Source organism: Ruegeria sp. C6 (assembly GCF_056537625.1).
In genome coordinates this window covers 225769-336478 of sequence record NZ_JBQFRW010000003.1, presented here as the reverse complement: position 1 = coordinate 336478, position 110710 = coordinate 225769, and the positions used below count along the sequence as shown (strand labels likewise).

Annotated in this window: 113 protein-coding genes, 1 tRNA gene and 1 other RNA gene (2 of these 115 running past the window's edge); 50 read left to right on the top strand and 65 right to left on the bottom strand. The window is 57.1% G+C overall.

Going from position 1 to position 110710, the window contains the following annotated elements; genetic code table 11:
• The 3 genes from ACR0MJ_RS13200 to ACR0MJ_RS13190 form a co-directional block, all read right to left on the bottom strand.
• Positions 1-346: the 5' end (the start) of an NAD(P)-binding domain-containing protein gene (locus ACR0MJ_RS13200; RefSeq protein WP_480761275.1), read on the bottom strand. Its footprint begins 410 nt before the window's first position; the window shows 346 of its 756 coding nt (coding positions 1-346); its start codon is at positions 344-346; its stop codon lies beyond the left edge, outside the window.
• Positions 343-828, bottom strand: a complete 486-nt coding sequence (gene purE, locus ACR0MJ_RS13195; RefSeq protein ID WP_480567353.1) for a 5-(carboxyamino)imidazole ribonucleotide mutase — start codon at positions 826-828, stop codon at positions 343-345. Before purE ends, ACR0MJ_RS13200 begins: the two co-directional genes overlap by 4 nt.
• A gap of 76 nt (positions 829-904) precedes the next feature.
• Positions 905-1129, bottom strand: coding sequence for a YdcH family protein (locus ACR0MJ_RS13190; RefSeq protein ID WP_010441787.1), 225 nt, complete (start codon positions 1127-1129; stop codon positions 905-907).
• A 165-nt stretch (positions 1130-1294) separates the two neighbouring features.
• Between ACR0MJ_RS13190 and ACR0MJ_RS13185 the strand changes: the two genes are divergently transcribed.
• The 3 genes from ACR0MJ_RS13185 to ACR0MJ_RS13175 all read left to right on the top strand — a co-directional run bounded on the left by ACR0MJ_RS13185 (position 1295) and on the right by ACR0MJ_RS13175 (position 2900).
• Complete coding sequence (locus ACR0MJ_RS13185; RefSeq protein WP_010441788.1) at positions 1295-1708, top strand: Hsp20 family protein; 414 nt, start codon at positions 1295-1297, stop codon at positions 1706-1708.
• 5 nt (positions 1709-1713) lie between these two features.
• On the top strand, positions 1714-1938 hold the full coding sequence (locus ACR0MJ_RS13180) for a DUF1150 family protein (RefSeq protein ID WP_170392397.1): 225 nt from the start codon (positions 1714-1716) through the stop codon (positions 1936-1938).
• A gap of 83 nt (positions 1939-2021) precedes the next feature.
• The gene (locus tag ACR0MJ_RS13175) at positions 2022-2900 is read left to right on the top strand and encodes a PhzF family phenazine biosynthesis protein (protein WP_480761273.1); all 879 of its coding nucleotides are present in this window, start codon (positions 2022-2024) and stop codon (positions 2898-2900) included.
• A gap of 72 nt (positions 2901-2972) precedes the next feature.
• Here ACR0MJ_RS13175 and ACR0MJ_RS13170 read toward each other — a convergent pair whose 3' ends face one another.
• The 4 genes from ACR0MJ_RS13170 to trxB form a co-directional block, all read right to left on the bottom strand.
• Positions 2973-4691: a bifunctional sulfate adenylyltransferase/adenylylsulfate kinase gene (locus ACR0MJ_RS13170; RefSeq protein WP_480761272.1), complete on the bottom strand. Its 1719-nt coding sequence runs from the start codon at positions 4689-4691 to the stop codon at positions 2973-2975.
• Between the two features lie 189 nt (positions 4692-4880).
• On the bottom strand, positions 4881-6536 hold the full coding sequence (locus ACR0MJ_RS13165; RefSeq protein WP_480761270.1) for an adenylate/guanylate cyclase domain-containing protein: 1656 nt from the start codon (positions 6534-6536) through the stop codon (positions 4881-4883).
• A gap of 102 nt (positions 6537-6638) precedes the next feature.
• Positions 6639-7097 (bottom strand): RES family NAD+ phosphorylase, encoded by a 459-nt coding sequence (locus ACR0MJ_RS13160; protein WP_480761269.1) that lies wholly within the window; start codon positions 7095-7097, stop codon positions 6639-6641.
• A gap of 1 nt (position 7098) precedes the next feature.
• On the bottom strand, positions 7099-8040 hold the full coding sequence (gene trxB / locus ACR0MJ_RS13155; RefSeq protein WP_480761267.1) for a thioredoxin-disulfide reductase: 942 nt from the start codon (positions 8038-8040) through the stop codon (positions 7099-7101).
• Between the two features lie 227 nt (positions 8041-8267).
• Between trxB and ACR0MJ_RS13150 the strand changes: the two genes are divergently transcribed.
• Positions 8268-8768, top strand: coding sequence for an Lrp/AsnC family transcriptional regulator (locus ACR0MJ_RS13150; protein WP_170392385.1), 501 nt, complete (start codon positions 8268-8270; stop codon positions 8766-8768).
• Between the two features lie 118 nt (positions 8769-8886).
• Here ACR0MJ_RS13150 and ACR0MJ_RS13145 read toward each other — a convergent pair whose 3' ends face one another.
• The 4 genes from ACR0MJ_RS13145 to lgt all read right to left on the bottom strand — a co-directional run bounded on the left by ACR0MJ_RS13145 (position 8887) and on the right by lgt (position 13099).
• Positions 8887-9669, bottom strand: a complete 783-nt coding sequence (locus ACR0MJ_RS13145) for a Hint domain-containing protein (protein WP_170392383.1) — start codon at positions 9667-9669, stop codon at positions 8887-8889.
• Between the two features lie 723 nt (positions 9670-10392).
• The gene (pgeF, locus tag ACR0MJ_RS13140; RefSeq protein WP_170401812.1) at positions 10393-11151 is read right to left on the bottom strand and encodes a peptidoglycan editing factor PgeF; all 759 of its coding nucleotides are present in this window, start codon (positions 11149-11151) and stop codon (positions 10393-10395) included.
• The gene (locus ACR0MJ_RS13135) at positions 11148-12215 is read right to left on the bottom strand and encodes a class I SAM-dependent methyltransferase (RefSeq protein ID WP_480761266.1); all 1068 of its coding nucleotides are present in this window, start codon (positions 12213-12215) and stop codon (positions 11148-11150) included. The genes pgeF and ACR0MJ_RS13135 overlap by 4 nt, the downstream gene beginning before the upstream one ends.
• Positions 12212-13099, bottom strand: a complete 888-nt coding sequence (gene lgt / locus ACR0MJ_RS13130) for a prolipoprotein diacylglyceryl transferase (protein ID WP_480761265.1) — start codon at positions 13097-13099, stop codon at positions 12212-12214. The genes ACR0MJ_RS13135 and lgt overlap by 4 nt, the downstream gene beginning before the upstream one ends.
• A gap of 97 nt (positions 13100-13196) precedes the next feature.
• Between lgt and ACR0MJ_RS13125 the strand changes: the two genes are divergently transcribed.
• The 5 genes from ACR0MJ_RS13125 (at position 13197) to ACR0MJ_RS13105 (ending at position 16390) form a co-directional block, all read left to right on the top strand.
• Positions 13197-13445 carry an accessory factor UbiK family protein gene (locus ACR0MJ_RS13125; RefSeq protein WP_170512483.1) on the top strand — a complete coding sequence of 83 codons (249 nt, stop codon included), beginning with the start codon at positions 13197-13199 and terminating at the stop codon, positions 13443-13445.
• Positions 13446-13759: 314 nt separating this feature from the next.
• Positions 13760-14260: a type III secretion system chaperone family protein gene (locus tag ACR0MJ_RS13120; protein ID WP_010441802.1), complete on the top strand. Its 501-nt coding sequence runs from the start codon at positions 13760-13762 to the stop codon at positions 14258-14260.
• A gap of 33 nt (positions 14261-14293) precedes the next feature.
• The gene (gene proC, locus ACR0MJ_RS13115) at positions 14294-15109 is read left to right on the top strand and encodes a pyrroline-5-carboxylate reductase (RefSeq protein WP_480761264.1); all 816 of its coding nucleotides are present in this window, start codon (positions 14294-14296) and stop codon (positions 15107-15109) included.
• A complete protein-coding gene (locus ACR0MJ_RS13110) occupies positions 15102-15440 on the top strand; it encodes a tRNA-binding protein (RefSeq protein ID WP_170392371.1) in 339 nt (112 codons plus the stop codon). Before proC ends, ACR0MJ_RS13110 begins: the two co-directional genes overlap by 8 nt.
• Entirely contained in the window at positions 15440-16390 is a 951-nt protein-coding gene (locus ACR0MJ_RS13105) for a 2-hydroxyacid dehydrogenase (protein WP_480761262.1), read from the top strand. Before ACR0MJ_RS13110 ends, ACR0MJ_RS13105 begins: the two co-directional genes overlap by 1 nt.
• On the opposite strand, the gene ACR0MJ_RS13100 is transcribed toward ACR0MJ_RS13105, so the two are convergent.
• Positions 16387-16965 (bottom strand): thymidine kinase, encoded by a 579-nt coding sequence (locus tag ACR0MJ_RS13100; protein WP_170401790.1) that lies wholly within the window; start codon positions 16963-16965, stop codon positions 16387-16389. The two genes, ACR0MJ_RS13105 and ACR0MJ_RS13100, sit on opposite strands and share 4 nt — an antisense overlap.
• A 355-nt stretch (positions 16966-17320) precedes the next feature.
• Between ACR0MJ_RS13100 and ACR0MJ_RS13095 the strand changes: the two genes are divergently transcribed.
• The gene (locus tag ACR0MJ_RS13095) at positions 17321-17782 is read left to right on the top strand and encodes a hypothetical protein (protein ID WP_170392365.1); all 462 of its coding nucleotides are present in this window, start codon (positions 17321-17323) and stop codon (positions 17780-17782) included.
• A 93-nt stretch (positions 17783-17875) separates the two neighbouring features.
• On the opposite strand, the gene ACR0MJ_RS13090 is transcribed toward ACR0MJ_RS13095, so the two are convergent.
• Positions 17876-18655 carry a hypothetical protein gene (locus ACR0MJ_RS13090; RefSeq protein WP_480761260.1) on the bottom strand — a complete coding sequence of 260 codons (780 nt, stop codon included), beginning with the start codon at positions 18653-18655 and terminating at the stop codon, positions 17876-17878.
• 157 nt (positions 18656-18812) lie between these two features.
• A complete protein-coding gene (locus tag ACR0MJ_RS13085; protein ID WP_480761257.1) occupies positions 18813-19937 on the bottom strand; it encodes a beta-ketoacyl-ACP synthase III in 1125 nt (374 codons plus the stop codon).
• A gap of 154 nt (positions 19938-20091) precedes the next feature.
• On the opposite strand from ACR0MJ_RS13085, the gene ACR0MJ_RS13080 reads away from it, so the two are divergent.
• The 3 genes from ACR0MJ_RS13080 to ACR0MJ_RS13070 are packed head-to-tail and all read left to right on the top strand — an operon-like array spanning position 20092 to position 24645.
• Positions 20092-20559, top strand: a complete 468-nt coding sequence (locus ACR0MJ_RS13080; RefSeq protein WP_170420601.1) for a MarR family winged helix-turn-helix transcriptional regulator — start codon at positions 20092-20094, stop codon at positions 20557-20559.
• Positions 20556-21593: an efflux RND transporter periplasmic adaptor subunit gene (locus ACR0MJ_RS13075; protein ID WP_170392359.1), complete on the top strand. Its 1038-nt coding sequence runs from the start codon at positions 20556-20558 to the stop codon at positions 21591-21593. Before ACR0MJ_RS13080 ends, ACR0MJ_RS13075 begins: the two co-directional genes overlap by 4 nt.
• Positions 21594-21603: 10 nt before the next feature.
• Positions 21604-24645 (top strand): efflux RND transporter permease subunit, encoded by a 3042-nt coding sequence (locus ACR0MJ_RS13070; protein ID WP_480761255.1) that lies wholly within the window; start codon positions 21604-21606, stop codon positions 24643-24645.
• Here the strand turns inward: ACR0MJ_RS13070 and ACR0MJ_RS13065 are convergent, their stop codons facing one another.
• Both ACR0MJ_RS13065 and carB read right to left on the bottom strand, forming a co-directional pair.
• Positions 24646-25056 (bottom strand): VOC family protein, encoded by a 411-nt coding sequence (locus ACR0MJ_RS13065; protein WP_480761254.1) that lies wholly within the window; start codon positions 25054-25056, stop codon positions 24646-24648.
• 102 nt (positions 25057-25158) lie between these two features.
• Positions 25159-28503 (bottom strand): carbamoyl-phosphate synthase large subunit, encoded by a 3345-nt coding sequence (carB, locus tag ACR0MJ_RS13060; RefSeq protein WP_480761253.1) that lies wholly within the window; start codon positions 28501-28503, stop codon positions 25159-25161.
• Positions 28504-28680: 177 nt separating this feature from the next.
• On the opposite strand from carB, the gene ACR0MJ_RS13055 reads away from it, so the two are divergent.
• The 4 genes from ACR0MJ_RS13055 (at position 28681) to aspS (ending at position 32933) form a co-directional block, all read left to right on the top strand.
• Complete coding sequence (locus ACR0MJ_RS13055; protein WP_480761350.1) at positions 28681-29808, top strand: aminodeoxychorismate synthase component I; 1128 nt, start codon at positions 28681-28683, stop codon at positions 29806-29808.
• Positions 29763-30410, top strand: coding sequence for an aminotransferase class IV family protein (locus tag ACR0MJ_RS13050; protein ID WP_480761251.1), 648 nt, complete (start codon positions 29763-29765; stop codon positions 30408-30410). Before ACR0MJ_RS13055 ends, ACR0MJ_RS13050 begins: the two co-directional genes overlap by 46 nt.
• A complete protein-coding gene (locus ACR0MJ_RS13045) occupies positions 30407-31078 on the top strand; it encodes a CPBP family intramembrane glutamic endopeptidase (RefSeq protein WP_480752377.1) in 672 nt (223 codons plus the stop codon). Before ACR0MJ_RS13050 ends, ACR0MJ_RS13045 begins: the two co-directional genes overlap by 4 nt.
• Positions 31079-31157: 79 nt before the next feature.
• Positions 31158-32933, top strand: a complete 1776-nt coding sequence (aspS, locus tag ACR0MJ_RS13040; RefSeq protein WP_480761249.1) for an aspartate--tRNA ligase — start codon at positions 31158-31160, stop codon at positions 32931-32933.
• Positions 32934-33165: 232 nt separating this feature from the next.
• Here the strand turns inward: aspS and ACR0MJ_RS13035 are convergent, their stop codons facing one another.
• Complete coding sequence (locus ACR0MJ_RS13035) at positions 33166-33882, bottom strand: response regulator (protein ID WP_170401760.1); 717 nt, start codon at positions 33880-33882, stop codon at positions 33166-33168.
• A 134-nt stretch (positions 33883-34016) separates the two neighbouring features.
• On the opposite strand from ACR0MJ_RS13035, the gene mce reads away from it, so the two are divergent.
• Together mce and ACR0MJ_RS13025 are read left to right on the top strand one after the other, a co-directional pair.
• On the top strand, positions 34017-34421 hold the full coding sequence (mce, locus tag ACR0MJ_RS13030) for a methylmalonyl-CoA epimerase (protein ID WP_170420613.1): 405 nt from the start codon (positions 34017-34019) through the stop codon (positions 34419-34421).
• 5 nt (positions 34422-34426) lie between these two features.
• Positions 34427-34702 carry a DUF1467 family protein gene (locus ACR0MJ_RS13025; protein WP_170392343.1) on the top strand — a complete coding sequence of 92 codons (276 nt, stop codon included), beginning with the start codon at positions 34427-34429 and terminating at the stop codon, positions 34700-34702.
• Between the two features lies 1 nt (position 34703).
• Here the strand turns inward: ACR0MJ_RS13025 and ACR0MJ_RS13020 are convergent, their stop codons facing one another.
• From ACR0MJ_RS13020 to ACR0MJ_RS13010, 3 genes are all read right to left on the bottom strand, one after another.
• Positions 34704-35402 carry an EI24 domain-containing protein gene (locus ACR0MJ_RS13020; protein ID WP_170401754.1) on the bottom strand — a complete coding sequence of 233 codons (699 nt, stop codon included), beginning with the start codon at positions 35400-35402 and terminating at the stop codon, positions 34704-34706.
• Positions 35399-35977: a nitroreductase family protein gene (locus tag ACR0MJ_RS13015; protein WP_170512462.1), complete on the bottom strand. Its 579-nt coding sequence runs from the start codon at positions 35975-35977 to the stop codon at positions 35399-35401. Before ACR0MJ_RS13015 ends, ACR0MJ_RS13020 begins: the two co-directional genes overlap by 4 nt.
• A gap of 136 nt (positions 35978-36113) precedes the next feature.
• Positions 36114-36362 (bottom strand): hypothetical protein, encoded by a 249-nt coding sequence (locus ACR0MJ_RS13010; RefSeq protein WP_170392337.1) that lies wholly within the window; start codon positions 36360-36362, stop codon positions 36114-36116.
• Between the two features lie 121 nt (positions 36363-36483).
• Between ACR0MJ_RS13010 and ACR0MJ_RS13005 the strand changes: the two genes are divergently transcribed.
• The 5 genes from ACR0MJ_RS13005 to ACR0MJ_RS12985 all read left to right on the top strand — a co-directional run bounded on the left by ACR0MJ_RS13005 (position 36484) and on the right by ACR0MJ_RS12985 (position 38419).
• A complete protein-coding gene (locus tag ACR0MJ_RS13005; protein WP_170401748.1) occupies positions 36484-37185 on the top strand; it encodes a M48 family metallopeptidase in 702 nt (233 codons plus the stop codon).
• On the top strand, positions 37185-37553 hold the full coding sequence (locus ACR0MJ_RS13000; protein ID WP_170392333.1) for a YigZ family protein: 369 nt from the start codon (positions 37185-37187) through the stop codon (positions 37551-37553). Before ACR0MJ_RS13005 ends, ACR0MJ_RS13000 begins: the two co-directional genes overlap by 1 nt.
• 68 nt (positions 37554-37621) lie before the next feature.
• Positions 37622-37873: a DUF6455 family protein gene (locus ACR0MJ_RS12995; RefSeq protein ID WP_170401746.1), complete on the top strand. Its 252-nt coding sequence runs from the start codon at positions 37622-37624 to the stop codon at positions 37871-37873.
• Positions 37874-37893: 20 nt separating this feature from the next.
• Positions 37894-38157: a DUF6455 family protein gene (locus ACR0MJ_RS12990; RefSeq protein WP_480439149.1), complete on the top strand. Its 264-nt coding sequence runs from the start codon at positions 37894-37896 to the stop codon at positions 38155-38157.
• A 4-nt stretch (positions 38158-38161) separates the two neighbouring features.
• The gene (locus tag ACR0MJ_RS12985) at positions 38162-38419 is read left to right on the top strand and encodes a DUF6455 family protein (RefSeq protein WP_170420627.1); all 258 of its coding nucleotides are present in this window, start codon (positions 38162-38164) and stop codon (positions 38417-38419) included.
• A gap of 3 nt (positions 38420-38422) precedes the next feature.
• Here the strand turns inward: ACR0MJ_RS12985 and ACR0MJ_RS12980 are convergent, their stop codons facing one another.
• Positions 38423-38665, bottom strand: a complete 243-nt coding sequence (locus ACR0MJ_RS12980; protein WP_170401738.1) for a CDGSH iron-sulfur domain-containing protein — start codon at positions 38663-38665, stop codon at positions 38423-38425.
• 215 nt (positions 38666-38880) lie between these two features.
• Between ACR0MJ_RS12980 and ACR0MJ_RS12975 the strand changes: the two genes are divergently transcribed.
• Both ACR0MJ_RS12975 and ACR0MJ_RS12970 read left to right on the top strand, forming a co-directional pair.
• Positions 38881-39069 carry a hypothetical protein gene (locus ACR0MJ_RS12975; protein ID WP_255611743.1) on the top strand — a complete coding sequence of 63 codons (189 nt, stop codon included), beginning with the start codon at positions 38881-38883 and terminating at the stop codon, positions 39067-39069.
• 135 nt (positions 39070-39204) lie between these two features.
• The gene (locus ACR0MJ_RS12970) at positions 39205-39561 is read left to right on the top strand and encodes a diacylglycerol kinase (protein WP_170401735.1); all 357 of its coding nucleotides are present in this window, start codon (positions 39205-39207) and stop codon (positions 39559-39561) included.
• 16 nt (positions 39562-39577) lie between these two features.
• On the opposite strand, the gene rimO is transcribed toward ACR0MJ_RS12970, so the two are convergent.
• A complete protein-coding gene (rimO, locus tag ACR0MJ_RS12965) occupies positions 39578-40975 on the bottom strand; it encodes a 30S ribosomal protein S12 methylthiotransferase RimO (protein ID WP_480761246.1) in 1398 nt (465 codons plus the stop codon).
• 93 nt (positions 40976-41068) lie between these two features.
• Here rimO and ACR0MJ_RS12960 point away from each other — a divergent pair, with 93 nt between their 5' ends.
• A complete protein-coding gene (locus ACR0MJ_RS12960) occupies positions 41069-42997 on the top strand; it encodes an AsmA family protein (RefSeq protein ID WP_480761245.1) in 1929 nt (642 codons plus the stop codon).
• A gap of 51 nt (positions 42998-43048) precedes the next feature.
• Here the strand turns inward: ACR0MJ_RS12960 and ACR0MJ_RS12955 are convergent, their stop codons facing one another.
• Genes ACR0MJ_RS12955 through ACR0MJ_RS12940 form a run of 4 tightly spaced genes read right to left on the bottom strand, consistent with a single transcriptional unit; the run spans position 43049 to position 47623 of the window.
• Positions 43049-44545: a phosphomannomutase/phosphoglucomutase gene (locus ACR0MJ_RS12955; protein ID WP_480761243.1), complete on the bottom strand. Its 1497-nt coding sequence runs from the start codon at positions 44543-44545 to the stop codon at positions 43049-43051.
• Positions 44546-44560: 15 nt separating this feature from the next.
• Entirely contained in the window at positions 44561-45394 is an 834-nt protein-coding gene (gene kdsA, locus ACR0MJ_RS12950; RefSeq protein ID WP_170564054.1) for a 3-deoxy-8-phosphooctulonate synthase, read from the bottom strand.
• Between the two features lie 5 nt (positions 45395-45399).
• Positions 45400-46986 carry a capsule biosynthesis protein gene (locus ACR0MJ_RS12945; protein ID WP_170392313.1) on the bottom strand — a complete coding sequence of 529 codons (1587 nt, stop codon included), beginning with the start codon at positions 46984-46986 and terminating at the stop codon, positions 45400-45402.
• Positions 46964-47623: an ABC transporter ATP-binding protein gene (locus ACR0MJ_RS12940; protein ID WP_170392311.1), complete on the bottom strand. Its 660-nt coding sequence runs from the start codon at positions 47621-47623 to the stop codon at positions 46964-46966. The genes ACR0MJ_RS12945 and ACR0MJ_RS12940 overlap by 23 nt, the downstream gene beginning before the upstream one ends.
• A 208-nt stretch (positions 47624-47831) precedes the next feature.
• Here ACR0MJ_RS12940 and ACR0MJ_RS12935 point away from each other — a divergent pair, with 208 nt between their 5' ends.
• Positions 47832-48419 (top strand): uracil-DNA glycosylase family protein, encoded by a 588-nt coding sequence (locus ACR0MJ_RS12935; RefSeq protein ID WP_480761242.1) that lies wholly within the window; start codon positions 47832-47834, stop codon positions 48417-48419.
• Positions 48412-49200 (top strand): SseB family protein, encoded by a 789-nt coding sequence (locus ACR0MJ_RS12930; protein ID WP_480761241.1) that lies wholly within the window; start codon positions 48412-48414, stop codon positions 49198-49200. The genes ACR0MJ_RS12935 and ACR0MJ_RS12930 overlap by 8 nt, the downstream gene beginning before the upstream one ends.
• 9 nt (positions 49201-49209) lie before the next feature.
• Here ACR0MJ_RS12930 and yghU read toward each other — a convergent pair whose 3' ends face one another.
• Complete coding sequence (yghU, locus tag ACR0MJ_RS12925; RefSeq protein WP_170625217.1) at positions 49210-50085, bottom strand: glutathione-dependent disulfide-bond oxidoreductase; 876 nt, start codon at positions 50083-50085, stop codon at positions 49210-49212.
• 243 nt (positions 50086-50328) lie between these two features.
• Between yghU and ACR0MJ_RS12920 the strand changes: the two genes are divergently transcribed.
• Complete coding sequence (locus tag ACR0MJ_RS12920; protein WP_170420652.1) at positions 50329-50847, top strand: YHS domain-containing (seleno)protein; 519 nt, start codon at positions 50329-50331, stop codon at positions 50845-50847.
• 61 nt (positions 50848-50908) lie between these two features.
• Here the strand turns inward: ACR0MJ_RS12920 and ACR0MJ_RS12915 are convergent, their stop codons facing one another.
• Both ACR0MJ_RS12915 and metF read right to left on the bottom strand, forming a co-directional pair.
• Complete coding sequence (locus tag ACR0MJ_RS12915; protein WP_170401705.1) at positions 50909-51571, bottom strand: J domain-containing protein; 663 nt, start codon at positions 51569-51571, stop codon at positions 50909-50911.
• A gap of 203 nt (positions 51572-51774) precedes the next feature.
• Positions 51775-52641, bottom strand: a complete 867-nt coding sequence (gene metF, locus ACR0MJ_RS12910) for a methylenetetrahydrofolate reductase [NAD(P)H] (RefSeq protein ID WP_170512439.1) — start codon at positions 52639-52641, stop codon at positions 51775-51777.
• A 94-nt stretch (positions 52642-52735) separates the two neighbouring features.
• Here metF and ACR0MJ_RS12905 point away from each other — a divergent pair, with 94 nt between their 5' ends.
• Both ACR0MJ_RS12905 and ACR0MJ_RS12900 read left to right on the top strand, forming a co-directional pair.
• On the top strand, positions 52736-53641 hold the full coding sequence (locus ACR0MJ_RS12905; RefSeq protein WP_170564044.1) for a LysR family transcriptional regulator: 906 nt from the start codon (positions 52736-52738) through the stop codon (positions 53639-53641).
• 95 nt (positions 53642-53736) lie between these two features.
• Positions 53737-54522 (top strand): inositol monophosphatase family protein, encoded by a 786-nt coding sequence (locus ACR0MJ_RS12900; protein ID WP_170392295.1) that lies wholly within the window; start codon positions 53737-53739, stop codon positions 54520-54522.
• A 59-nt stretch (positions 54523-54581) separates the two neighbouring features.
• On the opposite strand, the gene bhcD is transcribed toward ACR0MJ_RS12900, so the two are convergent.
• The 4 genes from bhcD to bhcA all read right to left on the bottom strand — a co-directional run bounded on the left by bhcD (position 54582) and on the right by bhcA (position 58968).
• A complete protein-coding gene (gene bhcD / locus ACR0MJ_RS12895; protein WP_170636040.1) occupies positions 54582-55547 on the bottom strand; it encodes an iminosuccinate reductase BhcD in 966 nt (321 codons plus the stop codon).
• 72 nt (positions 55548-55619) lie between these two features.
• Positions 55620-56783, bottom strand: a complete 1164-nt coding sequence (gene bhcC / locus ACR0MJ_RS12890; RefSeq protein ID WP_480761238.1) for a 3-hydroxy-D-aspartate aldolase BhcC — start codon at positions 56781-56783, stop codon at positions 55620-55622.
• Positions 56784-56794: 11 nt separating this feature from the next.
• Positions 56795-57766: a beta-hydroxyaspartate dehydratase BhcB gene (gene bhcB / locus ACR0MJ_RS12885; RefSeq protein ID WP_480761237.1), complete on the bottom strand. Its 972-nt coding sequence runs from the start codon at positions 57764-57766 to the stop codon at positions 56795-56797.
• 11 nt (positions 57767-57777) lie between these two features.
• Positions 57778-58968 (bottom strand): L-aspartate--glyoxylate aminotransferase BhcA, encoded by a 1191-nt coding sequence (bhcA, locus tag ACR0MJ_RS12880; RefSeq protein WP_480761236.1) that lies wholly within the window; start codon positions 58966-58968, stop codon positions 57778-57780.
• A gap of 202 nt (positions 58969-59170) precedes the next feature.
• Between bhcA and ACR0MJ_RS12875 the strand changes: the two genes are divergently transcribed.
• Positions 59171-59992, top strand: coding sequence for an IclR family transcriptional regulator (locus ACR0MJ_RS12875; protein WP_170512457.1), 822 nt, complete (start codon positions 59171-59173; stop codon positions 59990-59992).
• 7 nt (positions 59993-59999) lie between these two features.
• Here the strand turns inward: ACR0MJ_RS12875 and ACR0MJ_RS12870 are convergent, their stop codons facing one another.
• Both ACR0MJ_RS12870 and putA read right to left on the bottom strand, forming a co-directional pair.
• Positions 60000-60743 (bottom strand): rhomboid family intramembrane serine protease, encoded by a 744-nt coding sequence (locus ACR0MJ_RS12870; protein WP_480761235.1) that lies wholly within the window; start codon positions 60741-60743, stop codon positions 60000-60002.
• A gap of 42 nt (positions 60744-60785) precedes the next feature.
• Positions 60786-64184, bottom strand: a complete 3399-nt coding sequence (gene putA / locus ACR0MJ_RS12865; protein ID WP_480761233.1) for a bifunctional proline dehydrogenase/L-glutamate gamma-semialdehyde dehydrogenase PutA — start codon at positions 64182-64184, stop codon at positions 60786-60788.
• A gap of 103 nt (positions 64185-64287) precedes the next feature.
• On the opposite strand from putA, the gene ACR0MJ_RS12860 reads away from it, so the two are divergent.
• Together ACR0MJ_RS12860 and ACR0MJ_RS12855 are read left to right on the top strand one after the other, a co-directional pair.
• A complete protein-coding gene (locus tag ACR0MJ_RS12860; RefSeq protein ID WP_170401672.1) occupies positions 64288-64764 on the top strand; it encodes a winged helix-turn-helix transcriptional regulator in 477 nt (158 codons plus the stop codon).
• A gap of 40 nt (positions 64765-64804) precedes the next feature.
• Positions 64805-65365 (top strand): tetratricopeptide repeat protein, encoded by a 561-nt coding sequence (locus ACR0MJ_RS12855; RefSeq protein WP_170401669.1) that lies wholly within the window; start codon positions 64805-64807, stop codon positions 65363-65365.
• A 61-nt stretch (positions 65366-65426) separates the two neighbouring features.
• Here the strand turns inward: ACR0MJ_RS12855 and ACR0MJ_RS12850 are convergent, their stop codons facing one another.
• Both ACR0MJ_RS12850 and ACR0MJ_RS12845 read right to left on the bottom strand, forming a co-directional pair.
• Positions 65427-67316 (bottom strand): PhoX family protein, encoded by a 1890-nt coding sequence (locus tag ACR0MJ_RS12850; RefSeq protein WP_480761232.1) that lies wholly within the window; start codon positions 67314-67316, stop codon positions 65427-65429.
• A gap of 177 nt (positions 67317-67493) precedes the next feature.
• On the bottom strand, positions 67494-69140 hold the full coding sequence (locus tag ACR0MJ_RS12845; RefSeq protein ID WP_480761231.1) for a hypothetical protein: 1647 nt from the start codon (positions 69138-69140) through the stop codon (positions 67494-67496).
• A gap of 292 nt (positions 69141-69432) precedes the next feature.
• On the opposite strand from ACR0MJ_RS12845, the gene ACR0MJ_RS12840 reads away from it, so the two are divergent.
• From ACR0MJ_RS12840 to ACR0MJ_RS12825, 4 genes are all read left to right on the top strand, one after another.
• Positions 69433-69506 (top strand) — tRNA-Gly (locus ACR0MJ_RS12840).
• Positions 69507-69649: 143 nt separating this feature from the next.
• On the top strand, positions 69650-71470 hold the full coding sequence (locus ACR0MJ_RS12835; RefSeq protein WP_170661870.1) for an ABC transporter transmembrane domain-containing protein: 1821 nt from the start codon (positions 69650-69652) through the stop codon (positions 71468-71470).
• 160 nt (positions 71471-71630) lie between these two features.
• The gene (locus tag ACR0MJ_RS12830; RefSeq protein WP_480761230.1) at positions 71631-73520 is read left to right on the top strand and encodes an acyl-CoA synthetase; all 1890 of its coding nucleotides are present in this window, start codon (positions 71631-71633) and stop codon (positions 73518-73520) included.
• A 12-nt stretch (positions 73521-73532) separates the two neighbouring features.
• Positions 73533-74456, top strand: coding sequence for an alpha/beta hydrolase (locus ACR0MJ_RS12825; RefSeq protein WP_170420683.1), 924 nt, complete (start codon positions 73533-73535; stop codon positions 74454-74456).
• Positions 74457-74462: 6 nt separating this feature from the next.
• Here ACR0MJ_RS12825 and ACR0MJ_RS12820 read toward each other — a convergent pair whose 3' ends face one another.
• The 14 genes from ACR0MJ_RS12820 to ACR0MJ_RS12755 form a co-directional block, all read right to left on the bottom strand.
• Positions 74463-75299 carry an alkaline phosphatase family protein gene (locus ACR0MJ_RS12820; protein ID WP_170401655.1) on the bottom strand — a complete coding sequence of 279 codons (837 nt, stop codon included), beginning with the start codon at positions 75297-75299 and terminating at the stop codon, positions 74463-74465.
• A 162-nt stretch (positions 75300-75461) separates the two neighbouring features.
• Entirely contained in the window at positions 75462-77099 is a 1638-nt protein-coding gene (locus tag ACR0MJ_RS12815; RefSeq protein ID WP_170392262.1) for an ABC transporter ATP-binding protein, read from the bottom strand.
• The gene (locus ACR0MJ_RS12810) at positions 77096-77911 is read right to left on the bottom strand and encodes an ABC transporter permease (RefSeq protein WP_170392918.1); all 816 of its coding nucleotides are present in this window, start codon (positions 77909-77911) and stop codon (positions 77096-77098) included. The genes ACR0MJ_RS12815 and ACR0MJ_RS12810 overlap by 4 nt, the downstream gene beginning before the upstream one ends.
• A complete protein-coding gene (locus ACR0MJ_RS12805; RefSeq protein WP_480761229.1) occupies positions 77911-78867 on the bottom strand; it encodes an ABC transporter permease in 957 nt (318 codons plus the stop codon). The genes ACR0MJ_RS12810 and ACR0MJ_RS12805 overlap by 1 nt, the downstream gene beginning before the upstream one ends.
• Positions 78868-78882: 15 nt before the next feature.
• The gene (locus tag ACR0MJ_RS12800) at positions 78883-80469 is read right to left on the bottom strand and encodes an ABC transporter substrate-binding protein (RefSeq protein WP_480761228.1); all 1587 of its coding nucleotides are present in this window, start codon (positions 80467-80469) and stop codon (positions 78883-78885) included.
• A 334-nt stretch (positions 80470-80803) separates the two neighbouring features.
• A complete protein-coding gene (locus tag ACR0MJ_RS12795) occupies positions 80804-81907 on the bottom strand; it encodes a glycerate kinase type-2 family protein (protein WP_480761227.1) in 1104 nt (367 codons plus the stop codon).
• Positions 81907-82344, bottom strand: a complete 438-nt coding sequence (dtd, locus tag ACR0MJ_RS12790) for a D-aminoacyl-tRNA deacylase (RefSeq protein WP_480761225.1) — start codon at positions 82342-82344, stop codon at positions 81907-81909. The genes ACR0MJ_RS12795 and dtd overlap by 1 nt, the downstream gene beginning before the upstream one ends.
• Positions 82345-82366: 22 nt before the next feature.
• Positions 82367-83035, bottom strand: a complete 669-nt coding sequence (locus tag ACR0MJ_RS12785) for a nitroreductase (protein ID WP_480591941.1) — start codon at positions 83033-83035, stop codon at positions 82367-82369.
• Positions 83036-83098: 63 nt separating this feature from the next.
• A complete protein-coding gene (locus ACR0MJ_RS12780) occupies positions 83099-84190 on the bottom strand; it encodes a TFIIB-type zinc finger domain-containing protein (RefSeq protein ID WP_170392249.1) in 1092 nt (363 codons plus the stop codon).
• A 35-nt stretch (positions 84191-84225) separates the two neighbouring features.
• Entirely contained in the window at positions 84226-85374 is a 1149-nt protein-coding gene (locus ACR0MJ_RS12775) for an SPFH domain-containing protein (RefSeq protein ID WP_170609449.1), read from the bottom strand.
• 22 nt (positions 85375-85396) lie between these two features.
• Positions 85397-86368 carry a DUF2927 domain-containing protein gene (locus ACR0MJ_RS12770; protein WP_170609448.1) on the bottom strand — a complete coding sequence of 324 codons (972 nt, stop codon included), beginning with the start codon at positions 86366-86368 and terminating at the stop codon, positions 85397-85399.
• Positions 86368-87558 carry a toxic anion resistance protein gene (locus ACR0MJ_RS12765; RefSeq protein WP_480761223.1) on the bottom strand — a complete coding sequence of 397 codons (1191 nt, stop codon included), beginning with the start codon at positions 87556-87558 and terminating at the stop codon, positions 86368-86370. The genes ACR0MJ_RS12770 and ACR0MJ_RS12765 overlap by 1 nt, the downstream gene beginning before the upstream one ends.
• A 29-nt stretch (positions 87559-87587) precedes the next feature.
• Positions 87588-88502, bottom strand: coding sequence for a 5-bromo-4-chloroindolyl phosphate hydrolysis family protein (locus ACR0MJ_RS12760; RefSeq protein WP_170401630.1), 915 nt, complete (start codon positions 88500-88502; stop codon positions 87588-87590).
• Positions 88503-88677: 175 nt separating this feature from the next.
• Positions 88678-89556 (bottom strand): pseudouridine synthase, encoded by an 879-nt coding sequence (locus ACR0MJ_RS12755; RefSeq protein WP_170401625.1) that lies wholly within the window; start codon positions 89554-89556, stop codon positions 88678-88680.
• Between ACR0MJ_RS12755 and ACR0MJ_RS12750 the strand changes: the two genes are divergently transcribed.
• Complete coding sequence (locus tag ACR0MJ_RS12750; RefSeq protein ID WP_170594657.1) at positions 89555-90007, top strand: nucleoside deaminase; 453 nt, start codon at positions 89555-89557, stop codon at positions 90005-90007. The genes ACR0MJ_RS12755 and ACR0MJ_RS12750 overlap by 2 nt on opposite strands.
• On the opposite strand, the gene ACR0MJ_RS12745 is transcribed toward ACR0MJ_RS12750, so the two are convergent.
• Together ACR0MJ_RS12745 and ACR0MJ_RS12740 are read right to left on the bottom strand one after the other, a co-directional pair.
• On the bottom strand, positions 90004-91170 hold the full coding sequence (locus ACR0MJ_RS12745) for a M24 family metallopeptidase (protein ID WP_170563974.1): 1167 nt from the start codon (positions 91168-91170) through the stop codon (positions 90004-90006). The two genes, ACR0MJ_RS12750 and ACR0MJ_RS12745, sit on opposite strands and share 4 nt — an antisense overlap.
• Positions 91170-91862 (bottom strand): metal-dependent hydrolase, encoded by a 693-nt coding sequence (locus ACR0MJ_RS12740; RefSeq protein ID WP_170392232.1) that lies wholly within the window; start codon positions 91860-91862, stop codon positions 91170-91172. The genes ACR0MJ_RS12745 and ACR0MJ_RS12740 overlap by 1 nt, the downstream gene beginning before the upstream one ends.
• A 57-nt stretch (positions 91863-91919) precedes the next feature.
• Here ACR0MJ_RS12740 and ACR0MJ_RS12735 point away from each other — a divergent pair, with 57 nt between their 5' ends.
• Positions 91920-92603 (top strand): ceramidase domain-containing protein, encoded by a 684-nt coding sequence (locus ACR0MJ_RS12735; RefSeq protein WP_480761221.1) that lies wholly within the window; start codon positions 91920-91922, stop codon positions 92601-92603.
• A gap of 30 nt (positions 92604-92633) precedes the next feature.
• Here ACR0MJ_RS12735 and ACR0MJ_RS12730 read toward each other — a convergent pair whose 3' ends face one another.
• Together ACR0MJ_RS12730 and ACR0MJ_RS12725 are read right to left on the bottom strand one after the other, a co-directional pair.
• Positions 92634-93197, bottom strand: coding sequence for a DUF4202 domain-containing protein (locus ACR0MJ_RS12730; protein ID WP_170392228.1), 564 nt, complete (start codon positions 93195-93197; stop codon positions 92634-92636).
• A 154-nt stretch (positions 93198-93351) separates the two neighbouring features.
• Positions 93352-93510: a hypothetical protein gene (locus ACR0MJ_RS12725; RefSeq protein WP_170401611.1), complete on the bottom strand. Its 159-nt coding sequence runs from the start codon at positions 93508-93510 to the stop codon at positions 93352-93354.
• A gap of 224 nt (positions 93511-93734) precedes the next feature.
• Between ACR0MJ_RS12725 and gatC the strand changes: the two genes are divergently transcribed.
• From gatC to rnpB, 5 genes are all read left to right on the top strand, one after another.
• Complete coding sequence (gene gatC / locus ACR0MJ_RS12720; protein WP_170392224.1) at positions 93735-94022, top strand: Asp-tRNA(Asn)/Glu-tRNA(Gln) amidotransferase subunit GatC; 288 nt, start codon at positions 93735-93737, stop codon at positions 94020-94022.
• A 3-nt stretch (positions 94023-94025) separates the two neighbouring features.
• A complete protein-coding gene (gene gatA / locus ACR0MJ_RS12715; RefSeq protein WP_170420710.1) occupies positions 94026-95513 on the top strand; it encodes an Asp-tRNA(Asn)/Glu-tRNA(Gln) amidotransferase subunit GatA in 1488 nt (495 codons plus the stop codon).
• A gap of 41 nt (positions 95514-95554) precedes the next feature.
• Positions 95555-96259, top strand: a complete 705-nt coding sequence (locus ACR0MJ_RS12710; protein ID WP_170625239.1) for an excalibur calcium-binding domain-containing protein — start codon at positions 95555-95557, stop codon at positions 96257-96259.
• Positions 96243-96914, top strand: coding sequence for an N-acetylmuramoyl-L-alanine amidase (locus ACR0MJ_RS12705; protein WP_255611736.1), 672 nt, complete (start codon positions 96243-96245; stop codon positions 96912-96914). The genes ACR0MJ_RS12710 and ACR0MJ_RS12705 overlap by 17 nt, the downstream gene beginning before the upstream one ends.
• A gap of 124 nt (positions 96915-97038) precedes the next feature.
• An RNA gene (rnpB, locus tag ACR0MJ_RS12700) (RNase P RNA component class A) lies at positions 97039-97432 on the top strand.
• Positions 97433-97438: 6 nt separating this feature from the next.
• On the opposite strand, the gene ACR0MJ_RS12695 is transcribed toward rnpB, so the two are convergent.
• Positions 97439-97771, bottom strand: a complete 333-nt coding sequence (locus ACR0MJ_RS12695) for a GYD domain-containing protein (RefSeq protein ID WP_170392216.1) — start codon at positions 97769-97771, stop codon at positions 97439-97441.
• A gap of 380 nt (positions 97772-98151) precedes the next feature.
• Between ACR0MJ_RS12695 and rpmG the strand changes: the two genes are divergently transcribed.
• Positions 98152-98319 (top strand): 50S ribosomal protein L33, encoded by a 168-nt coding sequence (rpmG, locus tag ACR0MJ_RS12690; RefSeq protein ID WP_010441901.1) that lies wholly within the window; start codon positions 98152-98154, stop codon positions 98317-98319.
• Between the two features lie 207 nt (positions 98320-98526).
• On the top strand, positions 98527-99033 hold the full coding sequence (locus ACR0MJ_RS12685) for a membrane lipoprotein lipid attachment site-containing protein (RefSeq protein ID WP_170392214.1): 507 nt from the start codon (positions 98527-98529) through the stop codon (positions 99031-99033).
• Between the two features lie 294 nt (positions 99034-99327).
• Here the strand turns inward: ACR0MJ_RS12685 and ACR0MJ_RS12680 are convergent, their stop codons facing one another.
• From ACR0MJ_RS12680 to ACR0MJ_RS12645, 8 genes are all read right to left on the bottom strand, one after another.
• Complete coding sequence (locus tag ACR0MJ_RS12680) at positions 99328-100383, bottom strand: ABC transporter ATP-binding protein (protein WP_480761219.1); 1056 nt, start codon at positions 100381-100383, stop codon at positions 99328-99330.
• On the bottom strand, positions 100383-101630 hold the full coding sequence (locus ACR0MJ_RS12675) for an MGH1-like glycoside hydrolase domain-containing protein (RefSeq protein ID WP_480761218.1): 1248 nt from the start codon (positions 101628-101630) through the stop codon (positions 100383-100385). Before ACR0MJ_RS12675 ends, ACR0MJ_RS12680 begins: the two co-directional genes overlap by 1 nt.
• A gap of 5 nt (positions 101631-101635) precedes the next feature.
• Positions 101636-102844, bottom strand: a complete 1209-nt coding sequence (locus ACR0MJ_RS12670; protein ID WP_170512414.1) for a carbohydrate ABC transporter permease — start codon at positions 102842-102844, stop codon at positions 101636-101638.
• A complete protein-coding gene (locus ACR0MJ_RS12665; RefSeq protein WP_480436218.1) occupies positions 102844-104076 on the bottom strand; it encodes a carbohydrate ABC transporter permease in 1233 nt (410 codons plus the stop codon). The genes ACR0MJ_RS12670 and ACR0MJ_RS12665 overlap by 1 nt, the downstream gene beginning before the upstream one ends.
• Positions 104077-104133: 57 nt before the next feature.
• Entirely contained in the window at positions 104134-105489 is a 1356-nt protein-coding gene (locus ACR0MJ_RS12660) for an extracellular solute-binding protein (RefSeq protein WP_170392204.1), read from the bottom strand.
• Positions 105486-106643 carry a LacI family DNA-binding transcriptional regulator gene (locus ACR0MJ_RS12655; protein ID WP_170401588.1) on the bottom strand — a complete coding sequence of 386 codons (1158 nt, stop codon included), beginning with the start codon at positions 106641-106643 and terminating at the stop codon, positions 105486-105488. Before ACR0MJ_RS12655 ends, ACR0MJ_RS12660 begins: the two co-directional genes overlap by 4 nt.
• 441 nt (positions 106644-107084) lie before the next feature.
• Positions 107085-107822, bottom strand: a complete 738-nt coding sequence (locus ACR0MJ_RS12650) for a Bax inhibitor-1/YccA family protein (RefSeq protein WP_010441904.1) — start codon at positions 107820-107822, stop codon at positions 107085-107087.
• Positions 107823-108017: 195 nt separating this feature from the next.
• Positions 108018-108236 carry a YjiS-like domain-containing protein gene (locus tag ACR0MJ_RS12645; RefSeq protein WP_170512406.1) on the bottom strand — a complete coding sequence of 73 codons (219 nt, stop codon included), beginning with the start codon at positions 108234-108236 and terminating at the stop codon, positions 108018-108020.
• Between the two features lie 127 nt (positions 108237-108363).
• Between ACR0MJ_RS12645 and ACR0MJ_RS12640 the strand changes: the two genes are divergently transcribed.
• Positions 108364-109242, top strand: a complete 879-nt coding sequence (locus ACR0MJ_RS12640) for a LysR family transcriptional regulator (protein ID WP_170401582.1) — start codon at positions 108364-108366, stop codon at positions 109240-109242.
• On the opposite strand, the gene ACR0MJ_RS12635 is transcribed toward ACR0MJ_RS12640, so the two are convergent.
• Complete coding sequence (locus tag ACR0MJ_RS12635) at positions 109226-110194, bottom strand: NADPH:quinone oxidoreductase family protein (RefSeq protein ID WP_170392198.1); 969 nt, start codon at positions 110192-110194, stop codon at positions 109226-109228. The genes ACR0MJ_RS12640 and ACR0MJ_RS12635 overlap by 17 nt on opposite strands.
• Before the next feature lie 337 nt (positions 110195-110531).
• On the opposite strand from ACR0MJ_RS12635, the gene ACR0MJ_RS12630 reads away from it, so the two are divergent.
• Positions 110532-110710: the start of a helix-turn-helix domain-containing protein gene (locus ACR0MJ_RS12630; protein WP_170343628.1), read on the top strand. 193 nt of this gene lie beyond the right edge of the window; 179 of the gene's 372 nt are visible here — the first part of the coding sequence; it begins with the start codon at positions 110532-110534; its stop codon lies off the right edge, out of view.

Below are 110710 nucleotides of genomic sequence, written 5' to 3'. Positions count from 1 at the left end.
GGAACCCCAGCGGGATGGTTTGCACAAAATCTGTTGCTGGTGCGCACAGGTTGGTAAGCTGCAGCTCAGAAACGGCGGCCATCACCGAAACAACTTTCTGATCTGCGCGAAAGCTTAGCGGGGCCAGAACGTCCTTGGCGATTTGGGGGCGCAGGCAGAGAAACACGATCTCGGACGCATCAATCACGTCTTGCGGAGTGCCAACTTGGACCCCAAGCTCGGCCTGCAGAGCCGAGGAGACTTGGGCATTGCGCTCGGTGACATAAAGGTCATGACCTTTCGCAGCCATCAGCCGCGCGATTGGCGCAGCGATGTGGCCTGTGCCGATCAAACCGATACGGCTCATTGCTGAGGTTCTTCCGGGATCGAAGCGGAGAGAGCCTCGCGCCAGGCATCCAGCCGTTCCGCAAGTGCGGCATCCTGCAGCGCCAGAATGCCTGCGGCCATCAGGCCGGCATTGGCCCCGCCGGCGGAACCGATAGCCATGGTTGCAACCGGAAAACCTTTGGGCATCTGTACGATGGAATAGAGCGAATCCACACCCGACAACGCGCGGGTCTGCACCGGAACGCCAACTACCGGCACGCGGGTTTTCGAAGCCATCATGCCCGGCAAATGCGCTGCACCTCCCGCACCCGCGATAATGACCTGCAAGCCGCGCGACATGGCCGTTTTGCCATAGTCCCAAAGACGGTCCGGCGTGCGGTGGGCTGAGACGATACGCGCCTCATATGCGATGCCCAGCTCATCCAGAATATCGGCGGCCTCTTTCATCGTGGGCCAGTCCGACTGACTGCCCATGATGATCCCTACTTTCACATCGCTCATCCGCTTACGCCCCTGCCATCGGAAAGAGCGCGCACTATAGCCAAATCCGCATATGTGGCAATGCGGTACGCGCGTCTCAGGCGATGATATCGGGGGTCAATCTGTCTTCGATCAGACGGATGATGTCTTTCAGGCGCAGTTTCTGCTTTTTTAGCCGCTTGATCGTCAATTGGTCCGAGGTCCCCTTGGCCTGCAAGGCCTCGATCGCTTCGTCCAAATCACGGTGCTGGCGTCGAAAGACCTCTAATTCCACCCGTAGGACTTCATCGGTTTTCATCGAAAGATCGGTGGGTGCGTTCATGGACGACTCAGTGTTTCAAGTGGTGCTTCTAACACAAGATAGTGTGTCAGGGTTTATCCGGCCAGACCTTGTGGACATCCCTGTATCTTCCCATATTCTATATCACGCGGTTGCCGACATCGGGACCGCAGAATACGTCGCTTTGACAATGAAGGACGAAAATACGTGTCGAAACTTACCTTAGGCTCATACCCGCATCTTTTGGGGTTCGAGCAGTTGGAACGCCTTCTGGAACGGTCTGCAAAGGCCGGAAATGAAGGATACCCGCCCTATAATATCGAGCAGACCTCGGATTTTTCCTATCGCATCACCTTGGCGGTGGCCGGTTTCGCGGAAGAGGACCTGTCGATTACAATCGAGGATCGCCAGTTGGTGATCCGGGGCCGTCAGCGCGACGACAGCGAGGGGCGCATATTCCTGCACCGTGGCATCGCGGCGCGTCAATTCCAGCGCATGTTTGTGCTGGCTGACGGGGTCGAGGTGGGCGAGGCGATCATGGAAAACGGTCTGCTGCATGTGGACCTGACCCGCGCCGTGCCTGAAACCGTGGTTCAGACAATCAACATCAAGAAGGGGTAAGAGCAATGAATACACCGATTGAGATCAACGCCGAAGGCAATCGGATTGTCTATGTAAAGGCCGTTGATGTGGCAGACCTTCCGCAGGATCTGCGAGAGCAGGCAGGCGATCTGGATCAGTTGTATGCTGTCCACGATTCCGATGGGCAGCAATTGGCACTGGTTGCCGACCGCAAGCTGGCCTTTGTACTGGCACGCGAACATGACCTGTCCCCGGTGGCCGTTCACTAGGCCACCAAACATTCCGCCGAATTGACGTGACATTTTCTGCCTCAGCGGTGATCGTGCCGCTGATTGAAACGCAGGAGTGCGCGATGAGCTGGTATGATTTCGATTGGGTGGATGCGTTCAGCGATCAGGCCTTTGGTGGCAACGGCTGCGCAGTTGTGCATGAGGGTGCAGGGCTGTCGGACGCGGTTTGCATGGCATATGTGCGCGAGACTTCTCTGGTTGAATGCACTTTTACCGGGCCATCCGATATCGCTGATATCCGGGTCCGGTACTTCCTGGCCAGCCGGGAAATCCCATTTGCCGGGCACCCGACCATAGCAACCGTTGCAGCGATGCGATCACGGGGGTTGTTTCAGCGTGATGCTCTGACGCTTGAGACCGGAGCAGGGATTGTATCGATCAAACTGAATGGTGATGACATCGAAATGACGCAGGTCGCCCCGCAATTCGGCGATCATGTGCCCGCAGATCTGGTTGCCGCCGCCATCAGCCTGCCGGAAGAGGTGGTAATTTCTCCACCGCAGTTCGTTTCAACCGGTCTGCCCTTTTGCATTACGGTCCTGCGCGATCACGAGGCGCTGCGCGCTGCCAAGCTGGATGTTGCTTTGCTCAGTCATATTACCGAAAAGGCCGGTTTCTCGGGGTCGGACATGGCTGAACCGTTTCTTGTAACACTGAAAGGCGCAACGACTACGGGCGACACATTCTCGCGCCTGATGATGGCGCCCCCCAGCCCGCCCGAGGACCCGTTCACCGGATCGGCCACCGGTGCGATGGCGGCCTATCTCTGGAAACACGGACTGATGGACAAAGAGACATTCATCGCCGAACAGGGCCATGACATGGGCCGCCCCGGTCAGGCGACCGTGACACGCGTTGGACCTTCGGATGCGATGACGGGGATCAAAGTTGCCGGGCGCGGCCATGTCCTGATGCGCGGGCAGGTGAATTTGCCCGACTGAACCAGACCCGCACCTGCGAAAAAGGCCCTCAGAAATCTGAGGGCCTTTGATGTATTTTTTCGTCTTAAGTGATCAGGATGCTGCAATCAGCCCCATGCTTTCCAGCTTAAGCAGAACCTGATGTGCGCAGTTGTCAACCTCGACATTCTCGGTCTCGACGCGCAGCTCTGGGTCTTCAGGGGCGTCGTAAGGGTCGGAAATCCCCGTGAACTCTTTGATCTTGCCCTCACGTGCCAGTTTGTACAGACCCTTGCGGTCTCGGCGCTCGCATTCTTCAATGCTGGTCGCGACATGCACCTCGCAAAATGCACCGAATTGTTCGATCTCTTCACGCACAGCACGACGGGTAGTTGCGTAAGGCGCGATAGGAGCACAGATGGCAATACCGCCGTTCTTGGTTATCTCAGACGCGACATAACCGATGCGGCGGATGTTCAGATCGCGATGTTCCTTCGAAAAGCCCAGTTCCGAAGACAGGTTCTTACGCACGATATCCCCGTCCAGCAGGGTAACCGGACGATCCCCGGTCTCCATCAGCTTGACCATCAAGGCGTTGGCAATGGTGGATTTGCCCGAGCCTGAAAAACCGGTGAAAAACACGGTGAATCCCTGTTGCGAGCGCGGCGGGAAGCGGTTGCGCAGTTCCTGAACAACTTCGGGGAACGAAAACCATTCCGGAATCTCCAGCCCTTCGCGCAGACGGCGGCGCAGTTCAGTGCCCGAGATGTTGAGGATCGTGACGTTGTCCTTGTCCAGAATCTCGTCATTCGGCTCGTATTGCGCGCGTTCCTGCACGTAGACCATATGTTTGAAATCGACCATCTCGACGCCGATCTCGTCCTGATATTGTCGGAACAAGTCTTGCGCATCATAGGGGCCGTAGAAATCCTCACCGGCAGAGTTTTTGCCCGGACCTGCGTGGTCACGACCGACGATGAAATGGGTGCAGCCGTGGTTTGCGCGGATCAACCCGTGCCAGACTGCCTCGCGCGGGCCAGCCATGCGCATCGCAAGGTTCAGCAGCGACATCGACGTAGTCGAGGCCGGATATTTATCCAACACGGCTTCGTAGCAACGCACGCGGGTGAAATGATCCACATCGCCCGGTTTGGTCATGCCAACCACGGGATGGATCAGCAAGTTGGCCTGTGCTTCTTTTGCGGCACGGAAGGTCAATTCCTGATGCGCACGGTGCAAAGGGTTACGGGTCTGGAACGCAACGATCCGGCGCCAGCCCACTTTGCGGAAATAGGCGCGCAGCTCGTTCGGCGTGTCGCGGCGGGCTTTGAAATCGTAATGCACGGGCTGCTGGATGCCAGTGACCGGGCCGCCCAAATAAACTTTGCCCGCTACATTGTGCAGGTAATTCACAGCCGGGTGCGCATCATCATCAGCGCCAAAGACCTTTTCCGCCTCACGCGCCTTGTCTGGTGTCCAGCGGTCGGTCACGGTCATGGTGCCGAGGATCACGCCTTCCTGATCGCGCAGGGCAATATCCTGGCCCAGCTCGATCGATGCGGCAAAATCTTCGTCAACATCCAGGGTGATCGGCATTGGCCACAGCGTCCCGTCGGCGAGGCGCATGTTTTCGACCACGTTGTCATAGTCTGCCTCGCTCAGGAAACCTTTGAGCGGGTTGAACCCACCGTTCATAAGCAGTTCCAAATCGCAAATCTGCCGGGGCTTAAGATCCCAGCTGGTCAGATCAGATGCTTCGATCTTCAGTTTTTGTGCAGATTCATAGGAAACATACAATTCAGGGATTGGGGCCAGATTGCTTAACATCGTCATCGGAAAACTCTTATTGCGTTACTGTTGGCATTTGTTTCAAGGGCGTGTGCCTCGGCCTGAGGGTGAAGTCCATAGACTCGCAAAAACTAAGGATGAAATGTGTGGTTTTTTCACGAAATGGAACGGTTTTCTGTTTTTTGTTTCAGGTTATTGAAAAAATCCCGCCGCTCAAGCTCATTAGGCACATTCTCAGGCAATCTGTTCCAAAGGCGAAGTCTGCGACTTAAGGTCGGCTGCGTGCCTGACGGGCAGGGCGGGGACAGGTTCAGAGACACCGCGCAGGCTGAATTCCCGTAGATCGCGGGGATCACATTGTAACCCAGCCGCGTCCAAAACCTTGTCCGACACAAGGAGTTCGACCCCCAACGCTTTGGTTTCAGCCTCCAAACGGCTGGCAACGTTTACAGCGTCTCCAATGATGGTGCGTGGCGCGTGTTTAGCCGCTCCGATTTCGCCCAGCACAAGATCACCAAGATGTAGACCCATACCAATGCGCACAGGTTGGCTGCCTTCTGCCTGGAGCTGCTGGTTGAAACGCTCCAATGCGTGTCCGATCCCAGCCGCCGCCCTCAGACCGGCACTTGCCGAACTTGCGGCGTTGGCTGTTTCGAACATCGCCAGCAACCCATCGCCCATGTATTTGTCGACAACCCCGCCTTGTGCCGTGATTGCTGGGACAATTGCGTCAAAGAAACGATTCAACAGAAAAACGATATCATACGGCAATTGCCCCGTTGTGCGGGCGGTGAACCCGCGCATGTCCAGAAACAGAACCGCCAGCTGCCGTTCTTGCCCCTGGCTCGCATGCGCACGATCACGCGCGCCGTCGGGGCGGAAAACACGAAATACAGTGAGCGGGTCGGACGGCCGCATCTGGCAGGCCAGGCGGGTCCCCTCTGGCGCGCTGATCGCTTTCAGGCTGCGGGCTTCAACTTCGGTTGGTGGGTTCAACTGATCGGCGCCATCTTCAACCACAACGCGACAGGTCGTGCAGCGCCCCTTGCCGCCACACAGCGCGGTATGTGGGATGCCGTTTGCGCGCGACATCTCCAAAAGGGTCATGCCTTTCTCCGAAACAACTTCTGGACCGTTGACATAGCGCACCCGCACCGAATGCCGCCGCCGCCAAAGCTTGCGCCCGAGATAGACCAAGCCTGTTAGTGCAAGCGCGGCCCAGAATACCCACTGCGTATAGTCTGTGACGGAAAACAAAGACTGAAACTCTTCTTGCGAAGGCCAGTTATAGTATTCGACATACTGTTCTCGTAGATCGGGGTCGGCAAAATCGGCCCAGATACGCCGCCCCTCGGTCAGAAGGCCTGCGAAGGCGAAGCCCGGTACAAAGACGGCGAGACCGATCAGATATGGAACCATCGCGCGCCACCATGTGGTCAACCGTAACCACATGTGTAGCCCAATACATCCGTGGACCCACACCAGCAGAAGTAATAGGCTTTGGAACCAGATCGCGGTGCTGGGCCACATCAGAATGATGATGTAACCCATTTCATCATTCACCCCAAAAATCTCATGCGCGTATCGGGTCTGAACCAAATGTGAGATAAGCTGCAGCGGGATCAACAGGCCAAGAATAACCTGAAGCGCGACGCTGAAAGGCATTCTGAGCGTCCGGCGCTGCGCGAGTGAGATAAGCGCCAGTCCCATGTGCATCAGCAATGCGCCATATATCACGACGCTGCCGATCTCATTACGGCTGACAGCTTTACGTCCGCCCTGCATCCCGTGCAGCAAATCAGTGTGAAACAGACCAAGGCCGATATTGATGAAATGAAAGAACGCAAAGACAAACAGCACGAGGCCGCTTGCGATTCTGAGCCGGCTCATCCATCCGCCGCGCCAAAGAACGTTTTCCAAAAGCTCACCTGTTCTTCGCGTTACTATGGTTGATCCTGATACGGTGCCGGGTGCCGGTCAAGATAGGCGCGGTCACCTTTCGGGGAACCAGTCGCAGGGGGCACCTGCGGTTTGTATCATCTGGTGTTCTGCGTTGAACAACACCAAATGGCTCAGTTTAGGACGCGAGCGCGAACTGTATAGCAGTCCATCCGCGCCGTATGTGCGGGCCTTGTCCGAAAATCGCCATGTTGGAGAGGGTATGCCGGTTGCCCGCATGTCTTGCCAGACGATCGAGGCAGAAGGTTGCCCCCGCAAATCCAATACTTGCGCCTTGGATATCTTCAAGCGATGGATCGTCCGTGGAGGGTCGCACTGCGAGACATAGCGCCGAATGGCGATCCCGGCCCCTTCAGCGCTAAGCGACGCATAAAGCGCGAATTGGCCAGAATGATGAAACCGTCCTTCGGGGGCACGGGCCGATGAGAGCGGGTCACCCGATTGGGTGAAGAACAGAATTCTCCAGACGAGGCCGGAGAATTCTGTGATCATCTTAGTCGTTCTCCGCCAAGAATCGTTCTGCATCCAGCGCGGCCATGCAGCCCATACCGGCGCTTGTCACAGCCTGACGGTACACGTGGTCGGTCAGGTCTCCGGCAGCGAAAACTCCCGGAACCGAAGTTTGCGTCGTGCCCGGCTTGGTCACGACGTAGCCACCCATGTGGGTTTCCAGCGTATCTTTGACCAGCTCATTTGCCGGAGCGTGGCCGATAGCGACAAATACGCCTTTGCACGGAATCTCCGTGATTTCGCCGGTCTTTACATTCTTGACCTTGACGCCTTCCACACCCAGTGGGGCATCGGTTCCGATCACCTCATCCAGTTCGTGAAACCAAAGCGGCTCGATCTTTTCGTTCCTGAACAGCCGATCCTGAAGGATCTTTTCAGCTCGCAACTCATCGCGGCGGTGGATCAGAGTGACTTTGCTTGCGAAGTTGGTCAGGAACAGCGCTTCTTCTACGGCAGTATTTCCGCCGCCGATCACAACGATTTCCTGACCGCGATAGAAGAAGCCGTCACAGGTGGCACAGGCTGATACGCCAAACCCTTTAAATTTCTCTTCCGAGGGAATGCCTAACCACTTGGCTCGTGCGCCCGTAGCCAGAATCACCGCGTCAGCGGTGTAGACGGTGCCACTGTCGCCTTTGGCTGTGAAGGGACGCTCGCTTAGATCGAGATCGCTGATGATATCGCTGATCACTTCGCATCCCATTGCCTTGGCGTGGTCCTGCATCCGAACCATCAGGTCTGGACCTTGAACCTCGGTGTCACCCGGCCAGTTTTCCACCTCGGTTGTGGTGGTCAGCTGCCCACCGGGTTCGATACCCTGCACCAGGATCGGTTCCAACATGGCCCGGCTTGCATAAACGCCCGCGGTGTATCCTGCAGGTCCCGACCCGATGATCAGAACCTTGGTGTGTCGTGTTTCGGCCATGGTATCCTCACTCAAACTGCCTCGGCGGACGTGTTGTCCGGTGCGGATCGATATAGCGACCGCAGGGCAGGGCTTAAAGCCCCTTCATATTGCAGGTCCGTGATGTGCCTAGTGTTTGGCTTTGCGGCCAATTATGTATCTGAAATAACGAAAATTGCGTGGCTGTGAAATATTATTGCGCCTCCCGGGGCTGCTGATATAACAACTGAAAAACTCAGGAGCATTCGATGGTCACGACCCGGTTGGATGAAATCGACCGCAAAATTCTTGCGGAACTGCAGGCCGATGGCCGTATGACCAATGTTGAGCTTGCCAAGCGCGTAGGAATATCCGCTCCTCCTTGCCTGCGACGGGTGCGGACGCTGGAAGATTCGGGGTACATTCGCGGCTATCATGCCGAGGTGAACGCCCGCGAGCTTGGGTTCGAAGTGCAGGTCTTTGCCATGGTCGGACTTGAAAGTCAGGCTGAATCCGAACTCAGCGCTTTTGAAGACCGGTGTCGGGAATGGCCATTGGTTCGCGAATGCCACATGCTGAATGGCGAGGTTGATTTCATCCTGAAATGCGTCGCGCCGGATCTCAGCAGTTTTCAGCAATTTCTGACAGGCGAGTTGCTGACCACGCCAAACGTGGCCAGCGTCAAGACTTCGCTTGTTATCCGAGGCGCAAAAGACGAGCCAGGCGTACCATTTGACGTACTGGAAGACCGGATGAACCGGACGGCCTGAACCTACCTCTTGTTTGATCCACAGGACAGGGTGGCAGCATCGCTGCCAGTGCAAGGGTTAAAACCCAACTCAGTAAAATCTGCATAATGCCCCACGCTTGCAGTAATAGTTAACCAGTTCACGCTGTCATAGCGTCAATTTCACCATCTCCGGCTCTTGGCAAGAGCAACGGCCCAAAATCATTCAACGATTCGATATGTGAGAATAGATTCAAATAGATCGAACGCAAAGAGTGACTGATCATTCGGACTGCGTTGATGCCCGGATGATAGGTCTCGAATTGCAGGCCATCGACTCGAATCACGGAATGTCGGGCGACACAGATATGAAACAGCTCGACCGGTGTCGGCGGCAGCGTTTCAATGATACCCATTCCATCCTGAAACTCACTGACGGGTGTCAGCATGGGCTGCCCGCCGTTCAAATGACGCATATGCGTGGGCGTACCCAGCAGACGTGCGGCGGGGCCCGTGATGACGCCCGACATCGGTTTTTGCATCCCGAACGTGTCGGCCATGATCCGTGTCAGCGGCCGGGTTCGCCCGCGCGTATCCTCGCGTCCGGGTATCAGCGTGACAGACCCTTTCCAAAGCACGGTTTCCGATGATCCGTCCTGAGTGAGGACATCATCACCCGGCAGCAGATCTTCGATTGCCATCTGGCCTTGCGGCGTCTCGACCAACGATCCGCGCGTGAACGCACAAAATGCATCTTCAAACATCGGCAAAGCTGGCGCGATATGGCGTGTCTGTGAAATATCCCCGTTTTTCAGCAGACTGCACACTTCATAGCGTCGAAGCTGTGCTTTTTGTTTTGTCGCGGGACGAGGCGCATCGCGCAATAGCGCTGACGTCTCGACCGCGTTTCTGGCAGCGCGGGCCAGAGAATTTGGAATAGTCATGGTATTCCGTCCCCTCTAAATTCCGTCCGACGGCTTGAACCCCCGTGCAATATCGCCGGACGACCTTGTTCTTTGTCTGTAATCAGATGGGTAAACACAGGCCGGTCGCCGCGAATGCACAGCGCCGCATCAGAAAACACCAGTGTTTTGGTCAAGTTCTTGACCCCCCAGACAAACTCGTAAACCGCAGGCTGCAATTGCCTGCACACACACGCTCCGAACCCTGGTCGCAGTCCTGATTGCGACCCCACACACCGAACCGGAGCTTCATCCGGTATGCGTTTGCCCTCTGAGACCGGCAGCTGGTCTCTTGGGGTTGCTGTGTCAGCGTCGCGCCGCCAGACGGCGTGCAACCCTGACTGAGTGACTTGAAACCCGCTTCCAGGGCATTTCTGGTTCTTGATCCCTGACAGCCGCAAAAACGGCGCTGAGAAAGCGTGATTTCGATTTCATATCCATTGTCCTGCTTCGATAGGGCGGTCGCCCTGTTCCCGTTTATGAAGCCAATGTGACGCTGATTTGCGGCGCCTATAAGGCTGATCCGGGTTGAATTGAGGACAAATTGAAGGTTTCAGGTACCTCTTAGTTGCTTCCGCCCATGCCATGACGAACCCACTTGGGGTAACCGTCTGTGCATTGGCGAAAATTTGAGACGATTCTGACTCTGATAAACACAAGAAATGTGGCAGAAACTGGGCAAAGCTGCCTTAATATGGGCCAGATTTACAACCTGATAGCAGAAATCAATCTGCCGTAGTCGGCCTCGTTGGCATGGGTCGATCGCCGGTAGGAATAAAACCTGTCGGGGTCGGAATAAGTGCAGTGACGGACCCACTCGGCCTGGCCGATACCAGCTTCGCGCAGACGATGCAGGCCAAAGGCGGGCAGGTCGAAATGCATCCGGTCACCTTTGCCATTTGCAAAAAAACGCGCGTTCTCTGGCGTGTCAGCAAGGAAGTCGTCCAGAAACTCTGAGCCGACCTCGTAAGCGCGTTGTGAAATCGTGGGGCCGATTACGGCAACTGTGTTATCCCGGTTGGCTCCCAGCGCTTCCATCGCGTCCAGTGTTGATTCCAGCACACCATCCAACGCGCCGCGCCAACCGGCATGTGCGGCCCCGATCACATTTGCGTCAGGGTCCGCGAACAGCACTGGCTGACAATCAGCGGTTAAGATTGTAAGCGCCAAACCCGGCGTTGATGTGACAACCGCGTCAGCTTTGGGTTTGTCACCCGTCATCGGCCCATCGACTGCAATCACGGTCGGCGAATGCACTTGATGCACACCGATCATCGCCTCAGGTGCCACTTCCATCGCGTCGGCGACGCGCCGACGGTTCAAAGCTACGGCCTCAGTCAAATCTGTCGACCCGGTTCCGCAGTTGAGTCCTTCGAAGATACCAGAAGATGCGCCACCGCGGCGGCTGAAGAACCCGTGTCGTACGGGGGACAGCATGTCTGAGGTAATGATTTCCAGTGTCATGGTTCCAGTCCCGGTGGCGGCGTGGCGTTTGGCGGATAAAGGCCCAGTACCTTGAACAGGTTTCCCATTTCGTCGGGGTGCGTCAACCGTCGATGTGCAGAGACGAGCGCCTCAAGCTGTGACCCGCTGAGAGGGGCGGCAAGCGATTGCGCGCGCGCAGTGATCCCGAGCCGTTCAAGAAACACCCCCTGCGGGGTCAGTTTTGTATATGCGCAGCCCGAAGCATGAGACGCCTTCGCCAAGACCTCAAAGTCGACATGTGTGGTCAGATCCGCCTGACCGGGCTGATCCAGGGGATCGACACGTTCATGCGCTTGCAACGCCTGCAAAGTGTCGCCAAGCGAGCGCCAGTCACCATAATCGATGATCAGCGCGGCTCCGCCGTTACGAGCGATCTGCCCGGCAACAGAGTACATAATGGAACTGGCAGCAGCGCACAGTTCTACCAGATCTCCGTCCTGCGTATCCTCGACACGTCCGCTGAGCGCAGCTTGTGCCGATTGCGCACCAAGACCGAACGCAAGCGATGCACCATTTTTGCCAACTAACCTCTCGCGCCAACCTTCGCCTTCGCGCAGGAACTGGCGGATGGGCAGGGCATCAAAGAACTCGTTTGCCACCAGAAACAGAGGAAGGTCTTCAAGATCAAAAATTGCCTCGATCCACTGAAGTTCATACCCTTGCAGTGCCTTGGCTTGTACGTCGCGCAAAACAGGTGAAGCTTCGAGTAACGCGATCTCGGCCGCTTTGTGAAAGCCAGGAACACTTTGAGTGGCGCGCAGGATGTCTGCCATCAGGGTGCCACGACCAGGGCCAAGCTCGGCCAGAACAAACTTTTCGGGTTTGCCTTGTACCAGCCAGCATTGCGCCAGACACAGTCCTATTAGCTCTCCGAACATCTGACTGATTTCAGGCGCTGTAATGAAATCGCCCTGAGCGCCCAGCGGATCGCGGGTTATGTAGTATCCATGTTCCGGATGCATCAGACACTCGGTCATGTAGTCAGCGATGGTCATAGGGCCATCATTCTGGATGCGCAGGAGCAGACGATCCTTCAGGTTCATGATCTGCGTTGTGCCCGAAATGCGAACCAAAGGCCAAGTGCAATCATTGGTAGCGACAAGAGTTGCCCCATCGTCAATCCATATCCGCCAACATGCCACGCCAGCCCTAGCGGATTACCGGGCGATACAAATTGCGCATCGGGTTGACGGAAGAATTCGACAAAAAACCGCGATGCACCGTAGCCAGCCAGAAATACGCCCATAACCAGACCTGGTTTTTGAAACGCGCCGCGCCGGTAGGCCAGCCATATCAGAATCGCCCCGAGGATCAGACCCTCAAGTGCTGCCTCATACAGTTGCGACGGGTGGCGGGCGCACATCCCCGCAACAACGCCGGGACAATCCTGGGCCGCAGTTCCGGGAAAGATCACCGCCCATGGCAATTCACTGGGTCGACCCCAAAGCTCGGCATTAGTGAAATTCGCCAATCGTCCCAGCAACAACCCGGGCGGCACTGTGTAGGCAACCAGATCTCCCAGCGAAAGAATCGGTATAGCGTGGCGCTTGCCGAACAGATACGTGGCGATCACCACGCCCAACAGGCCGCCATGGAAGGCCATGCCACCCTGCCAAACCATCAGAATTTCCAGTGGATACGCAAAATAATATGCGGGTTGATAGAAAAGGACGAACCCCAATCGACCACCAAGAATTACACCCAGTATGATCCAGGTGACCAAATCCTCAAGCTGATCGGGTTGCATCGGTGGTGTGTCATCAGCCCAAAGCATAGGCCGCCTGAGCGCCATCAGCGCCATGCGCCAAGCAATCAGGATGCCGACGATATAGGCCAGCGCGTACCACCTGAGAGCAAACTCCATCCCGAACAGAGAGATCGAGAAAATTTCGGGTGACAGATCGGGGAAATTCAAAACAGCCTGCATGTGCGTCTCATTGCCCGGGGTTTGCGTGGCAAGTCAACCTTGAGCCCGGGCCAATCTTTACCCATATAGAGAGCAATCGCGAAATCGGAGAAAGCCCATGCAAACCCGTAACAAGATTCTGGACGATATGTCTCAACTGATGACCAATGCCATGGGTGTGGCGCAGGGGGCACGAGAAGAGGCCGAAAATGCGATGAAATCAATGATGGATCGCTGGCTGGCCGACCGGGATTTCGTAACCCGTGAAGAATTTGATGCTGTGCGTGCCATGGCGCAGAAAGCGCGCGAAGAGAACGGTGCACTTGAACAGCGAATTGCCGCGCTCGAGGCGAAGCTGGACAAATAACGTCCGCAGGAATTTAAGATTTTGGGTAAAAGCATCCGCCGCGCAATCCGAACTTGGATTGTGCGGTGTTGTGCATTTTGCCGCTCTGCAGAAATTTATCAAGACAAAGCTGCATCCAATGCCAATATTTTGATCGGCGTTGCCAACTGTCCACAACTTATTGCTGTTATCCCCAATAAATAGGGTTGCCAGAGCTGTGCTCACATCGCACCATATTTAGTACAGGCAGACTGGGGAAGCCCGGCTTGTAGAGCAGGCAACTAGCGCTGGGGCGCTGCCAGCCCCAAAATGCTAGAGATTAGTGAGGTGGCATTATGGCCCTTTCCGAGCAGTATCTCGAAGAAGACCTTCATCCGATCGACATTGTTGAACATCTTGCAGAACATCACGACTGGGATTTTGACCGGATCGGGGATGATCAGATTGCCATGGCTGTCGAAGGACAGTGGCGCACATATTCGATAACTTTGGCCTGGTCGAATTACGATGAAACGCTCCGCATGGTGTGTTCCTTTGAGATGGAGCCTCCGGCCGAGCGCGAAACCGAGCTTTATGAGCTACTGAACAAGATGAATGATCAGTGTTGGGCCGGGGCGTTTACCTACTGGGCCAACCAGAAATTGATGGTCTATCGCTATGGCTTGGTGCTGGCCGGTGGTCAGACGGCCAGCCCAGAACAGATCGATACCATGATCACCGCAGCGGTACTGAGCGCCGAGCGCTATTACCCCGCGATCCAACTGGTGACCTGGGGAAACCGAGACCCCGAAGAGGCGATGCAAGTCGCCATTGCAGAGGCCTACGGCCGCGCGTAAAGCTTTGCCCCGAACCATAGGGGAGGGGCAATCATGGATATCTCGCGCGTCGCCGAACAGGGGTTGGTGCTTCTGGGATGCGGCAAGATGGGTTCAGCAATGCTTGCGGGTTGGTTGGAACATGGCCTGCCCGCAGCATCTGTTTGGGTGATTGATCCTTACCCCTCGGATTGGCTGAAGGCGCAGGGCGTCAACATCAACACTCCTCTCCCCGAGGCACCCGCAGTTGTACTCGTAGCGGTCAAACCACAGATGATGGGCGAAGCCCTGCCAGCCATTCAAGCGCTGGGCAATGGTGACAGTCTTTTCATATCGGTCGCAGCGGGTACATCGCTGGCCACTTTCGAGAACGTCATTGGGGCAGATACGCCGATCATCCGTGCGATGCCAAATACGCCTGCGGCGGTTCGGCAGGGGATCACGGCGCTGATTGGGAATGCCAACACCTCGGACGCGGATATCCTACTGGCTGAAGACCTGCTTTCGGCCATTGGTGAGACGGTTCGATTGGATGATGAGACACAGATGGATGCCGTCACCGGGGTCAGCGGTTCGGGCCCGGCCTATGTATTCCACCTGATCGAAACACTGGCGCAAGCTGGCGAAGCGCACGGCTTACCGCCGGAACTGGCGATGAAGCTAGCCAAATCAACCGTCGCTGGGGCAGGGGCGTTGGTGATGGCCGCTGACGAGCATCCGTCTCAATTGCGGGTCAACGTCACCTCTCCCAACGGCACCACTCAGGCCGCACTGGAGGTGTTGATGCATGAAGAAGAGGGTTTCCCAGACCTGCTACATCGTGCCGTCAAAGCTGCAACCGACCGATCTAAGGAGTTGTCTCGTGAGTGAGATTTCATTCGACGAATTTCTCAAAGTCGACATTCGTGTAGGTGAGGTGATACGCGCCGAGCCGTACCCGGAAGCCCGCAAGCCCGCGATCAAGCTGTGGGTCGATTTTGGCGATGAGATCGGTGAGCGCAAAACTTCGGCCCAGATCACCGCGCACTACGATCCGGCGACGCTGGTGGGCAAGCAGGTGATGGCCGTGGTCAACTTTCCCCCGCGCCAAATCGGTAAATTCATGTCCGAGGTTTTGGTGTTGGGTCTTCCCGACGAAAACGGTGAGATCGTGTTGATAGGCCCCGATGGCGCTGTGCCCATCGGTGGAAGGATGCATTGATGAAACTGCTGATTGCCCGACCGATGACTTCGGCTGTGCAAGTGCGCGCCCGTGCCGAATTCGATGTGGAATTCCGCAGTGAAACCACGCCTATGACGCATGAAGAAATGTTGCGGGCGCTGACTGAGTTTGACGTTGTGGTCCCAACGTTGGGCGATCAGTTTTCGGCAGAGATCTTTGCTAAGGTGCCAGAGCCTCGCTGTAAACTGCTGGCAAATTTCGGAGTTGGTTACAATCATATCGACGTGGACGCCGCGCACGCTGCCGGGGTAGCGGTAACCAACACGCCGGGTGCCGTCACCGATGCCACCGCCGATGTTGCCATGACACTTTTGCTCACGACGGCCCGCCGTTCAGGTGAGGGGGAAAGGTTGGTCAGGTCAGGCCAGTGGCAGGGGTGGCATCCTACACAGATGCTAGGCCAACATGTGACCGGCAAAAAGGTGGGCATCATCGGAATGGGCCGCATAGGTCAGGCCATTGCCCGGAGGTGTCATTTCGGATTCGACATGACCGTTGCCTATCAATCACGCAATCCAAAGCAGCTGGACCTCCAAGCAGAGTATATTCCGGATCTCAGTGCATTAGCTGCGGCAGTGGATTTTCTTGTCATAGCCGTCCCCGGAGGAGCTGAAACACGACACTTGGTCAACGCGCAGATTTTGGCTTCGATGAAGCCCTCGGGCATTGTGATAAACATTGCGCGCGGTGAAGTTGTGGACGAAGCCGCCTTAATCCAAGCGCTTCATGCGGGTCGGATTGCTGGCGCTGGGCTGGATGTCTACGAGTTCGAGCCCAAGGTGCCGCAGGCCTTGTGTGACATGGGAAATGTGACTCTGCTGCCCCACCTCGGCACCGCGACCGAAGAGGTGCGCACCGATATGGGTCACATGGCGTTGGACAATGTCGCGGCGTTCGTGGCCGGGCGAACGTTACCCAACCCGGTTTAGGAACCCACCGCCTCGCGCCAGTGTTTGCGGCAGAGCGAGACATAAGTCTCGTTCCCTCCAATCTGTACCTGCGCCCCTTCAGTGATGGCGTTTCCGTTTTCATCCTGACGAATCACCATCGTCGCCTTTCGCCCGCATTCGCAGATGGTGCGTACTTCGCGCATCTCATCGGCCAGAGCCAACAATGCTGCCGACCCGGGGAACAGTTTACCCTGAAAATCCACCCGCAACCCGTAGGTCAACACTGGGACCTTCAGATCATCTACGGCGCGCGCAAGTTGCCAGACCTGCTCTTCCGAAAGAAACTGGGCTTCATCAATGAATACGCAGGCGATGCCCCCTTGTGTCAGGCGGTTTTCGATCATGGCAAACACATTGTCGTCGGGACGAAACATGTCCGCTCGTTCCGAGATTCCGATTCTTGATGCGATCCGCCCCTCACCGGCGCGTCCGTCAATGGCGGCTGTCATCAGGTAGGTATCCATGCCGCGTTCGCGATAGTTATGCGAGGCCTGCAGCAACACGGTCGATTTGCCAGCGTTCATAGTCGAATAGTTGAAATAGAGCTTTGCCATGCCGTGGGTCTAATTCGCATGTGCTGCCTGGGCAAGCCGTCTCATGGGGGTAAATCGACGCCACCATCGCTACAGCTGAGGTTGAGCAAATGCTCTTGGGGATGGATTACCTCGCCTTCGCGACAGTGGCGTCGTCGGCCTACAAGTGGCCTATACAATGCAAGGCTAAAATCCTGCCCCGCATACACTCTTTACCGGCTCGAACAGCCGCCACTCACTCACAAAATCCCTGCATATCTGAGGGATAGTCAATTATTGCCATTTCAATTATGAATCGAATATGGGAAATTTCCCTACCCTTTCCCCCAGCATGGACAGGCAGAGGGGGCAGGGCGCAGGTAACAAGGGTAGCAAAATGGCAGATATCGGGGCCTATCTGAAAAAGCATACCGAAGCATTGGTTAAGGATGTCGGAATCGAAGCAGCGTGCGAGATCACCGGGAAATCCAAAGCCACGCTTGGCAGGTACTATTCAGACAACGCAGAACATTCTGACCGGTTCATGCCGGTGGATGCTGTTGCCCGGTTGGAAAACGCGGCTGCCTATCCACACGTGACTGCGGCATTGGCGGATTTGAAGAATATCACGCTTTCTTACGATGGACGAAACTCGGACAGCCCACGTACGGGCGGGGTAAATTCCGATGTCATTGCGCTGAGCCAACGTTTTGCCATGCTGATGACGGAATACCAGTCGGCGATAGAAGATGGCATCATCACGGTGAACGAGGCGAAGCGGCTGCTGAAAGAAACCAGTATGCTGCAACAGGTTCTGATCGAAATGAAGCTGCATCTGGAAGAGGAAAGCGTCAGTTAAGGTGTCATGTCCCTGTACTGAATTGTTGTGAATGCGCAAAATAAAGGCGGCCCATGTGCCGCCTTTTTGTTTGTCTGCTGGGCAGATTAATATTCAGCGTTCATCATTGTTGGCGTTCTTGCCGCGCCCGGGGCTTGCCCCCTCTGGTCCGTTGCCGCCACCGTTATTGCCTTTGGCACCGCCTTTGCCTGGCTTGTCACCACCGTCGTGGCCACCTTTACCACCGCCTTTGCCGGGCTTATCACCACCGCCGTGACCGCCTTTACCACCGCCTTTGCCGGGCTTGTCACCACCGCCGTGACCGCCTTTGCCGCCGCCTTTGCCGGGTTTGTCACCACCGCCGTGACCGCCTTTGCCGCCGCCTTTGCCGGGTTTGTCACCTCCGCCGTGGCCACCTTTGCCACCGCCCTTACCGCCGCCATCGCCAGGACTGCTTCCACCATCACCCGGATCACCGTTGCCGCCGGAACTCCCGTCGCTGTTGCCTGAGCTACCGCCGCCGTTGCCCGAGCTTCCGTTTTCACTCGAGCCAACGGAATTGGAGGATGGATCTCTGCTGCGCTCTTCACCGGCATTGGTGTTGGAAATCGACGCAGTGGGCAGATCGCTCAACAACTGAGTCAGACCGGGGCATTGCGCCGAAGTGTTCTGCAGGATCGAAGCAAAATCAGATCGTTTTTGCAGATGTGATACAAACCCTCGCGTGACCTGCGAACAGCCGCAGAGCGTGTCAAAATCGCCTTCATTGGCGGCAACACGCGCGGTGTTGACCGTGCAGGTTTGCGGTTCTGCGATTGCCGCGCCGGTCGCCATGACCCCAATGAAAGGTGCGGCGACCAAGGCGGCCAGTCCAACGCGAGTATTATTTCCCATAACAGCGGGCTCCCATAACTACATCACTCGGATGCACAGGGCATCCGGATCTTGATGTGTCGGTCAGAGATGAAGGAGCGGTTGAGCCCGTCTGAATAATTCTTGAGAAAGCGGTTTGGTCTTGCAGCGATTCCAGCAGCGCAGTTAAGGCGCGCGCTTATTGATGCCGTTTGACGATCACAGAACCCACCGAATACCCGGCTCCGAACGAGCAAATCAGGCCCACATCGCCCGCATCCAGATCATCGGAATGCTTTGAGAAGGCGATAATCGACCCGGCGGATGAGGTATTGGCGTAGTCTTGCAGAATGTTGGGTTGCTCACCCGGTTCTGGCTCACGCCCCAGAACCTTCTTACCGATGAAGTCGTTCATCGTCTTGTTGGCCTGATGCAGCCAGAGGCGTTTTAGATCATCACTACTGATGCCCTCTGCCTCCATATGGTCACTGATATGTTTACTGACCATGGGCAGGACCTCTTTGAACACCTTGCGACCATTCTGCATGAACTGCATGTCGCGGCGATCCACCAGACCATCGGGGCGCGATCGGCGGAGGAAGCCGTTATTGTTGCGGATATTGTTGGAAAACGCAGTTGCGCACCGGGTCGAGACAATCTCGAAATGTGGGCCTTGGGCGTCTTCGATCCGCTCGATCAGCGTCGCGGTCGCGACATCGCCAAATATGAAATGGCAATCCCGGTCGCGCCACTCGAGATGACCCGAGCAGATCTCGGGGTTGACGACCAGCGCCGCCCGGACCGAGCCCGAGCGCACCATATCCGCCGCCGCCTGAATGCCGAATGTGGCCGAGGAACAGGCCACGTTCATGTCAAACCCGAATCCGCTGATCCCCAATGCCTGCTGAATCTCGATCGCAATTGCAGGATAAGCACGTTCATGGTTCGAAGCGGCGCAGATCACCAAATCGACATCCTCGGCGCTGCGCCCCGCTTGTGCTAGCGCCTTAAGGCACGCATCCACCGCCATCTCGGTCATGATCCCAGGCTCGTCGTCGCAACGCTGGCGCAGCGCGGGATGCATGATCTCGGGGTTCAAAACACCGGTCTTGTCCATCACGTACCGGTTCTCGATCCCTGAGGCCTTCAGGATGAACTCTTCCGAGGAATGCTGCATCGGTTCCATGTCGCCCGCTGCAATCGCATCCGCGTTTTCGACGTTCATCCGGTCGGCATAGGCATTGAACGCTTCCACCAGTTCAGCGTTGGTGATTATGTTTTCTGGTGTAAAGACACCGGTCCCGGTGATGGCAGGAGTGTACATGGCTGGCCCTGAGTTCATGATCTGCACAAAATGCAGTCCCTATTAGTATTGATCAAGATGTGTTGACCCAAGGGAATGTATCGCCTCTCGCTTCATAACTTGAATAGTTCAAAATTCGAAGTATATTTCGCCGCGACTCGCACGGAAAAGATTCATGTCAGACGATATCAGTATGCGGTTAGGACGCCTCAGCCCTGAGATTCAGGCGATGATGGGGGTCTACGCGCTTTATTGGAAACTGGAAGAGAGCTTTGACAGCATCGAAACAGACCTGAGCCATCAGGAATGCCACATGCTAATCAAGCTCGATGTGCCCAAACGTATGGGAGTGCTGGCCGCAGATATGTTGACAGTGCCGTCAACGATTACGGCGACCGCCGATGCACTTGAACTGGCGGGGCACCTGACCCGACAGCGTGATCCCGAAGACCGTCGCGCCTGGCTTTTGGTGCTGACCGAACAGGGCGAAGAGGCCCGCAATATGCTGGTGGCCGTGGCGGGTGAGCTTTTCCACAGCGCATCGGGTCTGAACACCGAAGAAACCGCCGAGTTCGCACGGCTGGCTCACAAAATCCGTGACAACATTCTGAAAACCGGAATTCCCGAGGGATTGACGAAATGAAACTCCTGACCTCTGTATGCCTCGCACTGTCCTTGTTGACTGCGCCTGCCATGGCGCAAGAGCCTGCCAAGCCTGTGAAACTGATGCAGGTAAGCGAAACCTCTCCCGGCTTTTCGCGCCAATTCTTTGGTCGGATCGCCGCTCGTCAGACCGTTGATCTGGCGTTTCAGGTCGCAGGGCAGATCGTTGAGATGCCTGTGACCGAAGGCTTTGTAATCCCAAAGGGTGAGTTGATTGCCCGCCTCGATCAGGAACCGTTCGAACTGCAGCGCGACCGGACGCGCTTGCAAAAAGATCAGGCGGATCGAACACTTGCCCGCCTGTCGCGTCTGCGTGGAACCGCAGCCAGCCAGGTTGCCGTCGATGATGCCGAAACAGCTGCGCAACTGGCTGCGATTGCGGTTCGAGATGCAGAATATGAGTTGGAACATGCGACGCTGACCGCTCCGTTCGACGCGCTGGTTTCAAGCCGTGCAGTTGAGGCGTTTACAACTGTTTCTGCGGGTACTCCGATCGTGCGGATTCACGATATGTCTGAACTGCGTATCGAGGTGGATGTGCCCGAAATCCTATTTCAGCGGTCCGGACAGCAGGACGACATCACGATTACTGCCAAGTTCCCTGTCAGCGACGAGATCTTTCCGCTGGAAATAAGGGAATTCGATGCTGAATCTTCAAGCGTGGGCCAGACCTTTCGCATCCAGTTCGGTTTGACACCGCCCGAGGGATTGCAGATTCTTCCCGGTTCATCCGTGACCGTCACCGTGCAGGTGCAGGATGAACGCACCGGTATCATCATCCCGCCAACGGCTGTAGTTGCTGATGCCAGCGGCGCGCTGGGCGTTCTGGTCTTCTCGCCGGCTGGCGCCGACGAAGGCACCGTCCGCCGGGTTCCCGTGACTGTTGAACCTACGCAGAGCGGCGATGTCCGCGTGCTCACCGGCCTGATGGATGGAGACGAAATCGTCGTCGCCGGTGGGGGTGCATTGTCCGATGGTCAAACTGTCCGCCGCTTTGTCGGCTTCTCGAACTGAGGGCGGTTTCATGAGCATCGCACGCGCTTCGATCGACCGGCCTCTCTATACGTGGCTGTTCATCCTGATCGCCCTGTTCGGCGGCATTTGGGGTTTCACGTCGCTAGGTCGCCTTGAAGACCCGGCCTTCACCATCAAACAGGCGGTGATCGCCACGCAATATCCCGGTGCGACTGCCGAACAGGTGGCGCTGGAGGTGTCAGAACCGTTGGAATCTGCCATTCAGCAGATGGGCGAGGTGGATGTCATCACCTCGGTCAACCAGCCGGGACAGTCGCTGATCGAGGTTGAGATTAAATCCACCTATGACGGCAGTGAGTTGCCCGACATCTGGACCCGTCTGCGCGCCAAGGTGCGCGATGCAGCACGCGGTCTGCCTTCGGGCGTGGGTGCGCCTTATGTGAATGACGGGTTCGGGGATGTGTTTGGCCTGTTCTATGCCGTTACGGCAGACGGGTTTTCTGACGCCGAGAAGCACGAACTGGCGACCTTCCTTCGCCGCGAATTGCTGACGGTAAGCGGTGTTGCAGATGTCGAGGTTCAGGGCTTGCCGGATGAGGCGATCTTTATTGAGCCGGACCTGTCGATCTCGGTCAATCAGAACGTCCCGCTGCAGGCGATCAACGAAGCTATCGCAAACGCGGACTCGGTCAACGCCTCGGGTTCGCTGCGATCCAATAGTGACCGCACCACGATCTTGACGGCCGAGGGCTCGGACAGCGTGTCGGCGATCGCCGGCCTGTCGGTTGGATCGCAGGGGCAGGTGATCAATCTGTTTGATATGTCAGATGTCTATCGCGGGCGGCAGAATGATCCCGATATCATGATCCGATTCAACGGCGCTGAAGCTTTCACGCTGGGTATCGCTGGGCTGGCCACTGAAAACATCGTCGAAGTCGGGCAGCGTGCAGATGCCAAACTGGCCGAACTGGATTCCGAAATCCCCTTTGGTGTCGAAATCCTGCCCATCTATCAGCAGCATGTTGTTGTCGATGAGGCCTCGAACGCCTTCCTGCTGAACCTCGCCATGTCAGTCAGCATCGTGGTCGCGGTTCTGGGCATTTTCATGGGCTGGCGCGCGGCCATCGTCGTGGGTTCCACACTGTTGCTGACCGTTGTGGGTACTTTGCTCTTCATGTCGATGTTCTCGATCGAGATGGAACGGATCTCGCTGGGCGCTCTGATCATCGCCATGGGGATGCTGGTCGACAACGCCATCGTGGTGGCCGAAGGAATGCAGATTTCGATGTTGCGGGGAAAATCCTCGCGCGATGCTGCGGAAGAGGTTGCGTCAAAAACGCAGATCCCACTTCTGGGCGCGACGGTGATCGGGATCATGGCTTTCGCCGGGATCGGGCTCAGTCCTGACGCGACCGGGGAGTTCCTGTTCTCGTTATTTGCCGTGATCGGCATTTCACTACTGCTGAGCTGGGTTCTGGCGATCACGGTGACACCTTTGCTCGGACACTATTTCTTCAAGCAGGGCAAAGAGGGTGAGGTGGATGCCTATGGCGGCATCCTGTTCCGCGTCTACGGTGCAATCCTGAACTGGGCGCTTCGGTTCCGATGGCTGGTAATGGCCGGGTTGATCGGGGTCACAGTCGTCTGTTTTGCGGGCTTTGGACTGATGAAACAGCAATTCTTCCCAAACTCGAACACGCCGTTGTTCTTCGTGCACTACAAGCTGCCACAAGGCACGCCGATCGCCCGCACGGCGGAAGATATGGCCGTATTCGAGGGCTGGCTGGCCGAACGTGATGACGTCGTCTCGGTTGCCACATTCGTCGGGCAGGGGGCCACGCGGTTCATGTTGACCTACGCTGCCGAGAAGCCAAACCCAAGCTATGGACATATGATCATCCGCACCGAGGCTTTGGACGATATTCCTGCCTTGCAAGCCGATCTTGAGGAGTTCGGTTCGGCCCAGTTCCCCGAAGGCGAGTTCCGCACCAAACGCCTGATTTTTGGTCCCGGTGGCGGCGATCCAATCCAGGCTCGGTTCTCGGGTAGTGATCCGGTTGTCCTGCGTCAACTGGCCGAAGAAGCGGTACAGCGCATGTCAGCCGCATCTCCGAATGCGCTACATGTGCATCACGACTGGCGTGAGCAGGAATTGGCCGTGCAGCCGATCTATGCCACGGAGCGCGCCCAAACAGCAGGCGTATCGCGCGAAGACATTGCAGCTACGTTGCAGTTTTCGACCGATGGCATCACGGGCGGCGTTTTGCGCGAGCGCGACCGCCAGATCCCGATCATCTTGCGCCGTCCGGCGGATGGGGACTATTCGATCGTCGATCAGGTGGTTTACTCCGATCAGTCGGAACGTTTCGTTCCAATCGAGCAGATGGTGGATGGCTTCGACTACAAGGCGCTCAATACGTTGGTTCACCGCCGTGACCGGGTGTTGACCATCACGGTTGGAGCGGACATCCCCCCTGACATGACCGCCGCGCAGGTCCACTCCGAAGTACGCAGTGCCATTGAAGCGATGGAACTGCCGATCGGCTATCGTATGGAATGGGGGGGCGAGTTCGAGGATTCAGGCGACGCGCAGGCCAGCCTTGGGCGGCAGTTGCCGCTGAGCTTGCTGATTATGGTGTTGATTTCCGTATTGCTGTTCAATGCTATCCGGCAACCGGTCATTATCTGGCTATTGGTCCCGATGTCTGTAAATGGCGTGGTTATCGGTCTGCTTGGAACAGGTCTGCCCTTCACCTTCACAGCGCTATTGGGGCTGTTAAGTCTGTCAGGGATGCTGATCAAGAACGGCATCGTACTGGTCGAAGAAATCGACCTGGTCCGCGCTACTGGTAAAGCCCTGCGTCCTGCGATTGTTGAAGCCTCTGTCTCGCGTCTGCGCCCGGTAATGTTGGCGGCGATCACGACGATTCTGGGTATGGCACCGCTTCTGACGGATGCGTTCTTTGTATCCATGGCAGTCACAATCATGGGCGGTCTGGCCTTTGCCACGATCCTGACCATGGTTGCCGCACCTGTCTTCTACATGTTGTTTTTCAACCGTGAAGAAAAGCGACGTCTGACTGCTGGTTGATCAACCGCCCGCATCCTCCTTTGGATCATAATGGTAGTAAAAACAGGATAGCTTGTTGCCATCGGGGTCGCGCAGATAGGCCACATAGAATCCGGGCTCGTAATGGGGGCGGACACCCGGTTTGCCTTCATCTGCGCCGCCGTTTTTCAAACCCGTGGCATGGAAACGCCGGACCTGATCGGCACTTCTGGCGGGAAAGGCGATCATCGTGCCATTGCCGGTACTGGCGGGGGCTCCATCAAAAGGTCTACAGATCCAAAAGCCGGTCCCGCTGTCGGGATCGGCGCCCCATCCGGCCCAACCGTCGATCCATCCGGGCAGGCGTGGCTGACCAAGAACTGCGAAGATCGCATCATAAAAGCGGATGGCCCGAGGCAGGTCGTTGCTTCCGTATGTGGTGTAGAGGTCCATGAGCACTCCTTCCCCGCCCATCATGTGGGCGATGGGCAAGGAGGGGAAGAAAAAAGACCCCGGCCGAGGCCGGGGTCCATTCATTCATACCGTTGCCGGGGCTTAGCCCTGCAGCGATTTCACCTCAACATCGCCTTCGGCCTGCGCCTTGATCGCCAGCGCGGCGGCATAGCTTGCTGCGGCTGTGGTGTAATAGGGGATCTTGTCATACAGCGCGATCGACCGGATTGATCGGCTGTCTTCCACCGCCTGTGCGCCTTCGGTCGAGTTCATGACCAGCTGCACGCCGCCGTCCTTCATCAGGTCGGTCACATCCGGGCGGCCTTCGTACACTTTGTTGACCACGCCGCACGGCACACTTTCTTCAGTCAGCCAGGTTTGTGTGCCGCGGGTCGCAACAAGCTCAAAGCCTTGCTCAACCAGAACACGCGCTGCTTCGAGCATATCCGGCCCTTTGTCAGCATCCTTGATCGAGATAAACGCACGACCTGCGCTGGGCAGCACCATACCGGCCCCCATTTGTGCTTTCAGGAAAGCGCGCGGGAAGTCGCGATCCCAGCCCATGACCTCTCCGGTCGAACGCATTTCAGGGCCCAGGATGGTGTCAACGCCGGGGAAGCGGGCGAAAGGCAAAACGGCTTCTTTCACCGAGAACCACGGCATGTCGGGATCGGCCAGCGTCATCTGGTCGGCGATTTTGGTGTCATCGACCGTTTTGTAAGGGGGGCGTTTCGGGAAATTCGCCAGTTTCTCGCCCGCCATCACCCGCGCCGCAATCGACGCAATCGCGCTGTCAGTGGCTTTGGCCACAAAAGGCACGGTGCGGCTGGCACGAGGGTTGACCTCAATCAGGTAAATCTCGTCATCCTTGATGGCGAACTGCACGTTCATCAGGCCGACGACATTCAGCGTCTTGGCCAGCTTGAACGCCTGATCCTTAATCTGTTCGATGATCTCTTTCGACAGCGAATAAGGCGGCAGCGAACAGGCCGAGTCGCCCGAGTGCACGCCGGCCTCTTCGATGTGCTGCATGATGCCTGCAACATGCACGTCGTTACCGTCGCACAGCGCGTCCACGTCCAGTTCGACCGCACCGGCCAGATAGCTGTCCAGAAGAACCGGGCTATCGCCCGAAACCACCACGGCCTCGTTGATGTAGCGCCGCAATTGATCCATGTCGCGCACGATTTCCATCGCGCGGCCGCCCAGAACATAGGAGGGGCGGATGACCAGCGGGAAGCCGATATCTTCGGCAATCTCCAGCGCCTTTTCGTCGGTCGAGGCGATGCCGTTCTTGGGCTGCTTCAGGCCCAGTTCATTGACCAGCGCCTGGAAACGCTCACGATCTTCGGCGAGGTCGATCGCGTCGGGCGTGGTACCGAGGATCGGGATACCTTCAGCCTCCAACGCATTGGCCAGTTTCAGCGGGGTCTGCCCGCCAAACTGAACGATCACTCCATGCAGCGTACCGGCTTCCTGTTCCTTCGTAAGGATTTCCATGACGTGTTCGAAGGTCAGCGGCTCGAAATACAAACGGTCCGAGGTGTCATAGTCCGTTGAGACCGTTTCGGGGTTGCAGTTGACCATGATCGTTTCATAGCCCGCCTCGGTCAGCGCGAAACAGGCGTGACAGCAGCAGTAGTCGAATTCGATGCCTTGACCGATCCTATTCGGGCCACCGCCTAGGATGACGACCTTTTTGCGGTCGCTTGGACGCGCCTCGCATTCGACCTCACCCATCATCGGGGCTTCGTAGGTCGAGTACATATAGGGGGTCTGCGCCTCAAATTCCGCAGCGCAGGTATCGATGCGTTTGAAGACGGCATTCACACCCAGATTGCGGCGGGCGCGGCGAACATTGTCTTCGTCGCGGCCGGTCAGGTTGCCCAGACGCGCGTCGGTGAAGCCCAGCATTTTCAGCTTGCGGATACCGTCCTCGGTCACCGGCAGGCCGTCTTTACGAACCTGACGCTCGGCCTCAATGATCTCGCGGATACGGGCAAGGAACCACGGGTCGAACTTGGTGACGCCGAAAATTTCATCGTCCGTCAATCCGTGACGCATGGCTTGGGCGATGGTGCGCAGACGATCAGGTGTCTGCTGGCTAATCGCCTTGATCACGGCGGCCTTGTCGTCGGCTTCGTCCCAGACACCCACGTTCAGGCCGGGAATTTCAACTTCGTCAAAGCCGGTCAGGCCCGATTCCATCGACGCCAGTGCCTTTTGCATCGATTCGTGAATGGTGCGGCCGATGGACATTGCCTCACCCACCGACTTCATCGCGGTGGTCAGGTAGGGTTCGGAACCGGGGAATTTCTCAAAGGCGAATTTCGGGATTTTGGTGACAACATAGTCGATGGTCGGCTCGAACGAGGCCGGGGTGACCTTTGTGATGTCGTTGTCCAATTCGTCCAGCGTGTAGCCCACGGCAAGTTTTGCCGCGATCTTGGCAATCGGGAAACCGGTCGCTTTTGAGGCCAGCGCAGATGAGCGGGACACACGCGGGTTCATCTCGATCACGACCATGCGCCCATCAACCGGGTTGATCGCCCATTGCACGTTCGATCCACCGGTTTCGACGCCGATCTCGCGCAGCACGGCAATCGAGTGATTGCGCATGATCTGGTATTCTTTGTCGGTCAGCGTCAGGGCAGGGGCCACGGTGATCGAGTCACCGGTATGCACGCCCATTGGATCGACGTTCTCGATCGAACACACGATGATAGCGTTGTCAGCGGTGTCGCGCACCACTTCCATCTCGTATTCTTTCCAGCCCAACAGGCTCTCGTCGATCAGGATCTGACCCACGGGCGAGGCATCCATGCCCGAGCGGCAAATATGGATATAATCCTCGCGGTTATAGGCGACACCACCGCCAGTGCCACCTAGGGTAAAGGCAGGGCGGATGATGGCGGGCAGGCCCACTGTCTCCAGCGTCTCCAGCGCCAGAGCGACACCGGCGTCCAGATCTTTCTTACCGCTTTCGTCCTTGGGGGCGGTCACGATTTCGGCCTTGGGATTTTCGATGCCCAGCCGATCCATCGCCTCGCGGAACAGGGCGCGGTCTTCGGCCATTTCGATGGCGTCGCGCTTGGCGCCGATCATCTCGACACCGAACTTGTCCAGCACGCCCATCTCTTCCAGCGCCAGCGAGGTGTTCAGGCCGGTCTGTCCGCCCATGGTGGGCAGCAGGGCATCGGGGCGTTCTTTTTCGATGATCTTGGCGACAACTTCAGGTGTGATCGGCTCGATATACGTGGCATCTGCCAGACCGGGGTCGGTCATGATCGTCGCAGGGTTCGAGTTCACCAGAATGACCCGGTAGCCTTCCTCGCGCAGCGCCTTGCAGGCCTGAGCGCCCGAATAGTCGAACTCGCACGCTTGGCCGATAACAATGGGGCCCGCCCCGATAATCATGATCGACTGGATGTCGGTTCTTCTCGGCATGGCCTTGTTCCTTCGATTGTCCGCGAGTCAGGGCACCGCCCCAGCGCCCAAATTGTCCTGCGTTATAGGGACCGCGCGAAAAGGTGCAAGAGGTATCGGAAACGGGTTTGAAATTGCCGCTTTCCCCTCTTTCCCTTGGCGCGCTATTCTCTATACCGCGCAGCACGGCAAATGAGGATGCAATTGCGTATTCGTTTCGATCAAGGACCTGCCGGGCGCGGTACCCGGTTCAACAGTCCATCCCGGATCATCCGCGCGGACAACGCGGAAGAGGTGCCCCAGGCTCTGGCGGCGCTGGATCAGGCGCGCGCCGATGGGGCCTGGTTGGCGGGGTACGCAAGTTATGAACTGGGCTTTGTGCTGGAACCGCGTTTGGCAGACCGTCTGCCAGATGGACGGCGGCTACCGCTTTTGTGTTTCGGAGTGTTCGATGCGCCGGATCGCGTTGGTCTGCCAAAGGAAATGGGCGGTGTCACTGCGTTCCAGCCCCGCTGGGACGAGGCGCGATATACGCAGGCCTTCCGTACCGTGCATGACGCTATTGGTGCCGGTGACATCTATCAGGCAAATCTGACCTTCCCCATCGACCTTGAAGTCACCGGCGACAGCGCCGCACTCTATGCGACACTCGCCGCTGGTCAGCCCGTCGGTCATGGAGTCTTGGTCGAACAGGAGGGGCTGCCTGATCTGCTGAGCCGCTCGCCCGAACTGTTTTTTCGAACCGACGCCGAGGGCCGGATCGAAACGCGCCCGATGAAGGGAACCCAACCGCGCAGCGAGGACCCGGTCGAAGACGAGCGCCGCCGCGCTTTCCTGACTACGGATGAAAAGAATCGGGCCGAGAACCTGATGATCGTCGATCTGCTGCGCAACGATATCAGCCGGGTTGCGTTGGCCGGATCGGTGAAAGTGCCCGAGCTGTTCAAGATCGAGACCTATGCGACTGTCCATCAGATGGTCTCGCTTGTTCAGGCGCAATTGCATGTGGGCGTCGGGTTGTCGGATATTTTGACGGCGCTCTTCCCGTGCGGCTCGATCACCGGAGCGCCTAAGATCAGGGCGATGGAGATCCTGTCCGAATTGGAACCTTGGCCTCGCGATGTTTACTGCGGAACCATCGGCTGGGCGGCGCCGGATGGGCGGTCGGAATTCAACGTGGCCATCCGGACCCTTATGGTCGAAGACGACAAGGCGACCCTGAACGTCGGCGGCGGGCTGGTCTGGGACAGCACCGCCCCATCGGAATATGAGGAGGCGCTATGGAAAGCCCGCTTCGCCCACCAGCTGAGCCTGATTTCCGTCTGATCGAAACTTTGGCCTATAGGCCGGGGCAGGGGTTCGTTCGCCTCGACCGCCATCTGTCCCGCATGGCCCGCACAGCACAGAAGTTCGGCATTGCTTTTGACCGAACCGCCGCGCGGACGATATTGGACGCGAGTTCGGGTGAGATTGCATTGCGCTTCCGTTTGACCTTGGACGCGGATGGCAAATTTGAACTGACGTCCGGAGAATTGGCTGCCAATCCGTCGGTCTGGCGTGTGGATTTGGCCAAACAGAGACTATCATCATCGGATATCTGGCTGGGTTACAAAACGACCCGACGGGCCGTCTATGACATGGCGCGGGCGGGCTTGCCGCTAAGAGTTGATGAGCTTTTGTTTTTGAACGAACGGGATGAGCTTTGCGAGGGCACTATCACGAACCTGTTCCTGACCATGCCCGACGGCAGACGACTTACGCCCTCACTGCGATGCGGATTGCTTCCCGGGGTTTTGCGCGAGGAATTGTTGGATAATAAAGAAGTTACCGAATCCGTTCTGACCTTGACCGATCTAAAAAACGCGCAATCTATCCACTGTGGAAATTCCCTTCGCGGGCTGATCCGTGCGGAGCTTGTGGCACCTTGAGCAAAAATACCGAATGGGTGGAGACCCCTGTTACCAACTCACGCCTCAGGATTGAGTTTGTGCTCTTCTTTGTGGCGGTTCCCATAGCCATCGCGACAATGTTCCCGCCAAACTGGATGTTCCCCTCGCTTTTTGCGTTTACCGGACTGGGCATACTGCTGCTGCAAGATACGCCCGGTTTTTCCTGGGCGGAGCTTCGGTATGGCTGGCGAAACTGGTCGTGGACCGAAGTCTTTGTATTTACCCTGTTCATGGCTGCCTTCTGTTCCGCCCTGGTGCTGTGGGCGCGACCGGATGCAGCCTTTGTTTTGCTGCTGCATCGGCCAGAGATGTTGATATTCATCTGTATCGGCTACCCGTTGTTGTCCGCTCTGCCACAAGAGCTGCTTTTTCGCTCTCTCTTTTTCCGACGCTATCACGCGATCCTACCTGAAGGGCGGGCCGCATACCTTTTGAACGCTGGCCTGTTTTCGCTTGCGCACCTCATGTACTGGAGCTGGGTCGTAGCCATCATGACTTTCGTCGGAGGCCTCCTGTTCACCTGGGCTTACCGCAAGCGCGGATCATTCTTTTATGCAGTTCTTCTGCACGCAATTGCCGGTAATATTATCTTTGCAGCAGGGCTGGGCGTCTATTTCTACTCGGGCAACGTGCAAAGGCCGTTTTGACGGCGCGACCCGCCTTGACTTTCCAAGCCTGACGGGGTGTATCGGCGCGACGAATTCTGCGCCCGAAGGGATATGATCCATGCACGCCTATCGCAGCCACACCTGCGCCGCTCTGACCGCCGCCAATGTCGGTGAAACCGTCCGCCTGTCCGGTTGGGTGCATCGTGTCCGAGATCACGGCGGCGTACTGTTCATCGACCTGCGCGACCATTTCGGTGTGACCCAGGTTTTGTGCGACGGCGATAGTGCGGCATTTGCTGAACTGGAAAAGGTACGGTCCGAGTGGTGCATCCGCATCGACGGCACTGTCAAAGCCCGCGACGCTGATCTCATTAACCCGAAATTGCCGACAGGCGAGATCGAGGTATATGTGCGTGAGCTGGAGGTTCTTGGTGCTGCCGACGAATTGCCGTTGATGGTGTTCGGCGATCAGGAATACCCCGAGGAAACACGTCTGCGCTATCGCTACCTCGACCTAAGACGCGAGGCGATGCAGCAAAACATGACCCTTCGCTCGGACGTTGTCGCATCTATGCGCCGCCGGATGTGGGATCAGGGATTCCGTGAATATCAAACACCGATCATTACCGCATCGTCGCCCGAAGGCGCACGCGACTTTCTGGTCCCCTCGCGACTACATCCGGGCAAGTTCTACGCCCTACCGCAGGCCCCGCAGCAATTCAAACAGCTGATCATGGTGTCGGGCTTCGACAAGTATTTCCAGATTGCACCCTGCTTCCGCGATGAAGACCCGCGTGCAGACCGATCGCCCACCGATTTCTATCAACTCGATCTAGAGATGTCGTTTGTCGAGCAGCAGGATGTGTTCGACACCATCCAGCCCGTGCTGACCGGTGTGTTTGAAGAGTTCGGGGGCGGGCGCAAGGTCGATCAGGAGTGGCCGCAGATTTCCTACAAGGACTCAGCCCTATGGTACGGCACCGACAAGCCTGACCTGCGGAACCCCATTAAGATGCAAGTGGTCTCTGACCACTTCCGCGGTTCTGGCTTCGCGATTTTCGCGAAGCTGTTGGAGCAGGAAGGCACCGAAATCCGCGCTATCCCAGCGCCGAGCGGTGGCAGCCGCAAATTCTGTGACCGTATGAACGCATTTGCCCAGAAAGAAGGTCTACCCGGCATGGGCTACATCTTCTGGCGTGATCAGGGCGAGGGTATGGAGGCCGCAGGTCCACTGGCCAAGAACATCGGCCCCGAACGCACCGAGGCGATCCGTCAGCAATTGGGTCTGGGCGTCGGTGATGCCGCGTTCTTCCTGGGTGGTAAGCCAAAAGCCTTTGAAAAGGTGGCCGGAAAGGCCCGTGACGTGATCGGAGATGAACTGAATCTCACCGAGAAAGACCGCTTTGCCTTTGCCTGGATCGTCGATTTCCCGATCTACGAGCAGGACGAAGAAACCGGTGCGATTGATTTCGAACACAACCCCTTCTCGATGCCGCAGGGCGGGATGGACGCTTTGCAGGGCAACCCTCTGGACGTACGCGGGTACCAATATGATCTGGCCTGTAACGGCTACGAATTGGTTTCGGGTGCCATCCGGAACCACAAACCCGAGATCATGCTGAAAGCCTTTGAACTGGCGGGCTATGGTGAAGACGAAGTGAAGTCCCGCTTTGGCGCACTGTTCAATGCCTTCCACTACGGCGCCCCGCCGCACGGCGGCTGTGCCGCAGGTATCGACCGGGTCGTGATGCTGCTGGCGGATGAGGCCAACATCCGCGAGGTCATGATGTTCCCGATGAACCAGCGCGCCGAAGACCTGATGATGGATGCGCCATCCGATCCGACCTCGGATCAGTTGATGGAACTGGGTCTCAGGATCATCCCGCAAGACTAAATCTAGCCGCCCGCCCTGAGCGGGCGGTTTACGTTTGGGGCAGTGCAATACAATCGGTGTATTCGCCGCGCCACGCAAATCTGAGTTGCGTGGTGGTCTCAAAACAAGCTCAACTCAATCCAGTGGATTTGCGGCATCCCGACGATTGCGGATGCTCCTGGCCGTCTGTCGTGTCAGGCGGTAGACCCAGATGCAAAGGATCGATGCGGTAATAAAGTACGCGGTCAGCATCTCAGATCGCCTCTTGCCGCTCGAGCCGATCCTGAACCAGACCCGCAATCCGTGCAGCCTGGGCGGTGACCGGTGTCCCCTGCGCACGAGATTGGGCAAGGTCCCGGGCTGCTTCGGCAAGCACAGTATCTTCGGCGTCTCGCGCAACGCTTTGCAGGAATTGTACCGCATAATCCAACGTGCGCTGATCAGTGGGGCCGGTAAGCACGTCGGCGATATGGGCCATGTCGTCCCGATAGGCCAGCGGATCGGGCTGAACGATATTATCCCTGACGGAATCCAGACCTCCTGGGCGGCGATCTTCGGGCAGAAGTTCAAGTATGGAGGTCTGGAAATAAGCGACCGAGGTCAGGGGTTTGGCCAGAAACCCATCTGCACCTGCGCGTCTGGCGATAACCTGCATGCTGTCATCGCCAGACAGCCCGAGAATGACACCGATGCGGGGTACAGCGTGGGTCATTTCGGCTATCAGGTCAGCGCCGGACCCGTCAGGAAGACCCATATCGACGATCAGGACCGAGGGACGATAGATTTGCAGATGGCGCCGCGCTGATTTCAGACAATCCGCACGACGGATACGCGCACCGCTATGCAAGCACATCAATCGTATTGCATCGCACGCATAGCGGCTGTCTTCGACCACAAGGATTGTTTGGCCCAGCAGCGGTCGCATCTTGGTGGCCAGCGCTGGAGAGGCGAAAGGTCCCGAATCGTCCATGGCAGAACTCCTGTTTAGCAGATGCCTCACGCTAGGAACTTCTGGCTAATACAGGGTTAACGACGATTTGGCGCACTTGTCCTTTGGGTATACTGCCCCCATAACCGCTGCAACGCAGAAGGAAGGAGAGTCCCATGATTGGTCGCCTGAACCACGTAGCCATTGCTGTTCCCGACCTAGAGGCCGCATCGGCCCAGTATCGCAATGCGCTTGGCGCCAAAGTCGGCGCTCCACAGGATGAGCCGGATCATGGGGTCACCGTGGTCTTTATTGAACTACCCAACACCAAGATCGAATTGCTGTATCCGCTGGGTGAGAACAGCCCGATCAACGGGTTTCTGGAAAAGAACCCATCAGGCGGCATCCACCATGTCTGCTATGAGGTCGAGGATATCATCGTAGCACGCGATCATCTGAAAGAGACCGGCGCGCGCGTTCTGGGATCGGGTGAACCCAAGATCGGGGCGCATGGCAAACCGGTGTTGTTCCTGCACCCGAAGGATTTCAACGGCTGCCTCGTTGAGCTGGAGCAGGTCTGAAGTCGATGACCATTACCGCCGCTCTGGTTCTTTTCGCTGTAATTTGGTTTCTGACCTTGCTGATTGTTCTGCCTGTGCGCATCAAAACGCAGGGGGATCTGGGGGATATTGTTCCGGGCACTCATGCGGGTGCGCCGGAAGTCCATCACATGAAGAAGAAGCTGTGGATTACCACCGGGATATCGGTGGTGCTGTGGGCGATCATTGCCGGCATCATTATCTCCGGCGTAATCAGCGTGCGCGATTTCGATTGGCTGAACCAACTGGAACCGCGCGAGTAGCTCAGGTTCGGCTACCCGACAGACCGTGATAAATGTGCGTGAAGGTCGCCGCTCCTAGGATCGGGATCAACAGGTTGACCAATGGCACAGAGAGCGGGACCGCCATAAGAATACCGGCGACCCAAATGGTTGTCGCGTGCTTCGCGCGCAGCTTTCGCGCCCCCTCGCGCCCCAGTCGGCGCATCGCAGCCAGGGTGAAATATTCTCTCCCCAGAAGAAACCCGTTCATACCCCAAAAGATAAACAACGCGAATGGCGTGAAGAGTGCATAGAGGATCAATGCCAACAGGTTGGCAACAATCAGTACACCCAGAAAACTGAGCGTATCCCTTAGCGCATCGCCAAAGGGGATGCGCTGAGCCGGCGGCAGACCGGGGTAATGCTTATCCTCAACCGCCTGTGCGACCTCATCCAGAAACATCGAGGTGATGGCTGACGCAACGGGGACCATCAGAAACACCGACAGCACCATCATCAGCAGGAATGATGACACGCTGAGCAGGTCGTTCAACCATGTCACCTCACCCAGTATTGGCAATGTGGCCTGATCGCCGACCAGCGCGTTGATCAGCCACAAAAAGCCGGCATAGGCAGCCACCAGTAGCGCGAAGGTCAGGCCAACACCCAACAGAAGTACCTTGCGGAATCTTGGGTCACCGATCTGTCCCAGCGCCTGTAGAAACGACTGGATGATGATCATTCGGAAACCCATTGGGTTAGTGCCGCCACATTGGGGCGCGGTCGTTCGGGCGGGGTCGTACCTTCGGTTGCGATATGGATAAAGCCTGCAATCTTCTCGTTTTCGGCCAAGCCAAGCCCCTGTTCGCAAAACTCGCGATCATGCGATTGCCAGCCGGACAACCAATTGGCCCCCCAACCTGCGGCCAGCGCTGCGTTCAGCAGAGCCAGACATACCGCACCCGCTGAATAGGTCTGTTCAATTGCCGGTATCTTGTCAGAAGGTTTCTGCACCTCAATAACAGCAACCGCCAAATGGCCCATTTCGAATTGGCTGCGCGCCTTGGCGATATCTTCGGGCGATTTTCCCAAGGCGAGACCACAAGTTTCTGTAAGATCTGCAAGGCGTTGCATGGCCCCATGCTCGACAACAACAAAACGCCAGGGTTCCAGCTTTCCATGGTCCGGGCTGCGCGCTGCAGCAGTCAGCAGCGGCCTCAGCTCTTCCCGGGTCGGGGCCGGGGATACGAGCGTTTTGGCCGGACGAGACCGGCGCGCGTGCAGAAAATCCAGCGCAGCTTGGTTCTTCAGGGTCATATGTTAACTTCCTTCACATGGCAGTCTGTATGTCGGAGGCATACTGTTCTCTTTCAAGGGCAAACTGCTCATCAAAAGGCGACAAATTCAATCTGAATTGCTGCTTGTGATCAGACGCAAGATCCAAAAGGAACCACTAGTCTTTGGTGCTCTCGGACTCACGTATCTGATAAACGCCCTCGGGCAAATCCAGCGCAGCGGCCAGATCGCGTACCTGCTCTGGTGATAGGGTAATCTTCTGAATCTGATCGGTCCGCGGGTCCAACTGCTCGAGCGTGACGCATTCAGCGAAGTTGTTGATGACGACATCCTCTTGCAAAGGCTTTGCGCCTTCGTCCACCAGCGTAATCACCGTCGAGTCGAATTCGTGTTCAATTGAAAACATATGTGCAGAGTGCAGGGCATAAGATCGCAATGCAACCCGTTGCAAGCTGTAATCGGCTGTGGCCCGGCCTTAAATGCCGCGCTATGCTTGTCTGCCGACAGAGTGACCGAAAGGAATGTGAATGCGCCGTCTTGCCTTGTTGCTGGTGATGCTCTTGGCGGCTTGCGATATGTCGCCTGTTATCGCGATCCCGGCCGATCAATGGCGGCCATCGTCATCAGAACAAAAGGACAGGGCGCGCGTATTCGAGCAGGTCAGCCGGGCTGTCGGAACGACCGCAAGCCGGGAATGCCGCCGCCAATCGAGGACTGCCAATTGTGATTTCGTGATTTTGGTTGATCTTTCGTCAAAGGCCCCAGCGAATGCGTTTCAGACCTTGGACAAGGATGGGCGGCCGCTAGTCGTTTTTACACAGCCGATGATCGATGCAACGCAGAACGCGGACGAGATGGCCTTTGTCATGAGCCATGAGGCCGCCCACCATATATTGGGTCACATCGCCCGGCAGGCGCAGAACGCCAAAGAAAGCGCGCGGATATTCGGTGAACTCGCGCGCAATCAGGGCGCGGACGATGCAGGTATTGAGCGCGCACAGGCGCTGGGTGCTGAGGTCGGGGTGCAGAACTACACGCGTGAGTTCGAATTGGAAGCGGATCGTCTGGGGACACAGATCACTTACGCGGCGGGGTATAACCCGCTGGCCGGGATGGCTTTCTTCCAACGCATTCCTGATCCGGGTGATCGTTTCCTTGCCACGCACCCTCCCAATGCCCAGCGGGTCGAAGTTGTGTTGCAAACGGCTCGGGAACTGGGATTACGGTAATGGTCAACTTAACCCGATTGGGTGTCGTTCTCAGTGATCGCGGGTCGAAATATGCTGTGACCGGCGCGGGGGTCACCAGTCGTGCTGATGTCGATGCGGTACTGGCGGAACTGAAATCCGACAAGGCATATGCGAAGGCAACTCACAACACTTGGGCGGCCATCTTGCCAAACGGTGCGCTCAAGGCTGATGACGGAGAGTCTGGCGCGGCAATGGTCATTTTGCGGATGATGGAGCGGGCTGAGCTGACGGATCACGTAATCATCGTGACACGCTGGTACGGTGGCAAGAAGCTGGGCGGGGACCGCTTTCGCCGCGTGCAGGACGCCACGCGGGCCTATCTGGACCAGCTGGCAACCGGGCATTGACCTGAGTCAAGGGCACTGTGCGGGGCATGCGTTACTCTTTCCATAGAGTGACTGGAAAAGGAAACCGCATGTCTGATCGTGAAACGCTGCGACGTCACGCCGACCTTGTAGATCGGATGGCCACGACGCTGGGCGTAGATTTGCAAGAAGTTGCCATCAAAGGGGCCTTACAGTTCGACGAAATCTCGGACGCGGTATTGCGGTGCACGGAATGCCCGAATCCGGGCCATTGCAAGGCGTTTCTGGCCAAGAACCTGACAGCGCCCGACACACCTGAATACTGCCGCAATCACGAGCTGCTGAACAGGCTCAAGCCGTAACGCCAAAGGGGGGGGGTACCGTGCCACGACTTGGACGGATCATGACCCATCTTCGTCTTGTATTGCGAATGGCACAGGCGACGGGAACCGACCTTGCCACCGCACATCGCGACGGGCACCTGAGCCAACAGGAATGGGCAGATATGGTTCAGCTCTGCCGCGGGTGCGAATGGGCGCGGGCATGCCCAGACTGGTTGAACGAGAACGAAACGGCGGAAAGCGCGCCCTGCACCTGCCCAAACCGGCACAGGTTCGCCACCTTGAGGGTCAGCAAGCAAAGGTGATCAAATGGATCGAACATCTCTGGGCGAGATCGAAAAACACTTTTGGCTGACACGCTCGGTCGCGCGATCCTTAGGGATTTCTCTGACCGAAGCAATGGCCGAAGGGAAACTGACACCTGCCGACTACGCTCAGCTGGTGACCCGATGCCGGGGCGCAATATGCGACGAACGTTGTCAGATATGGCTTGCCGCACAACAAGGATTGGCTGGGGAAGCGCCTGATTTTTGTGCCAATGCTCAGGTTTTGAACGACTTGACCTGACCTTCAGAGCTTATTGTGCGTTCCGTCGCATAACGGCGGGTTGGCGCAATGCTTGCAGCCACAGAAGAAGACCTTCTTGCTGGCATCAGCAGTATATTTTACGGGTTCAAACGACGTATCTTTGTGCGAACCATCGCAAAACGGTTGCCGCTTGGATTTGCCACAGGCGCACCAGAAATAGGTTTTTCCTTCGGTCACTTCGACCGGATAGGGCGATTTCTGGGCGATGATCGGGGCGTCTGACATGTGGCTACTCCGTCTTTGGCTGATGTCGAAGTCAAAGTTTAGGGCTCTTTGTCAAAAAAGGTAGACTGCGAATGAAAACCCGCCTTCCAGCGTGGTTTCGCCTTTATTCACGAATGCGTTATCGATTCGGTTGCCATATGAAATTCTTGGTCCTATTCTGATACCGGCCCCGAAAAACTGGGCAATATCAGAAAAGTAATAGAGGATTGATGGACATGAAACTGAAATTTGCTGCTATCTGCGCCACGGCCGTTGTATTGACTGCGTGCTCGCAGCAAGAGGAACCGACCCCGGTTTACATCCAGCCCGACTATGACAAGTTTGGTACACCCAGTTGCTCGGCAGGCTATGAACTGGCCACAACCGAAGCAGGCCAGACCGTATGTAACCCGGTCACCCAATAAGTATTAAGCAGGCGGTTCTGATCGCAGGGCCGCCTGCACACCTCTAAAAAGAACACCGCCCTCGAGGCGGTTTTTTCTTGCCTTTCTGCTGTGGGTCGCGGACGTCTTCTTGAAGGACGACTGATCGGAAACCCCATGCGCAAATTCTTTGACCACCTAAAGGATCGTACCCGCTGGAGCTGGCAGGGCCTGGCTGCAACCTGGCGGCAAGAGTATTCGTTTCGTGGGTGGGTTTGGGCCAACCTGATTTCGGCTTTATTGGCGCTTGCACTCCCTCTAGGTACGGCAGAACGGGCGCTGATCCTTGCTTTGGGCATTCTGGTCTTGGTGGCCGAGTTATTTAATACGGCCATCGAGCGTGCCGTCGATCACACCTCGACCGAGCACCACGCGTTGGCGGGGCAAGCCAAGGATGCAGCAAGTGCAGCGGTGGCGTTGTCTGCAGTCGCTGCCGGAGTGGCGTGGATCGTGATTTTGATCGGCTTGCTCTAGAGACAGACGCCTTTCGTTACGCCGAGGGGTGCAAACGCCCCCACAAGTCGTATTCTCCGGCTTCATCTACCTCGACCGTGACGATATCACCGGGTTTCAGGCCTTCGAAGCCTTCGTCGATAAACAAGTTGCCATCGATTTCTGGAGCATCGGCCTTAGTGCGGCAGGTCGCGGCCTCTTCATCCACCTCGTCTACGATGACATCGAGTTTTTGGCCAACCTTTGCTGCCAGCTTGGCCTCAGAAATGGCCTGAGCTTTCTCCATGAAACGCTCCCATCGCTCTTGCTTGACCTCGACCGGGACGTGATCCGGCAGGTCGTTCGAGCGGGCGCCATCGACATTTTCGTACTGGAAACAGCCGACACGATCCAACTGCGCTTCGTCCATCCAGTCCAGGAGCGTCTGGAACTCTGCCTCGGTTTCGCCGGGGTAGCCGACGATGAACGTGGACCGCAAAGTGATATCCGGACAAATAGCGCGCCAGTTGGCAATCTCGTCCAGAGTTTTTGCCCCGGCGGCAGGGCGGGCCATACGTTTCAGAACATCGGGATGCGCATGTTGGAATGGAATGTCGAGATACGGCAGCACATTGCTACCCGCATCTGCCATCAGCGGGATCAAATCGCGCACATGGGGGTAGGGATAGACGTAATGAAGCCTGACCCACGCATCGAATTGGCCGAGTTCCCGTGCCAGATCGGTGATATGGCTGCGCACCTCCCGATCTTTCCATGGGTTCACGTCATACTTACGATCCAGCCCATAGGCCGAGGTATCCTGTGAGATCACAAGCAGTTCGCGCACACCGCTGTCGACAAGTTTCTCAGCCTCGCGCAGCACTGCATGGGCCGGGCGGCTTGCGAGTTTACCGCGCATGTCGGGGATGATGCAAAACTTGCACTTATGATTACAGCCCTCGGAAATCTTGAGATAGCTATAGTGGCGCGGGGTAAGTTTGACGCCCGAAGCGGGCAGCAGATCGACATAAGGGTTTGGATCGGGTGGTACGGCTGCATGTACTGCGTCCAGCACTCGTTCGTACTGATGCGGTCCTGTAACCGCCAGAATGCGCGGATGGTGTTCCCGGATATAGTCAGGCTCAGCCCCCAAACAGCCGGTCACAATGACCTTGCCGTTTTCAACCAATGCCTCGCCAATTGCGTCCAGCGACTCGGCCTTGGCGCTGTCCAGAAACCCGCAGGTATTCACAATAACGGCATCAGCACCCGTGTAGTCCGGCGAAATGCCGTACCCCTCGGCCCGCAACCGGGTCAGGATGCGTTCGCTGTCAACCAGCGCTTTTGGACAACCCAGCGACACCATTCCAAGGGTCGGTTGGCCACGGCGGGGCGTCTCGGCGATCCGGGCCTCTGGGGCTAGATCGGGGCGGAGGTTCGGTGGGTTCGTGCTCATGGCCGGGCATATAGAGGGGAAAGCTTCCCCTTGCAAATCCCGCCCGCTCGGGGCTGACTTGAAACAGAGCAGAAAGGCCGGAAAGGCAGACCCATGAAGTGGCTCATTCGTTTTCTATTTCTCATAGTTGCAGCCTTCGGGCTGGTCATTGGTGCCTTGCTGCTGATGCCGGGCGAAAAACTGGCGACAATACTCGCTGAACAAGTCAAGGCGCAAACAGGCCGCGATCTCGAGTTGACCGGTGACGTCAAACTGTCATTTTGGCCGGTATTGGGGATGGAAACCGGCCCTGTGACATTTGGCAATGCGCCTTGGGCCGGGCCGGAACCGATGCTTCGTGCCCAAAGCCTCGCGGTTGGGGTCGATGCCTCGGCGTTGTTGTCTGGGAATATCCGGATCAAACGGGTGTTGGCCGATAGCCCGGTTCTACGCCTTGAACGCGCCGATGGGCGCGGCAACTGGGAGCTGCATCAGCCAGGTAACTCCTCGCAAACCGGCGCTACGGCGCAAGCCGTTGAAAGCCGACCCATCACGCTCGAGCGGTTGGAACTGACCAATGCGCGCCTAATCTATCTTGAGAATGGCGCGGTTAGTATGGATTTTGCCGATGTCGATCTTTCGGCCCGCTGGCCTGACGTAACGGCCCCAATGGAAATGCAAGCCAGTATGTCCGTCCCCGGAGGCAGCGTCGCAGTGGACCTTACCATCCCCGACTTGCCCGCATTTTCCAGCGGCGCTGTCACGCCGTTGCAGCTGAGCCTAACCGCGCCTGGCGGAGATATTCAGTTCTCGGGCCGGGTGAATCTGGCCGGCGAAATGGATGGCAAGACGACGGTCACGGCCAAGGACACTCAAAAGATGCTGGCCGCGTTTGGTCAGGGAGGAGTCACCGTTCCGGAGGGACTAGGACAGGTCGCGAGCGTATCCGGGCAGATGACCTATACCCGGGACGGGCGGATTTCATTGCGCAACATGATCGCGGTTCTGGATCAAAACCGGCTTGAGGGCGAAGCTGATATCCAGATTTCAAATCCGCCCCAGATGACTGCGCGTCTGAACGCAGGCGATCTCGACTTATCGAAGGTAAGCGGAGGCAACGCTTCTGACGGCACCTTAGATACGGAAGGGTGGTCAAAAGCCCCAATTGATGCGTCGTTTCTGGCGCTGGCAAATGGCAAGATCCGCTTGCAAGCCACCTCGATTGCGGTTCCGGGTATGACCTTTGGGAAAAGTGATCTGACACTCAGCCTTGATCGGTCGCGGGCTGTATTGCAGATGCACCCGGCCTCGCTGTTCTCGGGGCAACTGAATGGCCAGGTGGTCGCCAATAATCGCAACGGTCTGTCGGTTGGTGGAAATCTGAAAGCCGCCAATATCGATATCAACGAGGCGCTCGAAACGCTGGGGGATATCAAACGGCTTTCGGGCACCGGTTCAGGCAATCTTGAATTTCTGGGCGTCGGACAGAGCGAAGATCAGATCATGCGATCGCTCAGCGGCAAAGGGGACATCGAGGTCGGGCGCGGCGTTATCTCGGGGCTGGATCTTGATCGCCTTATGGGGCGCGGAGAGGGATCGGGTGGTACGACCGTATTCAACAGCCTCACGGCCAGCTTTACGATGCAGAATGGTGATCTGACCAACAAGGACCTGTTGATGCAGCTGGATAATTTCCGGGCGGACGGTGCCGGTAGGATCGGGCTAGGTGCGCGCGATATCGATTATCTGTTCACTCCGGTCGCCTTGCGCGCCAACTCAGGGCAGGGGATTTCGGTGCCTGTTCGGATCAAAGGTCCGTGGAGTGATCCGTCGATCAAGCCGGACCTTACCAAAGTCATTGAGGCAGCAGCCGAAGGCAAAGTTAAAGAGCTGGAAGATGACGCAAAGCAGAAGGTTCTGGAAAAGGTTGGGAAAGAACTGGATACCACGGTGACGGATACCGATCACATCGAAGATGCGCTGAAAAACAAGCTTGAAGAGGAGGCCAAGAAAGGTTTGCTCAAGCTATTTGGCGGGGATTGATCTAAGCGCGATGACAAAGGGCGCCGAAATGGGCGCCCTTCATAGTGTCATTTAGATTGTCTGATCGTATTCGCCCACGCCGGGTTCAGTTCGAATGACGGCGTCGATATCTGCGAAGATCGCGCGCATTTCATCCTCGCTTTCGCTGCTTTCGCAGACGACGACCAGATTGGGTGTATTGGATGACGCGCGAACGAGGCCCCAACTGCCATTGTCCAGAATGACCCGGGCTCCATTGACGGTCACGACCTCTTTGATAGCCCGCCCTGCGAAGTGTTCGCCGGCGTCGGCCTTGGCAACCAATTTGCCGACCAGGCGCTGCAGTATATCGTATTTTTCTGTATCCGCTGCGTACGGAGACATGGTGGGTGTCGACCATGTCCTTGGTAGTGCTTTCCGAAGGTCTGACATGCTTTTGTCCGGGTTGCGGTCCATCAGTTTGCAGATTTCCACCGCCACGCGCATTCCGCAGTCGTATCCGCGCCCGACCGGTTCCGCCAAGAAATAGTGTCCCGATTTCTCAAACCCAGCCAGCGCACCGATTTCCTTGACCCGGCGCTTCATATGGCTATGGCCGGTTTTCCAGTAGTCGGCTTTGACCCCAAGCGCTTGCAACTCGGGATCGCTGGCGAACAGCCCAGTGGATTTCACATCGGCTACAAAGGTCGAACCTGGATGCAGCTTGGCCAGATCACGGGCCATGATGATGCCGACCTTATCGGCAAATATCTCTTCGCCTTCGTCATCCACAACACCGCAACGATCGCCATCCCCATCAAACCCTAGCGCCAGGTCCGCGCCGGTGGATTTGACTGTGTCGGCCATGTCATGCAGCATTTCCATGGCTTCCGGGTTCGGGTTGTAATTGGGGAATGTGTAATCCAGCCGTGTGTGGCTGGGCACAACCTCAACCCCGATCCTTTCGAAAATCTCGGGCGCGAAGGCGGCGGCGGTGCCGTTTCCGGTGGCGCAGACCACTTTCAGCGGACGTGACATTCTGAAGTCACCGACCAGATCGTAGATATAGGCTTCTTTCACACCGTCGACGAATTCATATGACCCGCCCGGGCGCGCGACGCCTTCCCCATTCAAGACGATGTCGCGCAGTTCCGACATTTCGTCAGGGCCGTGGGTCAGTGGGCGGTCAAAGCCCATTTTGACGCCGGTCCAACCGTTCGGGTTATGGCTTGCCGTGACCATCGCAACCGCCGGTACGTCCAGATGGAATTGCGCGAAATACGCCATCGGGCTGAGCGCTGGGCCGATATCTTTCACCTGAATACCCGCCTGCATAAGTCCAACGATCAGAGCGTTTTTGATCGACAGGGAATAATCACGATAGTCATTTCCCACTGCAATCACGGGTTCGATCCCGCGTTTGAGCATCTGTGTGCCCAGACCCAAACCCAGGGCCGTCATGCCTGGCAGATTGATCTCATCGGGGTATTTCCAACGCGCGTCATATTCGCGAAAGCCCGTGGGCTTGATCATCGGATCGCGCAGAAAGCTCCAGGTGTTTGGGGTCACCTCAGGCAAAGGCTTGGTCATCACAAATCTCAATCGTTAAATCTGAATTGGGTTTTCTTTGGCCAGCGCATCAAATCGCATCAATGTGTCAACCAGATGGCCCATTTGATCCAGAGGGATCATGTTCGGCCCATCTGAGGGGGCGGTGTCGGGATCCTGATGGGTTTCTATGAAAACGGCTCCGACGCCCAGAGATACAGCGGCGCGCGCCATCACCGGCGCAAACTCACGCTGTCCACCCGAGGAACCACCTTGGCCGCCGGGCTGTTGCACCGAGTGGGTCGCGTCCATGACGACCGGGTATCCGGTTTGCGCCATCTGCGGCAGCGATCGCATGTCCGCGACCAGCGTATTGTAGCCAAACGAAGTTCCACGCTCGGTCAGCAGGATGTTCTGATTGCCTGTGCTTTCGATCTTAGTGACGATATTCGGCATTTCCCACGGGGCGAGAAACTGTCCCTTCTTCACGTTGACCGCTTTTCCGGTATTGCCCGCCGCCAGCAGCATGTCCGTCTGACGACACAGAAACGCAGGGATTTGCAGAATATCGACGGCCTCAGCCGCAATCGCGCATTGCGCTTCGGTATGGACATCGGTCAGTACCGGTATGCCCATGGTCTTGCGGATATCTTCCAGCACCTGCAGCCCGGAATCAATGCCCATGCCGCGCTTGCCGGACAGCGAGGTCCGGTTGGCTTTGTCATACGAAGCCTTGAATACATACTGCGCCCCGGCGGCGTCACATGCTTCTTTCATAGTGCCTGCGATCATCTGGGCGTGATCGGCGGTTTCAAGCTGGCAAGGGCCGGCAATGATGGTCAGCGGAAGGTCGTTGCCAACCGTCAGGTCGGCTATTTTTACATGTTTCATGAGTCTTACGAGGATACCTGTTCACGAAGGACCGACGCGGTAAGCGAGATCATCAGGTAGATACCAGCAAATAACAGGAATGCCAAAATCGTATTTTCGAACTTGCGCGGATAGCTAGGCTCTTGGCTGGCGACCGGGTTCACCGAGACGGTCAGATACCGCACTTTTCGATTGGCCTCGGTCCGCGTAGCTTCCATTTGCTGCATTGCCGTTTGCAGCATCATGTCACGCGCCGCCAGATCGGCCTGAGCCATCTGGATTCGCACGCTCAAACGCGCCAGCGAATTTTCGCCCGCTGACACATCCAGCATCTCGGCATTCAACTCATCAAGGACCGCTTGCAGCCGCGCGATATCTGCCCGTGTACCATCCACCTTGGCCTGGTTGGGGCGCGTATTATCGAGAAGCGCGGCCAATTGTAGTTCTTTGTCCTGCAGCTCGAATTCGAACTGATCGATCCTTCCTCGCAGGCTGGCGATCACACTTTGCGGGTCCAGTATCGCACCTTGTAGCTGCAGTTCGATCAGGTCTTCCTGAGCCTGTCTGCGTGCCTCTTGCGCAGCCTCAAAACTCGCCAAGGCATCGCGCATCTGGTCTTCGCGTTTCAATTCAGTCAGACCATTGATGGTCTCTTCCGCGTAAGAGATAAGCCGCCTGGACAAATCGACCGCTATCTCGGGGCTCGGCGCTGCGACCTCCATTCGGATGACGCCGTCACTAGGATCATATCCGATTGTGATCATACGCTTATAAAGCTTGTAGGTTTCTTCAAGCGTCGCATCAGCCGGCAATCGTTGGATCGGGTCTATCCAATCCTGCCGAAAAAACTCAGTAAATCCGACATCACGCTCAAGCCGTTCCAATGCATCCTTGGATTCCAGAAATTCCTGAGTGGACACGGAATCCTGCGCCGTCGCAAACTGCGTGCCCGCCAGAAATCCACCGAACGAGGCACCGCCGCCATCCGCTTGCAAGATCGAAAACACCGAGTCGCTGGCATACATCGGCGTCGCCACGCGATAGAAATAGTAGCCCACGATAAACGTTGGAATGAATACGAACACCGTCAATCGTGCGAATAGCCCGGCAAGCTTGCGGCGGCGGCGGCGGGCGATGTCTTTCTGGATCTGCCCGATTTCATATTCACGACGTTCGGCCGGGCTGAGTTCGGGTCCTGGCAGGTTCTTCTGCGAGTCCCTGGTCGTTTGCGGCAGGTGAATCTTTATATTGTCTTGCGCGGCGTCATCACCAGTTGGCTTACCTTGGTCAGGAGCTGCCAGATCAAGCAGGTTTGTGCGCTGAAACGGATCAATTCCTTTCTTTCGTAACAGCCGGACCGCATCGTAGTCTGACGTCGCCGCCAGCCCGTTCTTGTGCGCCAAACGCCGCGCGACGCGCAATTGCCGCCCTGTCAGACCTTCGCGTTTGATCGCATCCAACTCGTTGCCCGGTTGCTGAGTGTCGTCAGCCGAGTCTGTGCCTTGGGTCGCCTTTCGGATGCGTGAAATGGCGTCCGAGCGTGCCTCAGCAGTGCCAGAACCGCGTGCCGTGCGGTCGGGATTGTATTTCCTAGCCTTGGGTTTGGTAGTCATAGAGCTGCTTTGCCTCTTCCAAGGTTTCAAACATGTAAAGCTGGCCGTCTACCAAAACCGCAGCCTGCCGCGCGAATTTTTCAAGAAGCGAAGGGTTGTGCGATACGATCACCAAAGTCGTTGTCCGCAGCTTCTCTTTCAGAATGTCGCCCGCCTTCTTGTTGAACTCGACATCGGTTGTCGAGGGCATCCCCTCATCGATCAGATACATATCGAAATCCAGGGCCAGCATCAGTGCAAATGTAAACCGGGCCCGCATTCCGGACGAATAGGTTCCGAGCGGCTGGTCGAAATACTCACCCAAGTTGCACAGCCATTTGCAGTAGGCTTCGACATAGTCGGGATCCATGCCGTAGATCTTCGCGATATAGCGTGCGTTCTCCAGCGCGGACAGGCGCTTGGCCACACCTCCTGCAAAGCCCATGGGGAAGGATACGCGGCAGTCGCGCCGAATCACGCCTTCGTCGGGCTTTTCCAGCCCTGCCATCATGTTGATCAACGTGGTCTTGCCGGTTCCGTTCGGGGCCAGCACGCCAAGAGATGTTCCAAGCTCGACCCGGAACGAGACCCGATCCAGAATCACCTTGCGGCGGGTTCCGGTCCAGAAAGACTTGCTGACATTTTCGAATTCCAGCATGTGCGGCCTGCAGATCGCTCGGGGTTTTGACGGTTTGAGGATCGGTGTGCTACCGATCCATGTTGGCCACATTATGTCGAAATATGAAACAAATGATCAATGCGCATCCGCGTTCATGACATTGATGTGTTGCAAGGACGGTTTCATTGGCTCGAGGGTAGATGATGCCTATCTTCATCGATGAACATTGCAAAAGCCTGTTGATCCGATGAATTCGCTGATTGAGGACATCCAAGCCTGCCGTTTGTGTGCGGACAGGTTCGCGCAGACCGCGACTGCGCACCAGCCGCGCCCGGTGGTCTGGTTTCGCCCCGGTGCGCGCATTTTGATCGCAGGTCAGGCACCGGGCGCGCGCGTCCATGCTTCAGGGAAGCCTTTCACCGATCCTTCGGGTGACCGGCTGCGGGATTGGCTGGGACTGGATGAGAACGCATTTTATGACCGTTCGCGCGTATCCATCGTGCCGATGGCGTTTTGCTTCCCCGGATACAATGAGCGCAAGGCCGACCTGCCTCCGCCGCCGATATGCGGGCGCACCTGGCATGACAAAGTGATGGCTACGTTGGGAGAAGTACCGTTGACGATCCTCGTCGGGGGTCATGCCCATAAATACCATCTTGGCGTAAAAACACCGGTTACCGAGACCGTCAGCCTTTGGCGAGACCATGCGCCGCGCGTCTTTGCCTTGCCTCACCCGTCCTGGCGCAATACGGCTTGGCTGAAGAAAAACCCCTGGTTCGAGGCCGAGCTTTTGCCGGTGCTACAGAAACGGGTGCACGAGGTTCTGAATGACTGAAGCCACAGCTTTGGATGCTGCACATAACGCCATGCAGGCGGCCCCGGAAGACGACAACGCTCGACTACGCTTTTTCGAAAGACTGGCCGATAGCGAGCTGTTCCTGATGCTGACCGAGGAAGCGAAGGATGAAAGCATTTCGCCTGAGCTGTTCGATGTGGCGGATGGTCGTTTTGTTCTGGTGTTTGATCTTGAGGAACGACTGGCGGCATTTGCGGGTCGACCGGTCCCCTATGTCGCTCTGTCGGGTCGTGTTCTTTCAGGGATGTTGTCGGGGCAGGGGGTCGGGCTGGGTCTGAACCTTGATGTTGCACCGTCGTCGATGTTGATCCCCGCTGAAGCGCTCGGTTGGTTGTCTGACACGCTGCAGCATGGTCCTAGGGAGGTGCAGCAGCGACTTGCCGAATTCCATCCGCCCTCCGGTTTGCCTGATGTTCTGTTGACCGCGCTTGATGCAAAGCTGGCGACGGCTGCAGGTCTGGCTGCGGCGGCGTTTCTGGTTGGGACAAAGACTGAAGATGGGGGGCAGGGCCATTTATTGGGTTTTGTTTCAGCGGTCGAAGGCGCGCAGCCAGCGCTTGCACGCGCCGTATCCGAGGCATTGACCTTTTCGGGGATCGAGGCCGGAGCGCTGGATGTTGGCTTTTTTGAAGTGCAGGATCCGGCTACTTCTGCCTTGGCAAAGGTTGGGCTGCGGTTCGATTTGCCCCAGCCTCAAGCGCCCCAAATGGAAAGGGCCGCGCCGGGCAGTGATCCCGAGCGGCCCCCAATATTGAAGTAGCGCAGGGCGTTAGTCTGCCGCTTCCAGTTTATCCTGCGTGCGCGTCTCAAAATCGCTGGCGTCATGGCGTTCGTGCAACTGCGTATGCGGCTCTCCAAACGCACGATTGACCATCCGGCCGCGCTGAACGGCGGGGCGAGCATCGATGGCTTTGGCCCACCGCATCACGTTTTCATAGCTTTCGACATCCAGGAATTCTGCCGCATCGTATAGACGGCCCAGAACAAGCTGCCCGTACCACGGCCAGATCGCCATGTCGGCGATCGTATAATCCTGACCTGCAATATAAGGCTTATCGGCAAGTTCCAGTTCCAGCACATGCAACTGGCGTTTGGCCTCCATCGCGAAACGGTCGATCGGATATTGCCATTTCTCAGGCGCATAAGCGTAGAAGTGGCCAAAGCCACCGCCCAGATATGGCGCGCTGCCCATTTGCCAGAACAACCAGTTCATCACTTCTGTCCGTTCGGCACCGCTGGCGGGCAGAAACTCACCGAATTTCTCAGCGAGATGCAGCAAGATGGAGGCGCTCTCGAAAACGCGCACAGGTGTTTCACCTGAATGATCCCACAGCGCCGGTATCTTCGAGTTAGGATTGGCCCCGACAAAGCCCGAGCTGAACTGATCACCTTCACCGATGTTGATCAGCCACGCATTGTATTCGGCCCCGGAATGGCCCAATGCCAAAAGCTCCTCCAGCATGACCGTAACCTTGACGCCGTTCGGGGTGGCGAGCGAATACAGTTGAAGCGGGTGCTTCCCGACCGGGAGATCCTTTTCGTGGGTCGCACCAGCGATGGGCCGGTTTATATTGGCAAAGCGTCCTCCGCTTTCGCTGTCCCAAGTCCAGACCTTTGGGGGTGTGTAAGTGGATTGTTCGCTCATCTTTTGCCTTTCTGCATCATTTGGCCAAAACGCCGCCGCCTTCACAGCTAATATTGCAAAACTCAAAGTCCAACCCCGGATGTGGCGAGATATTTGTAACATTGCACCTCGTTCACCTCACAAAACCCCTCTGGTTTTCACAGCGGCGCGAGCGGGTCTTCGCGCCGGGCCAAAATTACCTATTGTTTGACCAGACCCGCAGTTCGGGTGACCAGAAACCTTAAGGACATGAGGACCAATCACATGAAACGCTTTGCGCTGACCCTTGCCGCGACGATGGCTTTTGCCGTGCCCGCGTTCGCCGGAGAACAATATGTTGATGGCACCGGATTTGCCGTATCGGGATACGACGTTGTTGCTTACCGCAGCCTGGATCAGGTGCCCTTAGGCCAGTCGCAACCCGAGGCTGTTCGCGGTCGGGCCGACATCACCGCAGACTATAATGGTGTTACCTGGGCGTTTGCGACCGAAGAGAACCGTGACAAGTTTCTGGAAAACCCGGCCTTTTACGCACCGCAATATGATGGCCATTGTGCATACGGCGTGTCGAAAGGCGGCAAGGTTCCGGGCAACCCAAATCTGTGGCGTATTGTCGATGACAAGCTCTATCTGAACATCACTGATGTTGTTGTTGGTTTCTGGGAAGAGGATGTTCCGGCCAACATCGACCTGGCGGAAGGCAACTGGCCCGGAATCGAAGGGGATGCCGCTTCGACCAGCGTGATCCCGAAATTCACATCAGAAGGCCCGATTTCCAACTGATTCCGATTAATGAAAGAAAGCCCGGCCACTAAGGCCGGGCTTTTTTCGCTGGCGGGTTCTCTCACCCCGCCAACTCGAACATATCCCGCATGTGTTGATCCGCTTCGAACCGTATTGTTACACTCTTGGCACCGGGAAATTTCCTCTCGCGTATCGGGTCAGGAATGACAATCTCACCGGAGCCCGAGCCCTTGGACCGAAAGGTCAGAATCTCTGTTTCTGACTTGCGGTAGCCGGAAAGTACCGAGGTTGGCAATGCAACGCGGTTAGACCCTTCGCAGACTGACGATGCGACGAAGTAGGTAAGATCGCGCCCGAAGCATCCGATTGCATCAGGAACATGGTCCGAAGATTCGCGGGCGCTTTTGGCGGCGTCCGGTTCACCCAGTTCCGATAAATCCTTCAGCGCGCGTTCAGGTTTTAACAGATCGTGACAAGCTTTGATTTCATCTGCGGCCAGTTCGATTACGCGTTTCTTCAAACGAGGACGACGCGGTGTAGAAGAATCTAAACCGTTTTTGCGTGTCATCCCTTCTTTACGCAAAAAATCATAGGCTGATTTAGCATCCGAAAAACCGGAATAATCACCGTCGGTATGATCAGGATGATCGTGGAACGCGATTTTGCGCCAGGCTTCACGAATCTCGTTTGCGTTTGCATTTGGGGGCAGACCAAGAACCTGCAACGCTTCGGCCCGAGCCTGTACCTTGCTCACTGGCTTCATACTCAAAACACTCATTAAAACTACAACGGGGTCAGATTGCCATTGATCACATTTTTGTCAAATTTTTTCAGGAATTAGACTGAGGTAGGGCAACAGTTGACGGGTGCATATCGAGATTGTCGCCTGCGCAGCGGTTGTCGCAAATGAGCATGGCAGACGACTGCCACGCCCGGCGATACAGGGCAAACGCAAAAACTGTGGGATCAGGCGACGTTCTGCAATTCGGTCTGGGGTGTAATGCCCAGGGCAAAGCAGACATCTCGAGTAAGCTCAGGTCGGTTGAGCGTATAGAAATGCAGTTTGTCCACGCCGCCTTCTATCAGGTCCGAGCAGAGTTCGGTGCATAGCGCCGTCGCCAGAAGATCTTCGCGATCGTCCCGGATTGCTTTGTCAAATGCGTTCTCGATCCAGTCGGGAATGTGGGCGCCACAGCGTTTTGCAAAGTTACGCGCACCCTTCCAGTTCTCGATGGGAAGAATGCCCGGTACGATAGGCTTGTCGATCCCCGCTTTTTCGCAGGCATCGCGAAACCGGAAGAAGGTTTCAGCCTCGAAGAAGAATTGGGTCAACGCCTCGTCCGCGCCCGCATCCAGCTTGGCCTTTAACCAATCCACATCAGCGCGGGCATTGCTTGCTTCTGGATGTTTATCCGGATAAGCGCCGACACGGACGCTGAACATCTCGGTCTCGGCTAGTGCAGAAATCAGTTCTACCGAGTTGGCGAAGCCATCCGGGTGGGGGGCAAACCGGTCTTGACCTTTGGGGGGGTCGCCACGCAGGGCAACGATATCCTGAACGCCTGCGCGCGCGAATGTGTCTGCAATCTCAAGCGTCTCCTGACGCGAGGCATCGACACAGGTCAGATGCGCAGCAACAGGCAGCCCCGAGGATTTGTGTAAGGTTGCAACTGCATCACGCGTCAACTCACGTGTTGTACCACCAGCACCATAAGTCACCGATACAAACCGCGGGTTCAGCGGCGCCAAGGTCTGAACCGTATCCCAAAGGCGAAACGAGGCCTCCAGAGTCTGCGGCGGGAAGAACTCGAATGAAATCTCAGGCTTGGTCATGGTGGCCTCGTAGCTGTCATTTATGCCCTTGTGCCATCAGATGCATTGTGAGACAAACTCATATTGTTCAACAACAACATGAGTTGCGTGAGTAATGCATATCGAATTTCGCCACTTACGGACGATCAAAGCCATCCACGAATGCGGTGGGCTTGCGCGTGCAGCTGATCAGCTAAACATCACGCAATCCGCACTAAGTCACCAGATCAAGGGGTTGGAAGATCAGGCCGGGGTCGAGCTGTTTTTACGTCGATCCAAGCCGATGAAGTTGTCGGCAGCTGGTTTGCGGCTGCTGCGTCTCGCTGAACAAATTCTGCCTCAGGTCGAGGCGATGCAGGATGAGTTTTCATCGCTGCGCGACGGTCGCACCGGTCGGATGCACATTGCGATCGAATGTCACGCTTGTTTCGAGTGGCTGTTTCCGGTGCTTGAAGCTTTCCGTAAATCCTGGTCAGACGTTGATGTGGATATCCGCCCGGGCCTTGCATTCGACGCGTTGCCCGCCTTGCAGAAGGAAGAGGTTGATCTGGTGGTGTCCTCTGACCCCGAAGATCTGCCGGGTGTCGAATTTGTCGAACTCTTTGACTACCAGGCCGTATTTGTCGCGGCGTCTTCGCATCCATTGGCTGAAAAGCCCTATATCGAAGCTGAAGATTTCCGAGGTCAGACACTGATTACCTACCCGGTCGAACGAACCCGTTTAGATGTTTTCAGTCAGTTGCTGATCCCGGCCCGGGTCGAGCCTGCCACCATCCGACAGGTTGAACTGACCGCTGTGATCTTGTTGTTGGTGGCTTCGAATAGGGGCATATCCGTTCTTCCGGACTGGGTGGTGCGCGAGGTAAAGTATAGCTCGGACTACGTCACGCGCCCGCTTACCAAAGATGGGATTACCCGCAGGTTATATGCTGCGGTCCGCAGCGAAGACCTTGAAAAACCCTTTGTGCAAGAGTTGGTGAAACTGGCGCGGACCGAGGCGCGTAAGCTTCAGACTCAATAACACCGGACGCAGATCAGCCATGCGCATCATTCCTCTTGGCAAGGGCGCGTTGCCCCAGTATACGCGCGGCTTGACCGGACAGGAGCCTTTGGAAAATGGTTGGCAGTGCAAATCTCAACATCATGATCAAGGCCGCGCGCAAGGCGGGGCGTTCTCTGGTCAAGGATTTTCGTGAAGTCGAGAACCTGCAGGTGTCGATGAAAGGTGCGGGCGACTTTGTATCGAAGGCCGATATCGCGGCCGAAGCCATCCTGAAAGAGGAATTGCTGGGTGCCCGTCCGACCTATGGTTGGCTGGCCGAAGAGGGCGGCGCGATTGACGGCGAAGACCCGACTCGTCGCTGGATCGTCGACCCGCTGGATGGGACCACCAACTTCCTGCACGGGCTGCCGCACTGGGCCGTTTCAATCGCGTTGGAACATAAGGGCAAGATCGTTTCGGGTGTGATCTATGACCCTGCCAAGGATGAGATGTTCTTTGCCGAAAAAGGCGAAGGTGCGTGGATGAACGACATGCGCATCCGTGTGTCGGGCCGCCATCGCATGATCGAGTCGATCTTCGCGACAGGTCTGCCATTCGGTGGCCGTTCGGACCTGCCTGCGACCTTGCAGGACCTGGCCCGTCTGATGCCTGCCTGTGCAGGTGTTCGTCGCTGGGGTGCTGCCGCGCTGGACATGGCCTATGTGGCCGCCGGTCGTTACGAAGGCTTTTGGGAGCGTCGCCTGAACGCCTGGGATCTGGCCGCAGGCATCATCATCGTGAAAGAGGCGGGCGGCTTTGTTCAGGCGCTGAACCCCGAAGGCAGCGTGCTTGAGGATGGCGAAGTGATCTGCGCCAATGAGCCGATCTTTGACAATTTCGCAAAGGTAATTCGGGGCTGATATTCAACCCCGGTCATTTGATCATGGTACGCGCGTCCGGTCCGGGCGCGCGTTTTGGTTTAGAAGTCGACCTCGATCGCGATCCCTTGCTGGACCGCCAGATCAACTGCCGCGCTGGCCACCGCAAGATCTTGCAGCCCCACGCCAGTACCGTCGAACACGGTCACCTCAGCCTCGGACACACGCCCGGGATGGGTCCCGTTAATGACCTCTCCGATCTGCCGGATATCGCCTTCGGCTTTCATTTCGGCAGCCACGGCATGTTGGCTTTCACCCAATGTCACGGCCTGCGCGACCTCGTCGGTAAAGACGCTTGCGCGCGCGATCAGGTCTGTGGCGACCTCTTGCTTACCGACGGTATCGGTGCCCATACATGCGATGTGTGTGCCGTCGGAGACGTGCTCGGACATCAGTGTTGGCGCGAAGGAGGAGGTGATGGTGATAATCACGTCCGCCTGCACCATGCCGGGCAGATCCACAGCTTCAAAAGGCAGCCCCGCTTCAGCCGCGACCTTTTCGAGATTTGGCAGCATTTCTGGATGCAAGTTCCAGCCTATGACTTTCTCAAAGTCCCGCTGTTCCAATGCCGCGCGCAATTGGAATGTCGCCTGATGCCCGGCGCCAACCATTCCGATCACCTTGGCATCCTTGCGTGCCAAATGGTTGATCGAAACCGACGAGGCTGCAGCCGTGCGCAGCGCGGTCAGCAGGTTGCCCCCAACGATGGCCCGAACGCGACCCGTATCTGGATCAAACAAAAACACGGTGGATTGGTGATTGATCAGCCCGTGCGTTTCCAGATTGTTTGGCCAATACCCGCCTGCTTTCAGGCCAAGGTTCATGCCCTCGCGATCAAACCCGCCCTTGAACCCATAGAGCGCATCCGCATGACCTATGGCCTCGCGCACGACCGGGAAGTTGTAGGCATCCCCAGCCGCCATCGCGGCAAATACCTGCTCAACCGCAGTATAGCTTTCCTGTCGGCCTAACAGAGCGCCGATTTCCTTTTCAGGAACGATGATCATCGCGTTTGTCTTTCTTTTTGATGGCATTAGAAAGGGCGGTGCTAAACGTCCGCCCCTGCATTCATCTGTTGATCAATAGGCCTTGCCACGTGCAGAGACCGGCCAAAGGGCTTCAACCTTGCCGCCGCGCACACCGACGTACCAGTCATGAACGTTGCAGGTCGGGTCACAGTGGCCGGGCACCAGCCGCAGCTTGTCGTTGACCTTCAGCACCCCATCCGGATCGCCAATCACCCCGTGTTCGTCCGAGCACTTCAGGTATTCCACATCGTCCCGCCCAAAGATGAAGGGCAGGCCGCTATCGACTGATTGGGCCTTCAGACCCGCATCGCAAATTGCCTTGTCCGCTTTGGCGTGGCTCATCACGCTGGTCAGAATGAACAAGGCGTTTTCCCATTCACCCTGATCGATCCGTTGACCGTCCTTGTCCAGAATCCGACCGTAATCAGCATCCATGAAGGCATAAGAGCCACACTGCAGCTCGTTATAAACGCCCGAGTTGCTTTCGAAGTAATAAGACCCCGTACCGCCGCCCGAAACCAGCTCGCATTCGATCCCTTCAGCCTTCAATCCGTCGACGGCATCCTTGACCATGGCGATTGCGGTATCCAGTTTTTCTTTGCGTGCCTCATACGTATCCAGATGCTGCATCGCGCCTTGATAGGCCTGAATGCCGGTAAATTTCAGGTTAAGGGTGGCCTCAACCGCCTTGGCGATTTCGATCACGGCGGGGGTCGTGGTGACACCACAGCGGCCCGCGCCGCAGTCGATCTCGACAAAAACCTCCAATTCAGTGCCATGCTTAGCGGCAGCAGCAGAAAGGTCAGCGACGTTGTCCACATCGTCGACGCAAACGATTGTGCGTGCACCAAGCTTCGGCAGGCGCGCCAGACGGTCAATCTTGGCCGGGTCCCGCACTTGATTCGAGACCAGAATGTCTTTGATGCCTCCGCGCGCAAACACCTCGGCCTCGGAAACCTTTTGGCAGCAGACGCCGACTGCGCCGCCCAATTGTTCCTGCAGCTTCGCGACGTCTACGGATTTGTGCATCTTGCCATGCACCCGGTGCCGCATCCCATGTGCCTTGGCATAGTCGCCCATCTTCTTGATGTTACGCTCGAGCGCGTCCAGATCAAGGACCAGGCAAGGAGTCTGGATTTCGGATTCATCCATGCCGATCGCGGCAGGAATGTCATAGCCAACTTCGAATTGATCACTGTTCATCGGTTTGTTCATCCTGTTTCTCCTTACCCTTTCAGCCAGGGCAGCTTATCCAGATCCACGTTGCCGCCGGTGATGATGACGCCGACGCGTTTGCCCCGGAAGATGTCGGGGTTCTTGAGAATGGTGGCCAGCGGAACGGCCGAAGACGGCTCCATCACCACGCGCAAGTATTTCCAGGTGAGTTTCATTGCGTCGATGATCTCTTGCTCGGACGCGGTGAAGATGTCGGTCACATTGTTCGACACAAAGTGCCATGTGTTTTCCTTGAGCGGGACCAACAGCCCGTCCGCCACCGTTTTGGGGGCATCGTCCGCGATGATATGGCCCGCTTTGAAGGAACGGTACGCATCGTCCGCCTGCTCAGGCTCAGCCGCATAGATCGCGGTTTCTGGTGCCAAGTTCGAAACCGTCAGACAGGTGCCTGAGACCATCCCGCCACCGCCGATTGGCGCGATCACTGCATCCAGGCCATCGGTCTGCTCAAGCAATTCAGCCGAACATGTGGCCTGACCAGTGATAACACGAGGGTCGTTGTACGGGTGCACGAACTCTCCGCCTGTTCGGGCCTGCACCTCGGCAAACGTCGCCTCGCGGGAAGAGGTGGATGGCTCACATTCAGTGATCGTACCACCAAAGCGTCGTACCGCGTCTTTCTTGGCCTGCGGCGCGGTGCGCGGCATCACCACATTGCATGGAATGCCCCGGCGACCAGCCGCATATGACAGCGACAGGGCGTGGTTCCCGCTTGAGTGGGTGCAAACACCCTTGGTCGCCATTTCATCGCTTAGGCCGAAGACCGCATTACTGGCACCGCGCACTTTGAATGCACCTGCTTCCTGAAAGTTCTCGCATTTGAAGAACAGCTGTGCGCCGGTCAATTCATTCAGATAGTCCGAGGTCATTACCGGTGTGCGTCGGATGTGCGGCCCGATCCTTTCGTGCGCAGCCTGTACGTCGGCATAGGTCAGTTCGGCGACGGGGATTTGATCCAACATGACTGTCCTTCCTAAGCTGCGGCTTTTGCGTGGCTGGTTGAGCTGGCGCGATAGAATTCCTGCGCCGCAGCAACCCCGCTGCCAAGCTTCACTGGGTAGTTCAGATCGGCCATGGCCATCTCGACCGTGGCCAGCCCCGACAGGACCATAACATCGGTCAGGCTGCCCAAGTGGCCAATGCGGAACGCTTTGCCATTCAACTCACCCAGACCAATGCCGAAGGATACCCCATAGGTGTTGAAGGCATGGTCAGTCAGTTCGTTGCTGTCGAAGCCTTCGGGCACAAAAATGGCGCTGACGGTATCCGAGTAGAGGTCAGGAGATTGTGCGACCAACTTCAGGCCCCAGGCCGCAGTCGCGCGGCGCACACCTTCGGCCAGACGGGTGTGGCGGGCATAGACATTGTCCAACCCTTCCTCGAACAACATCTTAAGGCTTTCGCGCATACCGTAGATCAGCTGCAAAGGCGGAGTATAGGGAAAGCCGCCAGACGCATTTGCCGACATCATATCACGGAAATCAAAGAAGGTGCGTGGCAGTTGCGCGGTCTCTATCGACGCCAGTGCCTTGGGGCTAACGCATAGGATTGCCATGCCGGTGGCCAGCATGAACCCCTTTTGCGACCCCGAGACTGCAATATCCACGCCCCACCGGTCAAACTCGAACGGCATTGAGGCCAAAGAGCTCACGCAATCCACAAACATCATGGCCGGGTGATGTGCCGCATCCATCGCATCGCGCACAGCGCTGATATCGGAACGCACACCTGTCGCGGTTTCGTTATGCGTCACCAATACGGCCTTAATTTCATGCGCTTTATCCGCGGACAGGATGGCCTCGAACCTGTCGGCTGGCGCGCCTGTTCCCCATGGACATTCAACAATCTGAACGTCCAACCCGTGTCTTTCGCACAGATCGATCCAGCGATGGCTGAAGACGCCGTAGCGGGCGACAAGAACCTTGTCACCGGGGCTGAGCGTATTTGTAATCGCTGCCTCCCAACCGCCCGTTCCGCTGGCTGGAAAAGTGATTATCTGGCCTTCGGTGGTGCCGAAAACCTGTTTTGTGTCTTCCAGTACCGGGGCGAAGGTTTCAACGAAATCCGGGGCGCGGTGGTCTTGCGTCTGAACTTGCATGGCAAGGCGCAAACGATCAGGAATATTGGTTGGGCCTGGGATAAAGACCGGGTTTTGATGCGACATAACTCAATCCTCTGCTTTGGGCCCAAGTGTCGCTTGAACGGTTGTGTGTTGCAATTTTCTTGAAAAATATTTTCATTTTATCCGTTAAATTGATAAGATGCTGAAACGGATAGGAATTCAGTTTATCAAAATGATCTCTGAGAATTCCGGGCCAAAAAAATTGGTTCGAGTTTTCGGGGGGGATCCGAAGGTCAGGTGAGAAATGGAAGCGCAAAAGCGGCCGCGCGGCAGACCCAAATCGCTGTTTAAAGAAAGTTCGGCCGGGACCATGCAATCATTGGATCGGGCGCTGGGCGTACTGACCACTGTTGCCCGGCTAGAGCGCGTCGCGCTGAGCGATCTTGCCCGCGAGGTTGATGTTCCGACAGCCACCACGCATCGCATTCTGGTGACACTGCAAAAACATGGGTTCGTATCCTTTGATGAGGAACGGCAGGAATGGCTGGTCGGAATCGAAGCCTATCGGACCGGTGCGTCTTTTCTGCGGCGCAACAGCGTTCTGGAAATCGGCAGGCCGATCCTGCGGCGTCTGATGCAAGACAGCGGTGAGACCGCAAATCTGGCCGTACCCGATGGAGCAGAGGTGGTCTTTGTCGGGCAGGTCGAAACTCAGAACCCCATCCGGGCCTTCTTTCCACCCGGTGCGCGGACGCCCATGTATGCGTCCGGTACAGGAAAGGCTATTCTCGCTGCGTTGAGCGAAGAGAGTTTAGGCAAAGTTCTGGGCCGGATTGATCCGGTTGCTTTCACTGAAAATACGCAGTTGCCCGCTTCGGGCCTGTATGCAGATCTGGCTGAAACTCGTACCCGAGGTTGGTCTTACGATCACGAAGAACGGTATGAAGGTATGTCTTGCATTGGTGCGGCCATCTTCAATGACAGGGCTGAGCCTTGCGCCGGTATCTCGGTATCCGGACCCACCGTAAGGTTCAGCCGTGAACGCGCGCCCGAGTTGGGCGATCTGGTCATGCGCGCGGCGCAAGAGATCACCCACCTGAGCGGCGGTAGGCTACCCAAGAGCTGACGCTTGATTATTTGCGCGGCACTCTGGGGATGCGTGATTGCGAGAGTTTGTACTTGTGTTCCGGATGCGGTGGATGGCCGTGGGTGCGGTTCCAGAACCCAGTCCCTCCACGCCTGAGCCATAGGGGGATGCACAGTATCAAACCAACAAAGAACCCTCCGGTATGCGCCCAATAGGCAACGCCACCTTCATCGGGATTGCTGGAGAGGCTGCCAAGGAATTGCAGGCCCAGCCAGACACCCAGCATGATAAAGGCCGGGATAGTGAAGATCCGGATATAGACGATCAGAATCAGCAGGATATCTACGCGCGCTTTTGGGAAAAGCAGAAGATAGCCGCCCATGACACCGGCTATCGCTCCGGACGCGCCAATTGTTGGCACCACCGAATCCGGTGCCGAAATGACGTGAATCAGCCCCGCTCCGATTCCCGCCAGCAGATAGAACACGAGAAACAGCACATGCCCCATTTCGTCTTCGAGGTTATCGCCGAATATCCACAGAAACAGCATGTTTCCCGCCAGATGCATCCAGCCCCCATGCAGGAACATTGACGTCACGAGTGTCTCGAACCCATAGCCGTCAGTTATCCGGGCAGGAATGACCGCGTAGTCAATATAAAGCTGATTGATCAGCCGCGCATTCTCCATGACACCCACATAGCTGAGGAAGATCAGTATGTTCGCAGCCATAAGGGCATAAACAACAAACGGAGTACGCCCCGAAGGCTTATGGTCTCGGATCGGAAACATGGCGCGACGCTGGGCTTTTCGCCGCCCAGCGTCAAGGTCCGGTTATGCCGCACCTCCCAGAAGGGCGGCGTTGCCTCCGGCGGCGGTGGTGTCGACACAGACATGGCGTTCCCCCAGCACCCGCGCACGGTCGGGCTGCCCGGGGATCAGCGGGATGATCGGGCCATCGCGCCGGGCCAGGTGCTGTTCGATCTGGCGGGCAGTGTCATCGTCGCCCCACCACAGAACGCCCGAGAAACCGGTCAGGTTTTCAAGGCGGTGCAGGTCCAATGTGCCGGTCATCTGGATCGCAGTACCACCCAACGATTTGACCGCATCCGCCTGAGCCTTGGCGGCCTCGGCCCCCGGACCCATGCACAAAAGCGGCGCACGGGCATATTCGGTCAGGCGGTTTGATTCGCCGGTGGGACCGGGCAGAGATTGGGTGCTGGGCGTTGCAGGTTGCCCTTCGGGCGCACCTGGTTCAGCCGAACTGTCCCAGCGTCCCGAAGCATTCTGCCGATCAGGCGCGCAGAACCGTGCCATATAGTTCGGGCCGCCCGCCTTGGGGCCGGTGCCGGACAGACCTTCGCCGCCGAAGGGTTGCGAACCGACGATCGCGCCGATCTGGTTGCGGTTGACGTAGATATTACCGGCATGGATCGCCTCGGTCACATGCTGCACCCGGTCGTCGATACGCGTGTGCAGGCCGAAGGTCAGGCCGTAGCCCGTGGCATTGATATCCGCGATGACCTTGTCGATCTCTTGTGCCTTGAACCGGGCGACGTGCAGCACCGGGCCGAACACCTCGCGCTCTAGCGCCGAGATGCCGGGTATTTCGATCAGTGCCGGTGCGATGAATGTACCCTCGGGAGGCGTTGTCATCTCTTTCAGCACCCGTCCTTCGGCACGAGCGCGAGCCACGTGGTCCGCGATGGTTTGCCGGGCTTGCGCGTCAATGACCGGACCACAATCGGTCGAGATCAGCCAGGGATCATCCACCTGCAAAGCGTCCATCGCCCCTTGCAGCATGGTCAGAACGTCATCGGCAATATCCTCTTGCAGATAGAGGCAGCGCAGGGCCGAGCATCGCTGGCCTGCCGATTGGAACGCGCTTTCGATAATCGACTGCACGGCTTGTTCCGGCAACGCGGTGCTGTCTACGATCATCGCGTTCAGGCCGCCGGTCTCGGCGATCAATGGCGTGCCCGGACGCATATGCTGTGCCATGGCGGATCGGATTTTCAACGCGGTCGCGGTCGAGCCGGTAAAGGCCACGCCCGAGACGCGTTCATCCGACGTCAACGCCGCGCCCACTTTCGGCCCACCCGGAAGCAGTTGCAGCGCATCGCGTGGAACACCTGCTTCGTGCATCAGCTGAACTGCGCGATGGGCGATCAGTGGCGTTTGCGGGGCAGGTGCCGCCAGCACGGCATTGCCAGTGGCCAACGCAGCCGATATCTGCCCGGTGAAGATCGCCAGAGGGAAGTTCCACGGGCTGATGCAGGTGAATATTCCGGCGGGTTTGGCGGCAGGAATATTGGCGGCGTAGTAGCGCAGGAAATCAACCGCTTCGCGCAGCTCGGCAACTGCATCGGGCACAGATTTTCCGGCTTCGCGGGCGAGCAGGGCAAACAGCTCTCCAAAATGCGCTTCGTAGAGATCGGCTGCTTTATTTAGAATGTCAGCGCGCTTCTCGGCTGAGGCCTGCCATGGGCAAGCGCTGGCCAACGCCAGTTCCACGTCTTCGGGGCTGGCCGCAGCAACCGAACCGGGGCGATCCTGCGGTTGCGCAGGATTGATCACGGGAGTGTCTGCCAAAGGCTGTGCATCATCCGACAATAAGGGGCGGGCGTACCAATGATGGGCGCGGAAGGCGTCGCGTGCGATGTCAATCTGGTCCAGCGTCGGCGTATGGTGCAGATCAAAGCCTTTCGAGTTTGGGCGTTCCGGTGCGAACAACTCAGGCCCGGTTGGCAGCGGTTTGCCAGGTGTTTGAACGGCCACGAACGGATCTGCGGCAACGGTTTCTGGGGCGACTTCCTCATCAACGATCTGATTGACGAACGAGGAATTTGCCCCGTTTTCCAGAAGGCGACGTACCAGATAGGCCAACAGATCCCGATGCGCGCCGACCGGAGCATAGATACGGCAGCGCGAGGTCCGCTTGTTGCGCACGATCTGATGCAGGGTCTCACCCATCCCGTGCAGGCGCTGGAATTCGAATGGCTGGCCGTCCGCCATATGTAGGATGGCGCTGACCGTATGGGCGTTATGCGTGGCAAATTGCGGATAGATACGGTCGGTCATTCCCAGCAGTTTGCGGGCGTTGGCGATATAGGACACATCCGTCGCCGCCTTATCGGTGAAGACCGGAAAACCATCGACGCCCTCGACTTGCGCGCGCTTGATCTCGGTATCCCAATAAGCGCCCTTTACCAGCCGCACCATCAGCTTGCGGTCGTGCCGCTGGGCCATCTCGTAGAGCGTATCCAGCACCAACCCGGCGCGTGGGCCGTAGGCTTGCACGACGATGCCGAACCCGTCCCAACCGGCCAGTGCAGGCTCTGCCATAACTTCTTCGATCACCTGCAGCGAGAGCGACAGGCGATCGGCCTCTTCCGCGTCAACGTTCAGCCCCATGCCCGCTGCCTTGGCCAGCAAAGCCAGCGCGCGCAGCCGGGGCACCAGTTCGTCCATCACCCGTTGTTCCTGTGCCAGCTCATAACGGGGGTGCAGGGCCGACAGCTTGACCGAGATGCCCGGATTCTCGCGAATGTCTTTATGGGTGCAGGCCTCGGCAATAGCGGCGATCGCGCGCGAGTAAGACAGGTGATAGCGGGCAGCATCGGCCTCGGTACGTGCCGCCTCGCCCAGCATGTCGTACGAGTAGGTATAGCCCTTATCTTCCATTCCTTTGGCGCGCTTCATGGCGGATTGAATGGTTTCGCCCAAAACGAACTGACGCCCCATTTCTTTCATCGCACGACCAACGGCGGTGCGGATCACTGGTTCACCCAGCCGCTTGATGGCCCCTCGCAGCGCGCCGACGGGCGAGGATTTGTCTTCGTCCAGGACCCGGCCTGTTAGCATCAACGCCCATGTCGACGCGTTCACCAGTGACGAGGATGATTGTCCCAGGTGTTTTCCCCAGTCTGACGGGGCGATCTTGTCTTCGATCAGTGCGTCAATGGTATCCGCATCTGGTACACGCAACAGCGCCTCGGCCAAACACATAAGCGCAACGCCTTCATCTGTGGACAGGCCGTATTCAGCCAGAAACACTTCCATCATGCCAGGCGACGTGCTTGAGCGGATGTCGCGCACCAGCTGTGCTGCAGCCTCACAAATGGCCGTTCGGTCGGCCTCTGACAGCTTGGCCTGATAGATCAGCGCGTCCAGTACAGTGGACTGGTCGGCATAAGTCTGAGTGTCGATTTTGGTGCGTAGGCTGTGTGACATGTGTACTCCGGGGCTTTTGCCTAATATAACCGCCTATAGTCAGGAGAATGGACCGAATTTCCTCGAATTCTGGTCGAATTGACTGAAATATAGGAGCCTGATTATGCAAAACGACTTGTCCAGCCTTGATCGCTTTGACCGTGCGATCCTTACGGCATTAGCTGAAGATGGCCGCATCTCAGTGACGGACCTTGCGCGCAGGATCGGCTTGTCAAAATCGCCGACACAGGCGCGGCTCAAGCGGCTTGAGGCTGACGGGATCATCACAGGCTATCGCGCCATGTTGGACCCGATCCGTCTGGGCCTTGACCATGTGGCCTTTGTCGAGGTGCGTCTCACAGATACTCGTGAAAAAGCACTGGCCGAGTTCAATGCAGCGGTGCGCAGAGTTGCTGAGATTGAACAGGCTCATATGATCGCGTCCAACTTTGACTATCTGCTTAAAATCCGGACCCGATCGATGACAGAATACCGCACGGTGCTAGCCGAGAAAATCTCATCCCTGCCGCATGTTGCCAACACCTCCACCTTCGTTGCGATGGAGGCGGTGAAAGAAACCGGGTTGCTGGCTCCGCTATAAAGCAGTTGACCTAAACGCCTGATGGATCAGGTTAGAGAGGATGAAAAACGTACTTATCGTTGCCATACTCGCTGGTTCTGCCGCTCAGGCTTCTGCAGATTGCCCGGTTGCGCCGGATCATATTTCTGGCGTCGACGCCCTGATTGCGCAAGCCCAAACCGCGTCGTCTGAGCGCGAGGCGCGGGGTATTTCGGGACGGATGTGGCAACTCTGGACCGATGCGCCGGACGCCCGATCTCAAACCCTGTTGGATCGCGGGATGTCTCTGCGCGAGTCTTGGGATTTGACCGGTGCGCTGGCCGAGTTTGACGCTCTGGTCGCTTATTGCCCGGATTATGCCGAGGGGTACAATCAGCGGGCATTCGTCAACTATTTGCAGCAGGATTACGGTGCGGCCCTGATCGATCTGGATCGGGCCATTGAGCTGTCCCCGAACCATGTAGCGGCGCTTAGCGGGCGGGCATTATCGCTGTTGGGTCTCAAGCGGCTGGACGAAGCGCGAACGGCGCTGAACCATGCACTCGAACTGAACCCGTGGCTTTCAGAACGTGCCTTGCTTGCGCCGGGCGGGCTGCTTGATCCACCGGGTGAGGATATTTGAATTGAGACGAAAAAGCGGCCCGGAACCGAAGTTCAGGGGCGCTTTTGATGCAAGGGCTTGATTAGCCGACCAGCCCGTTGTCGGTGCGTTTGATCGCAATCACCGACGAACGCGGCGTACCGCCATCGGGCCAATTGCTGCCCGGATGCTGGATGCCAACAAACATGGTGCGCAGGTCGGTCGACCAGGCCAGACCGGTGACTTCACAGCCATTCGGGCCGGTCATGAAGCGCACAATCTCCCCGGTCACGGGATCGCCAACTAGCATCTGGTTATTGCCGTTTCCTGCGAATTCTTCCTCGTTGTCATCATTCCCGTCTGTCTGAATCCAGACCAGACCGGTCGAATCGATGGCCATGCCGTCGGGTGAGTTGAACAGGTTGCCTTCGTTCACATTTGCCGATCCGCCACGGTTATCCGAATGAACAGTTGGGTTTCCGGCCATGACATAGAGATCCCAATCAAAGCCAGTGGCCGCGTGATCTTCATCCGCTGGACGCCAGCGCACGATCTGGCCGTATTTGTTGGCCTCGCGCGGGTTAGGGCCGTTGACTGCAGTGTCATCACCCCCAGCATTTGGCTTAACTCCACGGTTCTTGTTGTTGGTCAGGCAGCAATATGCCTCGACCGCAACAGGGCTTGAGGCCACCCATTCCGGGCGGTCCATTGTGGTGCCGCCCGCAGCCGATGCGGCCATACGGGTAAAGATCAGAATTTCGGCCGCGTCCATGCCGGTTGTTTCCGGCGTCAGCGGCAGCCATTCGCCGCTCATGTCGTCATTGAACTTGGCGACATATAGCGTGCCGTCATTCAACAAGCCCTGAGTGTCGACACCGGGCGCATAGGCCGCGTTCGAGACGAACCTGTAAAGATACTCGCCACGTTCATCGTCGCCCATATAGACCACAACACGACCGTCCGCAGCCAGCGCGACCTCAGCATTTTCATGCTTGAAGCGACCAAGGCCGGTGTGCTTGACCGGAGTGCTGTCGGGTTTGGTCGGGTCGATTTCAACGATCCAGCCTGCGCGGTGCGGCTCATTGGGGTTTTTCGAGGTGTCGAAGCGGGGGTCAAACAGTTCGTAGCCATTCCAGCTTTCGGCTTTGATGCCATAGCGTTTCATGCCGTCCGCGACCTTCTGATCGTAGCTGGCATTCTCGTCAGAGGAACCAAAGTAGCCGTTGAAATTTTCTTCGCAGGTCAGGTAGGTGCCCCACGGTGTCTTGCCGGAACCACAGTTGTTCATGGTGCCCAGCGACGCGGTTCCTGTCGGATCGGCCTCGGTCTTCAGTAGGTCATGACCAGCGGCGGGGCCGACGATCTTCATCGGAGTGTTGTGGTGGATCCGGCGGTTGAAGGGGCTGTCCTTCACCACAGACCAGCCCTCCGGGCTTTCCTTGATCTCCATCACGGTCACGCCCTGGATGTTCTGCAACTTCAGAACATCATCGGCACTGGTCGGAACACCTTCCTGCGCGGCAGGCAGGTTGATCTTGCGGTTCGGGTACTCGTGGTTGATCGCAATCAGCTCGTGACCCCGGAACGAGAATGTCTCCATCCCATCCGTATTCTCGCCAAAAACCTTGTCCGAGTTTTCAACCTTACCGCCATCGGTCAAATCGTATCCATCGGCCTCGGAAAACAGCGGATCGCCCCAGCGCATTAGCATGTTCCACTCATAACCTTCCGGCACGTGGACTGTCCCATCAGTCTGGGCAGGAAACGGCGTGAAGGCAAAGCGTTGTGCATCGACCGCCTGTGCTGAAGTTGAGCCCAACAAACCAGCGCCCATCGCCGCAGCGCCCGACCCAAATGCCACAACTCCTGACAGGAAACCCCGTCGCGAGATAGCGCTTTCAACCACGCGGTCGAAGTCGTGTTCATCCGGGCGGGGGAAGTGCAACTCATCCCAATCGTCGGCGGAAAGGGTGGTGAGATCGACGTCTGTCATGGATAGCTCCTGGCTGTCTGAACTAAGAATCGCCCCGTGGGTGTAGAGCGATCACATGACAGGAAATTGACTGTCTGAGCAAAGCTTCTTTTGATCTGCGCCGCGTACAGATTGACGCCGATCTACCTGCGGCGCTGATCAATGTTTAGGCGAATCTATCGCCAAACGACCAGAAGCCTAAGCCGCCTTTGCCTTTCTGCGGCAATAACATGAGGCATGGATAGGCACCGTGGCCCGTGCAGCAGCTTTGTCCAGTTGCAGCTTGATATGACGGGCCTCCGTCGTTTCACCGCGACGGATCAGGCATTCATGCAGGCCATGAAGGCTCCAGATATTGCCGGGATGCTGGCAAGCACGGGCGAGCGTGTCGTCCAGACCCAGATCGGCCCGATAGACGGCCTCGGCCTCATCGAATTGACCGTCTTCCATCAACAAGGCACCCAGAGCGTGCCTTGTTGGCTGCATCCATCCCCATGGCTCGTCATAAACCAGATTGTCATCCAACTCGACCGAGCGGCGCAGATGATCAAGCCCACCTTCACGGTCACCGGATTTGAACGCGATCTCTCCATCCATCATCGCCTCGCCGATCATCAAAACATCCTCGGCGGTGTTGTTGAATACCAGTCGACTTTCCGGGACGGCTTTTCTGGCCTGAACGGCCACTTTGCGTGCATGCGCTGCATCGTCCATACGACCCAAATTGGCCAGAGCCACAGAGCGCGCCTGATGAATTGCGGCGGTGGTATAGCTGTATAACTCCGCGTCGCCGGGCATGGGTTCATCCAGAATTTCCTGCCACATGCCGAAGCGAACCATGACATGGACCTTCTTGCCATAGAAGGATTCGAACAAATCCGGGAAGTAACGGATCACATTGTCCGGCAATAATCGCATCAATTCCTCGGACGCAGCCAGGGCCAATTCGGGTTGCCCAAGGAACATGGCCCCATAGGCTTCAAAATGTACGTTGTGGACGCGATAGACGGTATAGAAGTTCTCACCCCCGGCCATGGCTTCATATTTCTTGTCGACCGCTGCGGCTCGGTGATTGCGCCAGACCACATTCTGATAGTCGCCGCACAACACGTCGATATGCGTCGCCATGTGAACTAGATGCCCGCTGTCGGGCACCAGATCGACCAGCCGATCCCCGTGTCGCAGCGCCTTTTCCGGAGTGGGCGACATCTCCATCAAGTGGATATACATATGCAGCAGGCCGGGATGATCCCAGGCACCGGGAAGCGTTTCAAAGGCCCTTTCCAGAACGGCTTGTGCCTCGGTGGTGGATGCCCCTTCGGCGGGCACGCCTTTCTTGAGATCCCATAGCTGCCAGGGCGTTCGGTTCATCAAGGATTCGGCAAACACAGATGAGACATCCAGGTCGTCCGGATGATCGGAATAAACCGCGCGCATCGAATCGGCGAACGCGTCGTTCCACGGGGCGTAATCTTCGATCTCGGGGTCCGACGGGATATGTTGTGAGATCGCTTCGATCAGCGCCGCCTCGACCGGGGTAGAGGATGCGCGCAATGCCATCGCCGCTTCGATTGCCTGACGCGACCGATCAAGGGTTGCAACTTTTTCATCGGGCTCGAAGAACTCCCATGGTTTGTTGTAATTTGGACCAATCGCATAGGCGATGCCCCAATGGGCCATACCGCATTTCGGGTCATGAGTAATGGCCTGTTCGAAACAGGCGGCAGCGGCCTCGTGGTTATACCCGAACAACCAGATGAGCCCCTGATCGAACAGTTTCTGAGCTTCGCTTGATGAAGTGGTAACAGCACGGCGATACGTGCCGAGGTCAAATTCGGTCATCATTCAATCCCCCGCTAAAATTCCGCCGAGGACGGGCAAACAGCGCCGGACGACGGATTTTCGAACTATAGCACATTTTCGTGAATGGCGTCGCGGAGCGCGGAAAATGCTCTTTTGAGCGTTTGCAATGATCCAGCCCGCCTGATCAGTTAAGAACACTCGCCGAAAAGCACCCGGCTGTTCGCACGTGTCGATCCTGGCAAAATGGACCTTTCAAATCACAGTGCGAGGCGCATTTGATTGAAACATCCTCTTGACGTCAAATTTCGTATGAAATAGGTGGTGGGCTCGCTGAGCGGGCGTTGTGTAGTGGTAAGACCTTAGCCTTCCAAGCTAATGACGCGGGTTCGATTCCCGCCGCCCGCTCCAGTTGATCCCTCACACAAGTTGCGTCATTTAGCCCTTATCGGGTTGCAAAACTTTGTCTTCAGCTTGACCCCAAACGCCTCTGACGCCAAGAAGCTGGGAATGATGCCTGATCAGGGCGATCGACCAAAATACAAGGGCCAGACATGGCAAGAACCAGCGCCGCCAGTCCAGCGAACAATTCGGCTCCGCGTGCACAGGAAGAGCGTGCGCGGTCAAAGAAAATAGGCGTACTGCGGTCATTGTGGCCGTTTATGAAGCCCTATCGACTGCTGATGATCGGCGCGACACTGGCGTTGATCCTGACAGCCAGCATGACGCTGACATTGCCCTTGGCTGTGCGGCGTGTGGTCGACAATTTCCGCATCGAAGATGGTGATTTGCTTGAATGGTACTTTCTGGCCGCCCTCGGTATTGCCGGGATTCTCGCCGTGGGTACGGGTATTCGCTATGCTTTGGTGACCCGGTTGGGTGAACGTGTGGTGGCCGATATCCGAAAGGCGGTTTTTGACCGCGTGATCGGGATGAGCCCCGAGTTTTACGAGCGCATCATGACCGGCGAAGTTCTGAGCCGGATCACCACCGACACAACGCTGATCCAATCGGTGCTGGGATCGTCTGTGTCCATCGCGCTCCGCAATCTTTTGATGTTCGTCGGCGGACTGGTGCTGATGCTGCTGACGTCGGCCAAGCTGACTGGGATGGTGTTGCTGCTGATTCCGCTGGTGGTTGTGCCAATATTGGTACTGGGCCGCAGGTTACGGGTGATCAGCCGGGAAAATCAGGACTGGATTGCGGCGTCCTCTGGAAATGCCGGCGAGGCGTTGGGTGCGGTGCAAACCGTGCAGGCTTTTACTCATGAGGACGCCAGCAGGACGCAGTTCGGAGAGATGACAGAAACTTCGTACGAAGTTTCTCTGCGTCGGATCCAGACCCGTGCGATTCTGACCGTCATTGTGATCTTTCTCGTCTTCTCGGGCATCGTTGGCGTGCTGTGGATGGGTGCGAATGATGTGCGTAACGGGGTTATGACCGAGGGCGTGTTGATCCAGTTTGTGATCTATTCGATCATCATGGCGGGTTCAGTCGCGGCGTTGTCCGAAATCTGGAGCGAGTTGCAGCGCGCTGCAGGTGCGACGGAGCGTTTGGTCGAGCTGCTGAACGCTGAGGATACCGTCAATGATCCGTCGCAGGCCAAGGATTTGCCTGTACCCGTACGCGGAGAGATACGTTTTGACGATGTGACATTCCACTATCCCGCGCGCCCGGACGTCGTTGCGCTGGATCACTTGTCACTTCAAATCAAACCCGGGGAGACAGTGGCCTTTGTCGGCCCGTCTGGTGCGGGCAAGACAACAGTCATCCAGATGATTCAGCGGTTCTATGATCCCGATGCGGGACAGGTCAGCCTTGATGGGCTCGACCTGCGCGAGTTGAACCGTGACGACTTCCGTCAGCACATCGCGCTGGTCCCGCAAGACCCCGTGATCTTTGCCGCTTCGGCGCGCGAGAATATCCGCTTTGGCCGTCTGGACGCCTCAGACGCCGAAGTCGAGTCCGCCGCCCGAGCCGCTGCCGCGCATGAGTTCATCTCGGCTTTGCCCGAAGGGTATGACAGCTTTGTAGGCGAACGGGGCGTAATGCTGTCGGGTGGTCAGAAGCAACGTATCGCCATCGCACGTGCCATCCTGCGCGACGCACCGGTGCTGCTGCTGGACGAGGCGACCTCGGCTTTGGACGCAGAAAGCGAACGTGCGGTGCAGGGTGCGGTCGATAACATGAGGGCAGGGCGCACCACTCTGATCGTGGCGCACCGCCTGGCGACCGTTAAAAAGGCAGACCGGATTGTCGTGCTGGAAGCCGGGCGCATTGTGGCGCAGGGTACCCATAACGATCTGGTGGCGCAGGACGGTTTGTATGCCCGCCTCGCACGCTTGCAGTTCACCGACGGGGTGGCTGCAGAATAAAGTGACGCTCCGGCACATCTCGTTTCGCCGTAGCGTCATTCTACATATTCCCGGACCTGATCGCTAAGCCCTTGCTTGCGCATGGTGTGTTTTGCTTCCATCTTGGAGGTGACAAACAAGCCTGTGCGCGACACGGGAGACAGATCAGGGGAGGAGCCACATGGCCTTTGTGGGATTGGAAGACAAGGCGCGCATCGAGCAGGAGATGACGTGGGAGGATCGGGATGTACCCGTCACTTTCCACCAGCTGTTGTCGCGGACGGCGGGCAAGTTCCCGAACCACAAAGCGATCAGCTTTCAGTTGATGTCTGGACCGAGTGACAAGGCTGAGACGCTGACATGGTCCGAACTGCTGGGCAAGGTCAACCAAGCGGCCAATCTGTTCCGTTCCCTTGGCATCGGAGAAAACGATGTGGTGGCTTATGTGCTGCCCAATTGCAACGAGACGCTGGTCACCATGATGGGCGGTGCGGTGGCCGGGATCGTGAACCCGATCAACCCATTGCTGGAGCCGGAGCAGATCGCGGCGATCCTGCGTGAGACCAAGGCGAAGGTCGTGGTCACGCTGAAATCCTTCCCCAAAACCGATGTAGCCCAAAAGGTTGAAGAGGCAGTACGCCACGCTCCGGGCGTCAACACGATCCTTGAGATCGACCTGAATCGCTATCTGACGCCGCCCAAATCCTGGCTTGTACCGTTCTTGCGCCCAAAGATGGGTGATAAAGAAAAGCTGGCCCATGCGGATTACAAGAACTTCCTTGATGAGCTGAACAAGCAGCCTAAAACGCTGAACTTTGAGGATAGCCAGAAAGATCGGGTGGCGTGCTACTTCCACACGGGCGGCACTACGGGCATGCCGAAAGTAGCGCAGCACAAATACTCGGGCCTTATCTACAATGGCTGGTTGGGCAACACGCTGCTCTTTGACGAAAACGACGTCATCATGTGCCCTCTGCCGATGTTCCATGTCTTTGCGGTGCATGTCATCGTGATGGCGGCGGTGTCGTCTGGTGCACATGTGGTATTCCCGACGCCTGCCGGGTATCGCGGTGATGGTGTATTCGACAATTTCTGGAAACTGATCGAACGCTGGAAGGTTTCGTTCATCATTACAGTGCCGACAGCGATTTCAGCCAAAATGCAGCGACCTGTGGATGCGGATATATCCAGCGTGAAAACGGCGTTTTCGGGATCAGCTCCGTTGCCGGTCGAACTGTTCCGTCGGTTTGAAGAAGCGACCGGCGTTACTATCGTCGAGGGCTACGGCCTGACCGAGGCCACTTGTCTGGTGTCATGCAACCCCGTGGATGGGGAAAAGAAGATCGGCTCGATCGGCATCCCGTTCCCCTATACGGACGTCAAAATCCTGCAGGAGGGGCCGGATGGACCAACCGAGTGCGGCGTAGATCAGATCGGTGAAATTTGCATCTCGAACCCCGGCGTATACGCGGGCAATACTTATACCGAGACCGATAAGAATACGAACCTCTATCATTTCGATAAATACCTGCGCACGGGCGATCTGGGACGGTTTGATGAGGACGGCTATCTGTGGATCACCGGTCGCGCGAAGGACCTGATCATTCGCGGCGGACACAATATCGATCCTGCAGAAATCGAAGAGGCCTTGCTGGGCCATGATGCCGTCGCCTTTGCAGGGGCCATCGGTCAGCCCGATGCGCATTCGGGTGAGGTGCCTTGCGCCTTTGTTGAACTGGTCGAGGGGGCCTCGGTCACTGAACAGGAGCTGATGGACTATTGCAAGGTCCACGTCCACGAACGCGCGGCACAGCCCAAGCACATGACCATTCTGGATGAATTGCCGAAAACCGCCGTTGGCAAGGTTTTCAAACCCGAACTGCGCAAGCAGGCCATCACTCGCATCTACAACGGTGCATTGGACGCCGCAGGCATTGAAGCGCGGGTCGTTTCGGTAATCGACGACAAGAAGAGGGGTCTTGTCGCGCAGCTTGACGCGAATGGGTCTTCCGAAGACGATGTCTCAAAAGTGCTGGGTTCGTTTACTCGGCCATGGGAGTGGTCTGAATAATTCGGAGGAACAATGGACTATGAACGTCTGATCGACGAGGAGACCTGGGGTTTCATCCGGCGCACAGCCGAGAGCTATCCGGATGATACAGTAGAGATGTCCATTGCTGACCAACGCCGGGTCTATGACGCGATGTGTCAGGACTTCCGCCAGCCGCGCCCACCTGGCATCGAGGTGCGCGACAGGTCTGCCGATGGCGTACCTGTTCGCATCTATAGTGCCGGTGACCCCACCCGGACCGTCGTCTACATACATGGTGGTGGGTTCGTCGTCGGGGGCTTGGATAGCCACGATGATGTTTGTGCTGAACTCTGCGCCCAGACGGGCTATCGGATCGTTTCGGTCGACTATCGGTTGTGCCCTGAGCATGTGCACCCGGCGCAGTTTCAGGATAGCTGGACCGCCACGAACTGGGTGGTTCAGGAATACGGCGAACCGATCGTGCTGGCCGGTGACAGCGCAGGTGGCAATCTGGCAGCAGCCGTTTCGCACCATGGTCGGGGGCGGTTGGAAAATGTGCTGGGGCAGGTCCTCATATATCCCGGCTTAGGCGGAGATATGTCGCAGGGGTCGTATATCGAACATGCCAATGCCCCGCTGCTGACATTGGACGATATCCGGTTTTATGAGACTGTTCGGTATCAAGGGACCACGCCCCAGAACGATCCTACCTTTGCACCGTTGCATGACGTCGATTTCTCGGGGCTACCGCCGACGGTGGTGGTGACCGCCGATTGCGATCCGCTGCGCGATGACGGGAAAGCTTATTGCGACCGGATCACAGCCGCAGGTGGGCAAGCCCAATGCATCAACGAGGCAGGTTTGGTCCATGGGTACCTACGCGCCAGAACATCTGTCGGGCGCGCAGCGGACAGCTTTGAACGCATTTCCGTGGCCATTGAGGCATTGGGGCAGGGGATTTGGTCCTACGACTGAACCGCGTCAGGTCAGGAACGGCTTGGCTTTCATCGTGTCCGCCACCGGCGCACCCATACGCTTAAGTATGGTTGGGGCTAGCTGAAGCTGGTCGATCACGGTATCCGGTTCAGGGCCTTTGGCCTCACCAAAATAGTAAAGCGCCGTTTCCTGCTGCAACGGGCTGCGACCACCGTGATGGCCGCGTTCGTCCTGACCATGATCAGCCGTCACGATGACGTCATAACCCAACTGCTGCCAACGCGGAATGAATGGGGCCAGCATTTCGTCCATGACGAAACAGGCATGGTCCATCTCGGCGCAATCGTGGAAGAAACGATGCCCCATGCTGTCCAGTGTGCAAGTGTGCAGGATGCCATAATCCAGTCCGAAGCGCAGACACAGGTTGGTGAGCGAGGCAAACAGATCGACATCGCTTGGCGTCATCTGGTTGGCGTTGCCATATCCCGTCATTGAATGAAAGCGACCATGGTTGATTGTCAGGTTGTCGGGCTCGTCATATTCAACATCGCGGACGTAGTCGAACGGGTGGCGATTGAAGAATTGAGACCAATAGCTGTGGGTGACCGCGCCGGTTACACCGCCTGCCTCACGCACCTGACTGAACACGTCCTTGTGGCTTAGTCGGAAGACGTTGCCGTTGCCTGTACAGCCATGCTCTTGCGGTGTGACCCCGGTGTGGATGGAGGCGTAGCAGCTGGCAGAGGTCGAGGGCAGCACAGAGCGGAGTTTCCAAACCCGGGCAGCACCGCTGTCGACCCACCCTTCAAGATTGCCAAACAGTCGACGAAAGTTGCGCCAGGGGACGCCGTCGAGGATGATCAAAAGCAGTTTGCGGTCCATGTTCCGGCCCTTGTTTCTGAGTATTCGTTCCGGCGAACCTATGAGATTCGTCCGGCTATGGCTGCGCATTTGCGCCCCAAATAGCAAAATCCCGACGTCTGCTTGTGTTCACAGCGCCGGGAATTTGAATGGTCTTCGGTGTTTCTATGAGAAAGGCGCGGATCAGTTCCCCGCGCTCTCCATTTTGCGGTGGGCGACAACCTCTTCCAGCCAGCCAAGATGCATCTCAGGCACCGAGCTAAGCAGCAAGTCTGTATAGTCGTCGAACGGAGGGCTTAGCACCTGACTCTTGGGACCGTAGCGAACCACCCGACCCTGGTACATCACCGCGATACTATCGCTGATCGCACGGACTGTCGCCAGATCGTGGGTGATGAACAGGTATGCCACATCCTCGATCTTTTGCAGATCCAGCAGCAGCTTGAGGATACCGTCCGCGACCAACGGGTCGAGCGCCGAGGTGACCTCATCACAGATGATCATCTTTGGCTTGGCTGCCAGCGATCGCGCGATACAGACACGCTGTTTTTGACCACCTGACAGTTCCGCCGGATAACGATCGATGAACTTCTCGCCCAGTTCGATCTCATCCAGCAGCTCAACGATCCGCTTGCGTTTCTCGGCGCCGCGCATGTTGAAGTAGAACTCGAGTGGGCGGCCGATAATCGTACCGACGGTCTGACGCGGGTTCATTGCCACGTCGGCCATCTGGTAGATCATTTGCAGCTCACGCAGGTCTTCACGCGTGCGGCCTTTCAGATCAGAGCTGAGCTTGCGGCCCGCAAAGGTAATCTCACCATCGCGGGGCGGAAGAAGCCCGGTGATGACCCGTGCCAGCGTAGACTTGCCCGACCCGGATTCACCCACAACCGCCAGTGTCTGCCCCGGATGAAGCTCGACGTTGACATTATGCAGCACGTCGAAGTTCAAGCCTTTGTAGCGCGCGGTGATACCATCGACGCTCAGCACGGGTTCAGGAGTTGGTTTTTTCTCTTCGTGCTCGATTGAGCGGACCGAAACCAGCGCCTGTGTGTACTCTTCTTGCGGGCGGTTGATGATCTGATCGGTATTTCCGTATTCGACCGTATCGCCCATCCGCAGCACCATGATGTCATCACTGACCTGGGCCACAACTGCCAGATCATGGGTGATATACAAGGCGGCAACGCCCGAGTCGCGAATGGCGTCTTTGATGGCCATCAGCACATCGATTTGGGTAGTCACGTCCAGTGCCGTGGTAGGTTCGTCAAAAACCACCAGATCAGGCTCAGGGCAAAGCGCCAGCGCCGTCATGCAGCGCTGCAGCTGTCCGCCCGAAACCTGGTGCGGGTAACGATCACCGATATTGTCAGGGTCGGGCAGACCCAGCTTGGCAAAAAGCTCACGCGCGCGGGCTTCAGCCTCTTTGCGCGAAAACTTCTTCTGCTCAACTGCGGCCTCGACCACTTGATCCATGATCTTCTTTGCGGGGTTGAACGATGCGGCGGCGGATTGGGAAACATATGTTACCTCACCACCGCGCAGTTTGCGGATATCCCCATGAGATGTCTTGAGGATATCACGCCCGTTTACCCAAACCTCGCCCCCGGTGATTTTCACACCGCCACGGCCATAGGCCATTGAGGCCAGACCGATGGTAGATTTGCCAGCCCCGGATTCGCCGATCAGACCCAGCACCTTGCCTGGCGCGAGGTCAAAGCTGACCCCGTGCACGATCTCGATGTCATGGGGCTTTTCACCCGGCGGATAGACGGTCGCGCCGATTTTGAGGTCGCGGACCTTGAGAAGGACATCACTCATCCCCGGCCTCCTTTCAGCGATGTGGTACGATTCAGGACCCAGTCAGCCACCAGGTTGACCGAGATTGCCAGCGTCGCAATGGCCACAGCGGGATAAAGCGCTGCGCCGATGCCATAGACGATGCCATCCTTGTTTTCTTTCACGATACCGCCCCAGTCAGCCAGCGGTGGCTGGACGCCCAGTCCCAGGAACGACAGGGTCGAGATGAACAGAACCATGAAGATGAACCGTAGCCCGAATTCGGCCACAAGTGGCGACAGCGCATTGGGCAGGATTTCCCGGAAGATGATCCAGGCGCGCCCTTCGCCGCGCAGCTTGGCGGCTTCAACATAGTCCATCACGTTGATGTCCACCGCTACGGATCGCGATAGACGATACGGGCGGGTGGCATCCAGTAAGCCCATAACAAGGATCAGGATCGGGACGGTCACCGGAACGATGGCCAGAATGACCAGTGCCAGGATCAGAGTCGGGATTGACATGATCAGATCCACCGTACGGCTGAGCGCCTGATCAGCCCATCCGCCCAGTACAGCAGCCAGCAGGCCCAGCGACGTACCGGTCAGAAAGCTGAGCAGCGTCGCCGCTGCCGCGATGAAGATTGTCGTGCGCCCGCCATAGATCATGCGGGTCAGCAGATCGCGACCGATATTGTCAGTGCCTAGCAGATGTTCGGAGCTGCTCGGCTCCCAGACGTCGCCGACGACTTCTGCCATTCCATAGGGTGCAATCAACGGGGCGGCGATCGCCACGAAGAAATAGGCGAAGGTGAAGATAAGGCCAATCAGAGCCGAAAGAGGAATGTTCTTTATCATTTCGGATGCCTCAGTCTTGGGTTGGCAAGGATCGACACGATATCTGCAACCATGTTCAGACCGATATAAACGGCCGCAAACACCACGCCGCAGGCCAGAACAACCGGCACATCTCGTTTGGTCACGGCATCCACAAGGTATTGCCCCATACCGGGATAGACGAACACAACCTCGACCACGACAACACCCACGACCAGATAGGCCAGGTTCAGCATGACGACGTTCACGATCGGTGAAATCGCGTTAGGAAAGGCATGGCGGGCAATAACCTGAAATGTGCTGAGGCCTTTCAATTCAGCGGTTTCGATATAGGCCGATTGCATGAGGTTCAGAATGGCCGCGCGCGTCATGCGCATCATCTGTGCCAGCACGACCAGCGTCAGAACAAAGGCAGGTAGCGCGATTGCATTCAACTTTTGTCCAAACGACATAGAATCATTGATCATCGCAAGCGACGAGAACCATCCCAATTTCACTGAGATATAGTAGATCACCACATAACCGATCAGAAACTCGGGGATCGAAACCGTCGTCAGGGTGATGGCTGAAATCAGTTTGTCGGGCCAGCGATTGCGGAACCGCACGGCAAGCAGCCCCAGAAAGATTGCAAGCGGTACGGAAACTATTGCTGCCACGCAAGCCAGGAACAGAGTGTTCCCAAGGCGTTTTCCAATACTCTCGGAGATATCAAGTTTGTTGGTCAGGGATTGACCCAGGTCACCCTGAAATATGCCGCCCAACCACTCGAAATAGCGTGTAAGGGCAGGGCGGTTCAGGCCCATTTCTTCGCGTAGGTTTGCCAAGGCCTCTGGAGTTGCGGACTGCCCCAGGACGGCTTGCGCGGCGTCTCCAGGTAGGGCTTCGGTTAGGCCGAAAATCAGGGCCGAAGCGCCGAGCAGCAAAAGGAGTCCCAGCGCCAGGCGCTGGGAAACCAATTTGATGATGGGATGCATTATCCGTAGCCCGTTTTAGACGAACCACATTTTGCGGGATATGTTGCCGTTCATCATCTCTTGCGTCGGGTCAGATTCCCATCCATCCAGCTGGTTGCTGACGCCTTCAACAAAGTCGTTGAACATCGGGCAGATCAGGCCGCCTTCGTTGCGTACCATTTGACCCATCTGGCTATAGATGGCTTTGCGTTTCTCAGGGTCGAGTTCCGCCTTTGCTGCAAACAATAAGTCGTCAAACGCCTGAACCTTAAACCTCGTGTCATTCCAGTCTGCGGTCGACAGATATGCAGTCGAGTACATCTGGTCCTGAACCGGGCGGCCGCCCCAATAAGACGCACAGAAGGGTTGAACGTTCCAAACCTCGGACCAGTAGCCATCATTGGGCTCACGCTTGATTTCAAGCGGAATTCCAGCCTGTGCTGCAGTCTGCTGGAACAGAGCAGCAGCATCTACAGCACCTGGGAACGCACCATCGGCAACGCGCAAAATAATCGGAGAGCCATCATGTCCAGATTTCTTATAGTGCTCTGCAGCCTTTTCAACGCTGAACTCGCGCTGTTCGATGGTTTCATCAAACAATGGATAGGCTGAATTGATCGGCATATCATTCCCGATCGAGCCATAGCCGCGCAGAACTTTGTCAACCAATTCCGCGCGGTTGATGGCGTACTTCAGTGCGGTGCGCAGTTCATTGTTATCAAACGGAGCCGTGTCGCAATGCATGATGAAGACATAGTGACCGCGACCAGCGGTTGAATGCACCGTCAGGTTAGGCGCACGGCCCAACAGGTCGGCAACTTTGGGTTCAACGCGGTTGACGGCGTGGACCTGTCCGGACTGCAGTGCAGCGGTCCGTGCCGTCGCATCGTTGATCACAACAACTTCTACGCTGTCAAAATTGCCGAAATCGCTGTTCCAGTGGTTTTCGTTCTTGGTGAACAAGTGGCGGACGCCGGGTTCGTCCACTTCTAGTTTGTACGGGCCGGTGCCGATACCTGCCGCCGGATTATCCATGCCGCCATCGGGCTGAATGATGAGGTGATAGTCGGCCATCAGATACGGCAGGTCGGCGTTCGGCTCGGTCAGTGTGACCTGGAAATTGTCTCCATCGGCCTTCATCGACTCGATGCCTTTCATGATGCCCAAGGCACCTGATTTGGAATCCTCGTTCGAGTGGCGCTGCATAGTTTTCAGCACGTCTTCGCTGGTCATGGTCTTGCCGTTGTGGAACTCAACCCCTTGACGCAGCTTGAACGTCCAAACTTTCGCGTCTGCACTTCCTTCGACGCTTTCAGCCAGGCGCGGTTCGATGGTTCCGTCGGGCGCCACTTCGACCAGTTGGTCGCCGAACTGCTTGCCGTTCTGGAACGGGACTGAGCTTGCGTAGGTTGCCGGATCAAGTGAGTTGGTTGATTCACCACCCTGCAAACCGAATTTCAGATCGCCGCCCTTTTTCGGACCAGCGGCACGTGCGGCATCGGCAAACATAGTGCTTGCCATTGCGGCCGAGACACCCAGTGCCGCTGCTTTACCAATGAATTCACGGCGGGTCAGCTTTCCAGCTGTGACCTGCTTTGACATGTGAGTGAGTTGTTCGTTCATCCAGATTTCTCCCAGTTGATAGGATGTTCAGCCCGTTGGTGGGCTTTTTATTGACGCATGAGTCAACTTAGGTGCAATTCAGGGCAGCGGGCAAGTGCAAATCTCTTGAAATAATGGGGAGGTTCCGCCTTTGATCGCGCCAGATGATCTTGTTATGAGCCTTTGGAAATCCAAAACCCCTTATTCCTAACTACTTACTCTGACCTGAACAAATTATCCGATAGTTGCCTGGTCAGTTTTGCATGAACTTTCGTTCCACAGATCAAACGCCATTCCGGCCTTTAAGTGATTCTATCTGGTGGGTTTTTCGGATGGGCGGAGTCAGGGTCTAGGATCAGTTTTTTATTGCAACAATCAGATCCATTACGTTTGTTCCTGTGGGTCCCGTGACCAACAGCGCCCCCGCCTTGTCGAGGAAACTGCCGCTATCTGCATTGTCCAGATACGCTTGCGCCTTATCAGACCAAGTGTCACCGGTAACGATGGCGCCTGCTGCATCTGTTGGCCCGTCGGTGCCATCTGTTCCTCCGACGATGACGGTCAAATCAGATTGCCCTGCGATTTCGCGCGCAAGTGCCAGAGCAAGGGCCTGATTACGCCCACCGCGCCCTGGCGCATCAGGTAGGACCACGGTTGGTTCGCCGCCAAATACCATGGCGCCCTTGGGCATATTTCGCAGCCGATCTCCTAATTTAGCTGCAACCGAGAGATAGTCATCGTGCATCGCTTCTTCGTTGTCGAGGACCTTGATGCCTGAGTTCTCAGCCGCAAATGCTGCGGCGTCGCGCGCGTGTGCATTTGATGCGATTATAGCGGTGTGGGCAGAAAACTCCGGTTCGTCGGGCAATGACCCGATACCGGAGCCAATAACACCCAGATCATCACCCGGGACGTCCGAGATCGCCAGAACGATCACGCTTTTCCCCGAGAATGCCGACAACAAACCGCCACCCTTGATCCGGGACAGCTTGCGCCGTTCCGTGTTCATTGCACCGATGTCGAGACCTTCACTCAGCAGTCTTTGGTTGAGGGCCTCAAGATCATCCAATGTCGTACCGGCCTCGAGGTCCTCGGCAAGCGAAGAAGCCCCTCCCGAAACTAGCAGAAGCAGCTTGCTGTCGGGTTTCATCGCCTCAACCGTTTCGCGCAATGCCTGCCCACCCTTCAGACTGCGGGCATCGGGAACCGGGTGTGCAGCTTCAATCACCACAATATGCTTAGGCAGGTCGTGGCCATGGCCATCCTTGGTAACCACCAGAGTGGGCACTGGGCCAAACCGTTCGACGGCGGCACGGGCCATGGCCCCTGCGGCTTTTCCAACGGCCAATATCTGATCTGGGGCTTCGATCGCCTGAGTGGCCTCCAGCGTTGCGCGATATCCATCAACCGCCGCCACACCTGCGCGCCAAATGTCCTGTGCCTTTTGCGAACTCTGCATCAGCTTTCCATCCAAATTGTGACTGGTCCGTCATTGACCAACTCTACCGCCATGTCAGCTCCGAACGCACCTGTCTCAACCGGAATGCCCCGCGATGAAAGGTTGTGTACAAACGCCTCGTAGAGGTGTTCGCCCTCAGCCGCCGGGGCGGCCCCGGAAAACCCAGGCCTGTTTCCACGCGATGTGTCAGCTGCCAAGGTGAACTGGCTGACCACCAGGGCCGAGCCCTCAATGTCCAATATCGACCGGTTCATCTTTCCCGCGTCGTCCTTGAAGATACGGAGCTTTGCGATCTTTTCAGCCAATTGATCAGCTTGTGTCTCTCCATCCCCCTGCATCGCACAAACCAGAATCATCAATCCGGGGCCCGATCGCCCGATGACTGTTCTATCGACTTTGACCGAGGCACTGGAAATTCTTTGAAGTAAGGCGCGCATCTGCAGGTCCTGTATTCTATTGCTATTCGTGCCAATCGATCACTTCATCCAGCGCGGCACGTTCCGTTCTGAACGCGTTCGCCGGGTGATCCATATCCGCATATCCGAACGAAATCGCGCACAGAATCAAGCGATCTTCTGATATCCCGAAATAACGGTGAAGAAATGCGCCATGTGCCGCTACCGCTGCCTGCGGGATACAAGCCACACCCAGGGCCTGCGCCGCCAGTGAAAATGCGGTCACGAAGCCACCACAATCCATCGCGCCGTAAGGGCCCAGTTCAGCCGGGCTGGACAGTATGGCGCAATGTGGGGCGCCGAACAGAGCATAGTTTTCCATCATCTGTTGCGCCGAAGCCCTGCGATCACCTTTTTCGATACCAACCGCTTTGTAGAGGGCCCAGCCACAGGCGCGACGGCGCTCTTGATAAACACCGGAGTAGCCGGTTGGAAAGGGTAGGTCCGGAGTAGGCGCAACGTGCGAAGCTTCGTGTTGCAACGCGTCCCGAAACTGGTCTGTCTCGGCCCCGCTGGTGATGACGACCTGCCAGGGTTGCGCGTTGCACCAGCTTGGAACACGCGCAGCACTGGCGACGATCTGTTCAATCTGTTCGCGCGGCACCAGGTCCGTGCGAAAGGCACGGCAAGAAAAACGATCGGCCAAGAGCGCGTTCAGAGCGTCAAGGTGCAATTCAACATCTCCTTTCAGGCATGCCGAGGAGTAGGTTCCATGAGCGTGCTCTGCTTATCAGCGTTATTGCTGTCCAGTTGCCACCAGATACCCGACGCCGGCCGCAACGAGAAGGCCCAGAACCACGGCGATCGTAATCTTGATTGCGGACCAGGGACGCTCACCCTGAACGCGGCCGGTCCGGCCATTGACCACAAAACGATAGGTCTGGCCGCGGTATTTGTAGGCCGCCATCCAAACCGGCAAGAGGATGTGTTTGAATGTGACATCTCGCACTTCGGTGTCGACAGCGTGAATGCGCTGACGATCGCCTCCGATATCAAACCGCACGTCACGCTCGATCACCCGTGCCATATGTGCGCGGGCCTCTTGATAACCTTCTCGCAGTTCGACCGTGTAAGCCTCGGCGCGGAAACCGGCCAGATATTCCGGCTGGTATGGCTCAAGCGCAGGCAGGTCCCATGGCTCCAGCGCATCGGTATAGGATTTGGGCAGCGATTGTGATGCCAACACCAGAACATCGTCAAAGAACCGTGCAACCCGTCCGGATTTTGGCGTCCAGCGCACTTTGGGAACCTGTTGCTGCACGCGCTTTCCATCGCGCATGACGGTTCGGGTTTCGTAATACACCACACCGCGTTCCCCACGATAGCTCGACTTGGTATCAGCGTCGAAGGTCCAATACGGGACATAAATGCCCTGCATCTTGCGTCCCTTTCGGGCGTATTCCTTCAACCCGTTGGGTGCAAACCACAGTCGGCCCAGCCAATCCCCCATTGCCTTGTGGGCCGAGCGTTCATCCAGTGCAAACGGCAACACTCCGCGGGGTTTGATATGGCGGCTAACGCCTGTATCGGTCACTACCGGAGTGGCACAGAACGGGCACTCCGCAGCATGGGTGTTCGGATCAAACTCAACCTGAGCCGCGCAGTTCGGACAGGTCAGAACACGGGTTTCTTCAATCTCGCTGTCAGGCAAGCGATCCGCGATGGCGGCGTCGAAATCCAGCTCTCGCAGACTCGCACCACCCCATGGGCCAGCACCGATCGTTCTGGTGTTGCCACAATGATCGCAGGTCAGCGTTCCGTCACCGGGATTGAACCGATAATCCGCCCCGCATTGGTCACAGGGGAAACGGTGTTCGTCTTTCGCCATGACAGAACCTCGAAATCAGGTTACCAAATGTCAGATCACGCGCCCGGAGGCGGCGGCGGTAAAATCGTGAACAGCTGCGCCAACTCCTGCACGTCGCCTGCCTTCTTCCAGCCGTCCTGTCCGGCGGTCCAAACGTGGGTCTCGCGCGTGATTTCACCATCGGTTGCCATACGACCCATCTTGGCCTTGGAGAACGGCCCGCTGGTCTGGCCATCCACCGCGATATGCCACACGTGCTCGACGGGTGGCGGGGGTGGCGGTGCCGCAGGCGCTGCGGCTTGCGGGGCAGCGGGGGCGGAACCGCCCCAAGGGCCGCTCGGCTGACCCGCTGCCATGTTTGACATCTGCTGCGCCATCGCCATGCCCATTCCCATGCCAAGACCTGCGCCCATGCCGCCACCCTGACCGGGGTTGCTTGCAGCTGCCGTCATCGCTTCGGCTGCGGAATACTGCGTGAACTTGCCCAGATCGCCCGCCAACCCCATCGATGTGCGCTTGTCCAGCGCGGCCTCGACCGCTGGTGGCAGCGAGATGTTCTCGATGTAGAACTCGGGCATGCTCAAACCATACCCGTCCAGCACCGGTGACACCTCGGCGGCAATCAGTTTGCCCAGATCGGCAGTGTTCGCCGCCATATCGAGAACTGGAATGCCCGAGCCTGCGATGACGCGGCTGAATTCCTGCACGATGATGTTTCTGATCTGAAAGCTGATCTCGTCCATGGTGAATTCACCATCGGTGCCTACGATCTCTACTAGGAATTTCGCCGGGTCCTTGACCCGCACTGTATAGGTGCCGAAGGCCCGGATGCGTGTTGGCCCAAACTCGGGATCGCGCAGCATGATCGGGTTCTTGGTGCCCCATTTCAGGTCATTGAAACGGGTCGTGTTGACGAAATAGATCTCGGACTTGAACGGAGACTGAAAGCCGTGATCCCAATGCTGCAGCGTCGTCATGATCGGCATGTTGTTTGTCTCAAGCATGTAGAGACCTGGGGTGAAGACATCCGCCAACTGACCCTCATGCACAAAGACCGCCGCTTGACCTTCGCGCACGGTCAGCTTGGCGCCGTATTTGATCTCGTGTCCTTCACGCTCGAACCGCCAGACCATGGTGTCGCGCGTATCGTCGACCCAGTGGATGACATCTATGAATTCACCGGTCAGAAAATCAAAAATTCCCATTGGATTTCTCCTGTCTTCGGGGTCAGAGCGACTGCCCCATCAATTCGCGTGCAATGATACGGACCACTGGCCGCGCTTCGTCAGCTGTCATGCCTGGCTTGAGGCGCGGGTCGTATAGAATGGTTAGTAGTTTTTCATCATGGCTTGTGAGCAGGGCGAACTCGTCGTCATCGTTGAAGATTGATGGCCGGGCAGACGGGCTGTCATTCGGCAGCCCCAATCCCTGAGCGATCTCTTCGTGGACGCAGCTCAGGCGCACCAGATCGGGATGTTCCGCCCGGATCAGGGCAACAGCCCGGGTATATGTCTGTGGCGCGCTGTTCGACGCCGAAGCGAATACAAAGCAATAGAAAGAGCGCGGCAGTTTGTCGAAGAGGTCAAGTTGTGCCTGCCCTATGCCCGGGATCAGTTGTCGCAGCCGGGCTTGCACATAAGCGGTATCATCTTCACCCGCCACGAAGACGTGGAAATTTGCATTCCGGGTGGTGGTTGAGACCGGGTGTCCAGTGAGCCGCGACAAGCGGTTGGCGTAGGCGTCAATTCGGGCGGCCTCTTGCTGGCGGACTTCAGGTGCAACCGATGGACCAAACTCGGGCTTTATGCGAACCGGCGACGACCAGCGACTAAGCTGTCGGCTGGTGCGACTGCTGCCGCTGGCAACGGCTTGCCCCGGATATTCATTATAAAACGCTATGGTCTCAAAGTTCCGAGCCAGATCATCGGCATCATAGGGCGTATCAGGGCCACCGCCATCGGTTCTCAGCAACCCGCGCGTCAGCAAGTTGTTTTGTACGCTTTCATAGTATCGCGCGAGATCAAGGCTCGCTGGTGAGGGCGCTTGATATGCATTGCTCAGGCCTTGCGGCTGGGCAGGTTGAGGTTCAGGAGCGATCGTCGTCGTCAATGCCTCATCGCAGCCAGCAAATGCCAGCAGCGACAAGCCCAATACTGCAATCTTAGCGCGATGAAATGGCCGCACGCCCGCTGTTTCCATTATCCGGGAACAGCCGTTCCGGCATTGTCGCCGATCCCGTCCTGTCGCGCCTTGGCCGAGGCGAGCGTGTCGCGCAATTCGGCCTCCATCTTCTTCAGTTCTTCCTCGGCTGCGGCGCGTTTGGCCTTGCCTTCGTCTGCAATGGCGAGGCTTTCGTTGATGGTGCCGATCAGGTCTGCATTGGCTTGTTTGACGGCTTCGATATCGAAGACGCCACGCTCCATCTCTTCGCGGATCATTTTGTTGGATTCGCGCAAGTTGGCGGCGTTCGAGGTCAGCAATTCATTGGTCAGATCATTGGCATCACGTACGGCAGCGGCGGCCTCGGCACTGCGCTGTATGGTGACAGCTTGTGCCAGCTGGGTTTCCCAGAGCGGTACTGTGTTGACGAGGGTCGAGTTGATCTTGGTCACCAGCGACTTGTCATTTTCCTGCACCAGACGGATGGAGGGCAGCGATTGCATCGTCACCTGACGGGTAAGCTTCAGGTCGTGGACCCGGCGTTCCAGATCATCGCGCGCAGCACGCAAGTCGCGCAATTCCTGCGCTTTCATCACCTGTTGGTCTTCGGGCGCGGCCTGAACTTCGGCCTCTTTTTCAGGAATGTCGTGGCTGTCCAGTTCGGTCAGCTTCTCCTCTCCCGCTGCGATGTACAGTGCGAGTTCGTCGTAGAACTCCAGCGTTTTTTCGTACAGCAGATCCAAAGACTTGATATCTTTCAGCAGTGTATGCTCATGCCCCAGAAGATCATCAGTGATCCGGTCGATCTGGCTTTGAACGTCTTCATACTGCGCTGTGAACTTGGCAAAGGGTGCAGCGCGGCCCAGCAGTTTTTCCCACCAACTACGTTCGCGACGCACATCCAGTTCGCTGACTGAAAACCCCCGGATCGTTGTTACGATGTTGCGAAGGCTGTCGCCCGCCGGGCCCACATCCTTATTGCGTACATCGGCCAGCATGGCCTGACTGATCTCCTGCAGTTCCGCCTGTGCGGATGATCCGAACGAGACGATCGAGTTTGTGTCGCCCATATCGATCTCACCCATCCGCTTGCGGATTTCAGCGCCAACCGGTTCGTCGGCCTCTTCCAGCGGGACAATCTCGGCCTGCGGCTCGGGGAGGGCGACCGCGGTGACTTCCTGCACCAGCGTTTCAGTCTCGACTGCCTTGTTCTTGATCTCATCGGACATGGGGTAATCCTCGCTTACATAAAAGCCGGTCAGTCCAACCGGACGCCTTCGCGCTGCAGCCGGTCGCGCAGCACATCAATTTCAACCGTCAGATCACTGCGGTCATCCAATAGCATCTTTCGCGTCCGCGCCGCGAAATTCTGTTCCAAATCGTCCAGCAGAGCCGAATAATCCGCCAGCGCCTGCGCATCGCGGGTACGGGCATAAACGTCCGAAAACTTCACCGTCGCATCGCGCGCGCCCTGCAAATAAACAGTTAGATATTTCCGGGCACCAGCCAGATCGCGCGGGTCTTCCTCGACCGTGCGAAACAGATCGCGGGCTGTATCCTGAAAGCGTTCGACCCGCGCTTCGATCCGGCGGTCACCTGCGCGTTTTATTGCATCTGTCATTTGGGTCAGATGGGTTTCGGCGTCCTCGACCACGCGTGCGACACGGTCCTGCTGGAAGGTGTCGACACCCTCCATTCCTTTGTCCTTCATTGGATCGAGGCCGAAGGAAACCGAATGTAGAACCGTTGCAGCGGCGCCAAACAGGATGGGGGCCAGCAGGCTTACCTGTGATGCTGTTTCGGCGTCCAGAAATTCGGTCCGGTATGAGGCTAGCGCCGCCCCCAAACCGGTCAGAACGCTGGAAAATATCTTGCGGGGAAACGCAGGTCTGCGTGCGGTGCGGCGGGCGTTGTAAGCGGATTCGGCCCTTAAACCTTCGCGCAGCAGAAACGCGGCAGCGGTCAGTAGCCCTGCCGCAACCAGGCCTATGGTCATTCCGATCGCGCCATCGTTCAGAGACAGAAACACCAGTGGTATCGCCGGGACAAACAGGATGTTCGCGCGTGCACCTGCCGGTTCGACACGGGCACCATCGAATTGGCCACGCGATGGCTGATCCTGCGAGGAAACATCGCCTTCTGGGCTGAATTTGCCGCCGTACCGTTTGGCCATTTCGCTACAGGCCCCCCAACAGACCGGTGCAGACGCCGAACAACAGCACCAACAGGGCCGCATAGGCCAATTTTTGTACTCCGGTCCCGGACATGGCGCCCCCCAACTGTGACCATCAGGGAAAATTTAGGCGATACGAGGGCTTGGCGCTAGGGGGAAGGTTGAATAACCCGCGTCACTTGCGAGGTTTCTTGCCGATTGCTGGTCTTTTGCGCTGCGGTCGAGCAGGGCGTTTGGCCGGGGGTATTCCGCTATCCTCAGCATCCAGCCCCAGTTGGTCGCGCATGACACGGCGGCGGATTTCTTCAACCTCGCCGGGTTTCAGGTTGCCCAGTTGGAATGGGCCGTAAGAAACCCGCAAAAGCCTGTTCACCACATAACCGATATCTTCGATAGCGCGGCGGATTTCGCGATTCTTGCCTTCGCGCAGGCCGATGGTCAGCCAAGCGTTCGCGCCCTGTTGCCGGTCCAGTGTCACGGTCATGGGCTGAAACCGCTCACCATCGATTACCAGGCCTTTGCGCAGCGGTTCGAAATCTTCGTCTTTGGGGCGTCCATTTACCCGCACCCGGTATTTGCGTAGCCATCCAGTTGAGGGCAGTTCCAGCTTGCGCTTGATGCCGCCATCATTAGTCAGCAGCAGCAATCCTTCCGAGTTCAGATCGAGTCGCCCGACGCTCATGACCCGGGGCATATCCTCGGGCAGGTCGTCAAAAATCGTCTTGCGGCCTTTTTCGTCACGCGCCGTCGTCACCAGTCCCGGTGGCTTGTGATAGAGCCACAGGCGTGATGGCTCGGGCTCGGATACTGGTTTACCATCGACGGTAATCCTGTCCTTGGCGGTTACGTTCAGCGCAGGGCTGTTGATCGCCTTGCCATTCACGGTCACACGTCCGGCTTCGATCATGCGTTCAGCTTCGCGGCGCGAGGCGACACCGGCGCGGGCCAGCACTTTGGCGATCCGGTCGCCGGGAGGAGGGGTATTGGTCATCCTCCGGCCATAACCCATCCCGGCGGCTTGCGAAAGACGGGTTTCTGAGGCAGTCAGAGGCATGAAGTTCAGATCCCACATGAAACAGGCGCTGGAACAGGCACAGGCGGCAGCAGACCGAGGTGAAGTGCCGGTCGGCGCGGTGATCGTCGCGCCCGACGGGCAGGTGGTGGCCGCAGATGGGAACCGCACCCGCGAGTTGAATGACCCCACTGCCCATGCTGAGATTCTGGCTCTGCGCGCCGCATGTACCGCGGCCGGGTCCGAGCGTTTACCCGATCATGACCTTTACGTAACCCTTGAGCCTTGTGCCATGTGCGCCGCAGCGCTGGCCGCAGCCCGCATCCGGCGCATCTACTACGGCGCTTCCGATCCGAAATCTGGCGGTGTCGCGCATGGCGCGCGCGTGTTTTCACACCCACAGGCCCACCATCGACCCGAGGTCTATGACGGCATTGCCGCCGAAGAGGCTGCCGCGCTGCTGAAACGCTTCTTCGCGACGCAGCGCGGTTAAGTTTTTACGACCATCTCACGTGGGATATCAGCCAGAGGCTTGCCCCCATCTGACGTCACCACAAAGCTTTCGGTAATCGCCAGTCCCCAGTCTGGGGTCCAGAGGCCGGGCATTAGGTGAAAGGTCATATTCTCTTGCAATTCCGTCGTGTCACCGGGTCGCAGGCTCATGGTGCGCTCGCCCCAGTCGGGCGGATAGCTGAGCCCGATGGGATAGCCGGTGCGGTTGGCTTTGACATACCCCGCGCGGGCGAAACTGTCATAGACACAAGCCGCGACCTCTTCGCAGGTGATGCCAGGGCGTGCGGCGGTCATTGTGTCGTCGATAGCGGTTAGAACGGCGGCTTCGGCCCGGCGGATATCATCCGGGGGATCACCCAGAAACAGGCTGCGACTGGCGGGGCAGTGATAGCGTCGATAGCAGCCGGAGATTTCGAAATAGGTCGCCTCATCCCGCGCCAGAGGTCGGTCGTTCCAAGTAATGTGCGAAGCAGAAGCCTCACGACCGGAGGGTGCAATCGGCACGATAGCAGGGTAATCTCCGGCTAGGCCGGGCAGTCCGGCGATGCCTGCCGCCTGCACTTCGGCGACAAGTTGGTTTTTGGGCATTCCTTCCTGATATGCGTCACGCAGAACACCGTGCATATGTGCGGTCAGCTGACCCGCCTTGCGCATCATTACGATCTCGGCATCGCTTTTTACGGCGCGCTTCCAATTCACAAGCCCTGTGGCATCAATCAATGCACCGAAGGCGCGTTCGAGGATGCGGTGACTGGCGGCTGAGTAATAATAGTTATCCATCTCCACGCCGATACCAGAGGTCCAGCCGCGATCCCGCAACGCAAGGACGAGCGCGTCGACCGGATGGTGGTCCGGGTGTTGCACATGCTCTTCGGGCCAGTCCAGCAGGTCCCTCGGGTCCAGCCAGGTGGTCTGCGCGGCCCCCGCTTTGTCCTGCGTTCTGCCCCACCAAAGGGGCGATCCGCTGGCGGGCAGGATGACCATCTGCGGTACGTAAAAGCTCCAACCGTCATAACCGGTGAGCCACGCCATGTTCGATGGGTCCGTGATCAACAAGGTCTCGATACCCTGTTGATCCATCGCAGAACGGGTCTTGTGAATGCGGTCAGCGTATTCCTGCGCGCTGAAATCCGACGCGGGCATCAGAGAGAAATCGCCTGCATGACCTCGGGCTCGATTACATCGACACCGGGTAACCCGTCAGCCAATTCCTGAGCCGATTGCGCGAGAATCGGAAAGGTCTTGTAATGGCACGGGATCACTGTCTTGAAATTGAAATACCGCTTGGCAGCATAGGCAGTGCCCTTCATGTCCATGGTAAAGTGGCCGCCTGCCGAAAGGATGCCGATATCGGGTTTGTAATAATCACCCATCCACTCCATGTCGGCCATAATGTCGGTATCGCCAGAGAAATAGAGCATACGGTCCTCGGACGCGATCATATAGCCGACCTCGGTTCCACCCGTACGCAGACCATCAGGCGTCGAGAAGGTCGAGCTGTGCGAGGCAGGCACCATCGTTAATTTGACACCGTTTAGGTCAACAGTGCCACCTTTGTTGAATCCGACCGTTTCAATACCTTCAGCCTCGGCCCAGTAGCCCATCAGGTCGTATTGCCCGACCACGGGCACGTTTAGATGTTTGGCCAGCGGCAGCACATCGACGACATGATCGAAATGAGTATGAGTCAGCAGGATATGCGTCGCGCCCGCAACGGCTGCGTCATGCTGATCTTCGGGCAAAGACGGGTTGCCCGTCAGCCAGGGATCGATCAATAGGACTTGTCCTGCTGTTTCGATGCGAAAGCTGCCATGTCCCAGCCAAATGATATCCATAGAGAATCCTCCCATTTTCTGCTTGGAGTTAGCCTAGCATCGGCTATGTAAAAATCTATGGATTGGACGCAGTATGTTGATGGATATTGTGAGCGGCTCTCGCCCGCGTATTGGGCCGAGCCGATAAACGCGATTACCAATGCGGCCTTTCTTATTGCTGCATTTGTGATGTGGCAAAGGGCGCGCGGGCAGGGCGCACCGTTGGCGATGGCTTTGGTTGTCATATTGGCGATGATCGGAATTGGCAGCTATCTGTTCCATACCCATGCGCAGGTTTGGGCGGCGATCTTGGATGTGACGCCAATTCTGCTGTACATCCTCGTCTACATCTACGCGGTGAATCGCGATGTCTGGCGGCTGAGCAACAGATACGCGCTGGGTTTGACCGCGATGTTCTTTCCGTACGTGGCGCTGACGATCCCGCTATTCCAGTTGGTGCCTAGGCTTGGTGGCTCGGCGGCATACGCCCCAGTCCCTCTATTGATTCTGATTTATGCGGTCCTGTTGCGCCGGAAAGCCCCGGACACTGCGCGTGGGCTGACAATAGGAGCAACTGTCCTGATCACCTCGATCACCTTTCGATCACTGGACACTCCAATTTGCGGGTATCTGCCAACGGGGACGCATTTTATGTGGCACATTCTGAATGCAGTTATGCTGGGCTGGATGATTGAGGTTTATCTGCGGGCGATCCGAAATCCACCTGCCGGAGCTGCGGTGGCTGCAGGATCAGGGCATTGATCAGAACCAACTAAGCATCTTCCTGATTGGTTAGTCCCTGAACGCAGCAGCCAAAGCCTCGGGCAGATCAAATTCAGCCAATACGCGCGCGCGGCCTTCGGCTGACATCTTGAAAGCCGTTTTTTCAACAATGCGCTGGATTTTTTCGGCGGAGTGCTTGGCGGCAAAAGGTTCAAAGTACCATTTCAGAAAAACGAAACAGATCACGTCCTCAAGCGCCTGTACCTCGGCATTGCGCTTGATCCCCTGTTTGCGCAGCATTTGCCCGACGGCTTCTATATCGTCCGCACCATATTCAGCCTGTTCCATGAATCCTTGCACAACGTCAGCGTGATATACGCCTTGCGCCTTCCTCCAGGCCAGATACCCTGCACGTCCTTCGGGGTATTCAGTGCGCTTTAGCTTCCAGCGTTCGACATGCTGACCACGTGCGGCGATCTGTAAAGCATCCGACGCATCGGGAAATAGCCGATCCAGCTCTGCGCTCATGCGTTGGCCATAAAGCAGCTCGACCGGCTGGCCGTCCTCCATATTAGGGTCTTGCGCATTTGCTGCGTCAATTGCGTCCAGAACGGTTTGCTTGCGTGTGCTCATTCTCTGCTCCGTTAGCTCGCCTGAACTGCACCTGACGGGTGGTTCGGCGTTTGGTCCAAGACCATGCTAACGAGTTGTTGGAATGGGTGCAGCAGTCAATTGTAAAAAGCGCCGGATCGGGAGGGGGCGTACCGATCCGGCGCGCAGGTCAGGGTTATTTGCCTGCCTGGGTGTGGTCCCTCGTCACGGGCTCCGAAACAGGCGCGGGGAAGCTAAGGTTTCGGGTCAGATTGTTCATATCGATACCCAAAGCCAGGGCGGGCGAGGTCAGAACCAGAGCGGACAATATGAAGGCGGGAAGAAGGGTTTTCATGAGGTGTCTCCGATTTCTCGTTGCGTCACGATATTGAGGTGAACTGTTCGGTTCATTTTTTCAATGGCAAAACTGAACTAATCGGTTTACTTATTTGCATATCAGCCATTCAAATATGCATGGCAGCTGGCGATATTGGGTTTGAATCCGCGTCTGCCGCCTGTCGCTCTTGCGAGTGTTGCGGCAGGCAGGTAAACGCCCCCTAACGTAGATGAGGGTTTCCGATGTCGATTGACCAAAGCACCGCCGCCAAGGTGGCCAAACTGGCCCGGATCAAGGTCGAGGATGATGCGCTGCCTGCGCTGGCGTCCGAGTTCAACAATATCCTCGGGTTTATCGAGCAACTGAACGAAGTGGATGTCGAAGGCGTCGAGCCGATGGTCTCGGTCGAGCCGATGCGCCTGAAGCGTCGTCAGGACGTGGTCACCGATGGAAACCAGCAGGACAAGGTCCTATCCAACGCCCCCGATGCGCGCGAAGGGTTCTTCGCTGTTCCAAAAGTTGTGGAGTAAGTCATGAGCGAACTGAACAAATTGGGTCTGGCCGAGGCCCGCGACGCGCTGCGTGCCAAAGATGTCACATCCGTTGAACTGACCGAGGCTTGCCTCAAGGCGATTGACGACGCCGACGCGCTCAACGCCTTTGTCCACAAAACGCCCGAGATCGCGCTGGAGCGCGCCAAGGCGGCGGATGAGCGGATCAAAGGCGGTGACGCGCCTTCGATGTGCGGTCTGCCGATCGGCATCAAGGACCTGTTTTGCACTAAGGGCGTGCCCTCGCAAGCGGCCTCGAAAATTCTCGAGGGGTTCAAGCCCGAATACGAATCCACCGTGTCGCAACAATTGGCGGATGCTGGTGCTGTGATGCTGGGCAAGCTGAACATGGACGAGTTCGCGATGGGTTCGTCTAATGAAACATCCGTTTACGGCAATGCGGTCAGCCCGTGGCGGCGCGGCAATGACGATGCACAGCTGACACCCGGCGGCTCGTCCGGTGGCTCAGCCTCGGCTGTCTCGGCTGACCTGTGTCTGGCCGCGACCGGTACCGATACCGGCGGTTCGATCCGCCAGCCTGCTGCTTTTGTCGGTATCACCGGCATCAAGCCAACCTATGGTCGTTGCTCGCGCTGGGGCATTGTGGCCTTCGCCTCTTCTCTGGATCAGGCCGGTCCGATGACCAAGAACGTCCGAGACGCAGCGATCATGCTGGAAACCATGTGCGGTCATGACCCCAAGGATTCCACCAGCGCCGAGCTGGCCGTGCCAAATTTCGAGGCGATGCTGACCGGCGATATCAAAGGCAAGAAAATCGGTATCCCAAAGGAATACCGCATGGACGGCATGCCTGCCGAGATTGAAAAGCTTTGGGCCGATGGCACCGCTATGCTGAAAGACGCAGGCGCCGAAATCGTAGATATCTCGCTGCCGCATACCAAATACGCGCTGCCTGCCTATTACGTGATTGCTCCTGCCGAGGCGTCGTCGAACCTCGCCCGCTATGACGGTGTCCGGTATGGCCGCCGAGCGCAGTTGGCTCAAGGCGATGGCATCACCGAGATGTACGAAAAGACCCGTGCCGAAGGCTTCGGTCATGAGGTCCAGCGCCGGGTGATGATCGGCACCTACGTGCTGTCTGCAGGCTTCTATGACGCCTACTACAACCGCGCTCGCAAGGTCCGCACCCTGATCAAGAAGGACTTCGAAGATGTCTTTGCCGCAGGCGTTGATGCGATCCTGACCCCGGCAACGCCGTCGGCCTCGTTCGGTCTGGGCGAGATGACCGAGGCTGATCCTGTTCAGATGTACCTGAACGATGTGTTCACCGTGACAGTGAACCTCGCTGGCCTGCCCGGTATTTCGGTTCCTGCTGGTCTGGACAAACAGGGCCTTCCGTTGGGTCTGCAGCTGATCGGCCGTCCGTGGGAAGAAGGCGATCTGCTCAACACCGCCTACGCGCTAGAGAGCGCGGCTGGGTTTGTGGCCAAGCCCGGAAAATGGTGGTAATCCTCAAACCTGACACGGCAATAAAGAACCGGAGCAGTCAAATGCGCAAATTGCTTCTGATCCCGGCCCTTGGGCTGATCGCGGCATGTGATACCGTTACCCCTGTTTCGGGTACCGGTTTCAATACGCCGGAATATCAGGCGCAGCGCGAGGCCGAACTGGCCGGGCAGGGTCTGGCCGGTAATCCGCTTGCGCCACCCGAGGCGGTTTCCGAACAGCCGCTCTCGGCGCAGGGGGCTGTTGGTGCCGTACCAACAGGCGACGCCTCTGACATCGCCAACCAGACGGCCATTGCCTTGGCGAATACGTCGGGTCAAGAGACGCGCGTCGCGCCTCTGACTGCAACAAACAACCCAAGTATCTCTGATGAGCAGGATTTTGAGGCTGTCTCAAACCGTCGCAGTATCGATGCCGACGCCGCTCGTATCGAACAGAATCGGCAGTCTTACGAGGTCGTCGCCCCTACTGCCGTGCCCGAGCGTGGTTCTGACGGGCAACCCAATATCGTGCAATACGCCCTGAGCACTTCGAACCCCATCGGTACCCAGTTGTACAGCCGAGCCGGATTTAACCTGCAGGCCAAGGCACAGCGCAACTGCGCTCAGTTCGCCTCTCCTGATCAGGCGCAGATTGAGTTTCTGTCGAATGGAGGCCCCCAGCGTGACCGCAAAGGGCTGGATCCGGATGGCGACGGTTACGCCTGCGGCTGGGACCCCAGCCCGTTCCGCAGTGCCATCAACAACTAAGCTCTCCCCCATCTGGCACCCATCGCCCAATTTCGGCCCCCGTCGGGATGGGCTGTCACCCAAGCTGATCGTGCTGCACTACACCGCAATGGAGAGCGCTGCTGCCGCGCTTGAACGTCTCTGCGATCCGGGTCCCGAGGTCTCCGCCCACTACCTGATCGGTCGTGACGGTGCGCTATGGCAGCTTGTCCGAGAGGAAGATCGCGCTTGGCACGCCGGGGCAGGGGAGTGGCAAGGGCAAGCCGACATAAACTCCCGCTCGATCGGGATCGAGCTGGACAATGGCGGAGATCACCCGTTTGCCGAACCCCAAATGCGTGTATTGGAACAGCTTTTGCCCGAACTCATGCAGCGTTGGACCATCGCGCCAGAGGGTGTGATCGGGCATTCCGACATGGCACCGGGCCGCAAGTCCGACCCCGGCCCCCGGTTCGACTGGCAAAGGTTGGAACACCAGCGCCTTGCCGCTCGGCGTGGTACTGCCCTCGAACCGAACGTCAACTTCCGCGAGCTGGCGCAGAACCGGGGCTACACAGCGACAAGCGACGAGAAGACGCTCCTAAATTCCACACGCCTGCGCTATCGCCCGTGGGCCTCAGGCCCCTTGCACCTCGATGATCTCATAGCCCTCTGTCCGCTCCCAAAATCGACCTGATCCGCCCTTCATCTGGCCAAAAATATCTCGGGGATGAATTGGCCGTAGGCCAAGAAGGGGCTGGCCCCTTCACCACCCCAACCCCTCTTGACGCCATCACGCACAGAGCCTACCCAACCCACGCGCGGAGGGCCGGATGGCCGCTGGGGTCGTTAGGCCCGAGAGGAAAGTCCGGACTCCACAAGGCAACGGTGCCGGGTAACGCCCGGGCGGGGAAACCCGACGGAAAGCGCCACAGAAATCAGACCGCCACACACGTGTGGCAAGGGTGAAACGGTGGGGTAAGAGCCCACCGCGCCGCTGGCAACAGTGGCGGCACGGCAAGCCCCACCGGGAGCAATGCCGAATAGGGTCCCCGCGCGGGCCGGTCGGTGCAAACCGATACCGCCGCTAGGCACGCCTTGGCCGAGAGGGACCGGGTTGGCAGCTCGAGCCGCGCAGCAATGCACGGCCTAGAGGAATGGTCATCGAAGGGGGCAACCCTGGAACAGGATCCGGCTTACAGGCCCTCCGCGCATCTCCTGTTACCCGCCCGGAGGTGTGTAGGTGCCGCCAAGTGCTGCAGCTTTTTCGGCGACGGCAACAAATTCCTGCGCCGACCATGCGCGAACGGTCTCGATCCTCGAAACCGCACCCGTGCCCGCGACGGCCATGCCAATTGCCACAGCATCACTGCCTTCAGGCAGTTCGCTGATAACGACGACATCATTGCCTCCAGTGGTTATATAAAATGAGATCAGTCTGCCGCCTGCTTTCTCAAGCAAGGCCTTGACGGGACCGGTGCGATCTTCCGGTTTTGCCAACATTCCTTTGACCCCATCTTGCGAATAAGACGCATAGGTAATGAAAACAGGCATATTTCTCTCCCTTGGTTGCAGTTTATTCGGAGCGCTAAATGCGGCCGACTCCTTGGCCGTGTCGCGTGCAGGATTGCGCGCAAACCGGAAAAGACCCGGCCAAATAGACAGCCGGGCGTTGCTATAGTTGTGAGCGGTGTTGTCTGCCGGAATTTACATCCAGCCCGGTATTACCTAAGTCCGCAAAACGGGCTTCGAAGGTTCCGGCGACACTATCACAGAATCGTGAGCGTTCCAAATCGACTGCTCTTGAAGCCGTGTCAGGAATTGTTCCCCCAACGCGGCGAATCCGGTTGACTTGGGCGCATGAGCGGTTAAAAGCGCACGCTCATAAGGATTCAACCGAAAGGCCCCTGCCTTTTCGGACGCAGGAGATAACCATGGCGAAGCCGACGACAATCAAGATCCGTCTGAACTCGACCGCGGGCACGGGCCACTTCTACGTGACCAAGAAGAACGCGCGCACCATGACCGAGAAAATGACCATTCGTAAATACGATCCGGTCGCTCGGAAGCATGTCGAGTACAAAGAAGGCAAGATCAAGTAATCTGCCCTCTGACATACTTTTTGAAGAAGGACTCTGCCATGCAGGGTCCTTTTTTGTATTGTTTTGGGGTATCTCTTGGTCGGCCTAAACCAAGCAGGGGCGTTGCAGGGGCGCATCAGAGGTTTGGGTGTTCTGAATCTCAGCGGCTTGCTTTTTCTAATCCCCTGCCGCTACGCTTCAGCAACCCTTTCCAAAATGTTGACCGCCATGAAAAAAATCTTGTTGCCCGCTCTTGCTGTTCTGACATTGTCAGCCTGCGAAGACCCCTTTAACCGCGAAGGTGTTGGTTTCACCGGGATTGATGGTGAACCGCGCACAGTGTCGGATGTGAAAGGCGCCGTAGCCTTTTTGCCGCCAGAAACCAACATCCCGGCGGAACTGGCCAAGCTACCAACGGTCCAGGTTACATCGGACAAAGCCGAGCTTGAAAAGATCGCGGGTGTCGCAATCGATAATGGCGGTCGCTCAGATGCGAATTCAGTTCAGCTCACTGGCAGTGATACCAATCTGTACCTGAGCAATGTCAGTGTAAACGGTCAGTTGTTCGGTGTCCTGCGTACGGAAAACAACTCCACCAAAGTTGATACATCGGTGGGCTCGGCCTTTGGCGCTCAAACGGAACGCTTTACCGGATGCTTGCCCGCAGGTGATGTATACCGCAAGGGTTCGTCCGAGCGCAGTTCGGGTTTTGCAGTGCCGCTGAACTGCCGTTAATTTAGCTTACACAATCTAAGTAAAAGCCCCCGCCATTGGCGGGGGCTTTCTAGTTTCAGTGTTTCTGCAAGTCTTACGAGGCACTGAACAAGGGCTCAAACCCAGCACCGGTCATTCAATCCATGTGACACACCGGGCGATGATCACGCGAGTTCAGAGGCCCCCGCCATCCGTTGGCATCCAAGCAAGCGCTATGCGTGTTCTCTATTCCGCCTCACCGCCAAAGAATAATCAGTGGTGAAACTCTGCCCAGATCAGCAGAACTGTTTAACCTCAACTGATAGGAAGCAACGTTCATTGCTCTACCAATGCCTGCCCATTCTCGTCAAAGAAATGAAGTTTGTCGGTGGGAAAATGCAGGCCGATCTTTGCCCCAGGCTTTAGAGCGGTGTCCCCATTCAGGCGCACGGTAACCTTCTCTTCGGCGCCGCAATCCACGATCAGGAAGGTATCTGCCCCCAGATACTCAATCACCTCGATGATGCCATCACATTGCCCATCGCCCGATGATACAACATCGATGTGTTCGGGGCGAATGCCGAGTTTTCTTGCTACACCCGAGCGCGCGAAGTCGCCGCCTCTGCCATGTTCCAAAGTGTAGCCATCGTTCTGAGTCGTGCACGGCAATATGTTCATTTTGGGGCTGCCAATGAACTGTGCAACAAACAGATTGGCAGGGCGTTCGTAAAGTTCGCGGGGTGTGCCGACTTGCGCGATCTTGCCGTACTCAAGCACGACGATGCGGTCGGCCAATGTCATCGCTTCAACCTGATCGTGCGTCACATAGATCATTGTGCGCTTTAGGTTCTGATGAAGTTTCGCGATTTCGTAACGCATTTCGACACGAAGCGCTGCATCAAGATTCGAGAGCGGTTCATCGAACAGAAACGCCGTCGGGTCGCGCACGATAGAACGACCAATTGCAACGCGCTGCCGCTGGCCACCGGACAGGTCCTTGGGGCGACGTTCCAGAAAAGGTCCCAGCTTGAGAACCTCGGCGGCTTTATTGACCTGCTCTGCTATCTCGGCCTTCGGAACACCCGCGACCTTAAGTGAGAACCCCATATTTTCGGCGACCGTCAGGTGGGGATAAAGCGCATAGGACTGGAACACCATCGTCAGACCCCGCTTGGAGGGTGGGTGATCCGTGACATCATTGCCGTTGATTAGTAGCGATCCGCGCGAGATATCTTCAAGCCCACCGATCATGCGAAGCAGGGTGGATTTTCCACAGCCCGATGGACCGACGAAGACGATGAATTCACCTTCATCAATCATTAGGTCAACGCCTTTGATGACCTGGGCCGAGCCAAACCACTTTTCGACGGATTTTAGTTCGATGCTGCCCATTAGTTCCTCCCTGCCCAATGCAGCCAAACCGCGGCTGTCCAGGTGAATGAATTCCCTCCGGCAGGGCTGCCGGTCAGAGGATCGTAGTATTCAGCGAAGCCGTTCGTTGCGATCAGCTGCGACGTTTTCTGGCGCAGTGCCTCCGCTTCTTCCAGGTGCCCCATATCCGCCAATCCAAACCCGATCAGCATATTCATGAACCCCCAAGTGGGACCCCTCCAGTACCTGCGTTGGTCGAAGTTGGGCATCGCGGGGTCATAGCTGGGAACTGGAAAGGGTACTTTTGCAAGCGTCGCCCGCAGGCGCTCCAGCATGTGCTGTGAATCAAGTCCACCAAACCAGCAAAGATACGACGCGTTAGAGATGCTTCCGGCCCAATCACCAGTCAGCGCATCACGCGAGTCGAACGAGCTCAGCGTTTCGTTCCACAAAGATCGCGCGCCCGCTTCGAGCCTTTTAATGTCACTACTTAGTCCATCCGCAGCAATTCCAAGCCTTTCGCTGATCTCCTGCAGATCGCGTGCGGCGCGCAGAGTGATAAATGTCATCGTCGGATCTGCGACTCGGAAGGGATTCAGGCTCAGCAACTTCTGTTGGTCCCAGTCGGCCTGACAGCCGATCTGAACCAATTTGATATAGCGGTCATAGTCGTATTTGGTCGGTCGGTCTGCACTGTTGACGTGGCTTGTGTCACGGCGCTGGTAGTCTCCGACACCTGTGGGATCTACGCCCTCCATTGCTTTGTCCCAGTCCGGTGCATTGTCGCGACCAGCTTCCCACGGATGCGTGGTGCAGACCGCGCCGTGTTCGTCGAGTCGCCATCTCATGATCCAGCGATGCCACGCCAGCAGAGATGGGAAAAGCGCGCGAACGCGGTCCGCGCCTGCATCGCCATCTTTTTCCCAGATCTTCCGCGCCACAGTTGCAGCCACCGGGGGCTGAATGATGCCAGAGGACGGGATCGGCCCGTGGCCACCCCAGACATCCGGGCCGGGGTAATATCCGTCATCCTGTTTGTGAAACAGGATATGCGGCACCATTCCATCATCCCATTGGCCCGAGAACAGTGTTTCTAGTTCCACCCAGGCTCGATCAATGTCGAACTCGGCAAAACCAAGCGCCGCAATCGCGCTGTCCCAATTCCATTGATAGGGGTAAAGCCCTTCGGTCGGGATGGTGTAGCCGCCGCGATCATTGGCAACCAGAATGTTGCGCGCTTCGCGGTCGGGGTTTGTATGTTGGTTCATCTCAGTCATCCTTTGACGGACCCCGCAGTCAGGCCCTTAGTCATGAAACGTTCAAGTCCCAGGAACAGCGCCATGATCGGGACAGTGGCGATCACCGCACCGGCCATCAGATGCTGTCGGGGAATTTCCGAGGAGTTCAGCATCGTGACGCCTCGGGTCAGGGTAAATTTCGAAGGGTCGTCCAGCAGCATGAAGGCCAGCAGGAACTCGTTCCAAGCGATCATGAAGACGTAGAGCGAGACCGACGCCAGCGCAGGCAGGCTAAGCGGCAGCGTAATCTTCCAAATCACTGCCAGCCGCGAAAGCCCATCCATGAGACCGGCCTCTTCCACTTCCGTCGGCAAACCACGGAAATAACCTTGCAGCATGTACAGCGCGACAGGGATTGTCGTGACCGGGTAGATCATCACGATGCCAAGGATCGAGTTGCGCAAGCCAGTCAGCGAGAACGCGATATAGATCGGCAGCGCCAGAACGATCATCGGCACCATGTAGATCAGCAGAATCGAGCGCGAGAACGCCTTTTGCCCCGAGAAACGGAACCGCGCGACGGCATAGGCTCCGGGGACGCTGAACAGCAGGGTGATAAAGACCGTCAGGACCGAGACGTAGAGCGAGGTCCAAAGATAGGTGCCGAAGTTGAAATCGCGAAACAGCTCGGTATAGCTGCGAAACAGCGCGGTGCCTTGTGATAGATCTACCGAGAAATCCAGCGGGTTCTGCAACAGGGCCTGTTGCGACTTCAGGCTGGTCATCACCATCACATAGAACGGGATGATCACGATCGCGGTAAAGAAGATGTAGCCAAAGCCCGTACAGAACCGGATCACGGCCTCTTCGTACTCATGACGGGTGAGCTCGCCGAACGGAGTCTCTTTCAGGATTGCGGCAACGGATAGGTGCATCACGACTGCCATCGCCACGACGGTGACCAGTATTGCCTGCAGGGATGTGTCAGAGCCGATCAGGACAGGCCCGACTCCGGTCAGGCAAGACAGGCCTAACAAGGCGGAAACACCCAGTCGGGCCGGTGCGCGTTGCGCCGGGAAGCGGACATAAACCAGACCGGCAACAGCCCCCCATATCAAGCAGAGCAAGACCTGTGGCCGGAACGCAGCCCCGGTCGAGAATGACATGGTGATGGCGACGGTAGTGGCGATCACCACCAGCCAGAGCGCGCCTAGAATCGGGGCGGTTATATACCCTTTGCGCATCACAAACCCTCCTCACGGCTGATGAAGCGGAAGAAGACGAAGCTGAAGGCAATCAGGCACATCAGGATCACAACGGCCACCGCTGCGCCTGCGCCGATGTTCGAAACCGCAAAGGCCTGTTCATAGACATTTACAGTCAGAGTACGGGTGCCGGCATTGCCGCCGGTCAGCAGGAAGATGTCGTCGAACTTGTTGAACGTCCAAATGAAGCGCAGCAGGAATAGTACCGACAGGATGCCCAGCAGTTGCGGGATGCTCAGCAGCCAGAACTTCTGGAATGGTGAGGCTCCATCCATATCCGCTGCTTCATACATGCTAGAGTCGATGGATTGCATCCGCGCCAGAATGAACAGGAAGGACAGCGGGAAATAGCGCCAGATCTCGAAAACTGTCACCATGATCAGCGCCAAAGGGCGTTCCCCGAAGAAGTTGATCGGTTCACTGCTTAGTCCCATCTGCACCAATAATGCGTTGGCAGAACCCGAGAACGGGTCGAACAAGGTGACCCATGTGAAGGCCACAGCGATGACTGGCGCCACATAGGGGAACAGATAGAGGCCGCGTATGAACCCTTGTCCCTTGAAGCTTTTATTCAGTAACAAGGCTGCAAACAGGCCCATCACCAAAGCTCCAATGGTGCCGACCACGGTGTAGAACAACGTGACCCACAGCACGCCCCAGAACTCGTCTCCATCAAAGACACGGGCGTAGTTTTCCAGACTGAATTCAAGGTTGGTCAGGACGCTGGGTCCGCTCCCGGTCACGCCGGGCTCTGATCCTTCGAGCAGCTCTTCGAAAGCGTCCGGATCTCCGTCCAAGGTGACCGGAATACGGATGCGTTCGCGTTGACCGCCTTCCAGTGTGCCGAAATCGCAGAACAGGTTTTGCCCGTCCAGAACGCAGGGACTTGCAATCTCACGCGCCGTCACGCCGTCCGGTAAAACATCTGTCAGGGTGACGCCGACAACGGCGATGTCCTGACTTGAGTTGCGGACGCGGTATTCAATCCGCAGATCCTCGCCAGATCCGCGCAAGCTTTCACGCACCACAGGTGCAGGCGGACGAAGGTCAGACAGGGTGAAGGGCTTGAAGCTGATCCAAAAGATCGCCAGCAAGGGCAGGATCACCACAAGCGATACACTGATCACTGTCGGAGCCAGCAGCGTCCAGGCCAGACGCGCCTCGCGTTTGGCTAGCGCCCCGGTTCCGGTCGGTGGGGTGGCCGAAGACATGGGATACCTCGAAGGGTTGGGTGCAGCGGCGTAATCGCCGCTGCATGTGTCACAAGGTTACTGAACCTTCGCGAGCTCGTCGTTCATTGCGGCCACTGCAGCGGCGGCATCGATTTCATCGTCGATATATTGGCGCACGACCCGGTTAATTGCCTGGCTGTTGATCATTTTGGACGCCAAAGCCAGCTGGCCTTCAGCAACGCCCCAGCGCTGCGCCACGTCCAGACCGCCGACGATCTCATCGATCATCGCCTGATCATACAGCTCGCCCAACGGGGCTTTGCGGTCCACGCCAACAGGCAGCTCTGCCCATGCTTCCGAGAACGCGGTCGGGTTGTCAGCATTACCGCGACGGACCGGGAACTTGCCCTCGGGTGCGATGGCCAGTGTTTGAGTATAGCCGTCGTCCATGGCGAATTTCACGAACTCCATCGCCGCGTCGGTGTCGGCGTCGTTGGTGATGCCAAAGTAACGAACGTCACCCCAAGCCGCGCCATCCGGGTTCGATGGGCCCGAGAAGTTAGTGACGATACCGGTCTTCGAGGCCAGATCGCGCGAGGTCGGATCATCGTTGATCGTCGGCGGGGCGCTGTCGCGCAGACCGGCCAGTTCGTCAAGGATGAAGGGCGACCAGATGATCATCGCTGCTTTGCCATCAAAATACAGCTCGCGCGATTGTTTCCAGAATAGCTCACCCGGGGGCGAGGCTTTCGAGATCGCCTTGTAGAAATCCAATACCTCTATGGTTTTGGCTTCATCCAGCGGCTGGAATCCGTCCGCGCCAACGGGGGTCACGCCATTGGCGAGGAACACATGCTCCAAAACCTGACTCATGAAGTTTTCATCAACTTTGGTTGCAGCAACGAAACCGTACATCTCGGGCGGGTTGTGCAACTGCTCCAGCGCAGCGACGACGTTGGCGAATGAGTTCGGGGCCTCAAGGCCCGCTTCATCAAACAGGTCTTTGCGGTAGACAACCATTTGGGTCCATCCATCGACCGGTACCGACGCGGTTTCGTCATTGAACGCCGCCATACCAAGCGCGCCGGGGGCGAAGGTGTCGGCGCCCAGTTCTTCGATCACTTCGGTGGCGGCTTCGGTGTCCAGAATGCCCGCTTCAGCCCATGGCAGGGCATATTGCAGCGGATGATAGACCACATCTGGCAGGTCTCCGGCGGCAAATGCTGCTGTGGCGCGTGTACCCAGATCACTTTCGGTGACCGGGATAACCTCGACCGTGGTGCCGGTTTCAGCCTTGAACTGGTCAGCCATTTCCTGTTGCTTGGCCAGCCGCTCGGGCTGTTCTTCGGTGGTCCAGAAGCGGATCGTATCCGCCTGAGCTGACGTCGCCGCCAATACTAGCGCAAGCGATGTTCCAAGCATCATTCGCGATGCTAAAGGTGCAAGTTTCATAGTCGGTTTCCTCCCCGGTTATGATCTTTTGAAAGTTGAATTTTTCGGGCCAGTTCCTTGGCTGTAACGCTTGGTGGCCCGTCGGAATTGCGTTCGATCAGAACGGCCTCACTAATCTCACGCAGATCTGCGGGCGCTTCACCGCGAGTCTGACTGATCAGCATCGTCGCAAGGCGTTCTCCGGCCCGCTTAGAATCGACGCTGAACGTGGTGAGACCAGGGCTGACATATTGGCATTCAGGGATGCCGTCATATCCCAGAATTGATACATCTTGCCCGACCTCGAGGCCCAGTTCTGTACAGACCGAGTAACACCCCAGCGCAGCCAGATCCGTTGCAAACACTATTGCAGTAGGTGGGTGATTCAGCGTCAAAAGCGCGCGTGCCTCAACCGCACCCTCCTCGCGCGTACGAGCACCTTCCCGGATCAACTCGGGATCGGCAGGCAAGGCCGCGATCTTGAGACCTTCAAGATAACCGTCACGGCGCAGATGGCTGTAGTTGAATTTCGGATCGCTACCGACATAGCCGATACGCGTATGGCCAAAATCGACGAGCCGACCGACCGCATCACGGGTTGCAGATTCACCCGAAATGTCGAACCAGGATGTCTCATCCTGCCAGTCCGCCTGCCCATACCCCGTGCGGCCATACATGATGAAGGGAACCTTCAACTCTTGCAGGTATTTCACCCTCGCATCGTCGACCTCGGTCCGGGGCAGAATGAATCCATCGGCTTTGCGCTCTTCGACAAGCCGCCCCAATACATCAAGCATATCTTTTTCGGACTTCGCCGTAGAAATCGTCATCGTCCAGTCGGATGCGCTCGCCGCTTCGCATGCTCCGGCCAGAAAGTCCTGAAGAAATGGGTTATGCCGGTCTGGTTCTTCGCTGTTGATGACCATGGCAATGGCGCGCACCCGCCCGGTTCGTATCGCCTGCGCATGGCTGAGTGGGCGATAGCCCATCTTTCGCGCGGTGGTTTGAACGCGCTTTCTCGTGGATTCCGAGATGTCGGTATATCCATTCAGGGCGCGGGACACCGTGCTCTTAGAAAGCCCAAGATGATCGGCCAATTGATCCAGTTTTACCCTGCCGGGGCCAGAATGACTCCGGGGGCGAGACTGCGGTTGCTGGAGACTTGGATTCGTCATCATTCTTCTATTTGTTTTCTCCGAAACCGGTTTCGGCAATCAAAATTATGAAATTCTTTGATTGGATCGACCAAGTACACGAACGTACCAATGGCGAAAGGCGCTGATGAACGCACATGCTAACTTGCAAATGCGGCTTTCAGAGTGGTGCAAAATTAGGGTTGCGCCAAGAAGGATGACTGCCAACTGCTACAGTAACTGCACGCTGATCATTGTTCGCCGAGCTTTGATGGGAATCGGTGAGTCGAGCATGAGAACTATGCGTAAATACGGGCGACTATCCGGCTATGAGGGCGTGTAATATTTGTGGAGGCAAAAGAAACTGGTCGGAACATCATGCGATTTCACCAAGGCTTGGTATGGGCTTTTGAAGAGCAACATAAAAAAACCCCGCTTAGCGGAGTGCCAAGCGGGGATTTCTGTATTCTGTTGGAAGCGGTTTTATTCTCTGTTGCCCAGAAGTTGCAGCAGGAACATGAACATGTTGATGAAGTCCAGATACAAGTTCAATGCACCCATGATCGCCGCTTTGCCAAGCCATTCCTGATCGCCCGCATGAGCCATCTGCAGATAGGTGGTTTTGATCTTCTGCGTGTCATAGGCGGTCAGGCCGGCAAAGATCAGCACACCCAGAATCGACACTGCGAACATGATCGCAGGCGACTGCAGGAAGATGTTGATAACCATCGCGACGATCAGGCCGATAACGCCCATCATCAGGAAAGTACCCATGCCGGACAGGTCTTTCTTGGTCACATAACCGTACAGCGAAAGACCTGCAAACGCGATCGAAGTCACAAGGAATACCTGCGCGATCGAAATGCCTGTAAAGGCAACAAAGATCCAGCTCAGCGACAGGCCCATGACGGCTGCAAATGCATAGAAAAACAGCTGTGCGCCAGATGCAGACAGCCGGTTGATCGCAGCGCCAAAGCCAAACACCATCGCCAAAGGTGCAAACATCACGATCCAGCCCAGGATATTGGGGCTCAGCGTGACCGGATCACGGAAGATCGACAGCAGTTGCGGGCTCGAGCCCACGGCCCATGCCACGGCAAATGTGATCAGCATGCCTACGGACATCGTGCCGTAGACTTTGTTCATATGGGCGCGCAGGCCCTCGTCTATCTCGGCAGCGCGCGCGCCGGACGCCGTCCGGATCGTGTCGAATTGTGCCATATAGGGGTCTCCCTTCAATATTCTGTTCGCAGCCCACGGATGCGAGCCGGTTTCCAGGTAAATATCGGAGAGTGTGGCCCTCGTTTCAAGGGTTTTAAGCCTGAAACTCAGCAAAACTGTCGGCAATTTTTGCAACTGTCGCCAAAAAACCGGCGGCTTGGTCGCTAAATCCCTCAAGCCGCCGGTATTTTCGAATTAATACAGATGTTTGTGCCAGCTGTCGGGCGCGTCCCAGAACGGGCGCTCTGCTTCGTTACGCGCGTCTTTGCGTGAAACGCCGATGTCATTCAGTGCATCATCATCAAGCTGGGCGAGGGCGCGCCGCTGACGAGCGAGGTTAAACAGGTCAAGTATCCGAGCACCAATCGCCTTACGCTTGATGCGACGATGAGTTGAGATGGCTATATGGGTCATGATCATTGCCCTTTCCTGATTGTTTGATGAAACATAGCGCTTCAATCAATTTCCTTGATCTATATGGAGCAGTCTGACATATTTTGGAAATGAATGTTTATGACGAGTCTCATAAGGAATCTTGAACATGCGAAATTTGGACATCACTACATTGCGGTCTTTCGTAGCTGTTGCTGACCATGGAGGCGTGACGCGTGCCGCTGGATTTCTTCACCTCACACAATCTGCAGTCTCAATGCAGCTCAAGCGGCTGGAAGAGCTTTTGGGGCTGGAATTACTGGATCGATCCGGTCGAACCATCGCGCTAACGGCGTCCGGAGAGCAGTTGCTGGCTTATGCGCGGCGGATAATTGCGTTGAATGATGAGGTAATCGGGCGGCTGACGGATCAGGCGTTTGAGGGCGAGGTCGTGCTAGGCGTACCGCATGACGTCGTTCATCCGTTCATCCCGCGCGTGTTGAAGCGTTTCAATGCCAGCTTTCCTCGGGTCAGCGTAAACTTGGTCACTTCCAACACGCGGCACTTGAAAGAAGAGTTCGCACGCGGAAGCTTCGATCTGATTGTGACTACGGAATCGGGTGCGGGCGAAGGTGCCGAAACCCTGCACCATATGCCTTTGCGTTGGGTTGGCGCGCTGAACGGATCTGCCTGGCGCCAAAAGCCTCTGCGGCTGGGGTTTTGCCGGAATTGCATTTTTCGCCCAGTCGCGACAGCGGCGCTGGATGATGCGGGAATCGAATGGGATATGAGCATCGACAGCGATTCCGACCGCACCGTTGAAGCCACCGTCAGCGCTGATCTGGCTGTGGGAGTTTTGCTGGAAGGCACCCAGCCCAGCCATCAGGAACTGATTGACCATGCCGGGGTTCTGCCGGATTTGCCTGTGCAGTTCATCAACCTCTATGGTGCCGAGCGGGTACGTGAGGAATACGTATCAGAGCTTGCGAACCTACTGCGCCAAAATTTCAATCATCCAACGGCGCAGCCGCTTAAAGTGGCGAGTTGATGCGGATCACCACCTTGCCAGTGGATTTGCGATCGCGCAGCAGTTCCAAACCTTTTGCTGCATCCTGCAAGGGCAGGACGTGGCTGATATGAGGCTTTATCCGGCCCTCAGAATGCCAGCGGAACAAGGTGCTGAAGCTGTCGCGCACGATCTCGGGTCTGAAATTCAGATAGCCGCCGATATATACGCCGATCACGGTCAGGTTCTTGACCAATAGATGGTTGGCCGGGATCTGAGGCACCTCACCTCCCGCAAATCCGATCGGTAACAAGCGGCCTTCCGGGTTGGTCGCGCGGAAGGCGGCCTTGAAGACATCTCCACCAATCGCATCGTAGACCACGTCAGCACCACCCAGAGCGAGAACGCGGTCGCGCAGGTCTTCGCTTGCGTCAAGCAAATGGTCTGCACCAGCTTTTTGTGCCACGGCCAATTTGTCATGCCCGCGGGCTTGGGCGATGACTGTCGCCCCCATCAGTTTTCCGATTTCAACTGCGGTCAATCCCACGCCACCGGCGGCCCCGGTGACCAGCAGTGTCTCACCCGGTTGCAAGCGCGCCCGGTGTGCCAGAGCAATGTGGCTGGTGCCATAGGCGATCTGGATCGCGGCGGCGTCTTCGAAACTTGTGGAATCTGGAAGGGGAATAGCCCGGTCTGCATCAAAAACGCCTGATTCGGCCAACCCACCCTGGCCGGAATAAACCGCAACGCGATCACCCAGTTTCAAATGCGCGACATTGTTTCCAATTTCGGTGACAATCCCCGCGATCTCCATGCCCAGTGTATACGGCGCTTCGGGAGTATCCTGATACGTGCCTTTCTGCATCAGAAGGTCTGCGAAGTTCAGGCCGCAGGCGCGGATTGCGATACGAACTTGGTTCTCTTGCAGCGGTACTTCGCGTGTTTCGCATAGCTGAGCGGGTGCCCCTTTGGTCTCGATACGAAATGCCTGCATCATTGGTCTCCGCTCTTTTGTCGCCATAGGCCGTTTGGCTTGGCCGTTTGTCAATTCCATTCGCAATCTTCACAGCGTTAAACTGAATAGGGTGGATCAACTGTTTCCCATTTAGAAACTATTAATCTCTATGTTGGCCGTACAACCACAAACCACTGTTCGAATTCTCTGATTCAACCAGCTTGAAAAAATAACGGATTGCGGCAATATTGTACTATGGTGCTGTTCGGGGGGCACGATCCGAATTAGGGAGTTCTTAAGCAGCGACCCGCTAACTAAGCGGCGATGGCTGCTGTCGCGGTTTCCCGGACAGGTGTTTGTGTAAAGGAGACTACCAATGACCCATCACGTCGATGTCCATGTGGGCAAACGCGTCCGGCATCGCCGCTGGCTGATTGGCATGACTCAGCAGCAGTTGGCGCAGCAAGTTGGTATCAAGTTTCAACAAATCCAAAAATACGAAACAGGGGCCAACCGGATAAGCGCATCGCGTTTGTGGGACATTGCTGAAGCGTT

Excerpts from the sequence above, each read along its gene's own strand:
- purE (WP_480567353.1), bottom strand. The coding sequence starts at position 828 with ATGAGCGATGTGAAAGTAGGGATCATCATGGGCAGTCAGTCGGACTGG.
- ACR0MJ_RS13190 (WP_010441787.1), bottom strand. The coding sequence starts at position 1,129 with ATGAACGCACCCACCGATCTTTCGATGAAAACCGATGAAGTCCTACGG.
- ACR0MJ_RS13180 (WP_170392397.1), top strand. The coding sequence starts at position 1,714 with ATGAATACACCGATTGAGATCAACGCCGAAGGCAATCGGATTGTCTAT.
- ACR0MJ_RS13175 (WP_480761273.1), top strand. The coding sequence starts at position 2,022 with ATGAGCTGGTATGATTTCGATTGGGTGGATGCGTTCAGCGATCAGGCC.
- ACR0MJ_RS13170 (WP_480761272.1), bottom strand. The coding sequence starts at position 4,691 with ATGACGATGTTAAGCAATCTGGCCCCAATCCCTGAATTGTATGTTTCC.
- ACR0MJ_RS13165 (WP_480761270.1), bottom strand. The coding sequence starts at position 6,536 with ATGAGCCGGCTCAGAATCGCAAGCGGCCTCGTGCTGTTTGTCTTTGCG.
- ACR0MJ_RS13160 (WP_480761269.1), bottom strand. The coding sequence starts at position 7,097 with ATGATCACAGAATTCTCCGGCCTCGTCTGGAGAATTCTGTTCTTCACC.
- trxB (WP_480761267.1), bottom strand. The coding sequence starts at position 8,040 with ATGGCCGAAACACGACACACCAAGGTTCTGATCATCGGGTCGGGACCT.
- ACR0MJ_RS13150 (WP_170392385.1), top strand. The coding sequence starts at position 8,268 with ATGGTCACGACCCGGTTGGATGAAATCGACCGCAAAATTCTTGCGGAA.
- ACR0MJ_RS13145 (WP_170392383.1), bottom strand. The coding sequence starts at position 9,669 with ATGACTATTCCAAATTCTCTGGCCCGCGCTGCCAGAAACGCGGTCGAG.
- pgeF (WP_170401812.1), bottom strand. The coding sequence starts at position 11,151 with ATGACACTGGAAATCATTACCTCAGACATGCTGTCCCCCGTACGACAC.
- ACR0MJ_RS13135 (WP_480761266.1), bottom strand. The coding sequence starts at position 12,215 with ATGAACCTGAAGGATCGTCTGCTCCTGCGCATCCAGAATGATGGCCCT.
- lgt (WP_480761265.1), bottom strand. The coding sequence starts at position 13,099 with ATGCAGGCTGTTTTGAATTTCCCCGATCTGTCACCCGAAATTTTCTCG.
- ACR0MJ_RS13125 (WP_170512483.1), top strand. The coding sequence starts at position 13,197 with ATGCAAACCCGTAACAAGATTCTGGACGATATGTCTCAACTGATGACC.
- ACR0MJ_RS13120 (WP_010441802.1), top strand. The coding sequence starts at position 13,760 with ATGGCCCTTTCCGAGCAGTATCTCGAAGAAGACCTTCATCCGATCGAC.
- proC (WP_480761264.1), top strand. The coding sequence starts at position 14,294 with ATGGATATCTCGCGCGTCGCCGAACAGGGGTTGGTGCTTCTGGGATGC.
- ACR0MJ_RS13105 (WP_480761262.1), top strand. The coding sequence starts at position 15,440 with ATGAAACTGCTGATTGCCCGACCGATGACTTCGGCTGTGCAAGTGCGC.
- ACR0MJ_RS13100 (WP_170401790.1), bottom strand. The coding sequence starts at position 16,965 with ATGGCAAAGCTCTATTTCAACTATTCGACTATGAACGCTGGCAAATCG.
- ACR0MJ_RS13095 (WP_170392365.1), top strand. The coding sequence starts at position 17,321 with ATGGCAGATATCGGGGCCTATCTGAAAAAGCATACCGAAGCATTGGTT.
- ACR0MJ_RS13090 (WP_480761260.1), bottom strand. The coding sequence starts at position 18,655 with ATGGGAAATAATACTCGCGTTGGACTGGCCGCCTTGGTCGCCGCACCT.
- ACR0MJ_RS13085 (WP_480761257.1), bottom strand. The coding sequence starts at position 19,937 with ATGTACACTCCTGCCATCACCGGGACCGGTGTCTTTACACCAGAAAAC.
- ACR0MJ_RS13080 (WP_170420601.1), top strand. The coding sequence starts at position 20,092 with ATGTCAGACGATATCAGTATGCGGTTAGGACGCCTCAGCCCTGAGATT.
- ACR0MJ_RS13075 (WP_170392359.1), top strand. The coding sequence starts at position 20,556 with ATGAAACTCCTGACCTCTGTATGCCTCGCACTGTCCTTGTTGACTGCG.
- ACR0MJ_RS13070 (WP_480761255.1), top strand. The coding sequence starts at position 21,604 with ATGAGCATCGCACGCGCTTCGATCGACCGGCCTCTCTATACGTGGCTG.
- ACR0MJ_RS13065 (WP_480761254.1), bottom strand. The coding sequence starts at position 25,056 with ATGGACCTCTACACCACATACGGAAGCAACGACCTGCCTCGGGCCATC.
- carB (WP_480761253.1), bottom strand. The coding sequence starts at position 28,503 with ATGCCGAGAAGAACCGACATCCAGTCGATCATGATTATCGGGGCGGGC.
- ACR0MJ_RS13055 (WP_480761350.1), top strand. The coding sequence starts at position 28,681 with ATGCAATTGCGTATTCGTTTCGATCAAGGACCTGCCGGGCGCGGTACC.
- ACR0MJ_RS13050 (WP_480761251.1), top strand. The coding sequence starts at position 29,763 with ATGGAAAGCCCGCTTCGCCCACCAGCTGAGCCTGATTTCCGTCTGATC.
- aspS (WP_480761249.1), top strand. The coding sequence starts at position 31,158 with ATGCACGCCTATCGCAGCCACACCTGCGCCGCTCTGACCGCCGCCAAT.
- ACR0MJ_RS13035 (WP_170401760.1), bottom strand. The coding sequence starts at position 33,882 with ATGGACGATTCGGGACCTTTCGCCTCTCCAGCGCTGGCCACCAAGATG.
- mce (WP_170420613.1), top strand. The coding sequence starts at position 34,017 with ATGATTGGTCGCCTGAACCACGTAGCCATTGCTGTTCCCGACCTAGAG.
- ACR0MJ_RS13025 (WP_170392343.1), top strand. The coding sequence starts at position 34,427 with ATGACCATTACCGCCGCTCTGGTTCTTTTCGCTGTAATTTGGTTTCTG.
- ACR0MJ_RS13020 (WP_170401754.1), bottom strand. The coding sequence starts at position 35,402 with ATGATCATCATCCAGTCGTTTCTACAGGCGCTGGGACAGATCGGTGAC.
- ACR0MJ_RS13015 (WP_170512462.1), bottom strand. The coding sequence starts at position 35,977 with ATGACCCTGAAGAACCAAGCTGCGCTGGATTTTCTGCACGCGCGCCGG.
- ACR0MJ_RS13010 (WP_170392337.1), bottom strand. The coding sequence starts at position 36,362 with ATGTTTTCAATTGAACACGAATTCGACTCGACGGTGATTACGCTGGTG.
- ACR0MJ_RS13005 (WP_170401748.1), top strand. The coding sequence starts at position 36,484 with ATGCGCCGTCTTGCCTTGTTGCTGGTGATGCTCTTGGCGGCTTGCGAT.
- ACR0MJ_RS13000 (WP_170392333.1), top strand. The coding sequence starts at position 37,185 with ATGGTCAACTTAACCCGATTGGGTGTCGTTCTCAGTGATCGCGGGTCG.
- ACR0MJ_RS12995 (WP_170401746.1), top strand. The coding sequence starts at position 37,622 with ATGTCTGATCGTGAAACGCTGCGACGTCACGCCGACCTTGTAGATCGG.
- ACR0MJ_RS12985 (WP_170420627.1), top strand. The coding sequence starts at position 38,162 with ATGGATCGAACATCTCTGGGCGAGATCGAAAAACACTTTTGGCTGACA.
- ACR0MJ_RS12980 (WP_170401738.1), bottom strand. The coding sequence starts at position 38,665 with ATGTCAGACGCCCCGATCATCGCCCAGAAATCGCCCTATCCGGTCGAA.
- ACR0MJ_RS12975 (WP_255611743.1), top strand. The coding sequence starts at position 38,881 with ATGAAACTGAAATTTGCTGCTATCTGCGCCACGGCCGTTGTATTGACT.
- ACR0MJ_RS12970 (WP_170401735.1), top strand. The coding sequence starts at position 39,205 with ATGCGCAAATTCTTTGACCACCTAAAGGATCGTACCCGCTGGAGCTGG.
- rimO (WP_480761246.1), bottom strand. The coding sequence starts at position 40,975 with ATGAGCACGAACCCACCGAACCTCCGCCCCGATCTAGCCCCAGAGGCC.
- ACR0MJ_RS12960 (WP_480761245.1), top strand. The coding sequence starts at position 41,069 with ATGAAGTGGCTCATTCGTTTTCTATTTCTCATAGTTGCAGCCTTCGGG.
- ACR0MJ_RS12955 (WP_480761243.1), bottom strand. The coding sequence starts at position 44,545 with ATGACCAAGCCTTTGCCTGAGGTGACCCCAAACACCTGGAGCTTTCTG.
- kdsA (WP_170564054.1), bottom strand. The coding sequence starts at position 45,394 with ATGAAACATGTAAAAATAGCCGACCTGACGGTTGGCAACGACCTTCCG.
- ACR0MJ_RS12945 (WP_170392313.1), bottom strand. The coding sequence starts at position 46,986 with ATGACTACCAAACCCAAGGCTAGGAAATACAATCCCGACCGCACGGCA.
- ACR0MJ_RS12940 (WP_170392311.1), bottom strand. The coding sequence starts at position 47,623 with ATGCTGGAATTCGAAAATGTCAGCAAGTCTTTCTGGACCGGAACCCGC.
- ACR0MJ_RS12935 (WP_480761242.1), top strand. The coding sequence starts at position 47,832 with ATGAATTCGCTGATTGAGGACATCCAAGCCTGCCGTTTGTGTGCGGAC.
- ACR0MJ_RS12930 (WP_480761241.1), top strand. The coding sequence starts at position 48,412 with ATGACTGAAGCCACAGCTTTGGATGCTGCACATAACGCCATGCAGGCG.
- yghU (WP_170625217.1), bottom strand. The coding sequence starts at position 50,085 with ATGAGCGAACAATCCACTTACACACCCCCAAAGGTCTGGACTTGGGAC.
- ACR0MJ_RS12920 (WP_170420652.1), top strand. The coding sequence starts at position 50,329 with ATGAAACGCTTTGCGCTGACCCTTGCCGCGACGATGGCTTTTGCCGTG.
- ACR0MJ_RS12915 (WP_170401705.1), bottom strand. The coding sequence starts at position 51,571 with ATGAAGCCAGTGAGCAAGGTACAGGCTCGGGCCGAAGCGTTGCAGGTT.
- metF (WP_170512439.1), bottom strand. The coding sequence starts at position 52,641 with ATGACCAAGCCTGAGATTTCATTCGAGTTCTTCCCGCCGCAGACTCTG.
- ACR0MJ_RS12905 (WP_170564044.1), top strand. The coding sequence starts at position 52,736 with ATGCATATCGAATTTCGCCACTTACGGACGATCAAAGCCATCCACGAA.
- ACR0MJ_RS12900 (WP_170392295.1), top strand. The coding sequence starts at position 53,737 with ATGGTTGGCAGTGCAAATCTCAACATCATGATCAAGGCCGCGCGCAAG.
- bhcD (WP_170636040.1), bottom strand. The coding sequence starts at position 55,547 with ATGATCATCGTTCCTGAAAAGGAAATCGGCGCTCTGTTAGGCCGACAG.
- bhcC (WP_480761238.1), bottom strand. The coding sequence starts at position 56,783 with ATGAACAAACCGATGAACAGTGATCAATTCGAAGTTGGCTATGACATT.
- bhcB (WP_480761237.1), bottom strand. The coding sequence starts at position 57,766 with ATGTTGGATCAAATCCCCGTCGCCGAACTGACCTATGCCGACGTACAG.
- bhcA (WP_480761236.1), bottom strand. The coding sequence starts at position 58,968 with ATGTCGCATCAAAACCCGGTCTTTATCCCAGGCCCAACCAATATTCCT.
- ACR0MJ_RS12875 (WP_170512457.1), top strand. The coding sequence starts at position 59,171 with ATGGAAGCGCAAAAGCGGCCGCGCGGCAGACCCAAATCGCTGTTTAAA.
- ACR0MJ_RS12870 (WP_480761235.1), bottom strand. The coding sequence starts at position 60,743 with ATGTTTCCGATCCGAGACCATAAGCCTTCGGGGCGTACTCCGTTTGTT.
- putA (WP_480761233.1), bottom strand. The coding sequence starts at position 64,184 with ATGTCACACAGCCTACGCACCAAAATCGACACTCAGACTTATGCCGAC.
- ACR0MJ_RS12860 (WP_170401672.1), top strand. The coding sequence starts at position 64,288 with ATGCAAAACGACTTGTCCAGCCTTGATCGCTTTGACCGTGCGATCCTT.
- ACR0MJ_RS12855 (WP_170401669.1), top strand. The coding sequence starts at position 64,805 with ATGAAAAACGTACTTATCGTTGCCATACTCGCTGGTTCTGCCGCTCAG.
- ACR0MJ_RS12850 (WP_480761232.1), bottom strand. The coding sequence starts at position 67,316 with ATGACAGACGTCGATCTCACCACCCTTTCCGCCGACGATTGGGATGAG.
- ACR0MJ_RS12845 (WP_480761231.1), bottom strand. The coding sequence starts at position 69,140 with ATGATGACCGAATTTGACCTCGGCACGTATCGCCGTGCTGTTACCACT.
- ACR0MJ_RS12835 (WP_170661870.1), top strand. The coding sequence starts at position 69,650 with ATGGCAAGAACCAGCGCCGCCAGTCCAGCGAACAATTCGGCTCCGCGT.
- ACR0MJ_RS12830 (WP_480761230.1), top strand. The coding sequence starts at position 71,631 with ATGGCCTTTGTGGGATTGGAAGACAAGGCGCGCATCGAGCAGGAGATG.
- ACR0MJ_RS12825 (WP_170420683.1), top strand. The coding sequence starts at position 73,533 with ATGGACTATGAACGTCTGATCGACGAGGAGACCTGGGGTTTCATCCGG.
- ACR0MJ_RS12820 (WP_170401655.1), bottom strand. The coding sequence starts at position 75,299 with ATGGACCGCAAACTGCTTTTGATCATCCTCGACGGCGTCCCCTGGCGC.
- ACR0MJ_RS12815 (WP_170392262.1), bottom strand. The coding sequence starts at position 77,099 with ATGAGTGATGTCCTTCTCAAGGTCCGCGACCTCAAAATCGGCGCGACC.
- ACR0MJ_RS12805 (WP_480761229.1), bottom strand. The coding sequence starts at position 78,867 with ATGCATCCCATCATCAAATTGGTTTCCCAGCGCCTGGCGCTGGGACTC.
- ACR0MJ_RS12800 (WP_480761228.1), bottom strand. The coding sequence starts at position 80,469 with ATGAACGAACAACTCACTCACATGTCAAAGCAGGTCACAGCTGGAAAG.
- ACR0MJ_RS12795 (WP_480761227.1), bottom strand. The coding sequence starts at position 81,907 with ATGCAGAGTTCGCAAAAGGCACAGGACATTTGGCGCGCAGGTGTGGCG.
- dtd (WP_480761225.1), bottom strand. The coding sequence starts at position 82,344 with ATGCGCGCCTTACTTCAAAGAATTTCCAGTGCCTCGGTCAAAGTCGAT.
- ACR0MJ_RS12780 (WP_170392249.1), bottom strand. The coding sequence starts at position 84,190 with ATGGCGAAAGACGAACACCGTTTCCCCTGTGACCAATGCGGGGCGGAT.
- ACR0MJ_RS12775 (WP_170609449.1), bottom strand. The coding sequence starts at position 85,374 with ATGGGAATTTTTGATTTTCTGACCGGTGAATTCATAGATGTCATCCAC.
- ACR0MJ_RS12770 (WP_170609448.1), bottom strand. The coding sequence starts at position 86,368 with ATGGAAACAGCGGGCGTGCGGCCATTTCATCGCGCTAAGATTGCAGTA.
- ACR0MJ_RS12765 (WP_480761223.1), bottom strand. The coding sequence starts at position 87,558 with ATGTCCGATGAGATCAAGAACAAGGCAGTCGAGACTGAAACGCTGGTG.
- ACR0MJ_RS12760 (WP_170401630.1), bottom strand. The coding sequence starts at position 88,502 with ATGGCCAAACGGTACGGCGGCAAATTCAGCCCAGAAGGCGATGTTTCC.
- ACR0MJ_RS12750 (WP_170594657.1), top strand. The coding sequence starts at position 89,555 with ATGAAGTTCAGATCCCACATGAAACAGGCGCTGGAACAGGCACAGGCG.
- ACR0MJ_RS12755 (WP_170401625.1), bottom strand. The coding sequence starts at position 89,556 with ATGCCTCTGACTGCCTCAGAAACCCGTCTTTCGCAAGCCGCCGGGATG.
- ACR0MJ_RS12745 (WP_170563974.1), bottom strand. The coding sequence starts at position 91,170 with ATGCCCGCGTCGGATTTCAGCGCGCAGGAATACGCTGACCGCATTCAC.
- ACR0MJ_RS12740 (WP_170392232.1), bottom strand. The coding sequence starts at position 91,862 with ATGGATATCATTTGGCTGGGACATGGCAGCTTTCGCATCGAAACAGCA.
- ACR0MJ_RS12735 (WP_480761221.1), top strand. The coding sequence starts at position 91,920 with ATGGATTGGACGCAGTATGTTGATGGATATTGTGAGCGGCTCTCGCCC.
- ACR0MJ_RS12730 (WP_170392228.1), bottom strand. The coding sequence starts at position 93,197 with ATGAGCACACGCAAGCAAACCGTTCTGGACGCAATTGACGCAGCAAAT.
- ACR0MJ_RS12725 (WP_170401611.1), bottom strand. The coding sequence starts at position 93,510 with ATGAAAACCCTTCTTCCCGCCTTCATATTGTCCGCTCTGGTTCTGACC.
- gatC (WP_170392224.1), top strand. The coding sequence starts at position 93,735 with ATGTCGATTGACCAAAGCACCGCCGCCAAGGTGGCCAAACTGGCCCGG.
- gatA (WP_170420710.1), top strand. The coding sequence starts at position 94,026 with ATGAGCGAACTGAACAAATTGGGTCTGGCCGAGGCCCGCGACGCGCTG.
- ACR0MJ_RS12710 (WP_170625239.1), top strand. The coding sequence starts at position 95,555 with ATGCGCAAATTGCTTCTGATCCCGGCCCTTGGGCTGATCGCGGCATGT.
- ACR0MJ_RS12695 (WP_170392216.1), bottom strand. The coding sequence starts at position 97,771 with ATGCCTGTTTTCATTACCTATGCGTCTTATTCGCAAGATGGGGTCAAA.
- rpmG (WP_010441901.1), top strand. The coding sequence starts at position 98,152 with ATGGCGAAGCCGACGACAATCAAGATCCGTCTGAACTCGACCGCGGGC.
- ACR0MJ_RS12685 (WP_170392214.1), top strand. The coding sequence starts at position 98,527 with ATGAAAAAAATCTTGTTGCCCGCTCTTGCTGTTCTGACATTGTCAGCC.
- ACR0MJ_RS12680 (WP_480761219.1), bottom strand. The coding sequence starts at position 100,383 with ATGGGCAGCATCGAACTAAAATCCGTCGAAAAGTGGTTTGGCTCGGCC.
- ACR0MJ_RS12675 (WP_480761218.1), bottom strand. The coding sequence starts at position 101,630 with ATGAACCAACATACAAACCCCGACCGCGAAGCGCGCAACATTCTGGTT.
- ACR0MJ_RS12670 (WP_170512414.1), bottom strand. The coding sequence starts at position 102,844 with ATGCGCAAAGGGTATATAACCGCCCCGATTCTAGGCGCGCTCTGGCTG.
- ACR0MJ_RS12665 (WP_480436218.1), bottom strand. The coding sequence starts at position 104,076 with ATGTCTTCGGCCACCCCACCGACCGGAACCGGGGCGCTAGCCAAACGC.
- ACR0MJ_RS12660 (WP_170392204.1), bottom strand. The coding sequence starts at position 105,489 with ATGAAACTTGCACCTTTAGCATCGCGAATGATGCTTGGAACATCGCTT.
- ACR0MJ_RS12655 (WP_170401588.1), bottom strand. The coding sequence starts at position 106,643 with ATGACGAATCCAAGTCTCCAGCAACCGCAGTCTCGCCCCCGGAGTCAT.
- ACR0MJ_RS12650 (WP_010441904.1), bottom strand. The coding sequence starts at position 107,822 with ATGGCACAATTCGACACGATCCGGACGGCGTCCGGCGCGCGCGCTGCC.
- ACR0MJ_RS12645 (WP_170512406.1), bottom strand. The coding sequence starts at position 108,236 with ATGACCCATATAGCCATCTCAACTCATCGTCGCATCAAGCGTAAGGCG.
- ACR0MJ_RS12640 (WP_170401582.1), top strand. The coding sequence starts at position 108,364 with ATGCGAAATTTGGACATCACTACATTGCGGTCTTTCGTAGCTGTTGCT.
- ACR0MJ_RS12635 (WP_170392198.1), bottom strand. The coding sequence starts at position 110,194 with ATGCAGGCATTTCGTATCGAGACCAAAGGGGCACCCGCTCAGCTATGC.